Here is a 112,220-nt window from a genome sequence, read left to right as displayed (position 1 = left end):
TCCGGCGCAGTGGTGCTCGAGCCAAGGCATGAATCGTGGGTCAGCGCCGAGCCGATATTAATGACTCACCGGATCACCCAAGCAGCAGTTGATCCTGCGCGCATCAGCCGTGATATTTCGCCAGCCGGCTGGACGGGAACCCAGTATTGGCGCCTGCACGGCTCACCGCGCATTTACCACAGCGCCTACGATTCACCTTATCTGCAACACCTCGCACACGCCTTGCTGTCAGCGACCGCTGCAGGTGCCACGACCTGGTGCATTTTCGACAATACCGCCAGCGGCGCAGCGCTGGGCAATGCCTTGGCGCTGGCGACGCTGACCTCCGCTTGAATCAGGCCGACAGGTGCTCATACAGAATCGTCGCACCGACAATCATCAGCACCACGCCCCCGACGATTTCCGCACGCTTGCCAACCACAGCACCGAGCACTCGGCCGAGCATCACGCCAATAGTCACCATGGTCATGGTCGCCAGACCGATCGCCGCTGCCGCGACCCAGATGTTCACGTCGACAAACGCCAGGCCGACGCCGACCGCGAGGGCATCGATGCTGGTGGCAAACGCGGTAACGGCGAGAATCAGGAAGGAGTGCGAACCGGGTTTTTCTTCCTCTTCTTCTTCGTGTTTCAGACCGTTGTAGATCATGTGCAGGCCGAGAACCAGCAGCAGGGTGAAGGCGATCCAGTGGTCCCATTCAGCCACCCAGCGAGTCGCTGCCTGACCGATCAACCAGCCGATGATGGGCGTGATGGCTTCGATCACGCCGAAGATCAAACCGGTGCGCAGGGCTTCGGTGAGGCGTGGTTTGTGCAGGCTGGAGCCTTTGCCGATGGCGGCGGCGAACGCATCCGTGGACATGGCCAGAGCGAGGAAAATGAGGGAAACAGGATTCACGGGGGCACACTTCCAGTCGGGCTATGAGTCAACGACACAACCACACGCCCGACTTTAGGCATGGATGTGTCGTCGGTCTCACCAACCAAAAGGTGTTCGCACCACGGCATGTTGCCGAGAATGTTGATACGAACGCTTCCGAAAGGCTCGGAAACAGGCTACTCCCCAACGAGGCTGCGGATCTTAACAGGTCGATATGAAAATTTCGTCCAAACCATTGCGTCTGACGTCAGGTGCAGCACGTCACGCGGGTTTCTCGTTGATGCGCAATTCAGCACACAAGCCCCCCTGCGGCAGGTTGTATAGCTGCAGGGTGCTGCCGACCTTGCTGACGATCATCTGCACAATCGCCAGGCCCAATCCGGCGCCATTGGCGTGGCCGTGGCTGTAGAAACGCTCAAACAGACGCGCGTAGTCGGCTTCGTCGATGCCGGGACCAGCGTCCTCGACACTGATGTAAACCGCGCCGGATGCCTGCGGCTGGACCTGCACGCGCACTTCGCTGCCGGGCGGGGCGAAGTTCAAGGCGTTGGTGACCAGATTCTGCAGGGCGATGGCCAGCGCCACAGGATCGGTTTCGACCGGGCAGTGATGATCGCTGTCGAGAATCAGTTCGACGTCCTTTTCCCAGGCCAGTGGCGCCAGTTCAGCGAGTTCTTCGCGCACCAGCGCGGTAAGTTCCACCGGACTATTTTGCGGGTTGGCCAGGCGCGGCTCGATGCGCGCCATGGTCAGCAACTGGCTGGCAATACGGGTCGCGCGGTCTACGGCGCTGACCAGAAACTCCAGCGCTTCTTCGCGTTGTTGCGCGGTACTGGCAAGCTGCGCGTTTTGCGCATGGATGCGCAGGATCGCTAGCGGCGTGCGCAATTCATGGGCGGCATCGGCGATAAAGCGGCGTTCGCGGGCGAGCAGATTGTCGATCTGCTGCAGCAGGCGATTGAGCGCGGTTTGCATCGGTTCAAGGTCGTGGGGCAGGGGCCTGAGGTTCAGCGGCTTGAGGCTGTCGGTGTTGCGCCCGCGAATGGTCTGCGCCATGGCGCGCAACGGTTGCAGCCCCCAGCCAATCGTCAGCCAGATCAGAACCGTCAGCACTGGTACGCCGATCACGCTCGGCCACAACGTGTGGCCAACAATACGCTCGATCAGATCCTGCCGAATGTCATCGCGTTCACCCACCCAGATCAACAACCCTTGCTGCGCGTCCTTGAGCAGAAAGGCGCACCAGTCGCGGCCGTTTTCCATCAGATCATGAGAACCGAGGGTGGTCGGCGGCGCAGTAAGTTCCGGTGCTTCGGCCGAGCGCATCAGCAATTGCCCGTCGCTGCGCCAGACCTGAAAGGTCAGACGGGTTTCGTAGGGATGTGCTGCCTCGCCATCGCCGACCCGGCTCATCGCTTCATCGAAGGCCTGATGCAGCCGCTGCCAGTCGTTATCGCCTGGGGCGCGTTGCGCCAGCACACCCTGAAGCAGGCGTGCGCTCTGCGCCAGTTGTGCGTCGTAGACCTCTTCGATTTCATGATGGCTGTCGCGCAATACCAGCCAACTGATCAGCACATCGCCCATCAACACCAGGATCAGCACCGGTACCAGAATCCGCGCACGTATCGAGATCATGCTTTGCCCGCCACCACGTAACCGACGCCGCGTACGGTGCGGATCAACTCGGTCGAGAGTTTTTTGCGCAGGTTGTGGATCAGCACTTCGAGGGTGTTGCTCTCGACCCGTTCCTGCCAGCCATACAGCGCCCCCGAAAGACGCTCGCGGGTGACGACTTTGCCAGGCCGGGCCAGCAGTTGATGCAGCAGTTGATATTCCATCGGCGTCACCACCACCTCGTTGCCGTGCCAGGTGACTTGTTGACTGACCGGATCAAGGCACACGCCGGCATGTTCCAGCACAGGTTGCGCGCGGCCCTGACTGCGCCGCAGCAACGCGCGGATGCGCGCCTTCAACTCATCGACATCGAACGGTTTGATCAGGTAGTCGTCGGCGCCGGCATCGAGGCCGGCGATGCGCTCGGCGGTGCCATCGCGGGCGGTGAGGATCAGCACCGGCAGGTCCCGTTGTTCGCTGCGCAGTTGTTGCAGCAAGGCCAGACCGTCGAGCCGTGGCAGGCCGAGGTCAAGCAGCAGCAGATCGAAGCTTTCACTGCGCAGGGCATGCAAGGCACTGACCCCGTCCTGCAACCAGTCGAGGGTATAGCCCTCGTTGCTCAGGGCAACGCGAATGCCTTGTCCGAGGGCACGATCATCTTCGACCAGAAGCAGGCGCATGGTGATTCTCTGTTGGCGGAACGGGTTGGGATGGACGGCATCATGCCGCCGCGCCGAGCGTCTTGGCAGGCCATCCGACGGGAAAGATGTAACGGTTCGTTGCCAACTAAGCTTTCACTAAGGTTGCTTTTGCACAGTGAGGTCTTTCTCATCCAGCGAGAGTGATTCCATGCGCAAACTGCTGCTGTTGTCTTTGATCGTCGCCAGCCCTCTGGCCATTGCCGGCCCGCAATGCACCACTGCCGAGCGCTCGCAATGGCAAGACCAGAAGGCCTTTCAGGAACAGCTGAAAGCCCAGGGTTACGAGATCAGCAAGTTCAAGGTCACCGACGGCAACTGCTACGAGATCTACGGCTTCGACAAGGACAAGCGCAAGGTCGAGATCTACCACGACCCGGTCAGCGGTAAAGCGGTCAAGACCGAGATCAAGGGCTGATGCCGAGCGCGTCCCTACGCCTGTGGGATCCCGTGGTGCGGCTGTTTCATCTGTCGATTGCGGGCGTCTTCGTCGCCAATTATTTCTTCAATGAAGCGGGTGACGACTGGCATGTCTGGCTCGGCTATTACGCCATGGGTTGGTTGCTGGTACGCACGGTGTGGGGATTTATCGGGCCGCGCAGTGCCCGTTGGGCGGACTTCTGGCCGACCCCGACGCGCCTGCTGGCCCATGCGCGCTCACTGCTCGCCGGGCGGCCCGAGCATCGCCTCGGCCACTCGCCGATCGGTGCGCTGGTGATGATCCTGATGTTGCTGGCGTTGTTCACCGTGGGTCTCAGTGGCTGGGCGATGGAAGAAATCGACGCCTTGTGGGGTGCCGATTGGCCGTTGTCGGTCCACGAAACGGCGGCCGACAGTCTGCTTGTGCTGGTGTGCATTCACATCGCTGCTGCCGTGTTTGAAAGTTTTCAGGTTCGCGACAACTTGCCGTTGTCGATGCTCACCGGGCGCCGTCGCCGATTGCCAAATGATTCGACGCGCTGACAAGGACGTCTGCCCATTGTTAACCCTCCTGTCCTTGCCGCGAGCCCCTTATGCGTGCGTTGTCCTTTCGCTTGACGTTCATTCTCGGCAGCCTCGCGGTGTGCCTGATCTTTCTGGCCGCGTGGCGCAGTCATCCACCCCATGTGCTGGCGCCATTTGCGTTGTCGACAGCGCCGGTCGATGGCGCAATGCAAGCGTCGGAACCGATGTACAGCAGTCGTTTCGTTTCCTCGCAACTGGATGATTTTGTGCATTCCTCTTCGGTCACCGCGCTGCCTGGCGGGGACTTGATGGCCGTGTGGTTTGCCGGCTCGCGCGAAGGCGCTGCCGACGTGCAGATCCGCACGGCGCGCTTTGATGCAAAAAGTGCGGAGTGGGGCGCCGAACAGGTGCTGGCCACCCGCGAGCAAACCCGCGACGGCACCCAGCGCTATATCCGCAAGCTCGGTAACCCGGTGATCGCGCTCGCGCCGGACGGGCGCTTGTGGATGTTCTACGTCTCGGTGTCCGTAGGCGGTTGGGCCACCAGTGCGATCAACGTGATGGTCTCTGCCGACATGGGCCGTGAATGGTCGACGCCGCGTCAGTTGATCACCTCGCCGTTTTTCAACATCAGCACACTGGTACGCGCGGCGCCGGTGTTCCATGCCGATGGCTCGATCGGCTTGCCGGTGTATCACGAGTTCATGGGCAAGTTCGCCGAGTACCTGTACCTGAGCGCCGACGGTGCAGTCATCGACAAATTCCGCATCAGCCGTGGCAAGCACTCGTTGCAGCCGACCATCGTGCCGCTGGATGGCCGCCGCGCCGTGGCGATGCTGCGTTATGCCGGTGACACCCATCATCGCGTGTTGGCCAGCCGCACCGACGATGCCGGCCAGACCTGGAGCGAACCGTATCCGCTGGAGCCGGCCAACCCCAACTCGTCGCTGGCAGCGGTAGGCACGGCTGACGACGGTTTGCTGGTCGCGCTCAACGACCTGCGCGACGGGCGTTTCAAATTGAGCCTGTACGGCACCGATGCCAATCTCAACGACTGGCGCAGTGTGATTGAACTCGATCAGTCACCGGATCCGCTCGGTCAGCCGTTCTCGCCCGAGGCGTACAAAGCCATTATCGGCGAGGGTTTCCGATCCTCCAGCGGTGCCCGCCGCCTGCCGTTGGAACAGCGCTTTCTGAGCAATCTCGACTACCGCGTGTGCAAACCGCGCGGCTGTGATTTCGAGTACGAATATCCGTATTTCAGCCGGGGTTCGGACGGTCTCTATCACTTGGTGTATTCGTGGAATAACACCTTCATCAAACATGTCAGCTTCAACGATGCCTGGCTGGCGGAGCGTCTGTGATGTTTCTTTGGCAAGCCCATTTGAGTTTTGTCCTGCTCGGTTTTGTTCTGCTGAGTGCCTTTCACTTCACCCGGCCATGGCGCCCGTGGCTGTTGCCGCTGTTGGCGCTGGCCGGTTTTATCCCGGTCAACGATCTGCCGCTGGCAGCCTATGTGCGCAGCTTTACCGATGATCTGGCGATCACCACGCTGGTGTTGCTGGGCTGGGTCTGTCTGCTGCGCCTGGGCGTGGTTCAGCCGTCGCCAACGGTCAAGCGCGTTCAGGTGCTGGTGTTGTTTACCGTATTGGCACTGATTCTGTATCCGGCAACGATGGGCCTGACTTACGTCGATCCGTACCGCTGGGGCTTTAATCCACGGCCGATGATTGTGCTGATCGGGCTGAGCACATTGGCCCTGTTGTGGCTGCGCAACGGCTTGGGCGTAGCGATGTTGGCGCTCGGCACGCTGGCCTTCGCGCTACGCCTCAAAGCCTCGGAAAACTATTGGGATTACCTGATCGATCCGCTGCTGGTGGGTTACTGCCTGGTGGCCGGTGCCGCGCTGTGCGTGCGCGAAGTCTGGCGCCTGTTGCGGCCGGTCCCGGCCGTGCCGACGTCTTCAATCTGATCACCACACAGAGGTTTACGATGGGTTGGTTGCAATCGCGGCGCCTGCGCTACGGCGTCGGCGCGGCAGGTTTGGCGTTTTTACTGTTGGCCCTGCTGCGGCTGGTGTTCGTGCTGGGTTTTTCCGGTCTCGACATCAGCGCATTTGCCAACGACCCGCAACTGCGCGAAACCCTCGGCATTGGTCTGCGTTTCGACCTGCGTCTGGCAGTGTTGCTGATGTTGCCACTGGCCGTTCTGGCATGGTTGCCACGCTGGAACCTGACGCGCCTGCCGTTGCTGCGCCAAGTCGCGCGGGGTTACTGGTTGCTGGTGCTGGGCGTGGTCGGCCTGGTCTACATCATCGACTTCGGCCATTACGCCTACCTCGGCGTGCGCATCAACGCCACGGTGCTGCGTTATCTGGAGGATGCGCAGATCTCGCAGCAAATGGTCCGGGAAAGCTATCCAGTGCTATGGATTGCCCTCGGCTGGCTGGCGGTGCTGGGCGTGTGGTTCTACGGAATCGTGCGTCTGGAGCGCGCAACACTGACGCGGGAACCTCGCGCCATCCGCCGTACCTCGCTGGTCGTGGGCAGCGCTTTCGGCCTGGTCGCCGTGCTGCTGGCGTTGCTCGGTCGTGTCGAAAATCTCAACCTGGAAAACCCGGTGCCGCTGCGCTGGAGCGATGCGTTTTTCTCCGGCAATGCGCAAATCGCCGCTGTAGGCCTCAACCCGGTGCTGTTCCTCTACGACACGCTCAAGGCCGGGCAGGCACAGTTCGATGAAGCCCAGGTGCGCCAGCATTACCCGCTGATTGCGCGTTATCTGGGCGTGAAACAAGCGGACGCGCAAACCCTGACATTCGAGCGCCAGCAAGCGGTGCAACCGTACCGGGTCGCCGGCGCGCCGAACGTGATGTTCGTCATGCTCGAATCGTTGGGCACCAGTGCGGTGGGCGCTTATGGCAACCCGCTGAACCCGACGCCGAACCTCGATCAACTGGCCACCGAGAGCTGGTTCTTCCGACACTTCTACGTGCCGGTCACCGGGACCGCCAAAACCGTCTGGGCGAGCATCACCGGGGTCCCGGACGTGACCCGTCAGGAGACCGCCACCCGCCATCCGCTGATCACCCGCCAGCACACGCTGATCAACGCGTTCACCGACTATCAAAAACTCTACATGATCGGCGGCAATGCCGGCTGGGCGAATATCAATGCGCTGATCCAGCAAAGCATCGAGGGCGTAAAGCTGTATCAGGAGAGTGACTGGCGTTCGCCGCTGGTGGATGTCTGGGGCATTTCTGACCTGGATCTGTTCAAGGAAAGCGACCGCATCCTGCGCGATCTGCCCAAGGACCGACCGTTCTTCGCCTACGTGCAAACCTCGGGCAACCACCGGCCGTTCACCATTCCCAAGGACAACGACGGTTTCCAGGTCAGTCATCTGTCGCTGGAACAAGTGCAAGCCGCCGGCTCGCGCAGCGTCGAGCAATACAACGCGGTGCGCCTGCTGGATTTCAACATCGGCAAGCTGATGGAACTGGCCAAGGCCGGCGGCTACTACGACAACACGATTTTCGTGTTCTTCGGCGACCACAACACCCGCATCAGCCAGATCCCGCACATGCCGCCGGCCTTCGAACAATTGGGGCTGGAAAGCAACCATGTGCCAATGCTGATCCATGCGCCGGGCATGCTCAAAGCCAAGGTGATCGATGAGGCGGTGGGGTTGGTGGATTTGCTGCCGACGGTGGCAGGCATGGCCGGTATCCCGTTCAGCAACGGCGCGATGGGCCGCGACATTCAGCAGCCCGCGCCGGAAGGCGAACGCGTGGTGCCGCTGGTATTGCGAGAAGGCACGTTCCCGTTGATTGGCGGCGTGACCCAGCATCATCTGCTGCAAATGCAACACGACGGCAGCGCGCCGACTCTGCATGACCTGCGCTCGGCGACACCGCGAGACAACGTCGCCGAGCAACACCCGCAGGAGTTTCAGCGGCTGGTGGAGCTGACGCGGGGGCTGCATGAAAGTGCGCGGCTGATGCTGTATCGCAATGTGCGCTGAGGAGCCCTCACCCTAACCCTCTCTCGGGGGGAGAGGGGACTGACCGCGTTGCTCGCGCAAGTTACGCCGACTTGAAATACCGAGTTGAACGCAAGATTTGAAAAGCGCACAAATCGGCGCCCTTTCCCCTCTCCCAGAGGGAGAGGGGACTGACCGCGTTGCTCGCGCAAGTTGCACCGACTTGAAATACCGAGTTGAACGCAAGATTTGAAAAGCGCACAAATCGGCGCCCTTTCCCCTCTCTCGGGGGAGAGGTGACTGACCGAAGTGGTGCGCCGACTTGAAAGACCGAGTTGAACGCAAGATTTGAAAAGCGCACAAATCGGCTCCCTTTCCCCTCTCTCGGGGGAGAGGGGACTGACCGCGTTGCTCGCGCAAGTTACGTCGACTTGAAATACCGAGTTGAATGCAAGATTTGAAAGGCGCACAAATCGGCTCCCTTTCCCCCTCGCCCCCTTGGGGGAGAGGGCTGGGGTGAGGGGGTAGAGCCAGCAGACGGTTGCGATCGCCTGAAAAAACACTAATTACCATCGGCCACTTTGCGCTCTATCTCATCGATCTTGCGCTGCAGCGTCTCGGCGTCCTGTTCCTTCACTCGGGTGGACGAAGGCGTGATGATCTCATCCACGGCTTCGCTGTCATCGTCCCGGTCTTCAAGATCGCGCTCGACCACATTCACCGGTTTGCCGGACGTGTCGGTTGGCGGGGCGTTCGGGGTTTTATCGTTGCTGTTCATGTGGGTGACCTCCAGTGGTGTAAACATTGGAGGCAGGCAGTGCGGCAGGCGTTCGATATTTTTGCCGGGTTGTGCCGAATGGCGCCCTCCCGCGATGGAGAGGGCGCGCTGACGGTGTTCAGTCCTTGAGAATGTCGCGATCCTTGGTTTCCGGCAGGAAGAACGTGCCCAGTATCGCCGTCATCACCGCGATCACGATCGGGTACCACAGCCCGTAGTAGATATCCCCGGTCGCGGCGACCATGGCAAACGCCACCGTCGGCAGGAAGCCGCCGAACCAGCCGTTGCCGATGTGATAGGGCAGTGACATCGAGGTGTAGCGGATGCGGGTCGGGAACAGCTCGACCAGCCACGCCGCGATCGGGCCATAAACCATGGTCACGTAGATCACCAGCACGGTGAGCAGGAGCAACACCATCGGGTAGTTGGTTTTCGCCGGGTCGGCTTTCTCCGGATAACCAGCCTCCTTAAGTGCGGTGCCGAGGGTCGCGGTGAACGCATCGTTGCGAGTCTTGAAGTCGGCGGCTGGCAGCACACTGCCTTCGAAACTCTCGACGACTTTGTCGCCAATGCGCACTTGCGCGACGGTGCCCGGTTCGGCGATCACGTTCTCATACGGGATCGCCCGTTTTGCCAGCAGGGTCTTCGCCAGGTCGCAGGAACTGGTGAATTTGGCCTTGCCCACCGGGTCGAACTGGAACGAACAGTGGTCCGGGTTGGCGATCACTTTGACCGGGTTTTTCTCCTGAGCGATGAACACGTCGGGATTACCGTACTGGGTCAGCGCGTGGAAGATCGGGAAGTAGGTCAGCGCCGCCAGAATACAGCCGACCATGATGATCGGCTTGCGCCCGATGCGGTCGGAGAGGCTGCCGAAAATGACGAAGAACGGCGTGCCGATCAGCAGTGAACCGGCAATCAGCAGGTTGGCGGTCTGCGGGTCGATCTTCAATGTCTGCAGCAGGAAGAACAACGCGTAGAACTGCCCGGTGTACCAGACCACCGCTTGCCCGGCCGTGCCGCCAAGCAGCGACATGATCACCACTTTGAGGTTGTCCCAGCGTGCAAAGGATTCGGTCAGCGGCGCTTTCGATGCCTTGCCTTCGGCCTTCATCTTCTGGAATACCGGTGATTCGCTCAGTTGCAGGCGGATGTATACCGAGACGATCAGCAGCAGGATCGACAGCAGAAACGGAATCCGCCAGCCCCACGCTTCGAACGCTTCAGTGCCCAGCGCAGTGCGGCAGGCGAGGATCACCAGCAATGAAAGGAACAGACCAAGCGTCGCAGTGGTTTGAATCCACGAGGTGAAGAAACCACGCCTGTTGCGTGGCGCATGCTCAGCCACATACGTCGCTGCACCGCCATACTCGCCGCCCAGCGCCAGACCTTGCAGCAGGCGCAGGGTAATAAGGATGACCGGCGCGGCGACGCCAATGGTCGCGTAACCGGGCAACAGTCCGACAATCGCCGTCGATACACCCATGATCACGATGGTGATCAGGAACGTGTGCTTGCGCCCAATCATGTCGCCGAGCCGGCCAAATACAATCGCCCCGAACGGCCGCACGGCAAACCCGGCGGCGAAGGCGAGCAGGGCGAAGATAAACGCGGTGGTTTCGTTGACACCGGCAAAGAAGTGCTTGGCGATGATCGCCGCCAGTGAACCGTAGAGGTAAAAGTCGTACCACTCGAAAACCGTGCCCAGGGACGAAGCGAAGATGACCTTGCGCTCCTCCTTGGTGATGCCGCCGCTGCGCGGTGGACTGCCGGTGGACGTTGTATAGGTTGTGGCCATGGGTGTTCTCCGTCGTGCTTATTGTTGTAGGCCGGAGTCCCCCGTTATTGCTCGTCTCACTCTGGCCTTGTGGCATATGCCGGAAGCGCTGTCGCGTGAAGCTTGCACAGTGTCGCCATCGCGCATTTGTGCAAGCTTTCCTGAAGCATAATCAGCTTCTGCCAGATATCCAGCCGCCGGCCTGCCTACTACGCCTTTACCCAGCGCTGCCGACTCCAGGCACTCAACCAGTCGACCACAAACACCAGCACCAGCATTGCCAGAATCACTGTGCTGGCCTGGGCTTCCTGAAACAGGCTCAGGCTCACATAGAGCATCTGACCCAGCCCGCCGGCACCGACAAAACCCAGCACGCTGGCCATGCGGATGTTGTTTTCCCAGCGGTACAGAATGTAGGCGAGCAGTTGCGGCGCAAGGTTCGGCAGCGTGCCGTAACAGAAGGCAAGGAGAGGATTGCCGCCCTGCAAACGAATGGCTTCGGCCGGTTGCGGCGGCGTATTTTCCAGAGCTTCGGCGAACAAGCGGCCAAGCACGCCGGTGGTGTGCAGGGCAAGGGCGAGGGTGCCGGCGTTCGGCCCGAGGCCGGCGGCAAGCACCATCAGCGCCGCCCAGACCAGTTCCGGAATCGCCCGCAAGGCGTTGAGCAGCAAGCGTGAGGCACTTTGCAGCGGCCAGCCGAAACGCCCGGCGGCGGGCAGTGCCAGGACGATGCCGAACACCGCCGCGAGTAGCGTGCCGAGGGCCGACATGGCCAAGGTTTCCAGCGAGCCGTGGAAGATTGCCCTGAGGTAATCGGCGCTCAGGTCCGGGCTGAGAAAGCGCTGCACGTAAGCGCCCATCTGCCTGAGGCTGGTAGCGCTGCCGAGTTCGCCAAGATCCAGCCCCAGATAAACGAAGGAAGCGATCACCGCCAGCGCAATGCCGGCGATCAGCAGCAGGTTGATCAAGCGATTCATGTCAGCCTCCAGCGCAGCAAGCGGCTGAGTTGATCGGCGGCCAACACCAGAACCAGGAAGCACAGCAGAATACTGGCGACTTCACCGCCGGCGAACATGCGGATCGACAGGTCGATCTGTTGTCCCAAGCCGCCAGCACCGACAAAACCCATCACGACCGAGGCGCGAATTGCGCATTCCCAGCGATAGACCGTATACGACAGCAGTTCCGACGCGACATTGGGCAACGTGCCGTAAGCAAACGCTGCCAGTCGGCCGCTCCCGGCCTGCAACAGTGCGTGCGCGGGACGCTGATCAGTGGACTCGAAAATCTCCGCGTAGACCTTGCCGAGCATGCCGCTGTAGGTGATGGCGATCGCCAGTACACCCGCCGCCGGACCAAGTCCAACAGCGCGGACAAACAACAGCGCCCAGACGATTTCCGGCACGCTGCGCAAAAAAATCAGCAGCCCGCGTACCGGCCAGCGCAGTAGACGTCCCAGTCGGCTGGGCACGCCACCGTGCGAGGCGGCGGACAGCGACAGCGCGCGACTGGCAAGCAGGCCGGCCGGTATCGCCAACAACAGCGCCAAGGCCATGCCGGCGGTGGCAATGGCCAGGGTTTGCAGGGTGGCTTTGAGCAGTAGCTGGAGAAACGCTTCGTCGTGCGCCGGAGGCCAGAATTGCGCGACGAAACGGCCCATTTCATTCTGGCTGTCGGGCAGCAACACGCCCAGATCCAGCTCACTGAGCTGAACGCCCGGCCACAGCAAGGCTATCGCCAGCAACGTCAGCAACAATCGCGGCCACGCCGCCGGATCGCGTGAATCGGCTTTCAGCATCGGGGAATCTGCACAGTCAGAGGCGCCACTGCAGCGGTCGGCGATTGCAGTTTTTCGTTGGCGTACAGCGCGTCGAGCATCTCGTGGCTGACTTGCCCGGAGGCGCAGTCGAACAGAACCTGCCCGTCGCGCAGGCCGATGATCCGTGGGAAGTGCGACAGCGCCAGATCCACCGCATGCAGGCTCGCCACCAGTGTGACGTTGTGTTCACGGGCATGCCGCGAGAGGATCGACAAGGTGTGCCCGGCCATGACCGGGTCCATCGCCGACACGGGTTCGTCGGCCAGCAGAATTTCCGGCGCCTGATACAACACGCGGGCAATGCCGACGCGCTGCAACTGGCCGCCGGACAATTGTTGGCAATGGGCGAAGAGTTTGTCGCCCAGATCCAGCCGCGCCAACGCTGCTCGCGCACCGGCCACATCCAGTGGATGCAGCAGATTCAAAAGGCTTTTACCCAGACTCCATTGGCCCAGCTTGCCGGCCAGTACGGCGGTGACAACGCGCTGACGCGGTGGCAATGGCGGCGCCTGATGCACCAGACCAATGCGCGCGCGCAGGCGCTGACGCTGGCGGGCGGACAAGTGCCAAGCACGTTCGCCGAGCACTTCGATGTCACCGCTGCTGGGCCGCAACGCGGTGGCCAGCAGGTTGAGCAAACTTGATTTCCCGGCCCCGGACGGGCCAATGATGGCGACCTGTTCACCAACGCCAATCTGCAAGTCGACACCGCGCAGGGCATCGACTCCATTGGCGTGGCGCAGGCTGCCCTGTGTGAGGCGTAGGGTCATTTCAGCAGTTCGGCGGCGCGGGCGGCTTCCTCGATGCCCTTGTAGTTCTCGGGCTTGGTGTCGATGAAGCGGCTGGCGGCCTGCAGATCAAGAATCTTTTTCTGCTCCGGGTTGGCCGGGTCCAGATCCAGGAAGGCTTTTTTGATCTTCGCCGCGAGTGCCGGGTCGAGGGTGCCGCGCACGGTCCAGTTGTAATCGAAGTAGGTCGGGGTGGTGGCGAAGACTTTGACCTTGTTGGTGTCGACCTTGCCGGCATCCACCAGTTTCTGCCAAACACTGGCGTTCAGCACGCCGGCGTCGACCTTGCCGGCCTGCACCCAGGCCACGGTGGCGTCGTGGGCGCCGGAGTAGGCGACACGGCTGAAATACGCCTCAGGCTTGATGTTGTCGTTTTTCAGCATGAAGTAACGCGGCATCAGGCTGCCGGAGGTGGACGACACCGAACCGAAGGCGAAGGTTTTGCCTTTCAAGTCGGCGAGGCTATGTACATTCGGGTCGGCGGTGATGAATTTGCTGGTGAATTGCGCATCCTGTTCGCGCTGCACCAGCGGGATCACCGGGGTGGTCGCGTCGGTCTTCAAGCGCGCCTGCACAAAGGTAAAACCGCCGAGCCAGGCCATGTCGAGGCGATCGGTCGCCAAGGCTTCAACCACTGCCGGGTAATCGGCCACCGGCACGAACTGCACTTTCATGCCCAGTTGCTGTTCCAGATAGGCACCCAACGGTTCGAACTTGCGCAGCAATTCGGTCGGCGCTTCATCGGGAATCGCGCTGACGCGTAAAACGTCAGCGGCTTGCACCATCAAGGTAGAAAATGACAGGGCCAGGCCGGCGGTCAGTGCCAGTGTTCGTTTGAGCATGGAATTCTCCGTTTCGTGAGCGTCAAAAAGTGTGAAGTGCTGAACCAGGGCGCTACGTGAGGGTAGACGAGTCGGCGAGGTTATACGTATTCCCACGCGCAAAGGCCAGCGCCATCAGGGCTGCAGTGGTCAAAAACGTTCGTCGAGTATCGCCGGAAGCGTGAGCTCCTTGATGTAGCTGGCCGAGGACAAACTGAGGATCATGCGCACCACGTCGACGACATCGTGTACGGGAATCAATTGACCCTCGCCGCGCTGCGACGCCACGTCCCGTGGCGTGCTCAGCAGGTCTTCGGTGTTCAGATAGCCAAGATTAAGGCTGGTGACTGCCAGACGCTGATGCCGGTAGCCTTCGCGCAATGTATCGGCGATCCCGCGCAGGGCGAATTTCGAGGCGCCGAAAGCGACTTCCGGGCGCCCGCTTTGTGGTAGGCCCGAGGTTGATCCGGTGAGGATGATTCTGGGATGGGGGCTTTTCAGCAGAAGGGGAAGCAGGCGTTTGATCAACAGGATCGTTGCGCTGATGTTGCAACTTACGATGGCTTGCAATTCGTCGTCCGGACTGTCGAGAAAGTCATAGGCTGGATCGAACGCCGACTCTTCCCAGATGCCAAGGTTGTAGATCAGCGTATCCAGCCCATCGTCGACGACCGCCTGCTCGACGGCGTGGGCGGCTTTGGCCGGGTTCATCAGATCGGCTTCCACCCAGCGTACTGGACGCTCGGCCTCGGACATCAAACCTTCGGGGCGCGTGCGGGACACACCAATCAACGTGTCTCCCGCGTTGCCCAATCCTTCGATAAACGCTCGACCCAAGCCTTTACTGGCACCCACCACCAAAATGTTCATCGATCCTCTCCCTGATCTGAATGCTGATGTGGGGCAGCATGCAAACAGACGACCTTTGAAATGGCAAACGAATGGGTGTGTCCGGATATTTACGGCAACCTGGCAATCACCTTGATCTCGAAATCAAACCCATACAGCCACGTCACGCCAACCGCCGTCACCGTCGGATGCGGCGCCTCGCCCCAGAACTCGGTCAGCACCACATCCCAGATCGTCTCGAATTTCGACGGGGGGTCAACGATGAATACGGTGACATCGACCACGTCATCGAAGCTGGCACCGGCCTCTGCAAGGATTGCATTGAGGTTAGTGAAAGCCTGACGCACCTGGTTTTTCAGATCCGGCTCTGGCGTGCCGTCGTCGGTGCTGCCGACCTGTCCCGAGACAAACAGAAAACCGTTGGAGCGAATGGCCGGCGAGTACCGATGGCGCTCATAGAGGGTGCGGCGTGCGGGTGGGAAAACAACATCGCGCTGAGTCATGGGGTGTCTCCTTCATTTGAGTTGATGGAGCCACTTTAGGTATTTGCAGGCGGGCGATAAACGCGCAAGCTTGGCGTTCACTGTTTGTGAAATCCAAACAATCGAGGGCGCACTTTGGACCGTTTTGACGCAATGCAGGCCTTTGCCCGGGTGGTCGAGGCGGGGAGTTTCACTAAAGCGGCGGAAACCTTGCACATGAGCAAGACTACCGTGACCCAACTGGTTCAGCAGTTGGAAGCACGGCTGCGGGTCAAATTGCTCAATCGCACCACGCGCAAGGTCAACGTCACCGCCGATGGAGCGGTTTATTACGAGCGAGTGATCAAGTTGCTGGCGGATATGGACGACGCCGAAACCAGCCTGCCCGGCGCGGCGGCATTGCCCAAGGGAAGACTGCGCGTAGACGTACCGAGTCCGCTGGCACGGCTGATTCTGGTGCCGGCCCTTCCTGAGTTCCACGCGCGTTACCCGGATATCCAGATCGACATGGGCGTCAGCGACCGTATCGTCGACATCATTGACGAGAACGTCGATTGCGTGGTGCGTGGCGGTGAACTGATGGACCTGTCGCTGATGGCGCGCAAGGTCGCCGACCTTGAGTTGGGTGTGTTCGCCGCGCCGCAATACCTCGCGCGCGCGGGTACGCCGGTGCATCCACGGGAGCTGGAAAACAGCCACCATCGCGTGGTCGGTTTCCTCTGGGCGCGCACCGGAAAACCGGTGCCGTATGCCTTGCACAACGCCAGTGAAAACCTGCAAATCAAAGGGCGCCACGTGCTCGCGGTCGACGATGGTAACGCCTACCTCGCGGCAGGTCTGGCGGGCTTGGGCGTGCTGTGGCTACCCAAGTACATGTCGAAAAACCATGAGGCGCGCGGCGAACTGGTGCCGCTGTTCGAGGACTGGCAACTCGAACCGATGCCGCTCTATGTGGCTTATCCGCCGAACCGGCATGTCAGCCTCAAACTGCGGGTGTTCATCGACTGGATTGTCGAGGTGATGGCGCAGCATGCACCGGTCATTGATCGGCCAGGTTATTGATCAGCCATTCACTGAAACTGCGCGCCAGCGGATCATGCTCACTGTCGCGGTGGGTCAACAGCGCCCAGTTCGGCCCGCGAATGGTGTTCTCGACCAAAGGTTGCAACAAGCCGTCAGCCCGCGCCTGACGGCTGAGCAGTTGACTGACCAGCGCAATGCCAAGCCCTGAACAGGCGGCGTCGAGCAGCAGCCCGGGATCGGAAAAATTCAATCCCTGATCCCGCTGACCGACGTCGATCCCGGCCTCGACCGCCCAATGACTCCAGTCCATTTCGCGCTCGCCATGCAAGGTGGTGCGCTCTGCTTGAGCGACTTGGAGCAGGCGCGGATGGCACGCCGGAAAGAGTCGGTCGGCGTGCAGCACGTTGAAGCTGCATTCGGCCTGTGAACTGATGTCGTCGCGCACCGCCAGATCGATGGTCTGAGTGGCCATGTCTGGCACTTCATCGGTGCTGTAAATCCACAGATCGACCTCCGGATGCTGTGTGCGAAAATCCGCCAAGCGTGGCAGCAACCAATGCCGGGCAAACGCCGGGGTGGTGTTGAGCACCAGTTGATTGGGTTTCTGATACTGGCCCAGACGCCGAATCCCCACCGCCAGTTGCTGCAGCATCGCTTGCGTGGTGCTGAGCAAATCGTGGCCGGCATCGGTCAACGCCACGCTGCGACCGCTGCGGAAGAACAGCGGCTGTTCCAGATAGGCCTCAAGGCTGCGGATCTGCTGACTGATCGCCGACTGCGTGAGGCTCAACTCCTCGGCAGCCTTGTGAAAACTGCCGAGCCGGGCGGCGGCTTCGAAGCCACGCAGAGAGCTGAGCGGCGGCCAGTGTTTAAGCATATCGATAAGCTCCTCTAATCAGTTATCCGCAAAATCCATCGTTTGTTTGCCGTTTTTATGGGTCGTAGCATAAGCCTATTGAACACAACGGCTTAACTAACGAGGCTTATCATGCAGCACAACGACAATAAAAACAGCGCCTGGATGATGCCGGCAGAGTGGGTAACTCACGCCGCGACGTGGATGGTCTGGCCGCACAACCAGACGTTGTGGGAGTCCGGTTGGCGCGTGACGCTGGCGCAGGTGCAGGAAGATTTCGCTCGCGTCGCCAACGCCATCGCCCGTTTCGAACCGGTGAAACTGGTGGTCGACCCATCGGCCATCGCCAGCGCCAAGGCATTGTGCGGGCCGAACATTGAATTGATCCCGCTGGCAGTGAATGACAGTTGGTGCCGTGACTCCGGCCCGACCTTTGTCTGCCATCCACAGCAAGGGCTGGCCGGTGTGAGCTGGCGCTTCAACGCCTGGGGCGGCAAATCGGCGCATGATCTGGACGAAAGTCTGGCGCGCCGCGCGCTCAATCACCTCGGCCTGGAATGCTTCGGCACGCCGCTGAGCAACGAGGGCGGGGCGATTCATGTCGACGGTGAAGGCACGCTGATCACCACTGAATCGGTGTTGCTCAACCCCAATCGCAACCCCGGCATGAGCAAAGGCGAGATGGAAGAGATCTTCAGCCGCTTGCTCGGCGTGAAGAAAACCGTCTGGTTGCCGGGCGATCCGGATTACGTCACTGGCGATATGACCGATGGCCACGTCGATGGTGTCTGCGCCTTCGCCCGTCCGGGTGTGCTGCTGGTTGACGCCACCCACGACAAGTCGTCGGTCTACGCCGAAGTAGCCCGAGAAAACCGCCGAGCACTGGAACTGGCCACCGATGCGCAGGGACGCAAATTCGAACTGATCGAACTGTTCGAAGCCTCCGATGCGGTCGACACCGAAGCCGAAGTGTTCTGCGCCTCGTACACCAATTTCTACATCGCCAACGGCGCGATCATCATGCCGGCGTATGGCATCGAGGCTGACAACGTCGCCGCCAAAGTGCTGGAGCAAGCCTTCCCCGGCCGCGAAGTGGTGCCGGTGCGGATCAATCATTTGGCCCATGGCGGCGGCGGGGTGCATTGCATCACGCAGCAGCAGCCAGCCTGGCCGCTGAGAGGTTGAACGCATGAGCATTCTGACCATCGCGACCACCCAGATGCCGTGCACCTGGGATTTACCCGGCAACCTTGATCGCGCCGAGCAACTCGTCCGTGACGCAGCGCAGCAGGGCGCGCAAGTGATCCTGTTGCAGGAGCTCTTCGCCACTCCGTACTTCTGCATCGAACAAAGCCATAAACACATGGCGTTGGCCGAGGAATATCGCGACAGCCGTGTGCTCGCGCGCTTCGCCGCGCTGGCCCGCGAGTTGGGTGTGGTATTGCCGCTGAGCTGGTTCGAAAAGGCCGGCAACGCCTACTTCAATTCGCTGAGTGTGGCCGATGCTGACGGGCGCCTGTTGGGTGTGTATCGCAAGACCCATATTCCCAACGCCATCGGCTATCAGGAGAAGGAATATTTCAGCCCCGGCGACACCGGTTTCAAAGTCTGGGACACCGCGTTCGGCCGTCTCGGCGTGGGTATCTGCTGGGATCAGTGGTTCCCGGAAACCGCCCGTTGCCTGGCGCTGATGGGCGCTGAAGTACTGCTGTACCCGACGGCGATCGGCTCGGAACCAGGCTGCGCGGCGCTGGATTCCCGCGATCACTGGCAGATGACCATGCGCGGCCATGCCGCTGCCAATCTGCTGCCGGTGGTGGCATCGAATCGGGTCGGTCGAGAAACCGCGACCACCGATTCGAACCTGCAAATGAGCTTCTACGGTTCGTCGTTCATCAGCGATCACAAGGGCCAACTGCTCGCCAACGCTGACCGCGACAGCAGCGGTGTGCTGGTGCAGCGTCTCGATCTGGCGGCGATGCGCGAAGAGCGTTTGAGCTGGGGCATCTATCGCGATCGTCGGCCTGACATGTACGGGCCGTTGCTCAGTCAGGACGGTCGCCACCTTCATGCACGCTGGAACACCCAAGGGGTTTGACATGGCTACCCATCACAAACGCTTGCGCGGCGCGATCGGCCTGGCGCTGATCTGCTTGATGCCGTCGCTGCACGCCGAAGACAAAACCCTGCGGCTGTACAACTGGGCGGATTATTTTGCCGAAGACACCTTGAGTCGCTTCACCGCCGAAACCGGGATCAAGGTGATCTACGACGTCATGGACGGCAGCGAAACACTGGAGGCGAAGATGCTCTCCGGCGGCAGCGGTTATGACCTGATCTTTCCCGGCGACACCGTCGCCGAGCGCTTGATGCGCGCCGGCAGCCTGATGCCGCTGGATCAAACGAAGCTGACCGAGCTGGCCGACATCGAACCCGGTTTGCAGCAGCTGCGCGGCCATTACGAGCACTCCAGCAAAGCCACGGTGCCTTACACCTGGGGCACCATCGGCCTGACCTACAACGAAGAACAGATCAAACAGCGCATGGCCGATGCGCCGGTGAACAGCCTCGACATGTTGTTCAAACCGGAGCTGGCGGCGAAGTTTGCCGATTGCGGCATCTCGATGATCGACTCGCCAGACGAAGCCTTGGCGGTGGTGCTCAATTACCTCGGTCGCGATCCGCGCAGCGGCAAAGCCGAGGATCTGGCCGCCGCCAGTGAACTGCTGATGAAGCTGCGTCCGTACATCCGCAAGTTCCAGTCGCAACCGGTGACCGATCTGGTCAACGGCAACCTGTGCCTGTCACTCGGCTACAGCGGCGACATGACCCAGGCCCAGCGCACTTCGGACAGTGCCGGTAAGCAAACGAAGTTTCAGTACCGCGTACCGCGCGAAGGCACCACGGTGTGGATGGACACCATGGCCATTCCGGTTGACGCCAAACACCCGGAATACGCCTACGCGTTCATCAACTTCGTCATGCGCCCGCAGAACATGGCAGCGATCAGCAATTTCACCGGTTACCCGACTTCCAACGCCAAGGCGCGGGCGAGTGTTGATGAAAGCATGCGCGACAACCCGGATATCTACCTCGACGAGGCGACCTATGCTCGATTGATTCCGGGCAAGGATATTCCTCAGGCCGACATGCGCGCGCGCATGCGCACCTGGACCAAATTCAAGACTGCCACTGGCCAATGATCAATGGCCGGCGCGTTCGCCGGCCCTTATTTACAGGAATAGCAAGATGTCGACTCGTCGTGAGTTCATCAAACAAGTCACGGTCGCCGCCGCTGTCAGCGCTGCGGTGACAGGCCTGGGCCTTTCGCCGGGCAAAGTCCTCGCCGCCGCGCAGGGCCGCTGGTTCATGCCCGACGAAGGCGATAAACATGAGCGCGCCTACATCGCCTTCGGCGCGCAGGATGCGATCTGGGAAGACTTCACCGAAGACGTCCAGGAAGCCCTCGGCCGCATTGCCCGCGCCATCGCCCGGTTTGAACCGGTCACCGTGTTCTGCCGCAAGAACGAACGCAGCATCGCCGAAGAATTCTGCGGTACGCGCAATATCACTTACGTCACCGCCGGGCTGGATGACATCTGGATGCGCGACATCGGCGCCAACTTCGTCATCGACGACAAGGGCGGCCTCGGCGCGGTGGACTTCAACTTCAACGGTTGGGGTGGCAAACAGCAGCACAGTAAAGACTCGAAGATCGCCGCACTGGTCGCCGACGACGCGCAAGCCACGTATATCCGCACCGATCTGGTGGGCGAGGGCGGTGGCATCGAGGTCGACGGTCACGGCACCGGGATCATGACCGAGAGCAGCTGGATCAACAGCAACCGCAATCCGGACTGGAGCAAGGCCGATGTCGAAGCCGAACTGAAGGAACGCCTGGGCCTGCGCAAAATCATCTGGCTGCCGGGGATCAAAGGCAAGGACATCACCGATGCTCACGTCGATTTCTACGCACGCTTTATCAAGCCCGGCGTGGTCATCGCCAACCTCGACACCGACCCTCAATCCTACGATCACAAGGTCACCCTGGCGCACCTGGAAATCCTCAAGAACGCCACCGACGCTGATGGCCGCAAATTGCAGATCCACACGATGTCGCCGCCGCTGAAACCGCGCAAAAGCAAGTTCAACAAGGACAACCCGGACTTTGCCGCCGGTTACATCAATTACTTCGTCATCAACGGCGCGATCATCGCCCCGGAATTTGGCGATAAAGCGGCGGACAAGAAGGCTTTCGATCTGTTGTCGCAACTGTATCCGGATCGCGAAATCGTCCAGCTCAACATCGATGCCATTGCCGCTGGCGGGGGCGGAATTCACTGCGTGACCAGCCATCAACCACAGGCGTGATTGACTCTTTGGCGGATCAAGCCAACTATCGGCGCACAACAACATGACCGATGGACCCGAACTTGATCGAACGACGCCAATTCAGCGGAGGCATGAAGGGGAAAAACCTCCGCTATCTGAATGAGCAAAGCGCGGAAGACCCGCGCTTGACCCGCACCGGTTTTCTGCTGCTCGAACATTTTTCGCTACCGGCGTTTACCCAAGCGCTGGACACCGTTGTCACTACTAATCTGCTGCGTCCGGGGCTGTTTTCCTCGCGCACGTTTGGTTTGGGCGACGGCGAAGTCATCAGTGATCTGGGCCTGGTGATCCGCCCCGATGCACGTCTGGATTCGGCCGCGCTTCAGCAGCTGGATCTGCTGGTGGTGTGTGGCGGTTATCGCACCGAACTGCGCGCAAGTGATGAGTTTATCGGCTTGCTCAGATCGGCAGCAGAGCGCGGCATCTCACTCGCCGGGTTGTGGAATGGCTCGTGGTTTCTTGGCCGCGCCGGGCTGCTCGACGGCTATCGCTGCGCGATCCACCCGGAACATCGCCCGGCACTCACCGAAATCGCTAAAACCACCCATGTCAGCAGCGAGCCTTACGTGATCGACCGCGACCGGCTCACGGCATCGAGTCCGTCCGGCGCTTTCCACATGGCATTGGACTGGATCAAGAGCCTGCACGGTAAAGCCCTGGTCGAAGGGATCGAAGACATCCTCGCCTTCGAGGAATCGCGCTACCGGCGGATCAAACCAGACGAGAACATCTGCGTCAGTGCGCCGTTGCGTGAAGTGGTGAAACTGATGGATGCCAATCTGGAGGAACCGCTGGAACTGGAGCAACTGGCGGTGTACGCCGGGCGATCACGTCGGCAGTTGGAGCGCTTGTTCAAGGAACAACTGGGCACCACGCCGCAGCGCTATTACCTGGAACTGCGCATCACTGAAGCGCGACGGTTGTTGCAGCACACTGAGCTTTCGCAGGTGGAAGTGCTGGTCGCGTGCGGCTTCGTCTCGCCGAGTCATTTCAGCAAATGCTACAGCTCATATTTCGGCTACAGACCTTCCAAAGAAAAACGCCTGGTCAAATAACCCAAGCCGTCACCCACCTGAATTCACATCGGTATCCCACGTCGGCGTACCTCCCCCAAACACCCCGGTCAGTTCCCTCTACTTCGAGGAGAGGGCCAAGGTAAGGGAACTTGTAGGCGGCACCAACCGCTTCGTCACCAGAGTTCGACGCGATATCCCACGTCGGCGTACCTCCCCCAAACACCCCGGTCAGTTCCCTCTACTTCGAGGAGAGGGCCAAGGTAAGGGAACTTGTAGGCGGCACCAACCGCTTCCTCACCAGAGTTCGACGCGATATCCCACGTCGGCGTACCTCTCCCAAACACCACGGTCAGTCCCCTCTCCCTCGGGGAGAGGGCTAGGGTGAGGGGCTTTTAAACGCCATCACCCACACACGTTTAACTTACACGCACTGTTACGCCATAACGGCTACAACACCTTGCGCCGTTGCCTACGCGTACGCCAGAATCCGCCGGCTTACGCGCCTTGAGGCGGGCTGTATCGTTTCCCTGTCACTGCAAAACAGTGATCGGGTTTGGTAGCCCGTTTTCTAAGCGTTATGCGCCGCTATATGCAGTCTCTTTTCGGGGCTCGGTTTTATATGGTGGCCATGCGTGGGGCTCCTTCGGGAGCGCCGGGGTTTACTCGCTTAGACCGGTCTACCAACCTGCGCAATGGTCACCACCTCGTTTGGTAGCGTGAGTGATGGCTCCTTATTTTTTGCTAAGCGAGTGTCATCTATGTTCAAAATTACGCCAAACCCGCCAGAAACCGATCCAATCCCCTACGACGCCGCGCTCGAACCTCAAAACATCAAAGAGGCCACCGACCGCGCGATCAACTTCTACCTCAATCCTTCCGCGCTGAAGACTTCAATCCCCACCCGCAAGACCGGCAAGATCTACCTCATCGACCCCACAGTGGATAACGAAACCCTGCTCGTCGAAGCCACTGAAACCTTGTCCTCCGCCACTGACATGGCCCGCGATCTAGCCGATTCAATTGACCCTTCACAGCGCAAAAAGATGCTGATCCTGCAACAGGTGATCATGCTCAGTGAGTTGGTAGTCGGCCGAGTCCTGGATAACCAGCGCTTGCCGCACTAATCGCGATGCAGATGGGTGAGGGGGCGTGCCCCCTCATTTGCACAGAAGCGTCCGTGCTCGCGGCGCTTCACGCCTTCTATCAAAGAGCCGTCAACGGTTCTTGTCTGGAGTTTCAGCTGATGTCTCAGCCACCCGAACCACCGGTCACAGACCTGGTATCGCCGTACGCCTCGCCCAATTCAAGAAAGCTGCACGAAGCGGCAGAGCGTGCGCTCGACCATTACCTGTTGCCTGCCGCGATCATGGCCACGCCCTATACGCCCAACGCTCTGTTCATGGCCAACCCGCAAGCCGACACCGAGGCGTTGCTGACCAATGCTTGCGGATCCCTGGCGTCCGCCTCGGTGATGCTCGGTAATTTTGCCGGGGTGCTGGAGGGCGCAAACCGTCATACGCTTCTGGGTATTGCGCAAGTGGTCATGTTGGGGGAGTTGGCGGTCAACAAGGCGTTGGATCTGGTTGTGCCAACCGAGTGATCGTGCACGTTAGTTGGGATTGAGGGTGTCTGGTCGGGCGTGATCGCGAGCAGGCTCACTCCTACAAGGGGAACGCATTTCAAATGTAGGAGTGAGCCTGCTCGCGATGGCGTCCTTTCAGGCAAAGCATCTGCAAAAAGTGACCATCCCTCCACCCTCAAATAATCAAGCAGTCAGCCATTGCGGCTGACTGCTTTTTTTTTCTACAGGTGATCGGCGTCGATCACGGCTTTGGCAAACGCCTGCGGATCTTCCTGCGGCAGGTTGTGCCCGATCCCGCCATTGATCAAGCGGAACTGATATTTGCCGGTAAAGCGCTTGGCGTAATCTTCCGGCGCCGGGTGCGGCGCACCGTTGGCATCGCCTTCAAGGGTAATGGTCGGCACGCTGATCGGCGGCGCGGTGGCGAGTTTCTGTTCCAGCGCTGCGTATTTCGCCTCGCCCTGAACCAGGCCCAACCGCCAGCGGTAATTGAACACGGTGATGTCGACATGATCCGGGTTCTGCAGCGCCTTGGCGCTGCGGTCGAACGTGGCGTCATCAAACTTCCATTGCGGCGAAGCGGTTTGCCAGATCAGCTTGGCGAAATCATGAGTATTCTTCTCGTAACCGGCGCGGCCACGGTCCGTCGCGAAGTAGAACTGGTACCACCACTGCAACTCAGCCTTGGGCGGCAGCGGGTTTTGCCCGGCGGCCTGATTGCCGATCAGATAACCGCTGACCGACACCAGCGCTTTCACACGTTCCGGCCACAACGCCGAAACGATGTCCGCCGACCGTGCGCCCCAGTCATAACCGCCGAGTACCGCTTGCTTGATCTTCAACGCGTCCATGAAGTCGATGACATCACTCGCCAGCGCCGCCGGTTGGCCGTTGCGCAGGGTGTCTTTGGAGAGGAACTGCGTATCGCCATAACCCCGCGCATACGGCATCAACACCCGATAACCCTTGGCCGCGAGCAACGGCGCGACGTCGTCGTAGCTGTGAATGTCGTAGGGCCAGCCGTGCAGCAGGATCACCACCGGGCCATTCGCCGGGCCGGTTTCGGCGTAGGCGACGTCGAGCACGCCAGCCTTCACATGTTTCAGCGGGCCGAAGGGCGAGGGCGCGGAATAACTGGCGGCCGCAGGCTCATTGGTTTGCGCTTGAGTAGTGCCAAAAGCGCCGAACAACGACAAAGCCAGAATCGACAAGCCGAATGCGGTGTTGCGGGTGTGCAGTGCCTTTTTCATGATGACGTCTCCTTTGCGAACTGTTGGCCGAGGGGGCTTGGTGAACCCTTGAAACCTTGAGTGCATTTGAGCGTCGGGACGTATCTGGCCTGTGTCGTAAAACGGCTTTGTTGAAAGTCGATGTGTCGCGGTGGGGTTCGTACACAGTGTGATACACAGCGGATAAACCGACCCACCCTGGACCCGATTCAGGCCAAAATAATAAGTCGCTGTTTTAAAACAAAAAATATTTCACTTCGCGCTTCCCAAAGTAAAAAAACCTTGGTAAATTGCGCCCCGTTCTCACAGCGAACCTAACGAAGTAGCTGGAAAGAGCAGTAGGGGCGTCGCCAAGCGGTAAGGCAGCAGGTTTTGATCCTGCCATGCGTTGGTTCGAATCCAGCCGCCCCTGCCATATTCGAAAAAAACGCCAACTTCGCAAGAAGTTGGCGTTTTTTTATGCCTGCGATTTGGTGTATTCGCAGAAGGGCGGGCGAGTACGGCGCCGAAGCACCGTACTCGCCAACCACTCAATGCGGTGCGCGCGGGATGGTTTTCATCAGGTCTTCGGGGCTGATGTGGCCGACCACGCTGCCCGGTTGCGGCAGGTTGAGGATGTGGCCTTTCATCTTGCCGATGATGTGCATCTCGCACGGCTTGCAATCGAACTTCAGCGTCAGCACTTCATCGCCGTGGATCAACTGCATCGGCGCGACTTTGGTGCGCACGCCGGTCACGCCTTTCGCCTGTTTCGGGCACAGGTTGAAGGAGAAACGCAGGCAGTGCTTGGTGATCATCACCGGCACTTCGCCCGGCTCTTCGTGAGCTTCATACGCGGCGTCGATCAGCTTGACGCCGTGACGGTGGTAGAAGTCGCGCGCCTTCTGGTTGTAGACGTTGGCGAGGAAGGTCAGGTGCGAATCCGGGTACACCGGCGGCGGGCTGGTTTCAGCTTTACGGCCGCCTCGTGGATGAGCGGCGACACGGGCGGCGGTCAGGTTCTCGATCACTTCACGGCGCAGGGCTTTGAGCTGCGAGTTGGGGATGAAGAACGCCTGTGGCGCATCCAGTTTGATGTCGGTGGCGTGGTACTGCGTGGTGCCGAGCTGGCCGAGCAGATCGCGCAACTGTTCCAGCGCTTGCTCAGGTTTGTTGGCGACACCGAATGGACCGGGCAGGGTGACGCTGGCGCTGATGCCTTCTTCGCTGGTAGCGGTGACTTCCAGTTGTTCTTCACGCAGACGTGCGACCCAGCTCAAAGCCACGCGACGTTCGGAAGAAGTCTTCTGCAGCGCCTGTTGCCAGTTGTGATCGAGGTTGCGATTCAACGGATGGTTCGGGCGCAGCTTGTACAGACCTTCGGGCATTTCGTTCGGCTCGACGCGATAGCGGTAGCGCTTCTCGCCGTCCTCTTCGAACTCGCCTTTGGCTTCGGCGATGTTGGCGCGGAAACCGACCACTTCGCGCTTGACCAACACGTTCAAGCCATCGCCGTTGGACAGCGGCTCCTGGGTGACGACCTGGATGTCGCGTTTGCCGACTTTCTCGACGGTGCCCACTGGCAGACCGGTGAAGGTCGGCGAGTCGAAAGCGCCGATGTCGATCTTGCGATCGGTGACGAAGTAGTCGGTGCTGCCACGGTGGAAGGTTTTTTCCGGATCAGGCAGGAAGAAGTGCGCGGTGCGGCCGCTGGAAGCGCGGGCCAGGTCCGGACGGTCTTCGAGTACGTCGTCGAGGCGCTGGCGGTAATAGGCGGTGATGTTCTTCACATAACCCATGTCCTTGTAGCGACCTTCGATCTTGAACGAACGCACACCGGCTTCAACCAATGCGCGGATGTTGGCGCTCTGGTTGTTGTCTTTCATCGACAGCAGGTGTTTTTCGTAGGCGATCACGCCACCCTTTTCATCTTTGAGGGTGTACGGCAAGCGGCAGGCCTGCGAGCAGTCGCCACGGTTGGCGCTGCGCCCGGTCTGCGCGTGAGAAATGTTGCACTGACCGGAGAAGGCCACGCACAACGCACCATGGATGAAGAATTCGATGGCAGCGTCGGTTTCGTCGGCGATCGCGCGGATTTCCTGCAGGTTCAGCTCACGGGCCAATACCAGTTGCGAGAAACCGGCCTGATCGAGGAACTTCGCTCGCTCAAGGGTGCGGATGTCGGTCTGGGTCGAGGCGTGCAGCTCGATCGGCGGAATGTCCAGCTCCATCACGCCCAGATCCTGAACGATCAGCGCGTCGACACCAGCGTCGTACAACTGATGGATCAGCTTGCGCGCCGGCTCCAGTTCGTTGTCGTGCAGGATGGTGTTGATGGTGGTGAAAATGCGCGCGTGATACTTGCGGGCAAATTCCACCAGTTCAGCGATTTCGCCAACTTCGTTGCAGGCGTTGTGGCGCGCGCCGAAGCTCGGGCCGCCGATGTACACGGCGTCGGCGCCGTGCAGGATCGCCTCACGGGCGATGGCGACATCGCGGGCAGGGCTGAGCAATTCCAGATGATGCTTGGGCAAGGACATAGTTTTTTTAGTCAGGCTGTCACGGTTAGGCGCGCATTCTACCCGTGAAACGCGCGCCCGGCACGCCCGTGCTGCCCGATGGCAGCTGACACCGCGCAACCCCCGGTGGGAGCGAGCCTGCTCGCGAAGGGGCCAGCACATTCAGCATCAATGTCGGCTGAACGGAAGCCTTCGCGAGCAGGCTCGCTCCCACAGGGCTTGGCGGTGTGAAGTCAGGCCTTGGCGGCCATCGCCGTAACTTCCACGCGCATGCCTTCAACCGCCAGCGACGCCACACCCACCGCCGCACGCACCGGCCATGGCTTGGCGAAGTAGCGCTTGTACACCTCGTTGAATGCCGCGCGATCCGCCATGTCGGTCAGGTAGATGGTCAGGTGCATGACCCGGTCCATCGAGCTGCCGGCGCGTTCCAGCGCAACTTTCAACGCTTGCAGGGTGCATTCGCTTTGCAGGGTGATATCGCCCAGTTCCAGGCTGCCGTCGGCACGGGTCGGGATTTGCGTGGACATCATGATCCCGTTGAACGTGGTGACGTCCGAGGAAATCGAGTCTGCGTCCGGATCGGGGGTAAAGGTGATGTCTTGGTTAGCCATGCGGATCCCTTGTCTGAGCGAGTAAATCGCGCCAGTTTACAGATTCACGGCTAACGGACAAATGATCAGCCGCCACCGCAGTGAAAGCGTAGAGGGCGATCAAACCGGTTGCGTCGCCGCTTCTGCCGCGATCGCCGCAAGGACGCTGGGGCGGGCGGCGACCCGCCGGGAGTGGGCGGCCAGCGACGGCCAGTCCTGCAGGTCGATATTGAAGTTGGGCAGCCACGTCAGCACGGTAAACAGGTAGACATCGGCGACACCGAACGTGCCCAGCAAATAGTCCTGATCGACCAGTTTGCGGTTCAGGTAGTCGAGGCGCTTGAACAGTTTGTGGGTGAAAATCGCTTTGGTCGCCTGTGGAATCTGCGCATCGAACAGCGGTGCGCAGCCGCCGTGAATCTCCGTGCTGATGAAATTCAGATCCTCCTGCAACCGTGTCCGCTCCCAACTGCCAAGTGCCGGCGCCAGTGCGCTTTCGGGGACCTGATCGGCGAGGTACTGCAAGATCGCCGGGCCTTCTGTCAGCACTTCGCCGTTATCCAGAACCAGCGCGGCTACGTAGCCCTTTGGATTGATCTTGCGAAAGTCGCGGCCGTCGGCGGTGCGTTTGCTCTGGTTATTGACGCGAACCAGTTCAAACGGCAAACCCAGTTCCCGCAGGACAATGTGCGGGGAGAGCGAGCAGGTCATGGGGGCGAAATACAGCTTCATGGCACTTCCTTGGAGAGAGAAGGCGCCAGATTCCATTGCCGTGGTGGCTTTCGCAAAGGTCATTTCGGGTGTTAGCGTATGACAAAATCTCATGAGCAATCATCATCCCATGTCCGTCCGACTTCCTTCACTTAATGGATTGCGTGCTTTTGAAGCGGTCGCTCGGCACATGAGCTTTACCAAGGCAGCTGAAGAACTCAACGTCACCCAGACTGCCGTCAGTCACCAGATTCGCCGACTCGAAGCGGAGTTAGGCGTGCCTCTGTTTTTGCGGCTCAATGATGGTCTGGCACTGAGTGAGGACGGGCAGGCTTACTTGCCCGGTATTCGGGCGGCGTTTCATGAATTGCGTTACTCGACTGAACAGTTGCTCGAATCGCGCGATAAAAGCGTACTGACCATCAGCACCTTGGTGTCCTTTGCGTCGAAGTGGCTGTTGCCGCGTTTGCCGTCCTTTCAGCAGGCGTTTCCTGCTATCGATGTGCGCATCAGCGCGTCCACTGAGCGGGTCGACTTTCGCAAAGACGCGATTGATGCGGCGATTCGTTACGGACGTGGTGACTGGAAAGGGCTGCGTGCCGATTTTTTGATGTCCGATGAGGTCTTTCCGGTGTGCAGTCCTGCACTGGCGAAGACGTTGTGCGCACCGGCGGATCTGGCCAATCACACGTTACTGCAAGTCAGCGGCGTGACGGCCGGTGACTGGAGCGCCTGGCTACGCGCAGCGGGCCAACCGCTACAACTCGCAGAAGGTCCGCGCATGACCTTCGACCTGGCGATGATGGCGGTACAGGCCGCTGTTGACGGACAGGGCGTGTGCATTGGCCGTTCGACCTATGTCGAGGACGATTTGCGGGCCGGGCGCTTGGTCGCACCCTTTGGTCTGCGTTTGAAAGATGAACTGGGCTTCTATCTGGTGACGCCCCGTGAAACGGCGGAATCGAAAAAAATCGTGGCGTTCAGGGCATGGCTGTTGGCACTGTCACCCGGTAAAGACACCTTTGTATAAGCGTGTATCAAGCTGTCGCGCAGACACACGCGCACAATAAACCCGGGTTTTATGACACATCAGCCATACACGCGACTTTCAAAGTAGCGGTCACACCACCACTGCGTTTGAGAGGGCAACATCATGCATCGTCCATTGTTACTGGCCAGCGCTGCGCTACTCGCTTCAATGATCGGCATCGTCCACGCGGCTGACGCACCGGCCAAGAGCTGGCAACAAGGCTTGAGCCGCACGGACCTGGTTCGCCAGGATCTCGGGGCCGCCGAGCGCGAGGTGATTCAGGCGCGCGTCGATTTCGAACCGGGCGTGACTTCGCCAAGACACGCGCATCCCGGTGTTGAGGTCGCGTATGTGATCAGCGGTACTTTCGAATATCAACTGGAGGGCAGGGCGCCGGTGACGTTGAAGGCGGGGGATTCGTTGTTTATCCCGGAAGGGGTGGCGCATGTTGCGAAGAATGTTGGCGCAGACAAAGGCTCGGAGTTGGCGACTTACATCGTCAAAAAGGGCGAGCCGGTGCTGATTCTCAAACCGTAGGCTCGCGATTCAATGGAGCGTCGCCGCTCGGCGACTCTCGCCAATCCTGATGCGGTCGAGCGCCCGGTTCAACGCATCGAGGGCATCGAGCAGCGCTTTGGCCTCGGCTTCCCGGCCTTCGCCCCACAAGCGCTCGGCCATTTTGTTCAGGGCCTGGATCGAGCGCTCGATGTCTGCGGCGGTTGCGCGCTCTTTAGGGGCCGGTGGTTTCTTCGGCATTCAGGGTTCCTCTGCTGACGGCAAACCACCATACCGCTGCGGCGCCCAACAGCATAGTCAGCACGGCCAGAATCAGGATCACTCCTTGCGTACCCAGGCTTGAGGCCAGCAGCGCCACCAGCAACCCCGCCAAAGGTTGCGAGAGATTATTGAGCAACGTGATCACGCCCACGGTCTTGCCGAAGTCCTTGGCCGGAATCACCCGCTGACGGATGCTGCGCATGTAGATGTTGAACATCTTGTCGAAGCCGACGATCAGCAGGAAACCCACCACATAGCCAGTCAGGTTCGGGCTCAGTGCACTGATGAGGGCGCCAGCGGCGATCATCGAGTAAGCGAGCCCACCCAGTAACCGCTGCGGGATTTCAACCCGGGCGAGGAAGAACAGAATCACGATGGTGGTGACCGCGCCGGCAGCCTGCAGTCCGGCATACGCATCTTTGCCGGCGCTGTACTCGCCGATCACCATCGCCGCTGACGTCGCCAGAGTGACGCCGACGATCAGGTTGACCCCGACCGCCAGCAGGATGATTTTCTTCAGTTCCGCCAGTTCACGTATATGGCCGAACGCGATACGCAGCGGTTGCAGCCAGATGTCTTGATGCTGCTCGAACACTTCCAAAGTGATACGGCTGAGGCGTTGCCATACCAGCATGCTCAGGTCCGCCAGCAGGAACAGCCCGGCGACCCACAGGACCACCCAATGCCACGCCCAGATTTCCAGCAGCAGCGCAGCCACCAGTGGCCCGAGCACCAGCCCGGTCTGATCGGCGATCTGCGAATAGGACAAGGTCTTGGTGTAGCTGTAGTGTTGGAAAATGTGTGGCATCAGCACCTCGCGGGCCATGATGCCCTGGGTGGTCAGCACGCCACATAGCGCTGACAGCACGACGACCCAGGCGATACCGCCGAAGAGGGCAAACATTGCCACCGCGATCAGGCAGAGCAGTGCTCGGTAAACCTGGCTGATGTGCAGAATCCTGATCGGCGAAAACTTGTCACACAAGGCTCCGCACAGCGGAAACGCGAGAAAGCGCGGCAGCGATTCGACGAAAAACGCCAGACCTGCCCAAGAGGCGCTGTTGGTGGTCTGGAACACCACCAAGGGCACGATGAACAGCAGGATTTGATCCGCCAGCCGCGACAGAAACAGCGAGGTGAAAAAAGCCAGGTAGTCCTTGCGCAAAGTAAGCTCCTTGTTGTTGACGGTCTGGCCGCATGGCCAGCCGTGCTTCAGTACGCCGATCCTTGGCTGTCGTTGAGATTATGCCGCTCGTCCCCGCGCAGGGGCGGGTTGAATACGCTGACGAGGATCAGGTCTTGCTCCTTGCCCCCGCGCAGGTAATGACGGTCGTGCTGGTCGAGTACATAAATATCACCCGGACGAATCGGAAAGACATTCCCTTGCATGTCTTCGACTTCGCCTTCCCCGGCAATGCAATAGCATGCCTCCAGATGATTGCGATAGTGCAACAGCGATTCAGTCCCGGCACGCACCACGGTGTGACACAACGTAAAACCCATGGCATCGCGCTCGGTGAGCAGGCGATGGCTGGTGCCCGCGAATAAGAAATTATTGTAATTGTCGTGGTTGAGAAATAATGCTGATCTTGAGTAGCCGCTGATTTTGACCGGGAAAGGACGAGTTGCCAGTACTCATGTTGAGCGCAGATCGGCCGATATTTGCAGTCTCGAAAGTATATTCGGATCGTTTTTCTTGAAGTGAAAACAGGGCAGATATGGAGCAGGACAGCCGCATTCTGAGCGCTCTCAAACGTTTTCGTTATTTGATCCTGGCGGTCATGGTGATCGCGTCCCTGGTAAACGCGTTCTGGCGCTTTACAGGCGGGTGGAGTCAGTTTTGGACATGCGTAGTGGCGCAAGCGTGGTTTACCCAAGCCGTGTTTGCTTACCTTCGCGGTGGCTGGGTAGCAATCGGCCCCGGTGGACTGCCGAAGGATGCCAACCCGATCGGCAGGGCACTATTGGCTGCAGTGGCGCTGGGGCTTTACTTATTGATGTTCAGCTACGAAGAGCAGAAGCCCGACTCTATTCATGAAAGGCGCGCCTCGGACTGGACCATGCCTACGCGGGAGGAGATGCGGCGTTCGGCGGAGTGACAGGACACTTTCAAGAATTAAACCAAGGAAGAACAGAATGCTCAAAGCAAAAACGCTCTGTTTTGCTGTGTTTTTTCTTCGTCTCAGGCGGGAAAAGCCCAGACGCATCCGGGCCCTTAATGGAAGAATTCAGCGCGATTTCATGTCTTTTGCGATCTTGGCGGACGATCTTTCCCTGCGCCTCCGAAGCCAGCTAAAGACCGCATGCACCGGGTGCAAAAAGGCCGTAAGCACGCCTATCAGCATGATGATAAAGATGATGATCAGCGGGACGCTTTCGTGCGAGAACATGGTGGGTTACTCCTGTAGTCACTATGTCGGAACCCGCAGCCTAGACGCATCGAGCCATGTTTTCGATGAACGTATGTTCATGCTCTTGCTGTTGAATTGTGATACCGCGCCGGAGAGAGGATTTTCGAAGCGTGCAGGGCTCATCGAGGTAAAACCGGTGATATCGTGCATTCTTTCTCACAGGAGCGACCTTCATGAAACTGGTCGTAGGAGCGTTGGCTACGGTATGTGCACCACCTGATTTTTCCTCGAGGTTGTAAATGGAACTGTCTCGCCTCAATCAGCTTTTTTTCGAGAATAACTGCGTAGCTTCGATGCAGCTCGAAATGGTGGATTTCAAATACAAACTCACGCTGAGTATGTCTTCCTCCGATGATCCAGAAACCGAGCGTGTGACGGCTGTTTTTCGTGACGTGAGCGCACTGAACCTAAGCGGCTTCGGTGGCGGGCTAACCCAATTCATGGACCTCGTCGTAACTCGAATCGACGATGGACTTGATAGAGTCCGGTACGAGCTGAGGGATCTTGAGGACGAGAAAATTTCGTTCTATTTCTTCACCTTCAGCGTGCGAGACCACAAGGAGTAAATATGCGGATTTTGATAGTAGCGCTGGCGGTAGTGATGTTGGCGGGGTGTGCGAGAGGCCCTGCAAGCGGTGTGGCGAGAGGATGACGGCACTGGCGCAATCAGCGAGGTGCTGAAGGCATATCACAACACGGCCAGCATCGTGGCAATGAGAACGTGATAGCGGAGGAGAAGCTTGCGTCAGCGACGCGCTTCACGTCCCTTGACGGGTGGCCAGGTGTTCATGAACACCGCAATTATTAGCCAGGCCTTCATCAAGGAGCTGGTTCTGGGCATGACGCTGCGATCGGCAGCAGTAAACGCTCAAGGCTTGCTGGCAGAAAGGAAATTTTTCAGGACGCCAGAAACGACAAAGCCCTGAATAATCAGGGCTTTGTCGGTACCAAATATGGCGGAGGCGATGTCCGCTATTTTTACGTATTTTGAGTTCTATTGCTGTCTGGTTGTGTGCTAAAAAATCTTTATTAAACATGTAGATATCCTGTTTTTTGTCTTTTGTGTTCCAACGGACGTTACCGAAAGCCATCATCCAAGGTGTGGGCTGGCGTGTGGGCTGGAGCTGATTTAGATTAGGTCATCGTCCTTAAAAAAGATGAGGTGACGCATGGCTTCACTTACGACAAAGGCGGTGGAGAAAATAGTCAGGATCGGCTTGCCTGGCATGACCAATGACGGTGATGGGTTGTATCTGAGAGTTGGCCCTACCGGCGGCGCCAGTTGGCTTTTCCGCTACAAACTCTCAGGAAAGAGCCGATACATGGGCTTGGGGAGGCATCCGGAGACAAGTCTGGCGGTAGCTCGGGAAAAAGCAGCTGATGCCAGAAGACTTAGCAGATCTGGAGTCGACCCAATTGCGAGTCGAGATGAGGAGTTGGAGCGGAAAAAACTGGAAAAAGAAGCCACTTTTTTATCAGAGGACGAGGCCCCGACCAAACCGATAACTTTCAAGGAGGTTGCTCTCGATTACATTGCTGCCCATAAGGCAGGCTGGAAAAATGCCAAGCACGCCCAACAGTGGAAGAACACGCTGACTACTTATGCGTTCAAGGTCATAGGCGATCTTCCCCCCCAGGAGATAGGCATTGAGCATATGCTGAAAATCCTCAAGCCGATTTGGACAGAAAAGCCCGAAACCGCCAGTCGATTGCGAAACCGAATTGAATTGGTCCTCGATGCAGCAAAGGCTCGGGATCTCCGTGCTGGTGAAAATCCCGCTCGATGGCGAGGGCACTTGGACAAGCTTTTGCCTCCCCGCCAAAAAGTGCGTGCTGTGAAACATCACGCAGCCATCCCATGGGGCGAACTTCCCGGGTTTGTGGCGACTCTTGAAAAAGCACAAGATCTGAGCGCTAAAGCTCTACGCTTCACTATCCTTACTGCGTGCCGAACCAGCGAAGTGCTCTCGTCCACATGGGCGGAGGTTGATCTCGTAGCAGGGGTATGGACCATTCCGGCGTCGCGAATGAAAGCCAGGAAAGAGCACCGCGTTCCGCTGTCGAAAGCAGCATTGAATCTACTGATCGATCTTCCTCGTGTAGAAGGGAACAATCACCTATTTCCTGGTGCTCGAAAAGGGAAGCCGCTAAGCAATATGGCGATGTTGATGGTGTTGCGTCGAATGAAGCGCAACGATCTCACGACTCATGGATTCCGCTCGACTTTTCGGGATTGGGCGGGTGAGGTCACCCACTATCCTCGAGAGGTCTGCGAGCATGCACTTTCACATACAGTAGAGAATGCGGTCGAAGCTGCATATCGGCGTGGAGATCTCTTCGAGAAGCGACGGTGTCTCATGGACGATTGGGCGAAATATGCCACGGTAGCCCAGGAGAGGTAGCCAGAACGCTTATGCTTACCGGGTTAATTGCGAACTCCGAAAAACATTTTGACTGGGCTCTAGGGCGATGGTTGCAGGGCTGGAAATTTTGACGTTGCCCCCAATCTTGCCCCCGCTCGTACCCGCTACACGAGCGATCGAGAACAGGGATTCTAACGGAATTCCAGTACGGCACTTGGTGGCTTTCAGTGTAAACGCCACAACTGGATTCGGTGGAGAAGCTTAGGACTTATCCTAAAAAAGTGATCCTCCGACTTACACCGAAAGTCGTCCGCCACGACCGGTTGAATCCACAACCCATTGCTGCCGGTCAACATCGGCAGAGATCGGCCAGAGGAATTCATTCGGCTGAAGGCTAGTCATGCAGCCTCCTCAGGGCGAAGTAAAAATCCTCAAATCCACATCTAATTCGTCCGCAGTGCTCAGCCAATCCTCGATAAGCTGAAAGGCTTGAATACTCTCGGGCGAAGACTTGAGTGGATTTCCCATGCTTTTGATGAAATGGTCACTGGAGAATGAATTTCCGCCTACGATCCAGATCTCTTTTTTACATCTCATTGATTTTCTTCGTTCGCAAATAAGATCCCAAACTCGCTCAGAAAGAGAGCCGTCAGGTGCTACTGGATGATTAATCTGACCATCGAATAATCTATAGCGCGTCCCGAGCGGATAAGTTGCATCGTTGGAGGGCCAGCACCCATTCCACGTTTTGAAATTTCCCGGTTTTATATTCTTGTTATTAGAAACAAGCATATGAATATTTTTGATCGCTTGACTGCCGACCTCGGCGAGAGCACCTGCTGATGATTTTGGATTGAGGGTGTCGCCACACTTAACATGAACGAAACATAGCCTCTCAGGGGATGACAAAATGAAATCGCCCGGCTCAACGCCCATATCGCAGCAAAGCACGAGATCACAACCAGGTATGAACTTGGCGAACGGCCCCAGATCACCGTGTGGAGTGCCTGAATTCCCATATCCCTTTAACCTGTCGATGAGATGGAAAATCGAGTCCGTATCAAAGCTGTCTTTGGTGGTTCGAAAATATTTGTGATCCCGGACGTGACCTTTCTCCTTAAGATTTTGGCTCCGCATCTCTGGAAGTGGAAACAGCGAGGCACCCGCGAAACTTTGTTCAGCCTCGATTCCCCGCTCATAAGGAAGTGCCAACCGGTAAAAATTTCCTCCTAGATACGTTACCCCATCCTCATACAGAACTTTCAATCGATGACCAAAATTTAGATATTCCACTACCCATTCATGATCAGCCCTTCCTTCAGAAACACCAGTGAGCTGGACTTCGAAAGATGAAACATCGTCCGAGTACGTCAAAGCTAGTTCCACCAACTCACCCTGCGCATGGAAGCTGATTCCGTCATTGAAGTCTACGTAAAGAAACTCAGCATGGATCTCGCCCCGGCCTATCTGCGCTGGTCCGTCGAGTTCATTGAAATCCAGCAATACGGAAAGAATTTTTGTGTCCGGCCTTTCGGCTATCGGTTGCGCGTAGGACTTAATAAGCCGTCCAGCATTGCCTCCTGCCTCGATGCATTCGCTAACCACGTCGATCCATTGAGAAAGATCATATAGCGTGAAATTGGATTCCTTCTGATCGACCACTCGGCCTGATCTGGCGCCAATGTAGTAGCTGCTATCTTTCTTTCCGTCCAGGCCAATATTGTCGACTTTCACCATCGTTAAGGCGTATCTGGAATTGCTCTGATTACTACGACTTCCATCTAGGTTCTGTCCCTTCAAAGCCACAGACTCTGGACGTCGTACAGCTTGGCCAATAGCTCGGGCGTGAGTCTCCTTGACCTGATGAATCGCGGTCCTGGCCGCCAACGCAGTAAGCTTGTCGATATGGATGGCATTACGAAGCCGATACTGCTCTTGGTTGTAGTATCGCCCGCCGCCGCTATCGAATATTGCTACACCTGAATCCATCTCCTTTACGACAATTACATGAAGTTTTGGCTCAAAAAACAGCTTGTTAGAAAAGAATTTTGAGCTGTTAAACGACACGTAGACCATAACTTTTAGGTCGAGGATATCCTCATAGCTCTTGACCAAAGCCCCGGATCCATGAAGCTCCCAATAGAGGCGATCCATAAGTAGGGGCAGGGAGAATTCTTCCTCCTTCTGCACGAAGCACACCGAAGCATGAGGGATTTTGATGTCGTCCTCAGGAACTAGCTCATTGAGATCCACTCGCTCCTTGAATTTGCCATCGAAATAGCTGTACTTGGGGAAGCTATCGAGGAAGGACTCGATTAGGTAACTCGTACTGAGAGACTTTACGAACTCTGACGCTCCTCCACTGGCGAGATAATCGTCAAATTTTTGGTAGCCATCCCACATCCCCTCATTCGCCCCCCGGCTAAGATCCAATACCAAGGGCCGCGCTTCCCCGTAACGCCGGACGATCCGACCGACGGCCTGTACGAGCTCTCGCCCACTACCCAACTCGTAGGTCAAGACCAATAATTTTGCTTCGGGAATGTCTATGCCTTCGTCAAGCTTATGCTGGTGGATGATTACCCTGAGGCCCTCAACTTTAAGCGCTCGTCCAACCCGCTTAAACTTATTCTTCTCGTCCTCATTTTCCAATCGCTCATGGACGCTTGCGGTGCAAAAAAGTGGCGCTATTAGGTCGTGATATCTCTCGATTTCCTCAAGACTCTTGCACTTAACGATGCATTTTAGACTGTCGTCGACTTCCAAATAATCCGTAATCTTCGCGAGCATTTTCGCTTCATCGGCAATCTGCTCATAAAAAGGTTCCGAAATTACTCCATCGACTACAGCGTCTTTGAACGTAAACACATAGAAGTGGTCTGTACTCACGTTTAATTCAAACAGGTCATTCCTATAAGGCGTCGCGGTAATCACCACCTTCATAGCGGAAGATTGTCGGATTATTTCTCGCCAAACGGGTGACGGTTCAGAATGGCCTTCATCAACGATAATTAGATCGAAGTCCTGCTGAATTTTTCCAAGCTCCTCATCTCCGATAAATGTTAATTTCTGAAAGCTGGTGATATAAATACCATCACCTTGACCGAAATCAGAATCCCTGAAGGTTTTCTTCAGTTTGAAGTCCGCATCATTGATTGTGATGCGAAAGAATTTTTTAGAAATCTCTCGGAAAAGTTGATCTTTCACTGCTTTGCGGTGACATATAATAAGGACTTTAGCTGCGCTCGAGAGATGGGATATAAGCGAAATGACACCCGTTTTTCCCGCACCGGTAGGCAGATTTATTAAGAAGGCCTTATCGGCTTCGTTTTCCTCAGCATACGTCACGAAACTTCGCACCGCGCCGAGTTGACAGTTTCTTAGTTTTTCTTTCGCTGAATCCAAATACTCGAGAATGTTCACAACGTTCGTCCATGTCGAAGTAGGGCGTGTTCGTAATACCTCTGCCTGCTAAAGCAGTGCCTTAGCAGGCAGAAGTGTCAAGATGCCATGACTAACAGTATCTTGATACTAAGTGACGGTAAAGTGAGCGATTACAACCGCACGGGAGCAAGAGGTCGATGCTCATTCTTGCTTCTCATCATGTACGGCTTCCACTTCGGTACCAAGCTGTTCAGCCGTCCGTGTTGCACTGCTTTGCACGAAAGGGGGCAGCGTGGGTTGCTCCAGGCGGAGCCCCTGAGTAGTAGAGCCTCGATAAGTCATCAAGGCAGCAGGGTACCAACGTGTTGCCCCATTGATCCGCGATCGCAGTGATTCATATGAATTTTCCTGAGTTTTCATAGACATCGAATGACTGCTTGTGGCTGGACAGCGACGGTCTAGCATCGACCGGTTGAATCCACAACCCAAAGTAGGCATTCGCTTGTTGTAGAGGATGTGACCCAGCCATCGATCTCAATGGTCATCAGGCCGCAGTAGATCTCTACCAGCTCCGAGCGCTCAATCGGTTATTGCCCGGGGAACCGAACGTAGCTTCGCGCAGCAGTTCGTAGACCTCTCGAAGGGGCAGTATTCTCGTGTTCAAACTCTTGAAACCAAGAGGATAGGGGAGGGAAGGCGTCACCGACCGAATAGCTATCAGCAAGACGGTCAGTGTCACGTACAGGGTCTGAGCTAGAACGGTGCAGCCTCCTCGCCCAGCAGAAGCCCTATGTCGCCGACTTTGTTTTCAAGGGCTAGCTTGATGCTGGCTCGAAGTTTTTCGTCGACCTCCTTGTGCAGACGAATCTTTCCTATCGCCAGTGAAGTGATGAATTCCATAGCAGCGTCACCGCGTTCGAACCCGTAGCCCTGGACGACACGCAAGATGATATCTGCCATGGACGCGCTATAGGTTTCGTGGGCGCTATAGTCGAGCTCTGTAGGTAAGGCAGCTCGGAGGAATGCACCTTGTATGATGCCGTCGTCGTAACGAGAGAAGACTTCAGGCGTCAGCAGGACCTGCTGGAGCTCGCCTGATTCAAGTCGTTTCGCATCCTTGATCTTGGCGTTTTCCCGGGCGTTCTGAAGGATCCACAAGATGGTCAGGAAAATGTCCACACAGGCAGCAACCGTGACATCTTTACTACCGCTTACGAAGGCAAACCCCTTTGTCAGCCGCATTTCTCCTTCTTGATAACTACTCTGCCAGAAGGCGTGATCGGTGAGGCCGTCGGCACCAGCATTGTCAAAAGCGTCGACGCGAGTCTGCACCAAGGACGATACGCCGTTGCCATCGAAGGTAATCAGTCTGCTCAACAACAGATGTTCCTGATGCCAATGGCTGTTGCAAGCAAGGCTGGCAGCAGGGATTTCGAGGTACGTCTTGAGCACGTATCTACGACTTCCTTTAGGTGGCTGAGTAAGGTTTGCAGTCAATTCTTTCATCAGTTCGTAGGAACGGCCGAACAGCGCACCCACCATATATACGCGCGTGCCTGAGTTCTGAGCTGAGCGAAGCCGGCGACTGATGCTTAGGAGAAGAGATCCTCGCTCAGCTGCAGCTGCAACGATGATCACCGAGCCGTCGAACTTCTCCTGTGGATCGAATTTAGACGCGCTGACTACATCGCACCTCAGTCCTCTGACCTTGAGGAAGTCCAGGGCATCGTTAGCCATTTTCTGGCTAGCGGCATCATCGTCGTGGATGATGAGTGACGTTGATGCAGAGGATTCTTCAAGCAGGGCTTTGTTGAACCAAATCTTGAAATCGTCGGTGGCGACAAGCTTTTCCTTATCGACATGGACGGTACGCTGCCTCTCCCGCTGGGGAACCTGGCTGAAGCACTTGAAGAGCCCCTTACCCATGAACGAATAAAACTTGGTCTGTAGGTCACCCGGCAAGTGATCCATGCTGATGTTCAGCAACCTTGTCTCGGTGTGCTGCGCGGCAAAGCGTTCCCCATGGATGCGAATCATCTGCCTGGTTTCGCTGGATTCTGCTTCGGCTAGAGATTCGAAATCTTCTGGTTTTTCAATGGTGTGAAGAACGGCGCACCATTCAGATTCAGACAAGAACGAAAGGAAGGTCGCCACGCGATTAGGCGGCGCTCCATTGACCTTCACCCACTCCTTGGCGAGTCCGCAATTGGTCGAGGCGGAGATCAAGCAGAGCGAGGACGCTCCATTCGGGAGTGGCCCATCTTTCAAACCATCGTGGGAGTGGAACGACTTGATACTCAGGATCGTTTGCTTCTTGAACTTGGTTTGGAACAGCTGGATCGAAAGCGCAATGGGCAGGAAAGCCATTGTATCGAGATAGATGGTATCGGGCTCACGCATGCCATCCTTGGACGCCTCTTTAAGCACCTGCAGGCAGGAAAATGCCAGAAAGTGAGAGTGAAGGGTTTCGGACAGCAGATTCTCGGCTCGAATAAAGTAATTGGATGACCTGGACGATGGCTTCGAGAACAGGAAGCCGGCAGGAGCCTTGGTGAGGACAGAGGTGCACTTCACCAGCTTTTTCATCCCAGCCTGGATGATTTTGTCTGATCCACCGGTGATGAGCCGACCAACCCCTTTTGTAGCGCCTGCGACAACCACATGCTTGGTAATGTCGCCATGCTCGTTGAAGAAGGAGAAGCCATAGGATGGAGCGGAGCCAGCGCCGCGACGCTGGAGCGCGATTGCGATAGGTGTTTTTTTGTCAGTGCACTGATCCTTGATCCAGTCTTGATAGCACTCAGGTACCAGGAACGTGACATGGTCAGGAAGAATGTACTCGCTCAGCCGTTTCTGCAGCGCCTCAGTGATATGAGCGTCATCGATCCTTTCAGGGCCGGTGAAGAACACGACAACCTGAGCCGGTTCTGCGTCAGGGGAGGGAGTGAGAGAAACCTCGAAATCGAACAAATCAGGCATGTCAGTTCACCGGGATGCAGATGGTGAATACAGTGCCTTCAGCTGCCGCCAGCTCACGGTCACCGCTCCAGTTTTTGGGATTGTACTCAACGACTTGTTCATGGCCTTGGAACGTCTGATAGAGGCAGAGTCTTCCTGTGCGTAGACGAACAAATGCCTTGAGCTTGTTGAGCGCCTGGACGGCGTTGTGCAACCCCATGCCTGATGTGACAGAGTCTTTGGTCGTTACATGCTTTTTGAAGCAGTCCAGGGTGGCCTGTAGCTCCTCATCCATGGGGAGATCTCCCAAGTCTTCAATCGGCACACCTTCCCTCGCGGAAAGCCACCGCCGTGCGAGCCCAGGCCCGCTATCGATTACAGAGATTTCGAGAAAGTCGAGGTAGTCTTCGCCCTTCACCATGTTCTTAACGATGAATCTGGCGAATTCTGGTTCCCTGTCCGAGTGAAGGTGAATGTCCTGCTTTTTGATCCGGCTAGCCTTCACTGAGGTGCCTCGCAAGCCCTTTTTGTACTTGACGCCGTGCACATCCGTAACGGAATGCTGATCAGCGTTTGAGATGAGTTCGGCCAACACGCTTCCTAATGCCGGAAGCCCACCTCGATTCAGTGCGCTTTTTTCGTGCTTCGTATGCATCAGCGCGGATGACGTCTCGATAAGGCTCGAGAATGAGGCGTGGGGATGGATCTGCGGGTTCCGCTCACCGTAGTAGAACGGCTTGATGTACTCCATCTTGGCGAAATTGATGCTGAAGAGATTGATCGTTTTGGGGCGAGCACCTCGCTCATTCGAAGTGTTCTTCAGATCACCGTCGTACATCGCTTCTATGAGCGGTTTGATGACGGTGAGTGCTGCTCGCTTATCGATTGGCTCATGTGATTCTGTTTCGATGCTGGAGCACATGATCAGCGCAGCGAGCCCTGCGGCCGTCCTGCCCAATTGCGAAATTTGCTCGGATGCGTTGTCAGCGTCTGCAAAAAGATGCAACACGCTTTGCTCCTGCGCGCGAGCCCAGCTGATCACCAGCTGGGCGAGCGAAGCATCAACTCCCAGTAGCCCCCCATGACTCATGCTGACGGGAAGGCGGAGGAAAGCATCCGTGTGGCAAAGGCCATACAGGTCTTCGATATCGTAGGTGTTCAGGTTTCTGGTGATCTTCATCAGCACCTCTGACAGTCCATCGTTCCGAGTGCTGAACCAGGCTCCTGGTCTGGACACACCCACCCCTTATCATATCGTTTGGCTTGATGCGGGCGATAGGGAGACTAAAGGCAAAATGATATTGTGCGCAGGCCGACGTGGGCTTTCTACCAAGTCAGGAGCAGTCTTTGCTGGAGCGGTGCTCCTGCACATTTCGATGATCACTGCTGGCCTAGCTTTTGGAAGTTGGGCTGAATGAGAGGCAATCTAAGCTGGGTATGGTTTGCGCCCCGCTTTGGGTTGGGGAGGCAGAGCTCGCAAGTGACTTGGGCGAAAGCGCGTATTCCGGGGGTGCATTTCAGAGTGGGAGTGCCGTAGGAGGTGAGCGAGGACTGTTTTCAGTAAATTTATGGTTGCCCAAGTATGGGTAGTTGTAATTTGGGAGTGGTAAGGGACTCAAGTCGATCCTTGGCCGCTCCCTTTGCTGATGATCGCTGATCAGCTTGGTAGCCATTGATTGATGGCCGCCTACCCAATCACCAGTCATGCGCTCGCGCACCCAGCGCCGAGAGATGGTAATTAGATCGAGATCCCTACGCGGGGCTTCGTTTCAATCGGGGAGCCCATAGTTTACAAGGGTGGCCAGTGCAAACTCTGTCAAAGAACGATCTCGGTCGCCTCGGCCCACGCCCGATCAAATAGCTGGGCAAGAGTCTTCTGATAAACATCAGCCGAGTGTAGTCCGATCCCTGCATCGATCCTCCTCTTTTTGCCGAAGTCGGAGCTCATGATCCACACCGTTTCGGGTGCGATCAGCAATGCCTTGGCTCCGATGTCGGGATGAAGGGCAATTCTTACCTGGGGTAATTTTCGTTTTACGTACTCGGCTGCTTTTCGGGCGTCCACGTGGGCCACGATCTGAACGTCCGAGGTCCGCTTGCTCAGCACGTCGATCACATAATCGGGGTCCGGAAGGTTTGTGGTCAAAATGCATAGCCGTCCGGTCATCCTCCCAAGCTGGGTCAACCGAGTCGCCCAGGTGCTCGCATTGATGGACATCTTTGCGTCATTGCAGGAAAAGGCAAAACCGCCGCCGTCGGTGCTGAAAGCCATTTGCAACCCTCCATCGTTAACTGTGAAAACTCTGCATGAGTCAGTGGCACACTGCTCAAATAACGCAACATAAGGCATTTTGCTAACATATTGCCATCACGCTACAATCGGACAGATATTGGTATAGATTGCTGTATATATAATCAGTATGTTGGGTATTTAAGCTTCTCAAGGTACTGCCGCGCGCAGTAACGAGGTTGATTTTTCACAGTTTGGTAGTGGATTTGCCAGGAAGGCTTCAACCCAACGCTCCTAGCGCTACGTCCTTACCGCAACGATGAAGCAATGAGCGGAGAAATGTTGTGGAGAAGCTCGCCAACGATGCGACAAAGCTACTCGAAGCATTAAGCTACCAATTAATCGTGACACTGGAGTATTGCCATTCATTGGTTGAAGGCCAGACGCTTTGGCTGGAGGTCTATGGTGATGTAACTGTTGGTGGGAAAGTCCAAGTCGAAGTAAAAAACTTTGCTGATGATCTCACGGATGGACACATCAATTTTTGGAATACTCTCAAAAACTGGGTCACATCGAAATTCAAGCAGGAAAAGTACTCCGAGCTAATACTACTAACGACTCAGAAGTATGGCACTACAGCGCAGCTGAGTCACTGGAACCAGCAGTCTGTGGAAGAGAGGTTAAGCCAGCTCGAAAATGTTCTCGCTGACAGTGAGGTGCGGCTTGCTGTATCGGGTAAAAAGCCTTCTAAATCTGTTCAAGCCCAGCAGTTTGTGTTGGCCGAGGAGAGGCGTGAAGCGCTGCTGGATGTCATCGAAAAACTGAAGATCGTATCTGCTGAGCCAGATCTCGAAACTCGCGCAAGCGAAGCAAAAAGTCGGTACGGGAAGGGTTTGGATCCCTCAAAGCGAGGAGATTACTTTGAAGCGCTACTAGGTTACCTGATTGAGCCAGGCATGGTGAAAAAGGGCTGGACTATCAGCTACGAAGATTTCGATATGAAAATCGCGACCTTATTCGCAAGGTATGGTCGAAACTCTCGTAAATTCCCCTCGATTGATTCAGCTAGCTTCCAAGACCAGGTGGATGTGTCTGCGTATGTTGACCGCTTGTTTGTGAAGAAGCTCCATGAGATTGAGTATGGGCAGAAAGTGCCCGCGGCGATTCTTGAACATATCGTGGCCGTGCATACGATCAATCAGGAGTTCAGGAGATTTACTGTCGACAGGATAGATGTCGATGGGTACAAGGCTGATCAGCTTAAACGTCACGTTAGCCTAAGGGCGGGGGCAATAAGACTCTGCCGACGGATGCCGCAAGAATACTGGTGTGAAGAATCACAGGGGTTCTTTGATGCGCGATGCGGGGAGCCTGTTGACTGTTTCCCTGCATTTGACAATACCTCTGTGGATTTTCGAAACGGTATCTGGCATATGCTTGCTGATGATGAGGACGAAGAGGGTAAAGATAAGCTTCACTGGAGATTATGGTAATGAAGCTTACAACGACTGACCACCTTCATACTCTGCACCGCAGTCCTTTGATAATGGCTCCGATTCTTCTGGCGTTTTATCAGCAGCTCCAAGAGACACAAAACAACATTCTGTTAAGTTATTTAGTACTTCCTTTCGTTCTTCACGAGTCGACAGCCACATATCTGTATCGAGTGAACGATCGTTACTCATTGCGTACAATGTGCTCCGATAAAACGCGTGTGGCAGGTGTTCATAAGCGTATCCATTCCCTGCGGCAGGTTACGAACACCACGCTGATGAACCTCGTGAATACAGGGTACTTGATTGTTGGTGACGACTTGATTGTACGTGCTACCAAGAAAACGTTTCCGCCCCTGAATGGCATGGTGCAGCAGGTTGCCTCGGCGCGCAATCTTGCAAAGCTCTTTGAAAATAGCGACGCCCCGCATGTGTATAAGTTGTTAGGGATTGCTCAACTATGAAATGTATTGTAAAGGCCATAGGCGTTATCGATCATGATAATGAAATTCATAAAGTTACCTTTAAAGCTGGACTGAATATTGTCACCGGAAAATCTTCTACAGGCAAAAGCGCGATTATCGAGATCTTTGATTTTTGCCTTGGAAATAGTGACAATACAATACCGAAAGGCGTTATCACTGCTCGTACAAAGCTTTATTTTACCATTCTCGAATTTGACAGCGGCCTCCTTGTCCTGTCGCGGGATGGAAGTAGTGAAAAATTATTCATTAGGGATATGTGCGGTGCGACTCTTGAAGACGTGCTGCTGGGAATGAAAAATCTAAAAGATTTCTTCAAGGCTAACTGCTATTTTCCTCTGCGAGACTTCAAAAAAGAGCTTGGTCGCTATTTTGCTGTCACGATGACTGATATTGATGAGGACGCGGGAGGGAGGGATTATGGAGCTGCCAAAACCTCGACGCCTTCGATTCGTAGTTTTGCATCTTATATGCTGCAGCATCAGAATTTGGTGGCAAATAAACATGCTCTTTTCTATCGGTTTGATGAGAGGCGAAAGCGCGACCAGGTCATTGATCACCTGAAAATATTTATGAACTTTGTGGATCAGCAATATTTTTGGGTTTCGCAGGACTATAATGAGCTCAAGGCAGAGCTAAAGAAGATTGATAATCAAATTCCTAAAAGCAAGCAGGAAAAGGCCGATTTCACATCCAAGATTGAGGGTTTGCTTGCAGAGTACCAAGTGATTAGTGGCACCGCACTAACCCCACTGACTGCTGCTCAGATTGCGAACTCTCCCAAAGGCTCGTTAAAGAAAGTCAGAGACGCTAACGTTCGAATAGACAGTGTTGCGGACTCGTACACTATCCAGAAAAAGCGCTAGAAGAAGAGCGTGCAGCACAAACTGTAAAGGTGCGAGAGCTTCAAGATAAGCTTTTTGCTGTGCGTTCATCAATAAGCCTTACGGAGGATTTTGCTAGCACCGTAAATAATCTGCCTGTGCCGGAATATGCTGAGATAAGCGAAACGCAGTGCCCATTCTGTGATGCTCCTAATCATCAGGTCGAGAGCGAGGCTAACAAGCTCACGAAAGCCATCGACTGGATGAACTCAGAGTTGAAAATTTCTTCCTATGCGCGTGAAAGTTTCCGCGAGGAGGAGGGTAAGATAACCAAGAAGCTCACAGAGCAAAAAGAAATTCTGTCTGGCATCCAGTCGAGAATTACTCGCTTGGAGAAGCAGGTTGAGGATCTTAAGAAGAGTAAAACGGTCGATGAGATTGCGCTGCGAGTGAAACATCGTTTGGAATTGGAGATTGAAAACTACTCCAATAAACCGAAGTCAGAGCTTGAAGGCACGCGAAAAATAATTGAAGCTAAGATGGCTGAGCTTAAGCCCATCCTGGATGGATATGACGTGCCCGGGAAAATGCGCGATTTGAGCGACTTGATCAATAGTGAGATGGAGCGAATTGGTGCTGGCTTTGATTTCGAGCCTGCTTATATGCCGATCAACCTGAAATTTGATCTCGAAAATTTCGACTTGTGGCATGAAAGCGACGAGATGGGGAACGTGTACCTTCGCTCAATGGGCAGTGGTGCGAATTGGCTGTATTCGCACCTGACGCTATTCCTGGCTTTGCATTCGGTATTTGCACAGAAGCACAAGGATGGGTGCAAGATCCCTCCAATCCTATTTCTGGATCAGCCAACGCAGGTCTATTTCCCGGCTAAGATCGACCATGGGCAGCAGGGCTTTGATGCACGGGCCTTGGCGAAGCTCACCGATCGGGTTGAACAGGTTGACGAGGACATCGGGTCTGTCACCAATATGTTCGACAAGCTCGTAGAATTCTGCCAGGAAACGAAAGAAGCGACCGGGATCATGCCCCAGATCATCGTCACTGATCACGCTGATGAACTCGAGCTGAGTGGTGAAGCTGATTTCCAGGCCTTCGTGAGGGTCACTTGGCGCAAGCGTGGGTTCATCGCTGACCGTCCCGCTGAAGTGACTGCATGATCACCCTGGGCTCACTCCAGTCTGGAGTGAGCCCAGATGGCGTTAAAGCTTTGGCAGCAAACCGGCGCATATGCCTTTTGCAGGTCTCTCAATCCTCTGAGAAAGCCAGAGCCAGCCGACCGTGGCAAGCCGAGGCGCGCGCTCACCGAGGCTTGGGTCTCGTCGGCAGCCTTCGCCTAGCGTTTGGCTTCGAGCTTCTGCGGGTCGATCTGTCGATTTGGCCTTACGCAGATAACCTTGCCGTCCTGGTAATGCCCGCCAATACAATCGGTTGCACCGAGAGCGTCGATCTTCCGGAGTTCGCTACTCAGCAACTCAAGCGCCTGCTCATCGTTCAAACCTTTCTCCAGCGCTGACACTTCGTCGAGCAGTCTCCGCTTGAAACACTTGATGAGGTGACAAAGGCTTTGAGCAGGGAAGCGAGTAGGAAGCAGCGAGCCTTGTGTCGCGAGTACAACAAAAGACTGAAGGATGTGATGAGCGTCGTTAGCCATCATCAATCGCAAGAAACGGGTTATCTGGCGGTATCGATTCTAAAAATGACGTCGGTTCCGAAATCAGATACCCCTTCAAGGTCGTTTTCTTTCTGGGACCTTGCACTTTGCACGCCCAGATGTTCAAACCGTTGTCTCGCTTCTTATGGATCTTCAGTTTCTCGAATTCCTTCTGCACCCAGCGCCACTCTTCGATTTCTTGATTGGCACCTTGTGAGATACCAGGAAACTCCTGGGCGTAGCGTTGGAAGAGACCGGGTGTTACTAGAAACACCAAACCGCTCACCGTGTGCACCTTGGCCTTGCTGTCATTGATGATCAACTTGTGGCTCTGGATGCCTTCCTTAACCCAATTCACAAAAAACTGACCAGGGTTACTGGAAAGGGGTGTTGAGATTTCGAGAATGCTTTCTGACAGCGCATCACTGGCCTCGGGTTCAGCCAATTCGAACATATCCAGCAGCGTGCCGAGGTAGTCGGCATCCTCCGTCGCCATGGTATCTGGCTGCGATGGGCTTTGACCCGATCCTGTACTGACTGTCTTGGGAGCTGGTGGTGATACCGGAGCGTCAGCCGGGTGGTCATCGATTGCAATGCTCACCGTTCCGCTGAACGCCTCCGGGCGGTTTTCGCTCCCCCAAATCAAAGCCGGTTGTAGTCGCAGAAAGGTAAAGGTTTGCTGCCAGTCTCCCTTTGCCACGAGCGCAGTCCAGATGGCTTTGCCTTCTGGTGTGGACTCGACCAGCCCATGCGATTGCAGTTCGTCGAACACCGCGATGTTGGATGAGGGAATGCCCTCAATCGCTTGCGACAGCAGATAGGCTCGCAGCTTGTCCGTGACCGTCTTGCTGACCAGCCACAGTGCGTCTTGGGTCAACCAACCCACGGCACCCGGCTGGTTGAGTTTTAGCTCGTGCTGAACCAGATGGCGTAGCCCAGTGATCAAGTGATGTTGCAGCGAATGAATCGGCGCTTGCAGCGCCTTGCTTGGGTTACCGCCGATGTTCTGCGCGGTGGAGACGCGGTCGGCCTGAATCACCAATTCGCCCAGCACGCCAGCACGTTCGTACTGGCCCGCCAGGACATACAGCAGGCTGGCCCAGAGTGGAGGGAATCCACTGAGCCAGTCCAAGATTGTTTGGTCGAGAATTTGGGTGTAAAGCAAGCCTGCGGCAGCGCCATGCAGGTGATAGTCGCGACCCTTGAGGTAACGAAAACGGTAGGGCTGGTCCAGCGGTCCCTGCCAAGGATGCCAAACACGGCCATCCTGGCGTTCGACCAGCAGGTCCACAGCGATCTTGCCGATGTCATGCAGCAGGGCACCATAGGCGATGCCAGCGGACCAGGCATCAGTCTGGGCGGCCTGGTCTTCGGGGGCGGCGCCGGTGGGAAGCAGATAGGATTGGCGCAGTTTCAAACTGCAGGCGACCAGTTCCAGGCCATGGTCGAGCATGCCACCAAGATAGGCATGGTGGTGCGTTTCGCTGGCCGGGAGTTGTTGGACCTGTTCGGCGTAGCGATGGATCGGATTTAAGTAGAGTTGGATGAACTGCGTATGGGAGAGGGCGGTGTACTGCCAGATGTGATCGAGCAACTGGCGGCGATGCTCCGCTGCTAACAAACTGTGGGCCGACTCGATGGGCAGGTAACCTTCGGCGACGCTCATGGTCAGTGGCAGAGGAGGGTTTTGCCTTTTTCGACGAAACAGATTGAGCATCGTGACCTCCGGGAAGTGGCTGGGTCAGTGGTCTTTTAGCCTTTTCGGATAGAGCTCTTACCCTTGACTCCCCATTCCCTTCCAACCCTTCCCCGTCCTTTTGTCTCGTGTCCCTTTGTGCGGCAATCGGGATATCGATTTCTCCTGGTGCCGTTTTGTTGGAGGTGCGTGCTAGTACGGAAAAGGGAAGAGTCGGTACACTGCTGTGCACATTTTTTGGGGACGGTCATGAACCTCACTGACGCCACGCTCGTGCTGCTGCTCGCGGCACGTATCCATGGGACCGACGAAGCCGTCAGGGCCTCGGCGAAGAGCGTGGTCAAGAAGTTGCCGCGCAGTAAACGCGATCTGATCTACAAGGTGATCGACAGCCGGAGTCCGCTTGAACTGGTGGATTTTCTGGCGCAGAACCTGGATGCGGAATGACAGGCTGCGGGTGTGTGCCCATCTCTGATTCTTTGCATCAGAGCCCCGCGGCATGGGGTTTTTTCTGGGCGCAGAAAAAAGGGCCCAACTCGCGTTGGGCCCTGTGATGCGATTGCAGCTGTGAGGTAACGATCAAACTCCATCGTTCATGCATCGTGAGTCATCCATTACCATCTGCTTCAGTTGCTGCTCCAGATTGAGTACATACTCCGAAGCGCTTCGGGCGTGACCACTGGCGCGAAAGATCGCGCGTTTGTCAGCCTTGAGCAGGCCGAGCCAGGAGTCGATGTATCCCTCGTGCCGCAGCTCCCCCTGTATACCGGCGTAGGCACATAAAAAAGCAGCGCCCATCTCGGCGATCAACTCCTCAAACGCGTAGCCTGGCGAGCCGAACGGACAGGCTGACGTCACGCCTTCGCGCTGCAACCGAGAGTGATGCCCGGTCCAGTGCGTCAGCTCATGAAGTGCCGTGGCGTAGTACCCGCCTTCATCGTGAAATTGTGCTTTTGTCGGCAGTTGGATGAGATCCCTGATCGGGTGGTAAAAGGCTTCGTCGGCAGGCCGATGAACGATGCGTGCACCTGAACTTAACAGCAGATTTTCCGCAGCGCTGTTGGCCTGGAAGGGATCACTCTGTTCCGTCTCGAGCGCGGTTTCATTAAGCATTTCGAGCCCCTCTGTTTGCTCGATGTTGAACAAAAAATGCGTCCTGAGAATGCCAAAGTGAGCGACCTTGGGCTGACCGTTTTCATCGAGTACGGGTTGGCCTGACTCAGTCTGTTCCTCGCACTCCATCGGCTTGTAGAGCACTGCCAGGGTGCTGTGCTCACCCTTACGGATGTGCCCACCGGCCTTTTTGGCTTGGTTGAAGGTCAGCCAACGATCTTGAGTGAATCCCTGCAACCTGGCCTCGGCCCAGAGCAACGGTAAATTGATGCCCGAGTAGGGGCGACGCGTGATTGCGTTGATGGGGTAGGGTTGGTGATGATTGACGTAAACTGAGCCACTTGGAGACCAGGGTTTGATCCAGGGGGCAACGCCTTGGTCTAAAGCAGTAACGATCTTGTCAGTCACGTCTTGGTAGATATCGCGCATGGCATTTTCCTCAACAGAAAACGGAGGAACGCCTTACCCGTCGGGGAGGGCTCCCCGGTGGGTGATGGGTTGGATTGATGCAGGACTTGCATGCCGTCTGAGTGTGGATCTGGATGCCGAGTACGGTCGTATGCGTTTAACGTTGGTGTTCTCCTGCGAGAGCTATCAGCAAGGCGCCAGGTTGGTTTGGCTCGAGGAGCAGGCTAAGGCTCAGTTGCAGCAACGGGTCATCGTGTGGATGACCCATTGGCGCGATGTGGGCTACCTCGAACACCACATAGGGCTCGTGTGGAGAGGACAGGTGAGCCTCGAAGGCTGCGCGCAATACCTGGCTCAGCCGACCGACCTTCAGCTTCTCAGCGTGATCGGAACGCTCGAGCAGGACTGCGCGTTGCCACGCGCCAGGAGTGAACACGATGGGCAACCGAAGGGTGTTCAGTGTTTCCGGTGTAAGTGAGTCGGACATGGTGTGCCTCCGTTGAAAGCGCGAAGAAACCTGTCCCGTGCGGGAAAGAATTTCCCCACGGTGGGTTGAAGAAAAACAAGAAGGTTTGCCTGGCGAGCAGAGCTCGAAAGGCACTCAGGAGAGCAGTAGGCGTTCATCACCGTAGAAACGGTCACCGTGCGAGCTACCGAACGCTAATCGCACTTGGGGAGAACCATCACCGAGGTGACGTAGTCTTGAAGGTCCTGACTATCTGGGAAGGGTGCTGTCGGTAACAGCGATCCGTACCTAGTATTTAGCCGGACGAATTACATGGGTCAATCACTGTAGAGAAGCTGTTTTATGGGGCTTGTCTTCTGTCTTCCAGTGAAGATTTTTCGACTGGGCAAACTGATAAGCGGTCAGGCACGGACCGTTTTCAGTAGTAGGCTGTTACTCCTGTCTCAACCATGAAAACGCTCAGAAGAGGGCGAGACCATGCCGACGCAGAACCCTGTTCAGATTTCCCGCGCCCACCGCTGGGCATATACCTGTGGCATGTCGATAAAACGCGGGTATCGCATACTGAAAGCATTCGAGACCCGTTTAGCTGAGCGCGCGATGGTGGCAGGTGTGCCTGCGGGTAATTTACTCGTTCGCGGAAGCTTTCTGATCGTCAAGTTCACTATGGTGGGAGCGTTGCTTTTTGTAAGTTTTTGGCTGTTCCTGTCGTTGATGACTCTAATGGGTTTGTATTGGGTAATCGTCCATCGCCGACCCAACGCCTCAAAGGACTTTTACGGGGCTCAGGCATTCGGCGATCCTTATGGCGAGTACGAACTCAATCGAGCACCGGGACAGCCTGACCTGGACGAGCATTAGTGGGTTGTCGTTAGCTTTTTCTGATTGAAGTACCTGCAGAGATCAGAGCATCAGTACCTTTCGAACCCGCATTTTGTGCACTGAGTGTCCCTTTTCCTAACATGCCTTCTGCTATGGAACCTACGCTATATCCGGCCCAACTCATTGCGGCTAGAAAGACCATCGGCAGCACGATAAACATCGCCCCCATCACATACTCAATTACCTGCGCCGTGACCGTCCCATCCATAAACCCGGATGTGGGCAGCGATAACAGCACTTGATTGGAGGCCGAAACTTGGTTGTACAAGGTGTCGAGCATGCTGGAGTCGACCCAGCGTGCTAACTCCCACCAGAAACTCAGCATGTGCAGCGTGAACAGCGCGAACGTCACGGTCATGACGGTCTTCAACTGATAGGTACTGACCAGCAAGATCAGCGGCAAGCTGATGATGATGCCCATGATCAGGAAAGCCTGCACCATCGGTAGGGCGGCGCGTAGCGCATTCATCGCCGGGAAGTTGCTGAAAGAGCCGAGGGCCAAGCCGGTATTGGTGGCCAGGTTATTAAGCCCCTGATTGATCGAGCCGCCACGAGCGCTGGAACCATAGTCCTGGTACACCTGTCCGGGCGACATGGACATCGATTGCTGGCGCGGACTGACCAGTTCGCGCAGGGTGGCATCCTCGATCTCGTTGCTCGAGCGGCCAGTTAGCCAACCTTTCAGCTGAGTCAGCAGAGAGGGATCAACCTGCTGGATCAACCGCTTGCGCAAGCCAACACCGCTGTCGCTCCACCACTGCTTGCAAGTGGGGTAGCCCGCGCCATTCTCCAGCCGCGGCAAGGAAACATCGCGGCTTTCGTCATACGGCCAACTGATTCGCGGTGTGCGTGAACGATCCGTGTCGTAGTAGCCGGGCGTGTCGAGAAGATAGCTTGAGCCGATCCAGGACGCGTCGTGACTTTGTGCCTTGTCCAGTTGCGGGCGATTGGTAAACAACCGAGAACGGGAATAGCCATAACAGTCGCGGGTGAAGTCGGCGACTTCCTGCAGCAGTACCTGGCTGTTGATACGCGAGTTGTCGATCTCCATGCGCATCTGCCGAATATCCGGAGCGCAGGGAATGGAGGCGGTGGCTGCGGCGGTTACCCCTTTGCTCAAGGCATGCACCAGAAACCACCAGATCGGTACGTTGGCGGAGCGTTCGTCGATAGTATTGAAGGTCGTCCCCCAGGCGGTTTCCGCCGGCTTGGCCACACTCACGCCGCAGCGCTGACTCGCCGCATCATCGAACGCCATTGAGGCGAGGCTCAACGGAAAGACCGGCGCGCAGCCGAACAATACGACGATGTAGGCCAGCCACAACCGGTTCTCGATCCGCGGCACCGAGAGCAATCCCTTGTTACCTTCATCCGTGCCTTGCTGACGGGCCGATAACCATTCTTGCAAAATGATTGCACCAAAGGGCGCGGCGAATAGCCCAGTGTCGGACAGGACACTCCAGAGGCCGTTGTTGATGATCCAGGCCAGCAGAGAGAGGTAAAACTCCAGGTAGCTATTGGTGCTCATGAGCATGGTGGTGACCTCACAGTCGGGTGAGTTCGACGCAGGTAAAGAGCACGAGCCCTAATGTTCCGATACGTTTCACCCGCAGTCGATCCTGTGGTCGATGGCGGTAACGCCGAAGCAGGTCCCACCAGAGCGCAAAGAGGGCTGCGTAGAGCAGGGCACGCCACCACCGCAGATAGGGCCCTACGGATTCGAATGCCTGCTGCCAGACCTCGAAACTACCCAGCGCAGTTCGGCCGATCCAGGCGACCAGTGCGGCGCTCAGGATCATCACCGCGGCAATCCCCAGACTCGAAAGCAAAGTGAATAGGGGGGAACGTTTCATGGCTCACTTGCGCCAGGCGTCCGCATCATTGAGTCGACCGGGCTCGGGGTCGCCTTGCTCGACGGTACGCGAAGCATCGGCACCACCGGCATGCCGATCGAGCACTAGGCTGGCGGTATTGGTGGTCAGCATCTGCCGGACCTGCAGCTCGGTTTGCAGCAGGCGTATTTCGCGCTCCAGGGTGTCGATGTTTTTCGTCAAGGCGGTCTGGGCCGGCTCGGCGGAGGCAATGTTCGGTTCGTGACTGCCCGCCAGCAGCGTGCGCAGCAGTAGCAATGCCTTGTCGAGTACGCTGGACAAGGCCGTCTCGCTGGCCAGACGGCGTGCCAACAGATCCTGGTCGGGGTCGTCGCGCAGGGCTTCGATCACACCACGGGTCACCGGCAGCATCGGGCTCGAGGCTTTAGCCAGGTTGTCAGGAGTAGTCGGCAGTGAGCCTGACAGCAACCCTTGCAGGGCCTTGAGGCGTTCGCTGTAGGCCTCCTGGATCAGTGGCGTCAGCCCGCTGCCAGCGGTCGCACGCAGAGTTTCGCAGGTGTCGCAGGTCGCGACTTCGGTCTCGCCCAATACGCGAACGGCCCATTCGGATTCCTCCTGGGGCGAAGCCCAGGTCTGGCAAATAGCCCCACCCAGGCAGTCACTGCTACTGATCGAGGCACTGTCATCCACCGTCCGGTTATGCAGCAAGTTGTAGCCTGCTCGCACTACGTCGGAGGTCACCCGGATGGGCGTCTGTCCGCTACCTCCAGCCTTCTGGCTACCGACCCAGGACACCCCATTGTTGCCGTTATGGCTCTCGGTATTTTTCACAGCAGCCACCGCATCACCGCCAGTTTGTTCCAGATTGCCCTGCATTTCCTGGTTCTTGGCCAGCGCACCCCAGCCGGCTTGACCGACCTTGTCCGCCATCTTCTCGGCCATGGCCTGGCAGGTCAGCTTGGAGCGGTCGAAGTCGATACGCCCCTGCATCACCCCGTTACTGAGCAACTCATAAAGGCCTGGGTTGGCGCGCTGGATGATCAACGCGGGCAGCGACATCACCGCTTGGGTCGCGTTCTGCACGATGCTGCCCATGATCTGCTGGAAACCTTCGGTGGCACCGTTCAGCTGGTTTTGCAGGGTATTGGTGAGGCTCATGTTTCCGCACATCATGTTCGCTCGCCATGACCCGCCGACGCCGAGACCACTGGGTCGATAGAGCGAGCTCGGTGAGCCGACTGCCGAGCCGCCACCGATGGTGTACATCACCCGGTCGTCGAGCACTTCGCCTTGAGTGCCCAGGCGGTAATCGTCCTCGGCGGCGTGGGCGTGCGTGGCCATGGCGAGCAGTACGTGGAGCAACAGACTCATCACGCCCGACCATGATCGCGCGCAAAGCCGACTCATGATGCGCCGCCTTCGAAGTCGATGCTGAACAGGAAGGTCTGCCCCTCGCGCTTGCAGCAGCTATAGGGGCGCCATAACGACCAGGCGTAGCCGCCATCCGCGCTCTGTACCGGATCGCTGGGGAAGACCGCGCAAGTCGATTGAACCTGGGGGTAGAGCAATTGCCATTTGTGGGTCGAAGCATCGTTTTCAACGATGGGACCAGGCGGCCAGTAGCCGTCACGTTTGGCGGGTGTGAGTGGTACATACACATGCGGCTGCCAGTTACGGGTAATCACATCACCGGCCCGTTGGGTCATCACCGCAGCGGCTTTGAAGTCGTCGGGTTGTACCAGAAATCCCTGCCGGGGATAGACGTTGCCCCACATGTTTCCTGAGGCCTGACGACCGATTTCACGGATCCCCGGCATGAGCGACTCGGGATAAAGACTTTCCGGGATGCCATGGCGCCAGGCCAGTGAGTCCAGGGTACTCAGGTAGTAAGGCATGAATGCAGTTGCACCGCTGGCGCAGGCATAGCCGGATTGCGAAGCCAGTTGCGTTGCGATCCAGCCACCGGGGTGGCCGATGCCATCGACGTTTTTGAAGCGAGGCAGGTTGTCGCGGTGGGTGTTCGGCGTGATCAGGTTGCCGCCACCCTCCGCGCCACTGATAGGAGACGAGAGGGCGGCCATCTCGGTCCAGGGATTGTTGCCGGTGGTGGCGTAGCTCGAGACCACGAGTTCAGGAATGAAATGACGAACCTTGGTCGAGGTTTTAACTGTGCAGCCGAAGGGCGTGCAGAGGAGCCAGAAACAAATGCCGACGACCCTGTATGCGAGGCAATTTGGCGACAACACTGAGGACGTGATGCTGCCGGTATCTAGCGCCACGCTTGGCCCGCACGCCAGCAGGATGCTCAACGCCAAAGGTCGTAGCTTCTGGGGCGCAATTGACGGGTATACGACAGGCATGATCCAGGCTCTTTGGACTAATGGCCTGGACAGGTTCAATGACGTAAGTGGGAGTTGTCAGTGATAAAGCCGAACGTGGGGTTGTCGGTTTACAAGGATTTACAGGACGATGATATGGCTACTCGATGTCCAGCACACGGCGAAGGGCGTCAGAATCGATGAGTAGCTGATCTGCGGTGATCTCGAAAATATTGGCGAGTTTGCACAGGACCAATAGCGACGGGTTGCCTACCCCTCGTTCGATTTGACTGACATAGGTACGATCCACCTCGGCCATGAGCGCCAACTGCTCTTGGGTAAGGTTCTTCACGCGCCGTATCAAGCGGATGTTCTCCGCCAGTTGCAGGCGAAGCTGTTCGTAGTCTTGAGTCATGCGCGCAAATTGCGCTTTGAGGGACTCTCAATCCACGGGATATAGTCTACATTGGTATTGATCTAGGCCAATTGATGCTCATGCCTGTTATCGAGCATTCATTTGGTGTCGTTAAGATTATCGAGGCTGGACTCAGCGTCTAACAATAAATCAGAAATCTAGGGTGGGTATGGACGAAAACTACATTTCAATTCCTGCGGCGGATGGTTGCCCAAGTCTTCTGACACCTTGGGGCAACGAATTTGCCCCGATGATCGAACGTGGCGTGCAATGTGCTCAGGATTGGCTTGATACGCCCGGCGAAATTCCCCTGTGGTGGGAGCTGGCGCAAACCCGCAAGACCTTTCCTGACGGTGACTGCCAGGATGCCTTCGAAGCCGGATTCCTGTTGAGGATTCAGCAGCGGCTCCGGGGCGTACCGCAATAACCGGTCACTCGCTTTAGAGCGCGAGGAATAGATTCCCCTATGCGGGTTCTATTCCTCGCGCTATATCGATCCGTTCAGCTACCCTATACGCCGCTTCCAGTTCTGAGCAGCCGTTCTCTTGCATCAGTGTCCAGCGCTCGGATTTTTCCTCGGGCTCCGTCATGGCCAGGGCGAGATAAAGACTCGGCGGCACGGCCCGAAACAGCGTTTCGAGCTTCTTCGATAGCACGACCCCCTCAGTGTATTTACCCGGCTCCTTACTGGCGGAGAGAAGCAAGGCTTTCTGTGCCGGCGTGAGTTTCTTGAACCGTGCGATCTCTTCGATTTCCGCGGGCGGCATGTTCAAACAAATCCACCATTCGATCATGTTGAGCATGGTCTGCGCGGCAGTGGGAAAGTCGGCAAGGTTTTGCGTCGCCAGCCAGAACCAAGCGCCGAGCTTGCGCCACATCTTCGTGCCCTTGACCACGAATGGCGCCAGCAGCGGGTTTTTGGTGATGATATGGCCTTCGTCGGTGACCATTATGATTGGCCTCCCCAGGTACTGGTCGCGTTCGGCTAGGTTGTTCACGGTGTTCATCAGGCTGATGTAGCTGATGGACATCTGCGCCTCGTAGCCTTCGCGAGCGTAAGTGGCGAGATCGACAATGGTCACATCGCTCTCGGGCCAAGGCGTGCCCTCGCGATCGAACAGCTCACCCTCGAAACCTTGGCAAAACAGGTCGATGGACTCACCCATTTCCTGGGCACGCTCGCGACGCTTCTCCGGCAGGTGCGGGTCAGCGGCGACGCGCAGCAAGGCGTCGCGCACGTTGCGGGTCAGTACCTGGCGACACGCCGCAACACACGTTTGCGCCGCATCGAGAATGCACTCGCGGATCAAGCTGCGATCGGCTCGACTCAGGCGCGCCTCTTCCTTGGCCTCGCCGCCGGTGATCATCAGGCGGGCAGTGATTTCCAGTTCGCCGAGAACATCGCGCTGGTCTTCGCGACTGGCTACCGCCTCATCGTCCAGCTCATCGATCGACAGACTCGCGACCTGATCCGGCTGCTCGACCAGGCGCCAAGCGTCGGCAAAGGGCGCGAGGCTGACCGAGGCACCAGGTTTCAATTGGACCTTATTGACCGACAGCCCCTGTGTCGCGAAGTAGTCCCCCTGCAAGCCGAACGAATTGCCGGCCTCGACGATAAAAAGGCGAGGGCGGTACACGGCCATGACCTGCATCAACAGGGTGACCAGGGTGGCCGACTTACCGGCGCCGGTGGGGCCGAACAACAGCAGATGACCATTCATGGCTCGGTCCAGGCGTGATAACGGATCAAAGCTCAACGGCGAACCACCGCGATTGAACAGGGTGATACCCGGGTGGCCGGTGCCCGTGCTGCGACCCCACACCGGAACCAGGTTCGCCAGGTGCTGGGCGAACATCAGGCGCGTGTACCAGTTGTGCGTGTCGCGGGCCGGGTTGTAAGCCATCGGCAACCAACGCAGGTAGCTGTTGCAGGCGGCGACTTCATCGCCTTCGCGTACCGGCTGCAGCCCCGCACCCAGCAGCGCATTAGCCAGGCCGACCGAGCGCTGGTGCAGTTGCTGTTCATCGTGACCGCGCACGTAAAATGCCAGGGTGCCGCGGTACAGCTTGTGCTGGCGACCGATGATCGCACGAGCCTCTTCAACATCTTGGCGGGTCTGGGTCGAGGCTAGGTTTTCACCGATGGCTTTGCGCGCCAATCGGTTTAACTGGTCTTCGAGCACATCCTGCGGTTTGACCACCAAGGTCAGACTCATCACCGTGCCTTCAGGTAACTGGTCGAACAGGGCATTCACCGCGTCGCCCTTGCGGGTTTCTCCGGTGAGTTGACCAATCAAGGGCGCCCGGCGAAGCTTGTCCACCACCATGACCCGGTGGGGCTGATCGTCAAAAAACCAGAGTCCGTGCTGCACATCTGAATGCGGCTCATTGAAAAATAGGCGCTCGGCGAAATCGTGATCGAAGGGCAGCTCCAGCGATTCACCGTCACCCGATTCCGGATAGGCCACCCGGCGGTAGAACTCCTCGGGTGCTTCATCAATGAGCCTGGGTGCCGGATTGAACCAGGGCACTAACCAGGCATAAAGACCTCGGCCATCGACTCGTGTCGATTGCACCCCGCATGCTTGCAGCGAGGCACCGATTCGTTCGCAAGCCTGTTGCAGGGAGTGCACCGGGGTGAGTCCTGTCTCCTCAGCGTCAGACTCAAGCCAGCGATAGACCACCAGGCGCACCCGTCGGTTATTGCCACGCCAGGGCAGGCGTGTCACCACTTTATCCTCAAACAGACCGCCAGGCTTGGCGATGGCCTTCAGATGATGGCGGCTGAGCTCCAAATATGCCTCGGTGAAGGCCGTGCCTCGTGCTCTATCTTGGATATAGTCGGTGAACCGGGTCAGGTAGGGGGTGAAGTCGTTGTCGTCCTGGCAGAAAAACTGCGCAACCCAAGGCGCTTGATCCAACTCATCAAAGCTATCCTGCAGGGCATCCTCGAGGGCATCGCGGGCGGCCATCAACCAATCGGGTTCGCGCCCTTCGGTGCCGATGGGCAGTAGCTCGAACACCGCACCCACCGAGCGATTGTCATCCAGCAAAAAACACTGCTCGGTGTCGAGGTATTCGACCCACGGCAGGTGATCGGTGAAGCTGGGATTGTGCGCATAGAGTGCGGCGTTATCGGCCAAGGTGGCGCGAGGGCGCAATGGGTTGCGCCAGGCTTTCCACGCAGGAGCACGGTTCCGCGAATCGCCGGTACGCACTACAAGTCTTCCTGACGTTCACCCGGCAATGCGTACTGCACCCGTTGGTAGAACGGAAAGACGGTCGAGTAACCGGGGACCGGTGCCTGCTCGGTACCACTCAAGTGCGGATACACGTACAGCACCAGATCGGGATTGGGCAGGCGAGGGAACAGGTTGCGGATCTCGTTCGCCGCTGTGCGCGTGTACGGTTCCTGGATAGCCGCGGAGGCATCTGCCTGAGCCAGCGGGCGGCGTAACTGCTGCCGAGCATCCAGCAGTTGCTGCTGAGTGCCTTGCGAACCAGCACCGTTCCAGATGTCCAGCATGGTTTGCTCGCCGTGAGGCAGAAGCGTTTCCTTGTCGGTGGAACACCCCGTCAGGACCACGCAGAGCAAGCTAATCCAGGTCAGGCAGGGAGGCATGGTCTTTTTCATGGCGAACGCTCCGGCCCTTGGGCTCGTAGTCGATGGTGATCTCATGGTCGAGGTGCAGTGCGACCTGTGCGGCGGGTGGCACATACACGGCAGCAAAGGCTTCGCCATACAGTTTGTTGACCCACTCGCGGATGTCGCTGACCCCACCACTGAGAATTGAATTCAGCGCGCTGTTGCCACTGCTGCTGGTAACCCCGAGGGTACTGCCGCCCGAACTGATTACACTGCTGTTGTTCTGCTCATCCCCGAGCAAGGCGGCGACACCCGCACCAGCCGCAGTGATCAGGCTCTGGCTGCCGAGGTACTGCTGGGCGTTCGAGCGGCGCTCGCCAGCGATGCACGGAATGCCATGCGGATCGGACAGGTAACCGAGGCCGCCACGGATCTTGTCAATGTTCGAGCTCTGGGTGGTGGAGGCAGTGCGGCTGGCTACAGCTTTTGGCTGAGGTACCGTGCGGATGGTGCCATCGGTAAACACAAAGGTGATTGACTCGACCTGCCCGCGGACGCAAGACAGGGTCCAGTCACCGGACGCCGTGCCGCTCATCACAGCACCCGCGACGTCCGGCAGGTCGATGCCGTTGGCCGTCAGATTCTCGGGGCCGACCAGCACTTTGAAGGGGTAGGGATCATTCACTGTGCCGTCCACTGGGACTCGGCCGATCAGCGCGGTCATGGCGACCGAGCCCATCAGCGTGGCGTTTTCGGGAATGGTGTAGACCGGCTTCGCGCCTTCGGTTCGGTCAACGGATCGCGTCAGGTCACGCTCACCTTTGGTGACCGCACGTAGCTGTTTCTGGCTGCGATCAATAGGATTGTTTTTCAAGCCTTCCAGTGAGTTGAAGGCGGTAGGCAGACTCTGCGCGGGGGAGGTCTTGGTTTTGCCTCGGGCGTCGGTGGACAGAGCATCCGAGGGTTCAATCCATTGCAGCGCATCATTGGCAGAGTGCCGCCCTTCAAACTGAGCACCGTCGCCGGGCTCAAGCCCCAATCCGATTGGCATATCCTTGCCGCTGCCGGTCAGCCCCGACAACTGATCCTGCAATTGCGTCAGCAGACCGCGAGCCTGACGACTGTCTTGTTCGGCTTTAAGTCGGGCCTCGTTGGCTTGTCGACGGCCTTCGTCGACCTGCTGGGTCACGCTGCCAAGCGCCGTCTGGATACGCGAATCCACACCGTTTTCCCGCTCGCGCAAGCGGTTGTTTTCCGTCTGCAGCGACTCGTTGTGTTTCTTCAATCCGAGCATGTCGCTGCGCATGGCTTTCACCTGGCCGACCAGGGTGGCGACCGTGTCGCGTGGGGTATCGCCAGCAATGCCGAGCGACTTGGCTTGCTCGGCGGATAACTGAATATTACCCTGATCAACTGGGTGCTCTGGAGAGGGAGTACTACTACCCGCGACCCAACTTTTCAGGATGATCAACACCACGGCCAGTAGCGCAGCCGGTACCAGCCATTTGAGCAATGCGTTAGCCTTCATCGTCAGCACCTCGCGCAACGGGCGGGAGCAGCACGGCTTGTTCGAGGCCAGCACCGAGGGTGACGAGGTAGGCAATCGTGGTGTCTTCAGCGCTGCCGACAGGCCCGAGGAAAGAATGCTGGAAGGCCGCGGCGAACAGCTTGGCCTGAAGCCGACGCGGGTCGAGTTGCAGAGTCTCTGAACCACGATTGCGCAACTTCACCGCCGTCACCCAGTAATCACCGAGTCGCCAGGCGGCGATAGGTGTGCTGGACATGTTTTCGGTCGGCAGCAGGGTTGGCAGTTCGGTGCGTAGCTTGAGCGGGACGCGGCGTACACCGGGCAGGGACTCCACGGTGCGCAGCGGCGCGTACAGGCTTTGCGCGGCGTAGCGCGTCAAAGCGACCGGGATCGGTGTACGTTCTGGAGCAGGGACGGTGCTAGATTCAGCCTCGGTAGCTTGCACCTGAGCATTCTTGAGAATACGCACGGGCTCCAGCGGTTGATCGCCGGGAGTGGCCGCGATATCTAGAAGGATGATCTCGCCCGTCGTGACTGATTGCAGTTGCAGTCGGGTCGGCGCAATGGCTTCCGACGCGCGCAGGTACAGAGTGCCGCCAGTTGATTGCACGCGCAGCTTGCCCGTCAGGGTTGAGGGTACGCCGACTCGAACATCCTCATCGATAAAGACCACTCGTTCCTGATTGATCACCAGAGGGACCGCGAGGGGTAGGCGTTCCCAGTGCATCAGTTCGACGGCCTGCGCTGCAGCTCCCGATAGCATCAGTGTGACGGTTAGTCCCAGGGTACGAATCCGCTTCATGGCTCACCTCCAGGCAGGGAGATTTTTTGCGGAGTGCCCTGATAGCAATCCAGTGCCAGCCCCCACTTATTGCGCTCGGGATCCAGGTCGAAACGCACTACGCGTAATGGATAACGCACCACCACCCGTTTCACCGGTTCTGCGGCGTAATACTCATCGGCATTGAGGTCGAGCTTGACTAGCCAGCTATCGCGATCGAGTTGCTTGACCCTGAGTTCCGGATCTTCGCTGTAACCTCGGCCCAGAATTTCGTAGACCCCACGCACTCGCTGGCGCAGCTCGCCGGCGGCCTTGCGGTACTCGTAGTCGCCGTCGAGGAAGGCCTTACAGGCGGGTGTCAGATAGGACTGCAAGCCATAGATGGCACGGCGATAATCCTGCTCGCCATCCGTGGGCCAGCGGTTGAGTTGGCCAAAGATGTAGAGGGCAAAGGCATAAACATTCTCTGAGGGGATATCCCACCACTTACGGGTGCTGCCCGAGCGCAGATCCGGCGGTACATGCACGGTCAGATCGGTCGGTGCCGAGCGCCAGCCATACCAGAGTCCGGCACAGACCAGGGCGAGGATCACTACCGCCAGACGCAGGCTGAAGATATGAGCCTGCTGGGCATCCACCTTGTTTCGAAATCGGCTCATGGCTGCCACCGTGACAGGGCAGGGCGCAGTCGACGTGAACGGCGAACCGTCCAGGCACCGGAGTGAAGGATCAAACTGCCGCGACCCAGGCGCCAACGGCTGGCCAGTACCCATTCGAGCTTGCGGTACAACCAGGTCTCGGGGCGGGCCCGTTTGGCCCGACGCAGTAGCGTGCCACCGGCAAATAGCACCACCGTCATGCCTGCGATCATGCCGGTCGGCGCTACGGCAATGGAAGCGGTGGCGATCGTCAGAGGAACGCCCAGCATCAGGCCAATGATTGCGCCGGTACCGAGCGCTACCCACATCTCATCATTGGTCAAACCACGCAACACGGCAGGATCACGGTTAAGCCGCTCCGGCAGAAAGACCAAGGTGTTGTCGGCAAGGCGTTCGATAGTGTCGTTCATGTCGACCTCACAGAATCGCGGCAGCCTTGGTCAGGAACCAGATGATGATCACCACCAGCAGGGCACCGATGCCGACCACTGCCCCAAGGTCCTTCCAGGTCTTGCGCTGGTTCTGCACGTCGGCATAGACAGTTAGTGAGTGCCAAGCCACGCCGAGAAACGCGAGCAGGGCGATTAGCAGTCCGAGCAGGATGCCGCCGTCGTAGGCGTAGTTTTTGATCGTCTCGATCAACCCTGATCCTTCACCACGTGAAGGAGCCTCCATGGTCGGGAGTTCGGCAAAAGCCAGGCTTGGACCGAGCACCAGCAGCAGACCGATCAAGCGCTGGCTGGCACGATCACGCAGGTTGTTTTTCAGGGGGACAAGGCACTTGAGCATGGAGGCGATCTCCTGGGTTAGGACAGGGTGAAGAACATCAAAACCAGCAAGGTGAGCAGTACGCGAGCGGCGCTGCCACCGAAGGCTCCAAAGCGCACACTGCCGGCGGCCCACCCCCGGTAAGCCGTCCACATCACCCAGGCACACCAAAGCAAAGCCAGGACTAGAACCAGGGACAGCCACAGCGTCGAACTGCTCTGTGCGGAGAAACCGGAGGCGTTTTGGAACGCAGAGGTCTGGGCATCAGTCATGCTCATGGCGACGGCTCCGCGGACGGAGCGTCGAGGCGGTAATCGCCGACCAATTCAGTGGGATCGCGAGGTTGAGCGCGAGAGGGGGACAGATAGTCCTGCACACCGTGACGGATGCGCTGGATATCTTGGATCAATTGGGGATAGTCGAAGCGATAGCGTTCGTTTGGTTCAGCAATACTGGACGCTTCGGCTTTATGGGCTGAGGTCTCTATAGTGTCGAGTTGCCGTTGGATAAAGCCGAGTTGGACCTGTTCATGGGCGGATGCGGCACAGCAACTGCCATGGAGGATGGCCAGCGGGAGAAGTAACAGGTAGTGAATGACAGAAGCAGGCATGATTATGGCCCTGAGTTAACTAGGGGCAGAATCGGGGAAGGGTGGCAATATAGCTGCAGAAAAATTGAGACGAAGGCTATCGTATTGATGAGGGAGAGCAACGTTGAACCTTACTACAGGCATAACTCCAGAGGGCAAGCTCAAGCGGGGGAATAGCCGTTTGTGTAAAAAGCCCTTAAAGAGATAAGTGAAAAATTCTGGGTCGTAAAAAATTGGAGGAGTCTTGTGAGCTATTTGTTGTCGTTGCTTGCCTTTGTAATTGCCTTGGCTGGAGTGAAGGGAGGCACTTGGAATTCAAAGCGGTAGGGGTTCGAAAAGTTAATTTCACGGGTTGGGTTGTTATTGTTTCTTCGCTCGCCATACTTGTTTTTTCTTTGGTTCAGGAATATCGGAAAAGTCTTCTTGAAGAGCAAGTGGTTAGGTACCCATATAAGAGATTTATGGAAGCGTTAGAGATTTCACTTAGGCCGATTAATATGGTTTATAGTGAGGGTGGTGGAACTATTGAGTATCGCGAGAGCCCGTTCGTGATTCTTGATAGGAAGGATGCGGCTGGCGTAATAAGTAAGTTTGACTTCGAAAGAACCCAGGTGGGGGCAAATATTTGGAGTTCGGATTTTAGTGGGAACTATGCGTCGTATACTTGTCGAGAGCTTAATGATGCAGTTCATCTGATGGAGTCTACGTTGGTAAGCAATCTCTCTGTGCTTGATCGGGAAGTGGTCGTGTTGGTGCAGGAGTTTAAGCAAGTAGGTTATGTGAGGGAGTTTCTTCTTAATGGATGTGATTATTATGTCGGGGTGAGTCATGGTGGGACTATGATCAGAGCTTATCCTCCAAAACTGACGGAGGAAAAGGTTAGAGTTACTTTCAATGCCATAATTTCTATTAGACGGCACCTGAGTAAAGTTTTGGGGGATGCGGCTTAGTGTTCGGTCTATGAGTTATTCATGGTTTTGGGGTAAGGCAGAAGGTATTTTGGCTTGGGGCGTTGTTATATTGAGTCAAAGGTATTTCTTAAAAGTCGACGACGTAATTACAGTGGTCAGACCAAGCGTTACGGCGCAAGGTAGAAAAACGACCATAGGATTGAGCGAAAAGGGTAGGGACAGGTAAATGACCCAGGGCACGATCAGCAGCGGTATCACTGCTCGTTTAGCGCGGTGATAGACAAAACTGCTTTCTCGTCCTGCGCCGAACTTGCGCAGGTCGCGGCGCATCAAACCATCGACAAAACCGGTGAGCGTGGCCAACAAAAATAGTGGTGTGGCCAGGATTAGAATGGTTAGGCGCACCACGAAGGTGAAAGTGACATACACCGCCGACAGTACAAAGTCCTCGATATGCACATATAGCTGGTTGATCCCACTCCAGAGACCGTTGCCCTGACTCGCCACTCGCGCCTGCTGGGCAAAATCCGCCAAACCGGTCTTGACCACCAGCCACTGATTGAGGAAATCCAGCCACTGGACAATCGTCTGTCCGGGTTGTTGGAGGATGAGTGAATATTTGAAGTGCTCGCTGAGCCAACCCAACTCACTGGTTAGCATGGCCTCACTATGCCGCCAGCCCTGATCACCCCAGAACAGCAGCAAGCCGGCGAACTCGATCAGAATCGAGAACAGCAACGAGGCGATCAGCAAACCGATGATGCGCAGGACCAGGTTGATGGCTGAGACGATCATTCCCGGACGCTGGATCGGTTGTGGCGGCGAGTTCTGGGCGGAAGTTGCCATCGTTCACTCCATTGCGCGCTGCAGTGTTGATGTGGTCACGACGCCTTCTGGATAGTTTTCTGCTGAATAGAAACCGGTGGCGGAGGCGGGCTACCCCACCCGATCCAAATCAAAGTTTGTTGTTGGGCCGTCACCGCTAGCGCTCCACCATTGCCCTGCTTGCTCGTTGTAGGTGGCCCGCATCCGTTGAGTGAGTTCCTGCAGGTCCTTGGGCATAGCATCGTCGTTGGAGGCTTTTGGCAGCGGCATGCGCACTTTCCAGAGTTGTCCACCGGCCTGGAAGGAGAACATTTGCCCCTTGGGCAAACTGACGATGTGAGCCGGTTCGATCAACGGCACACTGGTGCTGCTGACGCGGTCCTGTGAGGATGAGGTGAAGTCCGTCTTGGCCTCGGGATCGGAGGTGTCAGTCGCCCCCGACACCAGGGTCTTGGTCAGCACGTTGACCTTGGGCAACTGCTGGGTGAGCAGTTCTGCGGTGGCGGTTTCGCGCACCCGCAGCATCTGCAGGGTGTTGAAGTTGCCAATAACCTGGCCAGCTTTGGCGCGGTTGCCGATACGTGCTTCGATATCGCTGAGGGTCTGGGTGTAGGCGGTTACCTGGATACCGGCACCGCCACCCTTATTGATCAGCGGGATGAATTCATCACCCATCAACTCGTTGAACTCATCGGCGTGGAGGTTGATCGGCAACTTGTCACTGTTGTTACCTGATTGGGGCAGGCCATGGTCTATGCCGTGTTTGTAGATGTGTCCGGCGACCGAGACCAAGTCGGCGAACATGGAGTTGCCCACAGCGGCGGCCACCTCGGCGTCGGTCAGCGCATCCAGGCCGACATACACGATGCCGCGTTTCCGGATGATCTGTATCCAGTCAAAGATCGGTCGTGGGTCATTCAGATCGGTGTAGTTGGGGGCCAGCAACTGGGCTGTCTTACCGGTGGTGAGTTTCTCCAGCAGCGGCAGCAGTGAAGCAACGATTTTGTCGAAATAGGTGCGGTCGTACCGCACCGCTGAACGCAATCCATCCAGTACGGGATCAAATACCCGTTTCGCCGCCAGATACTGCTCGATGGCCACCACACGCTTTTCGCGCCCCACCATATGCCGGGGAATGTTCTTCTCGTTGAGTTTGCCTTCAAGCTGGACGATCACTTCCCACGCCTTCGGGTCGGTCTTGGCGAAAAACTGCTGGGCATATTCGATGAACAGTGCGTCGATGTTGACCACATGTCGCTGGATCTGCAAGTAGTCCGGACGTCGGCCCAGCTCGATCAGTGCCCGGGCGATGATGTTGACGAAACGCCAGGCGAACTCACGGAAGGCCGCAGAGTTGCCTTCACCACTGAGCTGCCCCGCGATGCGCGACGCCACTTCCGAAATGCGTCCGAAACGTCCCACGGCGTTGTAGCGGGCGGAGATCTCCGGCCAGCCTAGATGGAAAACATAAAACTCCTTTTCCCGACCAGCGCGTTTGGCTTCGACGTACATCCGTTTGAGCAGGTCGGCATCGCCCTTCGGATCGAAGACGATGACCACCTCATGTTCGACGCGGTGAATGTCCTGGGTGATGTACACTTCGGCGAGCCGGGTCTTCCCAACACGGGTAGTACCCAGCACCAGTGTGTGCCCGACCCGTTCGCCCAGCGGCAGACTGACTTCCGTTTCGTCGGGTTCGACCCCATGCAATAGCGGCGAACCACCGACCGGGGGCAAAGGGCGCAACGGATTGAACGCGCTATCCCAGGCGGTGACACGGGCCAATGTCGAGAGTGGAAACGCTGCATGTTCCAGGCGCCGTTCGAGTCCACGGGCCAGGCGGTAACAGGTCGGTTGGTCGACATAGTGAGCGACCGCCGGGTCTTGAGCTTCGATCAAGCGCTGGGTGTGCAGGCGGGTCCAGCGAAAGCCGCGCCCCATGAACAGACGCTTTCGGCTGACCGGAATCTGGCGACTGGTCAGTTCGTAGCGCGGCAGCCGACGGATATTGCGCCGATAGCGCAGCACCTCCCAGGCTTGTCGCAGCCGGATCAGGCCGAACAGGGCATAGGCCAGCGCTGCAACCAAACCGATCTCGGGTGACATGGCCACAGCCCAGGGCGAGTACACGCACAACACCGCGGCGGCGATGCAGATCGCTACGGTGTACAGCTCCACCGCTGGCCGGAGCTTGGACTCCATCGCATGCTCGGCCATGACCTGGGCTCACTGTTCCAGTGAGGTGGCAGTGATCAAGACGGGATAGTGCTCTATCTGCAGGCGAGTGGCGACGTCGTTGCCGTTGACCGGCAGAATGGTGATGCCCGGAGCGGCTGCTCGAATCCGGCCCAGGGCTTCAGTATCGGCCACTTCGACGGCGAGGCCAGCCGCGCCCATTTCCTGCAGTTCAGCCGCGCGTTGACGCAACCAAGCCAGTGAGTGGGGATCCTCACCCACCAGGAAAAAGGGCCGCAAGCCCGGCATGTTCAGGGCACGAGACGTGATCTGGCCGGGGCTCAAGTGAGAGCTGCGGACGGGCAGTATCCAGGCTTCATCGGAGAACGTGGACAGGTCCGCATGCATGGCCCGATCAGGCTGGATCTTGTTGTTTATTGACGGCCTGGCAACTTGAAAAGGGGGTCGGGTGAAGTCGCTAGGCTGATCCCCGGCTACGGTCAATTGCGCCTGGGTAAAAGGTGCCAAGAATAGGATGCAATAACAGGCAAGAGGTATTCGCTTCATGGTGGTGTGCCTTGTTCGAAGGAAACCAGAAACCGTTCGAGTTGCCGGGAAAATCCGGCGCGGTAACGCGCGGCCGGCATTCCTCCCGCCGGGCGGTGATAGCGTCCGGCAGCTGATACCCAATCACCGGTGGCGGCGTGATGCTCGTGCAACAGCGAGGCTGTCACGGCTAGGTTTCGGTAGGGATCGAGGGCTTCGCAGGGGCTGGAAAAACGTTGTCCGTGGTAACCCAGGTTGGTTTGTCCGAGTCCGGCATCGACCCGCTTGGCGTCATGACCCGCGAGCGCCTGAAGCAAGGCGTGACAGGCGGCCTGGCGAGTGGCGAAACGGTAGGGTGTTCCGGCGATGTTCAGGGTCCACGGCCAGGGCAGCAGTCGACCACGGACGCGGATACCACTCTCCTGCAGGGCAATCGTGAACAGCACCGTAGAAGGGATGTCGGCGTCATGCGCCGCCAGTTGGTAGGCTGGTGGTGGAAGCTCCTCGGCCTGAGCCGCCAGCATCGCCAACATCAGAGCAATACCACTCAGTTGAGGCGTTGCCATTGTCCATTCACCTGTTGAAATGTGGCGGGCAATGGTCCCGGGGCACCTAGGCTGAACCAGCGACCACGGTCATGGTTCAAGGTGATTTGCCGGTGTTGCACCTTGGCCGGATCGATGTTTGTTTGCCGAGCCCAGCTACGGACGCGGTCATCCTCGCCTTGGCTGCCCACCAGGTAGATATCGAACGCAGCGTCACTGCTTTGCAGACGCTGCGCTTCAGCGGTGCACGCCGGGCAATGGTCCTCCACAAACAGGGCCTGGCGTGGCGCGACCGATGAGCTGACAGGGGACGGGGATGCCATGCCATGGATTGGCAGCAGCCCGGGAAACAGCTTGGCCCAGGCCGCGGTGTAAGCGTTTTGGTAGGCCAATTCGCGCTCGGCGCGTTTGGCTTCCAGCGCTACCTGTAATTCGGCAAAGCGCTGGCGCTCTTGGTCGGTCTGGGCCTCGACTCCGAGTGCGGTCAGCGGATCGAGGTTCGGGCTCCAGAAACCACGCGGGCCGGCTTGGATCTGTTCGAAGCGCGTCCACTCCTGCTCCGTCAGACCCCAGCTCGCAGCCTGTTCAGAGTCAGAGCGCCCCAGGGGAGCGGACTGCGTGTCCCGGAACCGTGACTGTGTCGTGACGGGGTTACTCATCGCAGCGCCTATGGCCAGTAGCGAAGCGAGACAGACAATGGTGGGTAGTAGCGCTCTGTTCATGACCGCGTCTCAAGGGAAGTGCACGGTCTGGTCTGGCTGCGCGGCCAGCGCGAAGATGGCGGAGTTCGGTTCCAGCACTTTCAGGTGCCAGGCGCCGAGCTGCTCGCCGCTATGCAGCAGTCGAACATCTCTGAGCGAGCGACTGTCTTGAGGCACGACTGCCAGAAAGCGCTCACCACCACGAGATTCGACCCCCAACACAGAGAACGGGGGCGAGAGGGGGACGGGCTTGGGGCGAGCCTTCTGTTTCGGCTTGGTCGTGGAAGACGTCGGTGGTGGGGGTGATGGCTGGGTCTTGAGCTCCGGGAGCTGTTGCTCGACGTGCTCAAGGCGTGCGCGCAGCGCTGTCAGGTCTGCCTGGGTGGCGCGGGCTGCGAGACCATCGCGCAGTCCCTGTATCTCTTGCGCCCACTGATCCAACATCGGATCGAGGGTATTGGCCTGTTGCTCACCAGTATCGACCATCTGCTTCAGGTCTTTCAGCGCGTACTGCAGTTTCTCCTGGGCGTCCTTGAGGGCGCTTGAATCATGTTGCAGGGAGTCCAGGGTTTGTCGGTATTGCGTGTTCGTGCTCTGCAGTTCGGCCACGCGTTGATACTGGTTATACAAACCACCGCTCAGGCCGGCGACCGCCAAGCAAAGCAGCCCAATGATGAGGGTTTGAAACGTCGAGGCTCTCATGGGCGTGCCTCCAACAGATGGGGCGAGAGGGGTGTGATCAGCGCGACGCCGGCCTCCGTTTTCTGCTCTTCGAAGCAGACCGAACGGCGGACTTCGTCGGTCGTGAGTTGCCAGGCGGGGCCAGCGAGCACTTGTAGCGCGCGGCGCAAAGAGATCGGGCCGAGCCGGTAATGGGCCGCGGGCAGGGGCCGAGTAAACAGCACCCTCACGGACGCGGTAACGGGGCAGAGCGAATAGCCCGAGCGCTGCAATACGTACTGCAATGCATCCTGCACCGAAGGGTTCAGGCTGGACGGGATGCTCACGTCAATGATTTGGGCAAGAAGATCGCGTTGTTCCGTGGTGGGCTCGGTGCTGATCAGCGTATAGCGACCATAGCGGAGTTCTGCCGGATGGCTTCCTTCGATTGGCCCCCTCGAGAGCTGGGCCCGATTGGGGCTGCTGTCTATCTCTGGATTGGTCGGCAAAGGGTTGGGGATTTGCGCGGTGCAGGCGCTCAGTAAACCCAGTAGGCAGACAGGCGTGAAAAAACGCTCCATGGAAAAAACCTCATGTCAGATTCAGTGCAGAACCTGACATGAGATGAAGGAGCGATTCAGTGAGAAAGTTGATTCAAGGCGGGTCGTGTTAACGCTGAACACGTTGCTATTCATCAAAAATGGCGAGCCCATCCAAAACGGGAGCGTCGGGGTCGAAGATCAACAATCGCACATCCGCCAATGCCGCGAGGTACAGCACCTCGATCAACGCTACTGGCGTACCGGCATCGAGTTGCTCTTGCCTCAGCGATGAGTAAAGACGGCCCTCAATCTTCACCAGGTTATCGTCGGTCCATGGCGTGCCGATCAGTTTGCAACCGATACCGCAGCAATCTGGCAGCGTAAAAAGCTCGAACAAGAGGCCGGTTTGTCGCGGAGCGGAGTGACTGATCCACCCTTCCAGATAGAGCATCGCTTCTTCAGGAAGGTGTGCGGTACTGATCTCCCAAGCTCGACTGTAGTGTCCCGTTTCGAAGCTCAAGCGATGGACCATGGCTTGGGCTTCTTCCAGGGAGTACAGGTCGCCAACGTGATAGCGCTCGTTGAGCATTTCGCCAATCACGGCGTAGATCACTTGGCGAACCAGCCCGGTGGACTGGCAGCGTTCATCCAAATCATCCGGAATGGATTGGCCTTCGCTGATCAAGGCGAAATCGTCATTGAACAGGCAGGGGAACAGTTGCAGCTCATCGTCGGGCAGATGGGCTTGTGAGTCGTGCACGGGTCGAAAGCAGGGAGGGCAGTCGTTTTCGTAGGTGATCAGTAGCAGCCGTTCGATATGAAGGTTGTCGTAACCGCGAGCAAATGGGTTTGAGGCTGCCAGCAGGGCTACGGCTTGGGGTGTGAGATTCATGAGGGTTCTCCGGAATGAAAATGAACTAGGCGCCCGAAGACGCCTGTAAGGGTTAGAGCCAGCCATGTTCGGCAAGGGAGAGCGGACGACCTTCACCCACGATGAAGTGATCCAGTACGCGTACTTCGATCAAGGCCAAGGCCTCCTTCAACCGTGCGGTCAAGACGCGATCCGCCTGGCTGGGTTCCGTACAACCTGAGGGGTGGTTGTGAACAAAAATGGCGGCCGCAGCGTTATGCGCTAGGGAGCGCTTAACGACTTGGCGGGGGTAAACGCTGGCGCCATCTATGCTGCCGTGAAAGAGGACTTCGAACGTCAACACGCGGTGCTTGGCATCGAGAAATATCACACCGAAGACTTCATGCTCTTGTTGCGCAAGATGCAGTTTTAGGTATGAGGTCACGGCGTCAGGCGACGTCAGGTTAGGGCCGCGGGTGAACAGCCGACGATCCAGAATATGCAGCGCTTCGTCGATCACCTGGTTTTCTTGGACGATACGATCAGCCTCGAAATCCGAGGTTTCAATCAGTGTGAGTTGGGTGCTCATGGTAGTACCTCCGAAGGGAACAATCAGGGGTACACGCCCGAGGGGAGTGGTATCCCCGAGGTGGAAATAGAGTCGCGGGCATTAGCCGATGGCGCGCTGTTTACAGCCGAGTGAATCGGTGGCGTTGACCGTGTAGGTGTGAACCACAACCGTCGCAGGGCAACGGGGAAAAGGCTCTTATTCCCCAGCCGGCTTCGGGATCAAAGTCGGCACTGATGGGCATTAAGCGAACCAGTCCACGATGGATGTCAGCGATGCGTTTCTCGATTTCATTCGTCGTGTAGTAGAGCGACAACGTGCTGTAGTCCTCGTAAGCCGCAGCGAACAGGCACTCGTCGCAAAGCCAGAAGGATTCCATGTTGGTTCTCCTGTGCTGATCGAAGAAAAGGCGCTCGAGGGAGCGCCTTGATGAGGAACATCGTGGACTGTTCAGGCGGACTGAGCAGTAGGGGTGGCATCACGGCGGGCCGTGCGGGGAGTGGGTGGAGATTCAGGTTTGATCCGGGCCTCTGCCGAGTTTTCGGTCTCCTCAGCTTCGGCATCAGCCGATGGTGGGGATAGCTCACTATTTGACGCTTGCTCAGCAGGTGCTGTTGCTTCCTGCCTGGCGGGCGCTTTGTACTCGAACGTGCCGTTGACCTTGATCCAGTCAATGAACAGCAAACGACCTTTCAGGCTGGCGCCCGGTTGGCCTTGTTTATCGCCTTTCTCGTAGAGAAACGGATCGATCCACAGGTCGCCGATACGGAACGATAGCAAGACCTTTTTCTCGGCGTTGACCGCGTCCATATAAAGACGAATCAAGCGTTCAGCTTCACCCCCAGCGACTTTGCAGTCGAAGCGGGTGTACTCGACCGCATCGGTGGCACCGTGCAGGGCGGCGATATCGCAGGCCATGAACGGCTGGCCGCGGCGAACTTGTACTTCACGAACACGGTTGAGATAGCCGATACCGACGGTGTGCAGGTTGAAGTATGGGGTCGCTTCTTGGGAATGGTTGGTGTGGGCCATGGTGGTTCTCCTGTTTCAAGGGAAAACGGTGACGCACAGCCCCTGACGGGGAAGTGAGCCCCCGTCAGGGTGGGTAAGGTGAAGGCGAGCAATGAACGACTCGTCATCGGCAAGCCAATGACGATCAGAACGATGCGTCTGGCGGAATAACGGTGCAACTGAGGAACGTCTGCGGTGGTGATCCGCAGGCATGGGGTAGTGGGCATTCATCACCGCTGAAGCGGTAATCGTGCGAGCCTCCGAACGCTGATCGCACTTGGGTAAACCACCACGAATGTGGCGTAGCCTTGAAGGTTCAAGCTACCTGGGCTGGGCTGTCAACGACAGCGAACCACGCCCTTTGTATAAGCCTGTCAGAGGGGAGCGTCAAGACGCCGCAACCCGATTTTTTATGGCCGGAATACAGTGGCAGTCACTGGACTGAAGAAAGTGAAGAGTGGGCCTGGCGGGTGCCAGGCGAGGAACAGAAAAGCCACCTTTGGCGGTCTTACGCAGTCGACAAGCTCCTCGCAAAACTTGGTTTGACTGCGGCATGATTCGCCAACCGACCCTTGTCGTGGCCTGGGTCGGAACATGCTGGCACGCATCCGCGCACAAAGGGTGCCCAGTGTTTCCCCGGCGGGCTCCGGGACTGAATACGATCGCCGAAGCGGATGACCGCTGTTGCCTGGTAGAGGCAACAGTGGTCATCCGCCACCACGATCAGGTCGAGCACAAAGCGGGAATAAAATTCTGCAGAAGAGAAGGCTCCGAACTCAAGGAGTCCGACCGAGCTACCCGGAGCGCATCGGTCTTGGGTCGCCGTTGGCGATGATCCTGAGGCACTACAGCAGAGAGGGCGGGATGACGTCAAGGCAGAGGGCAATCCTCAGTGCCCCTATAATGAATGCGAGCGAATGAGCTCACTTGTTGGCGAGATGAGCAGCCAACTGTTCGACGGTCGCCAGGATAAAGGCACGGTCGCTTTCCTTCAGTCCGCTCAGCAGACCCGCGATCATCTGGCCTTGGTCATTGGGACGATTGCTCGACTCCGTCAGCAGTTCATCTATCCGGCAGTCGAAAATGTCCGCCAGTTGCATCAGCTTGACCACAGAAAGCTCCACTACACCCCGCTCCAGGCGCGATATGGCTTCACTGCCGATTCCCATGCGTTCAGCCACCTCTTCCTGGGTCAGATTACGCTCGGTCCGGTGCTTCGCGATCATGCGCCCGATTTGGGTTTGGGTTGGATGTTTATGTGCCAAGTGATGAGTTCTCCAGTTCAACCCGAATGGTTGAGCAAAGACCCATTGACATGAACATCCTTATCGGTTGAGTATCGACTTGTCGGGTTGTTATATTGGCTCAAATCGCTGTGTAATGCGACGTGGCTTCTATTCCTCCAGGAATCAGAGTCCAGGATGGTCAGTGAGAGTGAACGGTCTGATAGGGCCAAGCTGAGGAATGGTTGAGCATGGAAGAGGAGAGCGAGAACGTCATGGATCAGATCTGGGATCGAACACTGGAGCTGTTCATCAAGATCCATGATTGCCCGGATAACCCCGAACACTTCGATAGCCTTGTTCATTGGCTCAACGAAAATCCTGCTCACCTGAAAGCGTTCAACGAACTGGGGCAGATATGGATTTCGACAGGCATCGCCTTGGCCCGTGAGATCGGGCAACCCCTAAGCGATTTAGAGAGGGATGAGTCGCCGTTGATGATGCACTGACCGGTAGATCGCCCCAATATTCATGTTGATCTTCAATGGTGCGTCATGGGCGACGCGTATTTTTACTGACCGACACAGTGCCCTTACAGTCGGGGTAGTGGGAGCATGACCAGAACGGCCCTGATTTCCCCTTTCTCCTGAGCATTGAGGCGTTGCAAATGGGGCAGGTCGGGCCGGCTTCGACAGGTACCGCGAAGGTGAGTGGGTCACAGTGTTCGACCAATTGTGCAATCCAGTTCGCCTGCTTGGCGACGAACGTATCAAGAGTCAGACGTCCCGCTTCGATTTCGTCCAAAGCCTGTTCCCAGATTGCGGTCATACCTGGATCTGCGATCGCAGCGGGTACCGCCTCGATCAGGGTATGGGCCGCTGCGGAGGCCATCAAGGCGCGTTTTTTCTTCAGCAAATAACCGCGATCAATCAACCCTTTGATGATGCCGGCTCGCGTGGCTTCGGTACCGATACCGGTGGTGTCCCGAAGTTTCTGTTTCAGGCGTGGGTCGTTGACCAGCTTGGCCACATTTTTCATGGCCTTGATCAGATCGCCCTCAGTGAGAGGTTTGGGAGCGGCAGTGCGCATGGACTTGAGTTCGACGTCGTCCACTGCGCACTGAGTACCTTGTAGCAAGACGGGCAATACTTGGGACTTGTGACTGGGCTCATCGTCTTCGGTGTTTTCGTAGAGCAAGCCTTTCCAGCCCTGGACCAGGATCTGTTTGCCCACAGCGGTCAATCGTTCTTCGCCACACTGCAGTTCGACCTGGGTCCGATCAAACTCATGATGCGGCAGAAATTGTGCGAGGTAGTGGCTACGGATCAGTTCGTAGACTTGGCGTTCTTGTTCGGACATCCGCGCAAGGTTCGCCGGCTCGGTGGTGGGGATGATGGCGTGGTGCGCGGTGACCTTGGCATCGTTCCACACGCGGGAGTGCAGTGATTGATCGAGTTTTCCCAATGCGGGCTGCAGCGCGGGATCCGTTTTGAGCAGGGCATCGAATACTGCGGGTACCTCGTTGAACATACTCTCTGGTAAATAGCGGCAATCGCTGCGCGGGTAGGTGGTGGCTTTGTGGGTTTCGTACAGAGCCTGGGCGATGTTCAGGGTTTCCTGGGCGCCTAGTCCCAGCTTGCGTGAACAGACTTCTTGCAGTGTGCTCAGATCGAACGGCAGGGGTGGCGCTTCGCGGGAATGCTCAGTCTGCAGCGAGAGGACTGTGGCGGTCTTACTGCAAGATATCGCTTGGGCCGTCTGACGGGCAAGCGTCTGCTGCAGGCAACGACCGGCCTCATCTCGTCCTGAGCTGGGTGGTTGCCACGATGCAGTGAATGGTTGCCCCATGGAGGACAGGCGCACCTCCACTTCCCAGTAGGGCACCGAGACGAAGCTGGCAATCGCGCGATCCCGATCGACCACCAGACGTAAAGTGGGTGTCTGGACGCGTCCAACCGACAGTACGCCGTCGTAGCCCACCCGCCGACCAAGGAGGGTAAACAAACGACTCAGGTTCATGCCGATCAGCCAGTCGGCGCGGCTGCGGGCCAGGGCCGAGTGGTAGAGCGGGAAGGTCTCCTGTCCAGACTTCAGCGAGGACAGTGCTTTGCGAATCGAGGCCTCGTTGAGTGCGGACAACCAGAGCCGCTCAACGGGACCTCGATACCGGCAGAGTTCGAGTAACTCGCGGGCAATCATTTCACCTTCGCGGTCGGCGTCGGTCGCGATCACGACAGCGGAGGCTTCACTGAGCAGGCGCTTGATGACTTTGAACTGTGCCGCAGTTTTGGGTTTGACCTCAACCTGCCACTGCGTGGGAATGATCGGTAGATGAGCCAACGACCAGGATTTGTACTGATCGCCATAGGCTTCAGGTGGGGCTGTCTCGAGCAGATGGCCGATACACCAGGTGACGGTTGAAACGGTGCCGATAAGGCAACCATCACCGCGCCGAGTGGCTCCGAGAACCTTGGCGATGTCACGACCTTGGGAAGGTTTCTCGCAGAGGAAGAGACGCATGGAACTGCTCCGGATTGAGTTCGGAGCAGCGTTGTTGGAAACAGCGGTGGCGAGATATGAGAAACCTGAATGGCAGGTTCCTCATATTAGTCGGTGAGGACGGGCATAAATGGTCCGAGGCCGCTAGCCGATTGTAGCGTGGACGATAGTGTGGATCTACACGAACAGCGAGTAATAACAACCAGCAACTTCGCGCAAAGGCGCAATTTTTATGCCCGAAGTCAGTTCGTAGATGCCTGTCCTCTGCGCTTTCTGGGTTTGGACGTAGCTGAACTGGCTTGCTCAGTGTTTTGCCCGACGTGCGTCGCAGATGCCGCCGGTTCACTGGAGCGTTCCCGCATGACCACACTGTGCACCCGGTGAGGTAGGATGCCGATTCGACGGGCCTCGATCTTGAAGGTCACCCGCGCATTGTCTTCGCTGTCCTCCCACTCATCGCGCACGGTGCGGCCTTCGACCAACACGCGCATGCCTTTCTGGTACAGCGTGCTCCAGTGTTCAGCATCGCGGTGCCAGAGCTCAACCGGCGCCCAATAGCCGCCTCGATCTTCATAGCTGCCTTCGCGTGGCACGGGGTTGTCGAAGTAAACATTCAGCCGCAGCAAGCGTCGTGGCTCGTCATTGCCTGATGGAAACTCTTGAAACTCTGGCGCACTGCCTATATTGCCTTCGCCGACAAAAAAAGTACTCATCGTGATAGCTCCACTGCGGTGGTGAGTTGGCACAGTAACCGTTCGGCACTGGCCATTTTGATCGCGCAGGTTGAGGCCTGGCGGTAGAGCGAATGCACCACGCTCATCTGCAAGTTCAGTGCAATGCGCTCGCATTCGAAACGTTGCAATCCCTCGCGTACGGCCTGCGGCAGGGCTTTGTTGGAGACCTGGCGTTCCCAGACCGCAACCCCCATACGGGCAAAATCACGGGTGCGCCAACGCAAAAAGGTGCTGCCAGCGCTGGTGTTCTGCAGCACCAATCGAATATCCAGCAGTGAGTAAGGAGGTTGTCCGGCCTGCTGCACCACAGCCTCCATCAGGTGACTTAACTGCGCCTCGATTTCCCTCGCCACCTGCGCCAGGTGTTCCAACTCCCCCTTACCCTTAAAGGGCTTTAAAAGGCCTTTTAGAGAGGCTGCGTGTTCGAGCTGTCGATAGGCATCCGGTGTCAACGCTTCGAAGGGCACTGGTTGAGCCGAGGTCAGGTGATTCATGCTTCGTCCTCCGGCTTATCCACTGTTGCAGATGGGGCTCCCGTTTCCTCTGCCAACGCGTCAGCGTCATCCACTGCCACCGCACCACGACGAATGATTGGCGGCGCGAACTGGGAGCGGCGATGTCCCTCAAGAATGTCCATCGGGGGAAAACCCATTTTCTCGATGGCCGCTATGGCACGGGCATTGTTCGCCGCCATGTCATCACGGGTAACGCCGGCATGCCGATAGCGCTGGGCCTGGCCGAACAGGCTGCGCAGCAGATGGGCGCCGTCGTCGATCCAAGCTTCCATGTCGACGCGGCCAATCAGGGCGGTGTGATGGGCCAATAGCGTACGACGCACCAGGGTGTCGTAGTCGGTCAACAGGTAGACCGCAAGAAAACCCAGCTGGCTGCCGATGTACAACGGCAAAGTGACGGGGTGGATATTGAGGTTGTCGCTCATGTCGATCTGTGTCGGCAGGTCCTGTCTGATTCGATCCAGCTGTTGGGTCAGTTCCAGCATCCCAGCTTTGGCTTGCATCAGTTTTTCTTCGAGTTGCACGATGGCCCAGTCAGCATAGGGATCGTCCTGGGCTGCGGTTTGTTTGATCAGGTTGGTGACACTGATGTAGCCGGCCATACCCATGATCGAGTGGACGCCTTCGCGTGCGGCTCGACCTTGCCAGATCCGGGCGGCGTGGTGAGTGTGTAGGGTCAGGGTGATGCTGCTGCGCAATGAACCCAGGTTGAGTTGATAGTGATCGGCCACGGTGTTGTCCTCGCATTAGCTTGGACGGAAACGTTGCGACAGATGAGGGGCAAGGGCAGCCAAAAAGCTGAATGCCGTCTGTTCGGTTTGGTGTGAGAGGATTGATTGCGCAGACGTTCGCGAGTGATGCCAGTGGCATCATTGCCTTGGATGGAGATGGCCGTATCGTCCGGATTGCGCTGATTCGGCCCGTTGCGGTCGCACAGTAGACCTCAGTAGATTTGATGCCAGTGGCATCAAATCTACTGAGGTCCAGGCCGTTTGCCACGCAATTGGCGCAGCTCATTCAAGCACGCTTGGGCGAGTGCGGAAGCGGGTTCGCCCTGTTGTCGGGGCAGGCGCGACGGTGCTGGTGGGGGCGGTTCTGCAGTGGGTGACGGTTCGGCCTGACCTGCCCAAGGACGAAAGTCGCCTTTCAGCGCACGCTGGATCAGGCCCATCAGATAGGCCGCTGGCTTGCGGACGCTTCCTGCCGTACAGCGTGCCCCCGCTTCGTTGAGCACCGCCTGCCGATCCGCTGGTTTGAGCTTGTTCAGCGCCACGGCGACAGCCTGACGCTCGCTTGGGCTCAGGAGCAGCGGATCGGGCCAGTGCAGGTTATCCACCGCTGGGGTCGCGCGCGGTACAGTACAAATACTTTCTTTTAATACAGTACAGGCGGCGTTCGGATTCCGAACGGTGCTGGAAATGCTGGCGTTCAGGCCCGGTTCGGATTCCGAACGAGGACCTGCACGATTCCGAACGTGGTGATCTTCTCCCAGTTCGGAATCGTGTAACGCCTCATCGATTGCTTGATCCAATCCTTGCTGCGTCCAATGTTCGCCCCAACTGTCGAGCCGCGTCGGTAACCGATCCTGATCGATATTCGTGTCCTGGCGGACTTCTTCCACAACGTGATGGGCGACAATACGCACCGCCTTGGTGGCATGAGCGAGGGCATGTCCGACCAGCTCCAGGTAATCCTGATCCAGTTCCATGGCTTCGGCGGGGGTTAACGGCTCATCGTGCAGAACATACAGTGAACCTTGATGACGTCCGCTGAGCTGATCGCGGCCGCGACTCACCAAGCTGAGCCAGCGAGTAAGTCTGAGCATCATCAAGACGCGAGCGATGCTTTCACGGGAAGCTGATGCACCGTAGGGCACACTCGACAGGTAAGGCTGCAAATCCTCATAGTGCGGCGTGACCACGGCCTGGCCTTGCAGCATGAGTCGAAACACCTGCCAGGCATTACGTTCCAATGGCGTCAGGCGATTATCCAACAGCAGCCGACGCGGCACGACTTCGTGTGACTGGCCACTGAATATAAAGCCAGCCTGCAGCGCCTGGTTGGAGGGTTGCTCAGTGGTAGGACGCGAGGGCCAGCGTTCACTCAACTGCTGGGTGCATTGCTGCAGGACACGCTGCCAGCGACTGGAAGGGGCGGTGTTCATGTTCCGTTGCTGTACTGGTCGATCTGCTGCCAAACGATGGTCAAGCTGATTTTTTGCTCCTCCGCTAGCATCATCATGGCGTCGAGCTGATCCTCGGCACCATCCTGATCTCGTAACTGGCACCATCGCTGCCAGAGCGCATGTTCCTGCGCTTCGCTTAAATGCTGAGGGCGGCCCTTACGGGTTTCTATCTTGAGCAGACGTCGGCGCAAGGCGGTTTCCGAATGTGCCAAACCGAAGCACTGATACATGATGGTGCTGCTGGCGCCGAGCTTGAGCGCTCGGTTGATCAAGCGCTCGTTCTGCTCGTCGCGTTCGGCTTGTTCGATCAACCGATGCAGCACCGGCGAGTCAATCTTGACCTCAACCCAGGGGACGGTGGCATGGGCAAGGCGTGACAGTGTGGTGGGTGGTAAGGATTGCAACAGGTAGATGTCGTCCTCGCCCAGTCCGAGTGCCTTACAGCGTTGCAGATTACCCAGGCGCAGCTCATGCAGCACCTGGGTCAGCATGGCTTGGTTGAGTACATTGAAGGACAGGCTCATGGCAGTTCCCTCGTTGTGTTGTCTGCAGGGGTAAGCGTTAAGTCGATCAGGCGGCGGGCCAGGCGGATCAGGCGAAAGAGTTTGATTAACAGATTGTCGGGTAGTCGCTCCAATCCCACATCCACGGCGGGACGATCTGCCAGAGGGAGTTGATAGATCCCCAGCAACAACTGACCGAACAGGGCTGAAGGGAGTTGCTTGCGATCCTCCCAGTTCACGTCGTCTTGAGCGCGCAACAGGGCCAGGAGCAGTAGATGAACGCCGGTCGCACGAGGCGCTGTAAGATCAAGTTGCTCGATGTTCAAGGTGAAGCCCAAGCCATACTTCTGATCGATGATGCTTTCGGGGTGTCCGGTATAGACCGCCATTTCCCGTACCAGTCCGGCAATGGCTAAACGCAGTTGTTCGGGGGTATCCAGTGTTGGTGCGATGATCCAGATGTCGTCGATCGAGCAGGTGTCAACGGTTGCTGTTACTTCAGTAGCAGTGTCGCGATCAATCTGTTCGCGAATCTGTTGGACACGTGACGGAGGGCTGACTGCTGATACGACATTTGTTTCGGGTGGTGTGAGCAGCTCCTCTCGTGCTGTTTTGGTCTGGAGCCCGGTCCCGGTTGATGTTGGATGGGACTTGGAGGTGGTAGGTCCCGCCGCAGCTCCATCAACACTCGACAGATGCTTGTTCTCTGAGGGCGTGACGACGACATCGCCAGGCATCGAGATGACCCGTTGGGTATCGCTCAGCTCCAGGGCCAACATACGGTAGGACTGTCCGAGGAAGCGGCTCATGCGTTCGAGCATTTCATCCTGGATTTTCTCAAGATCGAAGGACTCCGGTTCGGTATCGAAGTAGCTCAGGGTCTCGAGCCAAAACTCGGCGAACATGAGGGGCGCGGTTGGATAACGGTTCCAGGTTCGCTCTGCCTGACTACGCAGAGCGATCAGGCGTTCGATCTGGGGCTTCCCCAAGCCGGCATACAGGGTTTGTGGAATGGCGGGCAGTAAGTGTTCGAGGGTGTCCAGCATCCGGCTGATGTGTGACTGCGAAATTGGATAGCCTCCCGCGGCAAGACGTCGTGCCAGCTCACGTTGCGAGAGCACAATTCCCTCTGGTTCGAGCATGGTTTTGAGTTTGGCTACCGCTAGCGCACGCTCGATGAAGGTGAGTTGGCCGTGCAGATCGCTTTCGGCCAGATGGCCGAGCAGGACGCTGAGTTCATTGGTCCACGGTCGGAACAAGCAATGAATGCGGAAGAAGCGCTCGTCACGAGTTTCCTGCCACAGCTCGCCGAGAATCGCCAATCGCGTATTACCGCCGTTGCGGATAATGAAACAGGTTTCACCCGGGCGGCGGGTAATCGGCGGTGGTTGATCCAGCCCGCGCTCACGGATCGAGGCTTTGATATCATCGTAAAGCGGATTTCGGATGAAGCGCGGGTTGTGTTCGTAGGGCCGCAACTGCTCCAGAGTGACCGGCATGGGCGTATCGGTAAGTGGATCGGACAGCCGCTCCAGTTCTGGACCACTAGGGAAGTGCTCCTTCAGCAACTGGTCGGTGATCTCCTCCTGACTGAGCTTCTTCATCGGAACTACCTCAGTCAACGCCGGTTACACAAATGGTCACCGACTTCGAACTTGACGATCTTGGCGGTCCCCGAGCTTTCGAAATGTTGGGACAGTTCTGCGAGGAACCACCCCATGGCCGAGCGCCCACCCTGCAGACGGAAGACCACGGTGCAGTACTCCTCGCAAGGTGGGTGGAGTGGTCGAATGGATGGCTGAACGATGATGGGAAACTGATCCAACATCAAAAGACTCCTTGCCAAACACTGTTGGCTTCAAGGTCGAGTAAACAAAATGACTTGGCGAGAAATGTGGGCTTATCGATTCGTCTCATCGAACCTCCGCGTATCTGCTCACCGTCGAGATCGCTTCGCGCCATTCCGGAAACAGTTCGATGGACAGCGCTTGCATGGTTTCCAGCGCTGATGGCGAGCGTCGTTCGCGTGACCGATGGGCCTCGATTCGGTGGACCGGCAGACCAAGGGAGGCGGCATTGAGATACGCCACTCGGTTTGGAATTACGGTGTCTAGAACTGAGATGTTGGTAGCCCCAGCGAAGGTCTCGCGCAGGCCACGGATGATCATTCGGGTGTCTATTCGAATGGCGTTCACCTGGTTTAGCAGCAGTCGCAACGGTGGTGGTGTAATGCCTAGGTGACGGAATGGTTCGAGCTCACTGAACAGCTTCAAAGTGCCGCGGCGCAGTTCGCGGGCGGCGAGCATTTCCGGCGTGATGGGAGAAAGGGCGAGATCGGAGGCAAGGATGGCCATCTCAAGCATCACACTACGTGCGCCTTGGGTGTCGATCAAAAGCAGGTCATAACGGGGGCGGAAACTGTCGAGCAAATTGCGCAGCCGTAATCGCCCGTCAGGGGCGTGAAGCAGCAATGAACTCAGCTGGCCTTGATCGTCGTTGGAGATGATCAGGTCGAGCCCCGCAATCACTGTCCTGGAAACAATCTGCGCAGGCGCTGTTAAGTTGAGTGCAATGAGCTGGTATGCACCAGCAACAGCTTTCTGACTCAAGGCGTAATAGCTGGAGAGGGTGGGTTGGCTATCTAGATCGAGCAGCAGGACGCGTAGACCAACATCCGCCAGCAGTCCACCGAGATTGGCCGCAACTGTGGTTTTGCCTACCCCACCTTTAGTGGAAACCACCGATACCACGCGCATCACATCAGACCTGCTGGCCTAAGCGCTCAGCGACCCACTGCTCAATTTCCAGTGAGTCCCAACCGACCGCGCGCAGACCGATGCGCTTGGCCTGAGGGAATTTACCTTCCTTCATCAGGTTGTAGATGTGCGCGCGTTTGAAGCCAGTTTTTCGCTCCACCTCGTCGCGCCGCATGATGTGACGTTCGATTTGAGGTTGTGGCACTTCAACTATGAGTGAGGATTGGCTGGACATGCTGGTCACTCCTGGCGCCGATTGGCGCGTGGTGGGAAGTGACCTGAAGTGAATAGCAGAAATGGGAGAGAGTCATTGCACCGCAAGCCGGTGGGTTGCAGTGCAATGATTTGGTTTAGGTGGTTTTTTTTAGAGCGCGATTGGCTGCCGCGAATTTTTTATCTAGCGTTCGTTTGCTGAGACCGGAAATGTCATTGTGGCGCGCGGTCAAAGCATCGACGATTGCGGCTTGACTCTTGAACACGGAAAGAGGTTTACCTGCGGGCGACACGTCCAAGACGGTGTTGATCAAGGCACCGATGATCTGCAGGTAGGTGTGTTCACTACGATCGCTGAGCTGTCCCTGCGTTTTTACCAGCGTTTTAAGGCTTTCCTGTTCAAGTCCTAGTGCCTGAAGGTCAGCTTCGACATCTTGGAGCTGACGTTTTAGAGCATCGCGCTCTCGAAGGAGGGCATCACGCTCGGCCTGGAGTGCAAAGTAAACACCCAGGCTGATGTTGTCCTGAGTGTCATCGACTGACGAGAACAAAAAAACGGGCCGCTGATCGGGATAGTGGATCTGCATCCAATAACGCAAATCAGAATGTCGTACCGTCAACAAAGTAGGCTCCACGGGAGTGCCCAAGGGTACCGAGATACCGAGATAACCATACGGTAATTCGCCATGGCGGACGGCATCATAGATTTTTTCGGTATTGGCGTGCAGGCAAGGCCACTGGGGAAACAGGATCCTGAGCTTCTCCGGGCTGGACCCAGCAGCCTGCAGGACCTGCGCTTCGTAACGAATGAGGTTGCACCAACGCAATGCTGCGTCGATGGGTCGATAGAAGATTTTAGCCTGCGGGTTAAAGTTGTTTGAAGACATGTGCGAACGGATCTCCATTCCTTATGGATCGGCCTCCCGCGAAACATCTCTACATCGCCTACCTGCTGAAAACTGCTGGTAGTGCCTGTGTTATTCGGATTTTTTACTCGATGAGGTCATTCCATTTAACTTTACGTAAAATATCTACCTTTGATTTTTAACGCCTTCATGCCAGGCGGATAGGTCAGGACCTCGTCGCGCACGGCGTTGACTTAATAAGCCTGAATACCTCGGACAGCTAGATGGTCACCGACGGCAAGAGGGGCGCGATAATTTCCGCGCGGCATACCTCCAGAATCTCATCCGCCAGGGCGGAGTCATCCAGACAGGCACGCCAATACGACCGCACCGATCGCATGGGCCTGCATGTCATTCATCTTTGCTCGTAAGTTGTGCTGATCCGCCACGGCCAGGGTTGCGCCCTCACGCTCAAGGGCAGCCAGCATGCTTTCGAGCCCGCCAGCAAACTTCGCCTTGATCTCCTCAGGTTGACGCGCAGCGTCCCCGCAAAGGGCTGCCATTGTACAACCGACACTCCGGGCATCACGGTGATCTCGTGACACATAAAAATCTAAGAACTCGTTGATGTCGAGGACTTCGCTATTGGCCTGGGTCTGCGCAAGCCCGATCGCTGTTGCTTCAGCTATCAGGTCGGCCTTGGAGCGGAAGTGCTTGTAGAACCCTCCATGTGTGAAGCCGGCCGCCGCCATCAGATTCACCACCCCCTCGCCGTCATAGCCACGCTCACGAAACAGGAGAGAGGCCGTTGCGACAATTTGCGCCCGATTCACTTGTACCTGGGCTTTGCTGACCTTCATATCCACCTGCCTTTTGTTTACGACAACAAACAGGCGGTCAATATACATTGATGTCGATCATCATCAAAGCCTGAAGATTATGATTGACATCATAATCACCGGCACGTTTTTGGAAGAGCTTAAGCCATGACAGGTTTCCAGCGGGTGGCGCCGACCTACTTCTTCGACGTCTATCGCCGCTGAGGCAAACCCTCCGGCGTATTTCCCCCAGAGTCCTAGACGGCGATGAAAGTTGCAGAGTCGACCTGAAGCAGGTTTGACCCCGGCTTTGTCATTGAGCACCTGCGTGACCATTCGAACACTGGTGATGTTGCAGTTGATATCGTCAGCGACTGCACTTTGTTCTTCGGCAGCCGTTGCAATTTAGTGGGTCAGCTATCCGTCCCATATGCTGATCGAGGGAAGGATGTTTGGCTGTGAACGAGCCCCATGAAAGACAGGACACCGTTTCCCCCTTACGATAAGGGATAGGCAAACGGTTATGTTTATGACTAATAGCAACGATAAGAGTGGGGAGCTTTTGGGCCAGGAGCGGCGATGCCGCTGGAGCCCAGAGCAAAAACTGGCCATGGTTCGCGAGAGTCTTGAGCCAGGGCAAAGCGTTTCGGTGGTGGCTCGGCGCAACGGCATCAATGCCAACCAGTTATTCCTGTGGCGCAAGCTGTATCAGGACGGCAGCCTGTCGGCGGTCAGTGCAGGCGAAGCCGTGGTGCCTGCCTCCGAGTTGAGCGATGCGCTCAAGCAGATCCGTGAACTGCAACGGATGCTGGGCAAGAAAACGATGGAAGCAGAAATCCTCAAAGAGGCCGTGGAGATCGCCCGATCGCGAAAATGGATTGCGCACTCACCCTTGTTGCCGGGGGACGACCAGTGAAGCTGGTCAGCGAATGTCTCGGTGTGACGCGCTCGCAATTAACGGTTCGAATCAAGCAATCGGTATCGCCCAAAGTACGGCGAAGCAGACCTGTGAACGATGCTGATTTGGTGATCGAAATCCAACAGCAGGTCAGTGAACTGCCCAGCTATGGCTACCGTCGAGTCTGGGGATTGCTGCGTCGCGCCCGTGAAACCCAGTTGCTACCCGCGATCAACTTGAAGCGGGTTTACCGGGTGATGCGTGATCACAACCTGCTGCTTGAACGCCGGATCAAACAACCCGGCGTGCCGAGCCGGCACGAAGGCCGTATTGCGGTGAAAACCAGCGATACGCGTTGGTGTTCAGACGGCTTTGAGTTCCGTTGCGAGGACGGCGCCAAACTGAGCGTGACCTTCGCCCTGGACTGTTGTGATCGCGAGGCCATCGGCTGGGTCGCCAGCCCGACCGGGTACAGTGGCGATGATATCCGGTGATCAACTGCCGACCACGCCGGTGCAATGGCTCAGCGATAACGGTTCGGCCTACACCGCCGAACAGACGCGTCTGTTTGCTCGACAGATCGGCTTGCAGCCGGTGACCACACCGGTGCGTAGCCCACAGAGTAATGGCATGGCAGAGAGCGTCGTGAAGACGATCAAGCGTGACTACGTGGCGCACATGCCCAAGCCGGATCGAGAAACGGCGCTGCGTAACGTGGCTATTGCCTTCGAACATTACAACGAGCACCATCCGCATAGCGCCTTGAACTATCGCTCACCGAGGGAGTTCAGGCGCTTGGCAGTGGCATCAATTTAACGGGGAGTTGGTGTCCGGTTTTGAAGAGGCAAGTCCAAGCCCCTCGTGTCTGTGTGCTTAGATACGGAAAGAACTCGCTCGGCCTCTGAGTCAGCACTGTATGGCTAACGGAATTCGCATCTGCTGTTAGCATCGATCTTGCACAGCATGGCTGTGCTCCTCGCTGCCTGCATCCTGAATCGTTCCCTTCACGCGACGTAGCACGTCACGTTTGTCACTCATCTATGGATGAGGGCTCGGATTGAACGTGCATTGAGAAGCACTTTATTACCAAGTTATGTAGTGCTAGGGAATTGGCACACGCATTCCCTGGATAATGACGTCATGGGATCTACCCAATGGTTTTTGGGATTGAAAGTAAAAGTTAGTTTGCAATTTTTCTTGAAGAGCGGGTGCTGCCTTGCCTGACGTGCGTGAAGGGGCGCGGTGTTTCCACTACCATCGCGTGTTTCAGGCGCAACAACGCGAGCACGAGTTACGTCAGCATGAGGCTCATCTGCAACCCTGGGTTCAAGGTGGGTTCTCTTGTGTGGAGCCCACTTGAAGCCGATGGCAGAAGTCGGGGATTTTTTATCAGGGAGTTTGATCGCTTCTCCTCAGACCCGTAGGTTCCACGAATCGAGTTGGCCAATCCGATGCAATTGGTAGGTCAAGTTGAATGCCCAAGGGTATGTTCGTTCCGTCAGAAAAAATGACGCTGAGCGATCATCCACTTGTGAAATACGTCACTGATCAGCGCTGTTTTTTCTGCCACCCCCGATCCATGTTGCTCATCGCCGCAAGCTAGTGGACTGGATGAGAACAAGTCTAGTCGTCCCGCTAAAGGGAGGATCGACGATAAACTACTTCCTGAAAACAGGCAGTGAGCGACGACTCTCGATAAAAATATCGGCGGCATTTCTTCGCCAGTTGTCGCGCGGCAGGCCGCCATAGTCGGTGAGCCGAAAATGGTAGGCCTGCTGTCCAGGTGGTGAAACGGGACCGGCCGGGGGCGGAAAAAATCTGCGCCGCAAGATCCGGGAGTTGACATGAGTCTACCGGTGGCCGGTCGCGACGGGCCTGCAATGGCCCCTGCGCAACCGGTCTCTTCGGCCAATCAGGCCGGTGTCAGGATCAGGTCCACCAGACGCCGCGCTGGCGGTGACAGGGTGCGTCCCGCCAGTTGCACGATGGCGCACTCGATATTCATGTCCGATGGCGAAAGTCCGGGACGTAGCAGGGAGCCGAGGTTCACCAGGCCGCCGTTACGGTCGTCGCCATCGAGCCAGGAGCTCCAGGTGAACAGGATGTTGTCGCTGCACAACGTCAGGTCGCGCAGCAACGACAGGTTGTCACAGGACAGTTCCACCGGCAGCGCCTGATTCGGTTTCATGCCGAACATCGCACGCAGGCGCGGGGCGAGCGACTTGTCGAGCATCACGGCGGACCAGGGATACCCCGGCACCTGCGTCGGTGACGGGGGTGTACCCTGCTGAAGCAGTGGATGCTCAGGTCGGCAGTAGAGGGAGGCGGGCTCGGCCGGCAGCCAGGTCAGGTCGAAACGACCGTCCAGTTCTAACTCGCCTGGGTAGGCGACGAAAAACTCGATGTGTTCCTGTTCCAAGTGCAGTTGCAGGTTGGGCGTCTGGCTGGCTTCAATGTGCAGCCTGAGGCGAGGACAATGCCGTTTCAGTTCGATCAGGGCATGACGCAGCGGTCCGCCCATGGCCAGCAGGCTGGCCCCGAAGTTCAATTCTCCGCGTTCCGCGTGGGACAGGTAGTAGACCTCGTCCGCCAGATCGCGCGCGCGTCCAAGAAGCATCTTTGCCTTGACGATCAGGTAGCGGCCGGCGGGGGTCGGTCGCACTGAACGCGTGTCACGGTCGAACAGGCGTAGGCCGAACTCGGCTTCCAGCGACTGAATGCTGCGGCTGAAGGCTGTTTGCGAGAGGTGTGCGCGGTCAGCCGCCCGGGAGAAGTTCAATTCCTCGGCCAGCAACTCCAGATGATGTAGACGCTTCAGGTCAATTGATGCCTTCAACGCATTAGATTCCTGAGAAAAATGCATTAGACGCGAATATAGGCCGCTAATAGTGTATCGGCAAGAGCGCCAGCGTCCGTCCGGGAGTTGGCCTGCCTACCGGTCAGGCGGACCTTCCGCTACTGGATACGACGACTACAACAACATCGCGCCGGCATGGCGCATTAACGTCGAGGAACAGCCCCATGAGTCAGCACGCCACCTTCACCCGCATGGACCAGAGTACCCAGGCTGACTGGGACATCATCGGTGCGGAGTTCCAGCACTTCACCAAGGAGCTGCCCAATCGGGTCTTGGCGCATCTGAAGCTACTGGATGGCGACTACTCCGGTTTCCCCATCGATCGTCTCAGCCATAGCCTGCAGACGGCAACCCTGGCCCATCTCGACGGCCGTGACGAGGAATATGTGGTCTGCGCCCTGCTGCACGACCTCGGCGACACACTGGGTTCCTTCAACCATCCCGAAGTGGCGGCCTCTATCCTCAAACCCTTCGTTAGCGAAGCCAACCACTGGATGGTCCAGAATCACGGTGTGTTCCAGGGCAACAACTTCTTCCACTATATCGGCATGGATCGGAACATGCGGGAGATGTTCGCCGAGCATCCGTACTACGAACGTACTCGCGAGTTCGTCGACCTGTACGACAATCCCGCCTTCGATCCCGAAGGCGAAATCCTCCCGCTCGACTTCTTCGCGCCCATGCTGCGCCAAGTGTTTGTCAAGCCCAAGCAGAGCCTTTACATGGCTGCGATGGATCTGGCCGAACAACAGGGTTGAACGATCAGTGGCGAAGGAAAGAACCATGCAAATCGAATCCGTGAAAGACAAGGTCAGTGAGGCCGAGTGGCGCCTGCGAGTGGACTTGGCGGCCTGCTACCGGCTGGTTGCCCTGTACGGCTGGACTGACCTGGTGTTCACACACATCAGCGTGCCCTTGCCCGTCGCGCCTGGCGAAAAGCAGCAGTTCCTGCTGAACCCTTACGGGTTGTTGTTCGAAGAGATCACGGCTTCCAGCCTGATCCGGGTAGATGCCGAGTGCAACAAGCTCAGCGACTCGCCATTCCCAGTGACGCCGGCCGGGTTCACCATCCATAGCGCCATCCATGCCGTGCGCGAAGATGCGCACTGCGTGCTGCACACTCATACGCGCAGTGGCGTGGGTGTCAGTGCGCAAGAGTGCGGTGTGCTGCCGATCAGTCAGCAGTCCATCTTCGTGCTCAACTCGCTGGCCTACCACGACTACGAGGGGGTTGCCCTGCGTGATGACGAGAAGCCGCGGCTGCAGGCCGATCTGGGCAATGCGAACTACCTGATGCTGCGCAACCATGGCTTGCTGGTGGTGGGGCGTAGCGTGCCGGATGCCTTCCTGAAGATGTATACCTTCGAGAACGCCTGCCGGATCCAGATCGACGCTCAGACCGGTGGCAAGCTGATCGAGATCGATCCCTTTATTCGTCAGGGGCTCGACGAGGTATTCCAAGTCGCCACCAGCGGCATGGGGCCCGATATCGCCTGGCCCGCGCTGCTGCGCAAGCTGGATCGGCTCGACCCGAGCTACAAGAGCTGAAAACGACTCGAAGCATAGAGACGCAACCTGCTTGCATGCCCCGGAACCGAACCTGGCTCCGGGGCTCAGCCCATTACAAGAGAGGGTGGGCGGGCCGGGGCGTAGTCAGCTCCAGTCGGCAGCGCTCCGGAGAATAAGAAATGAGCGAGATCGATACCGCGGCGTCGGGTAGCGACGTCCCTAATGCCCGTGCCCTGCCTGCTGAGATCGATGCCGTTGTACGCAAGGCAGCATGGCGGCTGATACCCATCCTGTTCCTGGCCTACGTGATCAACTTCATTGACCGGGTCAACATCTCCTTTGCCAAACTGCAGATGAGTCATGCCCTCGGCCTCGATGATGTGGCTTTCGGTGTGGGTGCCGGCATGTTCTTCATCGGCTACTTCTTCTTCGAAGTGCCCAGCAACATGATTCTCGAGCGTATCGGTGCCCGACGTTGGGTACCGCTTATCATGCTCACTTGGGGTCTGGCCACGGCCGCCGTGGCCTTCGTCACTACACCGCTGGAGTTCTACCTGATCCGTTTCTTTATCGGCTTCGCCGAGGCCGGATTCTTTCCCGGTGTGGTCCTGTTCATGACCTACTGGTTTCCCCCTTCCCATCGCGGGCGGATGATGGCGCTGTTCATGACCGGGCTTGCCATTTCCGGGGTGATTGGCGGACCCGTCTGCGGGGCGATCATGGAATTCCTCGAAGGCTATGCGGGGCTGGCGGGTTGGCAGTGGCTGATGATCGCGACGGGGCTGCCTTGCCTGCTGGTCGGTGTGGGCATTTACCTGCTACTGACCGATCGTCCCGACCAGGCCCTCTGGCTCAGCGCGCGGGAGCGCCAGGTGCTCAAGATCAGCCTGGGTAGCCAGGAACGGCCGAAGACTTCCGTGAAGGCTGGCTTGCTCAATTTCTGGAGTTGGAACAGTGCCTGGATCTACTTCCTACTGGTGTGCGGCGGCTATGGCGTGTCGTTCTGGATGCCCACTCTGTTCAGTCAGGCAGGGGTCAAGTCCAGCGCCGAAATTGGCTTGCTAGTGGCCGTGCCGAATCTGGTCGGCGCGATTGCCATGTTGCTGATATGTCGTCACTCGGACAGGACTCGGGAGCGCCGCTGGCACCTGGCGGCCTGTTTTACTTTGGCTGCCATTGGCTATGCCGTGATTGCCAGCCAACTGGGTAACGTGGCAGGCCTGTTGATCGGGCTGAGCATCGCCCATGTCGGTATCCTTGCCGGTGTGCCCGCTTAGCTGGACCATTCCGACACGCATGCTGGTGCCGTCGGCCGCGGCGGTTGGCATCGCCATCGTTGCATCGGTGGGTAACCTCGGAGGCTTCGCCGCACCGGTGCTGATCGGCAAACTGACCGAGGCGACCGGGGACCTGGTAACTGGCTTTCTGGCCATAGGCGTATTGCTGCTGCTTGGGGCGCTATGGACTGCGCTGACCGTGCGCATACCCCGCTAGCGTGCGGCCTGCCCGCTGGGCTGCATCGGTGCAACCCGCATCACACTACAAAAATGAAAAGCCAGCTGTTACTGAATACAGTGGTTTCCCGGTAATAACCTGAGGAGTAATCCAATGACGCTTCCACAAGCCTTGGCATTTGACGTCTTCGGTACCGTTGTTGACTGGCACTCGAGTATTGCGCGTGAAACGAGCACGTTCCTGTCTGAGTACCTGCCGTCAGTCAGCCCTGCGGATTTTGCCTTGCAATGGCGCGAGTTGTATCTGCCGGCAATGCGCGAGTGCGTCAGCGGCCAGAGAGGTTTCGTTGTCCTGGACACGTTGCACTACGAGACGCTGCAGAAGTTGTTGGGGGCTCACGGCCTGGACGTCAGCCAGATCGCCTCTGATGTATTGTGGAAGCTTGCCCATGCCTGGCGCCGCCTGGACCCTTGGCCCGATGTGGCTGAAGGTCTGGCCCAACTGCGCCGGCGCTTTCCAATTGTGACCTTGTCGAATGCCAATGTGGAATTGATGATCGCAATGAACCGGTACAACGGTTTGCAGTGGGATGCCCTTTTGGGGGCGGAGTTTGCACAAACCTATAAACCGGACCCTGTTGCCTATCTCACCACTGCACAAGCGCTAGGCCTGGAGCCACAGCAACTGTGCCTGGTTGCGTGCCACCACAGCGACCTTGCGGCGGCCAGAGCCTGTGGTTTGATGACGGCTTATATCGATCGCCCCATGGAATATGGTGGAGCCCCTGCGCCCGACGCAGGCGATGTCCAGAGCTGGGACTGGCAGGCCAACAGTTTCACTGACCTTGGGCATAAGCTGCAGGATTAGGAAGCTGACTAAGCAACAAGAAAATCCATACGAGACGGAAACTGTACAATGGCCCTCACCGATACCGCGGTCCGAAACGCCAAACCCTGTGCGAAGGACTACACCTTTCTGACTACGACGGCCTCGCTCTTTTCGTCAATCCGAAAGGTGTCAAATACTGGCATTTCCGCTTTCTTGGGTGGAGAAGCGATCGCGTATTTCTCTCGGTACCTACCCTGAAATCGGCTTGAAGGATGCACGCGCTTTGCGTGATGTTTCCAAGGTTCCGATTGCCAGGAGCATTGTGCATCTATTCATCGCTTGCTCCCTTGTGCGGATGTCCTAATCGCTACCAGCGTGGTTCAGGCGACTATCCGAGCAGCATCATCAACTGCCCAGAGAACGGGCTTTCTTGCCGGCGCAGAGGGCACGAGGCTGCTGACGGTATCAAGCCGACTGATGTGCTCAGCCGAAAGCTCAAGCGACAGAGCGCCGAGGTTGTCGGTGAGCTGGATTAGGGAACGCGGTCCGAGGATCGGAACTGCTCCGTGCGTGCCGGCCCATGCAATGGCGACCTGGCCTGCGCTGACGCCAAGTTCGCCTGCGACGGCGAGTACGGTGTCGAGTATCTGTGTGCGCTGTGCCGAGTTCTCGGGTTGAAACACTCGGCCACCGAAGCCTTCGGCACGCCCCTTTTCGCCCTCGCGATACTTGCCGGTCAGCATCCCTCCGCCCAGCGGCGACCAAGTGACGACACCCAACCCGAGTGCGTTGGACGCTGGAAACAGGTCAGCCTCGGGTTCGCGACGTACAAGGCTGTGCTCAAACTGCGCTGCCGCAATGGGGACCGCACGACTGAGTTCTGCCAGAGTGACCGCGCGGGCGAGCCGCCAAGCGGAGAAGTTCGATAGGCCCGCATAGAGAATCTTGCCGGCGCGTGCCAGGTCCTCGAAACCGCGGACTATTTCCTCGGCTGGTGTGACGCCATCGGGATGATGCGCCCAGTAGATGTCGATCCGATCCGTCTTGAGCCGCTTGAGGCTCGCCTCTACTGAAGCAACCATGGCCTTGCGGCTATTTCCGGTGACCAGTCTGTCGGCGTTGGGGGCTGCACCGTTGGTGAATTTGGTCGCGAGCACGAAGTTTTCGCGCCGCCCTTCGAGCAGGGTACCGAGGAACTCTTCGGATTGTCCGAACTGATAGATATCTGCTGTATCGATGAAGTTGCCGCCGGCCTCGGCATAGGCGTTGAAGACCGCCTTGCTGGCATCGGGATCGGCACCATAACCCCAGCCAGTGCCAAAGTTTCCCGTGCCGAGGGCGACCTGTGAAACCCTCAGGCCAGTCCTGCCAAACGATGTGTATTTCATACTTTGCTCCATTGATTAAGCCAGGATGATGTTGTCAAAGTCTGTCGTCTCTGTGCCGATCAGCTCTCCTGCTTCACGTAGCGCGGAACCACGAGGTTGCTAACGGAAATCTGGACGATTGCCCCGTCTTGGTTCAGCGTCGTCGCGCGTAGCTTGACCAGCCCTTGCTCCGGCCTCGATTTCGACGGCCGCACCTCCAACACTTCGCTTTCCACGCGCAATTCATCACCGTGACGTACTGGAAGCGGCCAGCGCAATTCATCGATACCAGCGCCGACGATACCGCCAGCAGGCTTGAAATCGCTGTCCACGAGCAACCGCATCGTGACTGCGGCGGTATGCCAACCGCTCGCGGCCAGGCTTCGGAAGATCGAGGCGCTCGCAGCGCCCTCGTCCAGGTGAAATGACTGGGGATCGAACTCGGAGGCAAACGACTTGATCCGTTCATTCTCAATGCGTACCCGTGCATTCCCGCCAAATCGCTGTCCAGGCACGAGGTCATCAAGGTAGTAGAGGTCCATGGTCGTCCTTTTTGTCAGAGTGTCTCAAGAGCGCTTATCGATAGCGCCTATGTCATAGATAATTGCATATACAAATATTGTAGATACAATAAATCACATGAAGAACGCCATCAAGCCGCAGGGATGTACCAATCTGAAGCTTCGCCAGCTCAATCGCATGGTGACGCGTCACTACGACCGTTACGTCGGCGAGACGGGGCTGAAGAACACGCAGTATTCGCTGCTATCACATGTCGTGAAGCTGGGGCCTATCCGTCCGGGCGATCTCGCCAGGCGCATGCAAATGGAAGCTTCGACGCTGACGCGCAACATGCAGTCGCTTGTGGCACACGGCTGGCTGAAGATTGGCGCGGGAGACGATGCCCGCAGCCGTCTTGTCGAGGTAACCGAGGCAGGGTGCGCGAAGCGCGCCGAAGGTCAGCATGCGTGGAAACTGGCGCAACAGGCACTCAATGAGCGCCTCGGTCCGGAGAGCGTTATCGCATTACACGAGATGCTCGATATGTGGATCGAATGCCTTGGCGATAATCTTGACCCGCCATCGGAGGGGTAAGCCCCTTGAGCGCTCCTGACAAGGGGGCTCGGTCGAGGCAGGAGGTCTCATCTTGAGAGGGGCTTGCAGGTTTTAATCGAGTCTGGTGATCGCCTGCGTGCTTGACTCGGTGGCGACGCGCCATTCGTCAGTAAGATGCTCTACCCCTTCTTGACAGCCAGCCTGCAAGGGGGGAAATACTTGCCCCATATTCATATAGATGACTAGATGACAAGGTGAATAAAGTCGATGAGTTCTCTTTCCAGTGATGTTCGGCTACCGCTTTACCAACGCCTGCGTGACCACTTGGCTGAGCAGATCGCCAATAATCGCTGGCGTCCGGGGGAGGCTATTCCTACCGAAGCCGCGTTTTCGGCGGAATACCAATTGTCCACCGGTACCGTGCGCAAAGCGGTCGACGCGTTGGTCAGCGAGGGTATTCTTGAACGTCAACAAGGACGCGGCACTTTCATTCGTCGGCCACAGTTTCAGTCGTCACTGTTCCGGTTCTTCCGTTTTCAAACCGCTGCCGGCGAACGTCTGGTGCCGGAGAGTCGCATCCTGTCCATCGAGCCGGTGACCGCACCGTCGGCGGTAGCCGAGGCGTTGAGGCTGCCGCTCGATGCCCCGGTAATTCGCATTGTCCGCCTGCGTCTGCTCGACGTTAAACCGGTGCTGGCCGAAGAAATCTGGCTGCCGCGCAGTCGTTTCCAGGCGTTGCTGGATATCGACCTGAGCAGCAAGGGGCCATTGCTGTATCCGATTTACGAAGAAGTGTGCGGCCAGGTGATCGCCTATGCCGAAGAAACCCTGACCGCCGAATCGGTGAATGACGTACATGCGCGGTTGCTGCAGGTACCGGTCCATAGCCCGGTGGTGGTGATCGAGCGTCTGGCGCGCGACTACGCCGGTCAGCCATTGGAATGGCGTCGCTCACGAGGGCACGCTGAGCACTTCCGTTACAGCGTGGATATTCGCTAACGCCCCACAACTGCAAAAGGGGCGAGCCGCTCGCCTCTGATTTCAAATCGATGTGTTTTCAAAACTGGCCCTGTAGCGGTGCGGTTCGCTCTCGGCTGCCTCATGTTCCACTTATAAGGATAAGAATCATGTTCAGCTGGTATCGCCAAGTCACTCCTCGGGAGCGCAAAACGTTTTGGGCCTGTTTCGGCGGATGGTCGCTCGATGCATTGGAAGTACAAATGTTCGGCCTGGCAATTCCGGCGTTGATCGCTGCGTTCGCCTTGACCAAGGGCGATGCGGGGTTGGTCAGTGGCGTCACGCTGGTTACCTCGGCAATCGGCAATCGGCAATCGGCGGTTGGGTAGGGGGGACGTTGTCCGACCGCTACGGCCGGGTGCGCACACTTCAGTGGATGATTTTGTGGTTCTCGTTCTTCACCTTTCTCTCCGCGTTCGTCACTGGCTTCCACCAACTGCTGATCGTCAAGGCGCTGCAAGGTTTTGGCATTGGCGGTGAGTGGGCCGCAGGGGCGGTGCTGATGGCCGAAACCATCAACCCGAAATACCGTGGCAAGGTCATGGGCACAGTGCAAAGCGCCTGGGCCGTGGGTTGGGGCCTGGCGGTCGGGGTGTTCGCGCTGATTTATTCCCTCGTGCCGCAGGACATGGCCTGGCGGGTGATGTTTATCGTCGGCTTGCTGCCGTCGTTCCTGATCATCTGGGTGCGACGCAATGTTGAGGAACCCGACAGCTTCCAGCGTCTGCAAAAAGAAAAAGCCATCCCGCAAAGCTTCTTCAAATCCCTTGCCGGCATCTTCCGCCCGGAGCTGCTGCGTGTAACGCTGTTTGGCGGGCTGTTAGGCCTGGGCGCCCACGGCGGTTACCACGCGGTGATGACCTGGTTGCCAACGTTCCTCAAAACCGAACGCAATCTGTCCGTGCTGAATTCCGGCGGCTAACTGGCGGTAATCATCTTTGCTTTCTGGTGTGGGTGTGTGGTCAGCGGCTCCTTGATCGACCGTATTGGCCGTCGCAAAAACATCGTGCTGTTCGCGCTGTGCTGTGTCGTCACCGTGCAGTGCTATGTGTTTCTGCCGCTGACCAACACGCAGATGCTGTTTCTCGGTTTCCCGCTCGGCTTCTTCGCGGCGGGCATTCCGGCGAGCCTTGGTGCGCTGTTCAACGAGTTGTATCCGGCGGACGTTCGTGGCGCCGGTGTGGGGTTTTGCTACAACTTTGGCCGAGTGCTCTCGGCGGTATTCCCGTTCCTGGTTGGCCATATGAGCGACTCCATGTCCTTGGGTTCGGCGATAGGCATCGATGCCGGGATCGCTTATGGCGTGGCGGTGATCGCGGCCCTTTGTCTGCCGGAAACCCGTGGTCGCAGCCTTGAAGCCACGAACACGGCAGCGCCCGTCACGGTCAATGGCAACGAGAGTGCCCGGGCCTGATGATCATTACTTTCGATAGATGAAATCCATGTCTGAAACCTGTTCTGCGCCGATTTCCGGCATCGATTCCCACGCTCATGTGTTCAGCCGCGCACTGAACCTGGCCTCTGTGCGGCGCTATACCCCTGCGTTTGACGCCACGCTTGGGGAGTATTTAAAGCACTTGCAAGCCCATGGCTTGAGTCATGGCGTGTTGGTGCAACCAAGCTTTCTCGGCACCGACAACGGTTATCTGCTGGCGGCGCTACAACAGGCGCCAGCGCAGTTGCGAGGAGTGGTGGTGCTGGAGCGAGAGGTCAGTCGAGACCTGTTGAACTACATGGCTCGAGTGGGTGTGGTTGGCGTTCGTTTGAACCTGATGGGTAAAGCGTTACCTGACTTTCACGACTCAGACTGGCGAGATTTATTTGGCCATCTCGCTGAACTGGGCTGGCATGTCGAGTTGCATCGTCATGTGGAGGATTTACCGCAGCTGATTCGTCAACTGATCCCGTTCGGCATCAAGCTCGTGATCGATCATTTCGGTCGTCCGGACGCTCGTTCCGGCATCGACCAGCCAGGATTTGACGAGCTGCTGGAGTTGGGGCAGAGCGGGCAGATCTGGATGAAGGTGTCCGGCATCTATCGTTTGGCCGGTACACCCCAACGGAATCTTGGATTCGCCAGGGCGGCATTACGGCTGCTGGAGCAGAGCTTCGGCCGACGCCGATTGGTGTGGGGCAGCGATTGGCCTCATACACAACATGAAGACAGCGTCGGTTTCGGTACGGTGATCGAACAACTGCAAGCACTGGAATGTTCAGCGCCGCTAATGCATTCGTTGTTAGTGGAAGCGCCTCAAGCGTTATTCGGGTTTGAAGAAGGAGAGGCCTGAAGCAACAACAAATCAAGGGCGCTGTCGGTTTGAGGCGCCCCAGATCAGACAGGGTCCACTGCATCAAAGTCTTAGCGCGTTGAAGGGTGAAGTTGTGATGTTTTTTTGATGGGCTGCAAGTAATCAGTAAATCCCTGGAACCACATCACCTCAGCAAAATCACCGCTGATAACCAAGTCCTCTTTATGCAACCCTGTCAGAAATGCATCTTTACTATCTTTAGCAGACAAAATAGCAAAACCCTTCCCTGCATCTCTAAACGACAGGGTGAATTTTGGCTTTTCAGTTAAGCCGGCAGAGGATTTTATCTTGCCGTTTTTAATGGTGTAGTAGCGACCCACTCCACCCTGCGTTCGGATTTGAAAGACCAACTCCTTATCTTTAACGAATTTTGCGCAGTCAGGACTTTTTCTGATCGCTCTCTGTAATAGCTTGGTTAAAGCCCATAACAAAAATTTAAACTTCAGCATGGTGAGCTTGCTCCGTAAGTTATTACTCGTTGAGGAACTGAATGGCGTGTTTCAGGAAACGCTCAGGGCATTGGAATTGAGCACCGTGGCCAGCATCTGGATACAGGAATAGCTGGGCGTTCGGGATGTTCTGAGCCATGTACCAGGAATTGACCGTTGGAATCATAACGTCATCCACGCCGTTCAGGATGAACGTCGGCTGTTTGATTTCGCGCAGATGATTGAAAGGAGCGTTCGGGTCCAGCTTTGGCAAATAGTGCATATGTGCTTCGATCTGGGCCTGTATCACTTCAGGAGAACTTGGTGGATCCTGGTCGACGCGCTGATGACGGCGCCCCCAGAAGTCGCTTCCGGCCTGTCGCGCCGCCTGGGATCGACCGAAGAACAGAAACAGAAAGTCTTCCAGGGTCGGAACGGGGCGCGGTGCAGTTTCGAGCACTCCAGGGTCTGAGTCCGGATTACCGCCACGAGGACCCGTGCCGAGCAGCATGAGCTTGCGGACGAGATTGGGATGGCGTCGCGTCAGGTCCTGAGCTACAAAACCACCGAGCGAGAAACCTAAAACATCGACCTTGGATAGACCCAGCGTTCGGATCACCGCAGCAGCGTCGTCGGCCATATGCTCGATCCGGGTACGCGGTTTGCCGGAAGAAGAGGCAATCCCGCGACCGTTGTAGAGGATGACCTCGCGCCCTGCAGCGAGGCCATCGGTCATGAGTGGGTCCCAATGATCCATACCGCCGCGGAAATGTTGAAGGAAGAACAGAGGGGGCAGGCCTGTCGTATTGTTGCCCCAGCGGCGATAGGCAAATTTATCCCCATCGACTTCCACGAAGCGGGTGGGGGCGGTGAAATGGGTGTCGGTCATGTTGAAGTCTTCCAGGTGGTTATTGTCATGTCTTGATATGCATCGCCATCAAAACCTTGGTCCAGATAGAGACGCAGTGGCGAACGATGCGATTGGATCTTTGGCGAGCTGCGGGCTCATACCCGCGTGCGCATGCGCCGTGTACGGAACGTGCCCCAGCCGCTTTTCATCACCGATTTTGAAAGCGCCCAAAGCCCGCTTTCATTAGGGCGTGGATCACCGCCATTGGCGATTCGTTTGAGTTGCAGCGTGTACCAGAAGATTTCCATGACCCCCATCTGATCAATTTGTTTGATACCTGTGGTGATCGGTTTTACACGCTGTTGACTGTCCTGGCCTTGCAGCAGGGCTGCCGGTGCTTCGGGATCAATGGCCAATAGCCGCGCGAGGCCAATGACATCGAGCGCTCCGGAACGCAGCGCAGTGTTCATGGCAGTGGCACTGCGAAAACCGCCAGTGACCATCAAAGGCACCTCGATCGAGGCGCGCACCTTTTCAGCAAACTCAAGAAAGTACGCCTCACGCGCTACGGTGGATGCTTTTTTAGTCTCTTGGAGGCCGCCGCTCATGGCTGGAGCCTCGTAGGTGCCCCCCGAAATCTCAATCAGGTCGATGCCTGCTTCGGCGAGTGCATGAATCGTCGCCATTGATTCTTCTTCGGTGAAGCCTCCGCGCTGGAAATCCGCTGAGTTGAGTTTTATACCAACGGGAAAATCGGCACCGACCTGGCGACGGATCTCGGTATAAACGGCCAGCACGAAACGCCGACGCTTTTCCGGGCTGCCACCCCATTCATCCGTACGCCGATTGTGGTGTGGCGACAGGAACTGGTTGATCAGATAACCGTGCGCGCCATGGATCTGCACGCCGCTGAAACCGGCCTTCTTGCAAATGGCCGCGCTGCGCCCAAAGCGCTGGATGATGTCTTCGATCTCGGCTGTAGTGGCTTCGCGCGGGGTCTCGAAGAGTGCGGCCATGTCCTCGCGGAACGGGACGGCTGATGGCGCGAGGTTGCTGTCATTCAAGCCTTTGGTCGACTGCTTGCCAGGGTGATTAAGCTGCACCCAGATCGCCGCGCCCTGCTCGGTTGCAGCACGGGCCCACTGGCGTAGCACAGGCAAGTCAGCTTCATCCTCGATCACCACGTTGCCTGGTTCACCGAGTGCACGCCGGTCGATCATCACATTTCCGGTTATGAGCAAACCAATGCCCGACGCGGACCAGCGCCGGTATAACTCGACCAGTTTTAATGTCGGGTGATTGTTGTAGGTGCCCAGCGTTTCGCTCATGGACGCCTTGCCAAGACGGTTGCGAAAAACACTGCCGTTCGGGAGTTGCAAGGGCTGGTTCAGCAGATTTTCTTCAGGCGCGGAGGAGGTCATGGTGAGTTCTCTATAAGGGCTATTTCAAGATTGAAGGGTGTGCAGCGGGATGGGGGCCGACACCCGCTGGGTTTGCGTGTTTTTCACTGGGATGTACGACATGGCGTGCTCGGTCAGCGCGGTGATCGTCAGGCTTGGATTAACCCCGAGATTGGCGCTGAGCATCGAACCGTCGCAGACCAGCAAGTTCTGATAGCCGAAGACACGGTTCTGTACGTCCATCACGCCGCGCTCCGGTGAGTCCGCCATCGCACAGCCCCCCATGCAGTGCGCCGTGGTGGGGATGTTGAATAAAATCTCGGACAGAAAGGTCGTCGGTATGCCGCCAAGCGCTTTTGCGCCTTTTTCGGCAAAGGCATTCGCCTCTGGAATGAAGGTGGGGATGGGGCCGCCCTCGCTGTCGAGCTGTTTTGCGAATGGCCAGAACCAGCGGCGCTTGAGCCGCATGTCGAGCGACGCGTCCACTGTCTGCATCACCAGCAATAACATGGTCTGACGCGCAAAACCGATGGGGTTATGCACGTGCATTGCTTGCAGTGGGTGGGTGAGCAGCGTCCATAGCCAGGTAAAAATCCGTGTCCACCCGGCACGTCCGCCGCACAGCAAGGTCATCATCAAACCCACCGCATCTGAGCCTTCCGGGTAACGCACGACGCCAATGTGGGTGCGCTCATCGAGATAGATGCCACCCCCCCCCGCCAGTCCTGGCGACATGCTTTTGTCCGCGGCAGGAAAACGCACGCCGATTAGGGACTCGGCATTGGTGCGCACACGCTTTCCGAGGTCGTCGCTGATGCGTGGCAATGACCCGCTTTGCTTGAGCCGGAACAACAACTCCATCGTGCCCAACGACGATGCGGCGAAGACCACACCGCGGCAACGGAAGCTGCGACGCTGCTTGTTGAACCAGGCGGTCGAGCATTCTGTGAAGACTTCATAGCCGTCACTGCCGTCTTCTTTGCCATTGAGGGGCCGGACGTCCACCACCTTAGTCTCGGCAAAAACCTGGGCGCCACGCTTTTGCGCCAGATAGAGGTAGTTCTTATCGAGGGTGTTCTTGGCGTTGTGCTTGCAACCCATCATGCAGCCACCGCAACCGGTGCAGGTCCCGCGCTCCGGGCCCTCGCCATTGAAGTAAGGATCCGGGTAGGTCTTGCCGCCTGCTTCACCGTCGGGAGCAAAGAAGGTTCCTACGTGGGGGGCGTGATACGTGTGTCCGATACCTTGCAAATCCGCCATTTTCTTGAGGCGCAGATCGGCCTCACCCATGATCTTGCTCTCTGTTACGCCCAGCATCTTCTCCGCCGTGGCGTAGTACGGCGGCATGATCCGTTTCCAGTCCGCCAAGCCAGCCCAAGAACCCTCACTCCATACGCTATCGCGCGGTGTCAGCAAGACATTGGCGTAGGTGATGGATCCTCCACCGAATGCGTTGCCGCTCACGATCATCACGTGGCGGAACAGACGCATGTTGTAGAAGCCGAACATTTTCAGCCCGGGTCGCCACATCCAGCGACGCGTGTCCCAGTTAGATTTGGGAAAATCCTCAGCCGTCCAGCGTCGGCCCATCTCCATTACGGCGACGGAATAGCCTTTTTCGGTTAACCGGAAGGTGGACACGCTGCCACCAAATCCAGAACCGATAACGATGTAGTCGAAATCGAAGGATGGATTCATTGCGTGCGGCTCAGGCAAGCGCTACGTACATACGTGAAAAAACTAGTCATGTTGCGTCTCCTTATTTTTGTAATGGCGCTTCGGACACTAGTCACAGGACAGGCATTGCTGAATGGGATGTTTGTTGTATGAGCGCGCGACGGGCGCAGGTTCACCTCCGGGCAACATCGGATTCAGGTAGGTAAAGGCAAAATAGGGACGGCTGACGGATCAGCAAATGTTTGACAGCTGGTAGGGTGAAAGGCGAGGCGAGTGGGAGGCTGGCGTCGAGCCAAGGCCCCCCGATTCTCATGAAGCGAGGGGAAGTGGTAGAGGGCCTGCGGTCTTAGGGCTTGTACTCGAGTACTTTGAACACACGTGTAAACGCTGGCCGATCCCCTTGCAGCAGCTTTGCGTGCCCTTCGCGAAGCGCACGCGTTGGAGTGATCTGGCGCAGGACTAGCGCGATGAAGGTTTCCATGTCGCACTGTATCTTGACGTCGGTGGGCTCTGTGCTTGGCCCAGACCGTGCCAACAGGGTCCCGTCGTTTACTTGAACATGGAAGACCTCCGCCCCCACCTGAAACTCGTACAGCTCCTGCAAACCGGCGCTCGTCGCCGAATCGTTCGCGCTTGTCAGGCAAAGGGCTATGAGCTCCGCACGAGCACTGGCCGGATCGATGCGCTCGTCGATCGGCAGACCCAGTCCCCAGAATCCCAACGCGAGCACTGGTTTGCGTAATTGCTCGCCCAAAGCCGTCAGCTCGTAAGCTGGCGTAGTAGGAGGCGTGCGTAGCGTGACTTGTTGAATGACGCCGTTCTGGACCAGCATGGCCAGGCGTTCGGACAGCCGGTTTGTACCCATTGCAGGCAGAATCGCGAGCATGTCCTTGAATCGCTTCGGACCTAACAGGAGTTCGCGAATCAAGAGCAGCGTCCAGCGATCTCCAAGTACGTCGAGCGATCGGGCTATTGGGCAGATTTGACCGTAGGTTTTGTTTGTCATGTCTCATTGTACATATTCCGCTCAGCCGATACGCAGCGGAATGCGGTAGCCGATAGTCAGGCTGGAAGTTCTCCAGCAGTTCAAGGCTAGAAATTTTTCCCTCCGGCAGCGCCGCTAACCGCGCCCCCCCCCAATGGAAAGAGGGCAGCGTTTCCGTGCCTATTGCCGCTGATCTCACAGCCGTTTTCATGTGTTGCTCACTGCCTGAATTTGTTGGGTAAGTCCAATTATTTAACTATACGTATTATATAGTTTAAGCGCTATACGAAAAATATAGTTTGACGATTGCTGGGGGCATTGTTCCGAAAGGCATCTTCACTTATTGCTCATAGGGCGGCTTTCACCTGCCGAACAAGCCTTCAGCGATGACGGGCATCTGTGCCCTTTGATGGGAAGTGTTTTTGCATGCTAACGCTGACATGGGTTTGCTTATCAGGAGCAAACCCATGCCAGATAGAGCGTTGCGTTGGACTCAAAAACGATACGTCAGTTGCGCCACCAAGCCGTTGGCGCTGTTCTCGTACTTGGCGCTATAGGCTGGTTGGAGTCCGGAGGTATTGGCTTGACTAACCGAGCTGCGGTTTTCCCACAGGTAGGCGTAGGCAAGGTCGACGGTGAGGTCTGCGTTGGGTGAGTAGCCAGCACCCAAGGTCAGGGCGCGGCGGTTGCCCACAGGAATACGCACTTCCCGGTCGGAATTGGTGGTCGGTGAAGGATCATAGGCGAAGCCCGCACGCAGCACCCACTGCTTATCAAGCTGATAGGAGGCACCCACTGCCACCGACAAGGTGTCGTGCCAATTCAGCTCTTCGCCAATGGTGTTGAAGCCGAGTTGCTGCCCGAGCGGTGGGACACCTTTATTCTTTGCCTCGAGCTTCGATAGGCGGCTCCAGCGCGTCCAGGTGGAACCCAGGTAACCGGTCCAACGCTCGTTGAAACGATGAGTTAAAGAGGTATTCACCGACTCCGGGAGGGTCGCATCCAGCGAGGCTTTGTACTTGCCGTTCAGGCCGAAAATGCTTGGAGAATCGCTCACTTCAGTGTGGCCTGTGAGGTGATAGTCGACCTTGGAGTGGTAAGTAATGCCCCAAGTGGTAGCGTCACTCAGATCGACCATCAGGCCAAGGTTGTAGCCGAGCGCGGTATCGTCGCCCTTGATCTTGATCTGGGTGTCCCTGCCGGCATTCAGTGCGCCGGTGGCCAGATCGTTCTGCAGATTGCCTTCTATGTGGTTAATGGTTGGGCCGCCGCCGATGGTGACGCGATCGTTGATGCGATAAGCGAGAGTTGGCTGCAAGGTGATCACTTGTACCTTGCTATAGCTGCCGTGATAGCGTCCCTGGAAGTTGCGTTCATAATCGTTGACCAGGCCGTTGGGGACATAAACGCCCATGCCGAAGGTGAAGTCCTGATTGATCGGTGTAGAAAAGTAGCCGAAAGGCACCGCAGTCAGTGGTACCGAATCACCTTTGTTGCTGCCCGAGGCACTGCTCTGGGCGTCACTGATATCGACTTTGGCGCTGATTAACGCAAAGCCACCACTGACCTCGGTGCGCTTGAGCTTGCTCAGACCGGCGGGGTTACCATAGACAGTGCTGGCATCCAGCGCCGTAGAGGCGCGGCCGGCATAGGCAATGCCGGCACCGCTCGCGCTTTGCTCGTTGACGGCCAGGCCATTGGCAACAGCGGTGGCGCAAAACGCGCAGGCGGTCAGTGCGAAAGTGCTTTGGAGAATAATCTTGTTCACTGTTTTACTCCGAACAGGGTGACAGCGTGGTTCATCACCACTTTGAAGCGATCACGTTTTTCGCCATGCACTAGGTGCAAAGAAGCGGATCTGGTGTAACCGTAATAATTGCTCATCTTCATGCAGCCCAAGGCTTACAAGGGATTCTAGATCAGCGATGGCCGCAATGGCGCTCTTGGTAGACTTCGGACAACGGTTCCACCAAAAGGACTTTGCTTGTCACGCTCTGGGGTGCGCGTGGATGAACTGGCGCGTCGGCCTTGCTCGGCGAAGCCAGTGCCCACTAAGGATGAACAAATAGGCTGCGTGATGAGACGTCGATAGGACGGGGAGGGAGGGATAGCGACGAGCGTTGATGCATACATAAGCGATCTCCGGTAGCGCCTGGATTATTGTTATGGCAATGGCGCTTACGGAGTTGATGGTAGGGTGCGTTATTGGGAGGAAACGTCTTCCAGATGACATTGTGTAAGCTATTTTTCATTCGGTCATATATCACCGGCAGTGATCGCCGTGGCTGAGATCAGGATTAGGCACGGTTCGTAAATGACACCTCGCCTATGCTGGGCGAATAGCAAGGATCTGGTCGATCAGCCAGGCCAGGGCTGGATCATGTTGGCGTTGCGCCAGATAGACCAGTTCGAGGTGGAACTCCCCAAGGGCGAAGGGCAGATCGAACAGTTGTAGTGGCAGCAGTGTTGCGAACTGACGCGCCAGTTGACAGGGCAAGACAACACACAGATCCGAGCAGGCGACTAGGTGCGCGGCTTGCAGGTAATTGGGTGTGGTGTAGACAATTTGCCGCACTAGACCGTGTTCGGCCAGCCACTGGTCGACCATGCCACGTGTCTGGCCACCATGTACCCAGAGATGGCGCAACTGCAGGAAGGTGTCCAGCACAAGCGAGTTGCTCACCTGCGGGTGGTCTTTACGCACTGCTACCAAGAGGGTTTCGCTGTGCCAGTGCTGGCGGGTAAAGCGCGCCGGCATCTCGTCGAAGCGACCGAGCACAAGATCCAGTTCACCCTTGTCCAGTGCTTCGGCAGGCAGGCTTGAGGCAAGGTGCATGATGTCGATGCGCAGGTTCGGCGCCAGTTCTTGAAGGCGCGTCAGCAGTGGCGGCATGCATAATTGTTCGACAAAGTCAGTCAGGGCGATGCGAATCTGTTGATGGCTCAGGCGCGGGTTGAAGGTCTCTCCGGCATTGAGGGTCTGCTCAATCTGTTGCAGTGCCGAGCGAATCGGACCCTCCAAGGCCAGTGCTCGGGGTGTCGGCTGCATGTGGCGGCCGACGCGTACCAGCAGTGGGTCCCCGAACAGCAAGCGTAAACGTGAAAGCGAGTTGCTCACAGCTGGTTGGCTCAGTGCCAATCGCTCCGCTGCCCGTGAGACATTTTGTTCACGCAACAACATGTCGAGCACGCGCAGCAGATTGAGGTCGAAGCTCGCTAAATTCATACAGTAAATACCTGGCATATGAAAATGAAATTTCAAAAATAGTAGGCGCCTGCTTAGGGTGGCGGCAATCCTTTCTCATCCAAAGCAGGAGCGCCAAGCGTGAGCACCCCGTTCAACGTGCAGCAGGCCGCCGTCATTGGCGCCGGGACCATGGGTCGCGGAATAGTTATCAGCCTCGCCAGTGCAGGTATTCCTGTCTTGTGGCTGGACAGCAATCCTCAGATGGTTGAAGTCGGTCTGAAAACGGCCGAAGAGACGTGGGCATACCAGGTCACCAAGGACCGAATCAGTAGCGCAGAGGCCAGTCAGAATCTGGCACGGATTCGCAGCGTGGATAGCTACGCTGCACTCGCGGATGCTGACCTTGTGATTGAGGCGGTGTATGAGAACCTCGAACTCAAGCAGGCGATCTTCAAAGCCGTGGACAAGACGCTCAAGCCGGGAGCAATCCTGGCCAGTAACACTTCTGCCTTGGATATCGACGCCATTGCTGCCGTCACAAGTCGCCCTGAGCAGGTGCTGGGCCTCCACTTCTTCAGCCCTGCTCACGTTATGAAGTTGCTTGAGATCGTGCGCGGCGAAAAAACGGCTGCGCCGGTGTTGGAGGCTGCGCTGGCGTTTGGGCGGAGCATCGGTAAGGTGGCGGTAGTGTCCGGCAACTGCCGCGGCTTCATCGGCAATCGTATGCTCGCCAACTATGTGGCCGAGGCGCGCAAAATGCTCCTTGAAGGAGCGATACCCAAGCAGGTGGACGATGCACTGCAGAAATTCGGCTTTGCTATGGGGCCATTTCGCATGTACGACGTGGTCGGTCTTGACCTGGAGTGGCGTGCTCGCGAGTTGGCTGGGCGGGGCATGAATGACCCGCTGGTGCAGATCGACAATGAACTGTGCGAGCTCGGTCGTTTCGGCCAGAAATCGCGTATGGGCTATTACCGTTATGCAGAAGGCAGCCGGCAGGCTGAGCATGATCCCGAGGTAGACGCGCTGGTGCTTAATGTGTCTCGGGGCCTGGGTTTCTATCGCCGCGAGATCAGTGATGAAGAGATCGTCGAGCGTTGCCTATTGGCGCTGGTCAATGAAGGGGCAAAGATTCTTGAGGAAAACATTGCCGGCAGTAGCCATGACATTGATCGCGTGTACCTCAACGGATACGGTTTTCCTGAAGTGACGGGCGGGCCGATGCGTTGGGCCGATAAACAGGGCGTGCGGCAAATGCGTATACGCCTGGAGCGTCTGCAAGGGATATTCGGTGACCACTGGCGTCCGGCCAGTCTGATCCAGCGCCTGGTCAACGCCGACAAGCGCTTCGCCGACGTGAAGGAGGGCCGCGTATGACCTATCAGGCCCCCTTGCGCGACATGCGCTTCGTACTGCACGAAATGTTCGATGTTTCAGGCCACTGCAAGCGCTTGGGCAACGGCCTGGATCACGAAACCATCGACGGCATACTGGAAGAGGCTGCCCGCTTTGCTGGCGAGGTGGTTGCGCCGCTGAACCGCAACAGCGACGAGCAGGGCTGCCAGTTCAACCAGGGGCAAGTGACCACTCCGGACGGTTTCCGCGAGGCGTATCGGCAGTACGTCGACAATGGCTGGGCGAGTATGACTGGGCCGTCGGAGTACGACGGACAGGGTATTCCGCAGCTAATTTCGGCCAGCTTCCACGAGATGCTGATGGGCGCCTCATTGTCCTTTCGCATCTATTCCGGCCTGACTGAAGGCGCGGTGCTGGCCTTGCATCGGCACGGCAGTGAAGAGCTCAAGCAGGCCTATTTGGCCAAAATGGTCAGTGGTGAATGGACGGGCACAATGTGCCTTACCGAGCCCCAGGCTGGCACCGACATGACACTACTGCGTACTCGAGCGGAGCCTCAGGCCGACGGTAGCTATCGGATCAGTGGCAACAAAATTTTCATCAGTGGTGGCGAGCAGGATCTGAGCGAAAACATCGTTCACTTGGTGCTGGCCCGGTTACCCGACGCACCGCACGGAGTGAAGGGCATTAGCCTGTTTCTCGTGCCCAAGTTCATCGCCACAGTCGACGGCACTCTGCAAGCACGCAACGAGCTGAGCTGCGGTGCGCTGGAACACAAGATGGGTATTAAGGGCACCTCCACCTGCGTGATGAATTTCGACGAGGCCAGTGGCTGGCTGGTCGGAGAGGCCAATCAGGGATTGGCATGCATGTTTACCATGATGAACGACGCGCGGTTCCAGGTCGGCTTACAGGGGCTGGGAATCGCTGAGGCGGCATTCCAGGGCGGTCTTGCTTATGCCCGTGAGCGTCTGCAGTCACGGGCCCTAACCGGCCCGGCGGTGCCGGACAAGAGTGCCGACCCGATCATTGTGCATCCGGATGTACGGCGCATGCTGCTGACGCAGAAGACCCTGAGTGAAGGTTGTCGTATGCTCGCGGCTTATACAGCGCTTCAACTCGACCTTGAACACGGCGATCCGGATGTTCTGGCACGCAAGGCTGCGGGCCGTCGGGCTGCGCTGCTGATCCCGATCGTCAAGGCATTCCTTACCGATGTCGGCCAGGAAGTCGCCAGTCTTGGCGTGCAGCTGTATGGCGGCCACGGCTACATCCGCGAGTGGGGGATGGAGCAGTTGATGCGCGATAGTCGCATCACGCAGCTCTACGAGGGCACCAACGGTATCCAGGCACTCGACCTGATCCGGCGCAAAGTTCTCGGTGACGGCGCGACGGAACTGGGAGCGTTGATCGATGAGCTTA

Annotated in this window: 114 protein-coding genes, 1 tRNA gene, 3 pseudogenes and 1 riboswitch (2 of these 119 only partly in view); of the genes and pseudogenes, 42 read left to right on the top strand and 76 right to left on the bottom strand. The window is 57.4% G+C overall.

The features are described from left to right. Positions 1-333, top strand: the 3' end of a protein-coding gene (locus VY732_RS16560) for a DUF72 domain-containing protein (protein ID WP_331695880.1). The gene continues 384 nt to the left of window position 1, outside the view; 333 of the gene's 717 nt are visible here — the last part of the coding sequence; its start codon lies off the left edge, out of view; it ends in the stop codon at positions 331-333. A gap of 1 nt (position 334) precedes the next feature. Here VY732_RS16560 and mntP read toward each other — a convergent pair whose 3' ends face one another. The 3 genes from mntP to VY732_RS16545 form a co-directional block, all read right to left on the bottom strand. Continuing rightward, positions 335-898: a manganese efflux pump MntP gene (gene mntP / locus VY732_RS16555; protein WP_093433172.1), complete on the bottom strand. Its 564-nt coding sequence runs from the start codon at positions 896-898 to the stop codon at positions 335-337. A gap of 8 nt (positions 899-906) precedes the next feature. Next, positions 907-1,078: riboswitch (yybP-ykoY riboswitch) on the bottom strand. 63 nt (positions 1,079-1,141) lie between these two features. Continuing rightward, positions 1,142-2,515, bottom strand: a complete 1,374-nt coding sequence (locus tag VY732_RS16550) for an ATP-binding protein (RefSeq protein WP_093433170.1) — start codon at positions 2,513-2,515, stop codon at positions 1,142-1,144. Continuing rightward, positions 2,512-3,174 carry a response regulator gene (locus VY732_RS16545; RefSeq protein WP_331691192.1) on the bottom strand — a complete coding sequence of 221 codons (663 nt, stop codon included), beginning with the start codon at positions 3,172-3,174 and terminating at the stop codon, positions 2,512-2,514. Before VY732_RS16545 ends, VY732_RS16550 begins: the two co-directional genes overlap by 4 nt. A 169-nt stretch (positions 3,175-3,343) precedes the next feature. On the opposite strand from VY732_RS16545, the gene VY732_RS16540 reads away from it, so the two are divergent. The 5 genes from VY732_RS16540 to VY732_RS16520 are packed head-to-tail and all read left to right on the top strand — an operon-like array spanning position 3,344 to position 8,157. Continuing rightward, positions 3,344-3,610 carry a PepSY domain-containing protein gene (locus VY732_RS16540; protein ID WP_003225806.1) on the top strand — a complete coding sequence of 89 codons (267 nt, stop codon included), beginning with the start codon at positions 3,344-3,346 and terminating at the stop codon, positions 3,608-3,610. Further along, positions 3,610-4,155 (top strand): cytochrome b/b6 domain-containing protein, encoded by a 546-nt coding sequence (locus VY732_RS16535; protein WP_077572631.1) that lies wholly within the window; start codon positions 3,610-3,612, stop codon positions 4,153-4,155. Before VY732_RS16540 ends, VY732_RS16535 begins: the two co-directional genes overlap by 1 nt. A 50-nt stretch (positions 4,156-4,205) precedes the next feature. Beyond that, positions 4,206-5,501 carry a sialidase family protein gene (locus tag VY732_RS16530; RefSeq protein ID WP_331691191.1) on the top strand — a complete coding sequence of 432 codons (1,296 nt, stop codon included), beginning with the start codon at positions 4,206-4,208 and terminating at the stop codon, positions 5,499-5,501. Next, positions 5,498-6,109 (top strand): hypothetical protein, encoded by a 612-nt coding sequence (locus tag VY732_RS16525; RefSeq protein WP_212621832.1) that lies wholly within the window; start codon positions 5,498-5,500, stop codon positions 6,107-6,109. Before VY732_RS16530 ends, VY732_RS16525 begins: the two co-directional genes overlap by 4 nt. A gap of 20 nt (positions 6,110-6,129) precedes the next feature. Beyond that, positions 6,130-8,157, top strand: a complete 2,028-nt coding sequence (locus tag VY732_RS16520; protein WP_331691190.1) for an LTA synthase family protein — start codon at positions 6,130-6,132, stop codon at positions 8,155-8,157. Between the two features lie 520 nt (positions 8,158-8,677). On the opposite strand, the gene VY732_RS16515 is transcribed toward VY732_RS16520, so the two are convergent. From VY732_RS16515 to VY732_RS16480, 8 genes are all read right to left on the bottom strand, one after another. Further along, entirely contained in the window at positions 8,678-8,893 is a 216-nt protein-coding gene (locus VY732_RS16515) for a hypothetical protein (RefSeq protein WP_077572635.1), read from the bottom strand. 118 nt (positions 8,894-9,011) lie between these two features. Beyond that, positions 9,012-10,691 carry an MFS transporter gene (locus VY732_RS16510; RefSeq protein WP_331691189.1) on the bottom strand — a complete coding sequence of 560 codons (1,680 nt, stop codon included), beginning with the start codon at positions 10,689-10,691 and terminating at the stop codon, positions 9,012-9,014. Positions 10,692-10,879: 188 nt separating this feature from the next. Beyond that, positions 10,880-11,647: a phosphonate ABC transporter, permease protein PhnE gene (gene phnE, locus VY732_RS16505; RefSeq protein WP_077572637.1), complete on the bottom strand. Its 768-nt coding sequence runs from the start codon at positions 11,645-11,647 to the stop codon at positions 10,880-10,882. Then, the gene (locus VY732_RS16500; protein WP_137216863.1) at positions 11,644-12,468 is read right to left on the bottom strand and encodes a PhnE/PtxC family ABC transporter permease; all 825 of its coding nucleotides are present in this window, start codon (positions 12,466-12,468) and stop codon (positions 11,644-11,646) included. The genes phnE and VY732_RS16500 overlap by 4 nt, the downstream gene beginning before the upstream one ends. Continuing rightward, on the bottom strand, positions 12,462-13,259 hold the full coding sequence (locus VY732_RS16495; protein ID WP_331691188.1) for a phosphonate ABC transporter ATP-binding protein: 798 nt from the start codon (positions 13,257-13,259) through the stop codon (positions 12,462-12,464). The genes VY732_RS16500 and VY732_RS16495 overlap by 7 nt, the downstream gene beginning before the upstream one ends. Further along, positions 13,256-14,119 carry a putative selenate ABC transporter substrate-binding protein gene (locus VY732_RS16490; protein WP_137216861.1) on the bottom strand — a complete coding sequence of 288 codons (864 nt, stop codon included), beginning with the start codon at positions 14,117-14,119 and terminating at the stop codon, positions 13,256-13,258. The genes VY732_RS16495 and VY732_RS16490 overlap by 4 nt, the downstream gene beginning before the upstream one ends. Before the next feature lie 129 nt (positions 14,120-14,248). Next, the gene (locus tag VY732_RS16485; RefSeq protein WP_331691187.1) at positions 14,249-14,968 is read right to left on the bottom strand and encodes an SDR family NAD(P)-dependent oxidoreductase; all 720 of its coding nucleotides are present in this window, start codon (positions 14,966-14,968) and stop codon (positions 14,249-14,251) included. An 89-nt stretch (positions 14,969-15,057) separates the two neighbouring features. Continuing rightward, the gene (locus tag VY732_RS16480; RefSeq protein WP_331691186.1) at positions 15,058-15,450 is read right to left on the bottom strand and encodes a RidA family protein; all 393 of its coding nucleotides are present in this window, start codon (positions 15,448-15,450) and stop codon (positions 15,058-15,060) included. 114 nt (positions 15,451-15,564) lie between these two features. Between VY732_RS16480 and VY732_RS16475 the strand changes: the two genes are divergently transcribed. Continuing rightward, complete coding sequence (locus VY732_RS16475) at positions 15,565-16,491, top strand: LysR family transcriptional regulator (protein WP_331691185.1); 927 nt, start codon at positions 15,565-15,567, stop codon at positions 16,489-16,491. Here the strand turns inward: VY732_RS16475 and VY732_RS16470 are convergent. Continuing rightward, positions 16,469-17,329, bottom strand: coding sequence for a LysR substrate-binding domain-containing protein (locus VY732_RS16470; RefSeq protein ID WP_331691184.1), 861 nt, complete (start codon positions 17,327-17,329; stop codon positions 16,469-16,471). The genes VY732_RS16475 and VY732_RS16470 overlap by 23 nt on opposite strands. Before the next feature lie 111 nt (positions 17,330-17,440). Here VY732_RS16470 and VY732_RS16465 point away from each other — a divergent pair, with 111 nt between their 5' ends. From VY732_RS16465 to VY732_RS16435, 7 genes are all read left to right on the top strand, one after another. Next, the gene (locus VY732_RS16465) at positions 17,441-18,493 is read left to right on the top strand and encodes an agmatine deiminase family protein (RefSeq protein ID WP_331691183.1); all 1,053 of its coding nucleotides are present in this window, start codon (positions 17,441-17,443) and stop codon (positions 18,491-18,493) included. A gap of 4 nt (positions 18,494-18,497) precedes the next feature. Then, complete coding sequence (aguB, locus tag VY732_RS16460; RefSeq protein WP_322843655.1) at positions 18,498-19,406, top strand: N-carbamoylputrescine amidase; 909 nt, start codon at positions 18,498-18,500, stop codon at positions 19,404-19,406. Between the two features lies 1 nt (position 19,407). Beyond that, complete coding sequence (locus tag VY732_RS16455; protein ID WP_331691182.1) at positions 19,408-20,511, top strand: extracellular solute-binding protein; 1,104 nt, start codon at positions 19,408-19,410, stop codon at positions 20,509-20,511. 46 nt (positions 20,512-20,557) lie between these two features. Then, the gene (locus VY732_RS16450; RefSeq protein WP_331691181.1) at positions 20,558-21,679 is read left to right on the top strand and encodes an agmatine deiminase family protein; all 1,122 of its coding nucleotides are present in this window, start codon (positions 20,558-20,560) and stop codon (positions 21,677-21,679) included. Positions 21,680-21,729: 50 nt separating this feature from the next. Beyond that, positions 21,730-22,755, top strand: coding sequence for a GlxA family transcriptional regulator (locus tag VY732_RS16445; RefSeq protein WP_331691180.1), 1,026 nt, complete (start codon positions 21,730-21,732; stop codon positions 22,753-22,755). A gap of 719 nt (positions 22,756-23,474) precedes the next feature. Continuing rightward, positions 23,475-23,840, top strand: coding sequence for a DUF6124 family protein (locus VY732_RS16440; protein ID WP_095050669.1), 366 nt, complete (start codon positions 23,475-23,477; stop codon positions 23,838-23,840). Positions 23,841-23,959: 119 nt separating this feature from the next. Then, entirely contained in the window at positions 23,960-24,316 is a 357-nt protein-coding gene (locus tag VY732_RS16435; RefSeq protein ID WP_116032495.1) for a DUF6124 family protein, read from the top strand. A 203-nt stretch (positions 24,317-24,519) separates the two neighbouring features. On the opposite strand, the gene VY732_RS16430 is transcribed toward VY732_RS16435, so the two are convergent. Then, positions 24,520-25,548, bottom strand: a complete 1,029-nt coding sequence (locus tag VY732_RS16430; RefSeq protein WP_331691179.1) for an alpha/beta fold hydrolase — start codon at positions 25,546-25,548, stop codon at positions 24,520-24,522. Positions 25,549-25,867: 319 nt separating this feature from the next. Here VY732_RS16430 and VY732_RS16425 point away from each other — a divergent pair. Further along, positions 25,868-25,942, top strand: a tRNA-Gln gene (locus VY732_RS16425). 115 nt (positions 25,943-26,057) lie between these two features. Here the strand turns inward: VY732_RS16425 and VY732_RS16420 are convergent. From VY732_RS16420 to gstA, 3 genes are all read right to left on the bottom strand, one after another. Next, entirely contained in the window at positions 26,058-28,046 is a 1,989-nt protein-coding gene (locus VY732_RS16420) for a peptidase U32 family protein (RefSeq protein ID WP_331691178.1), read from the bottom strand. 212 nt (positions 28,047-28,258) lie between these two features. Beyond that, positions 28,259-28,639, bottom strand: a complete 381-nt coding sequence (locus tag VY732_RS16415) for a RidA family protein (protein WP_007919637.1) — start codon at positions 28,637-28,639, stop codon at positions 28,259-28,261. 99 nt (positions 28,640-28,738) lie between these two features. After that, the gene (gstA, locus tag VY732_RS16410) at positions 28,739-29,350 is read right to left on the bottom strand and encodes a glutathione transferase GstA (protein ID WP_331691177.1); all 612 of its coding nucleotides are present in this window, start codon (positions 29,348-29,350) and stop codon (positions 28,739-28,741) included. A gap of 109 nt (positions 29,351-29,459) precedes the next feature. On the opposite strand from gstA, the gene VY732_RS16405 reads away from it, so the two are divergent. Together VY732_RS16405 and VY732_RS16400 are read left to right on the top strand one after the other, a co-directional pair. After that, positions 29,460-30,359, top strand: a complete 900-nt coding sequence (locus VY732_RS16405) for a transcriptional regulator GcvA (protein ID WP_331691176.1) — start codon at positions 29,460-29,462, stop codon at positions 30,357-30,359. 123 nt (positions 30,360-30,482) lie between these two features. Beyond that, on the top strand, positions 30,483-30,896 hold the full coding sequence (locus VY732_RS16400; protein WP_331691175.1) for a cupin domain-containing protein: 414 nt from the start codon (positions 30,483-30,485) through the stop codon (positions 30,894-30,896). A gap of 9 nt (positions 30,897-30,905) precedes the next feature. Here the strand turns inward: VY732_RS16400 and VY732_RS16395 are convergent, their stop codons facing one another. The 3 genes from VY732_RS16395 to VY732_RS16385 are packed head-to-tail and all read right to left on the bottom strand — an operon-like array spanning position 30,906 to position 32,660. Next, positions 30,906-31,115 carry a hypothetical protein gene (locus VY732_RS16395; RefSeq protein ID WP_122597898.1) on the bottom strand — a complete coding sequence of 70 codons (210 nt, stop codon included), beginning with the start codon at positions 31,113-31,115 and terminating at the stop codon, positions 30,906-30,908. Next, positions 31,090-32,301 carry an MFS transporter gene (locus VY732_RS16390; RefSeq protein WP_122597897.1) on the bottom strand — a complete coding sequence of 404 codons (1,212 nt, stop codon included), beginning with the start codon at positions 32,299-32,301 and terminating at the stop codon, positions 31,090-31,092. The genes VY732_RS16395 and VY732_RS16390 overlap by 26 nt, the downstream gene beginning before the upstream one ends. A gap of 47 nt (positions 32,302-32,348) precedes the next feature. Next, a complete protein-coding gene (locus VY732_RS16385) occupies positions 32,349-32,660 on the bottom strand; it encodes an ectoine synthase (protein WP_442968574.1) in 312 nt (103 codons plus the stop codon). A gap of 194 nt (positions 32,661-32,854) precedes the next feature. Here VY732_RS16385 and VY732_RS16380 point away from each other — a divergent pair, with 194 nt between their 5' ends. Genes VY732_RS16380 through VY732_RS16370 form a run of 3 tightly spaced genes read left to right on the top strand, consistent with a single transcriptional unit; the run spans position 32,855 to position 34,113 of the window. Beyond that, positions 32,855-33,235, top strand: coding sequence for a hypothetical protein (locus tag VY732_RS16380; RefSeq protein WP_331691174.1), 381 nt, complete (start codon positions 32,855-32,857; stop codon positions 33,233-33,235). Positions 33,236-33,272: 37 nt separating this feature from the next. Further along, the gene (locus VY732_RS16375; RefSeq protein WP_331695905.1) at positions 33,273-33,767 is read left to right on the top strand and encodes a hypothetical protein; all 495 of its coding nucleotides are present in this window, start codon (positions 33,273-33,275) and stop codon (positions 33,765-33,767) included. A gap of 19 nt (positions 33,768-33,786) precedes the next feature. After that, positions 33,787-34,113, top strand: a complete 327-nt coding sequence (locus tag VY732_RS16370) for a hypothetical protein (protein WP_077572661.1) — start codon at positions 33,787-33,789, stop codon at positions 34,111-34,113. A gap of 192 nt (positions 34,114-34,305) precedes the next feature. On the opposite strand, the gene VY732_RS16365 is transcribed toward VY732_RS16370, so the two are convergent. After that, positions 34,306-34,584: a hypothetical protein gene (locus VY732_RS16365; RefSeq protein WP_331691173.1), complete on the bottom strand. Its 279-nt coding sequence runs from the start codon at positions 34,582-34,584 to the stop codon at positions 34,306-34,308. A 132-nt stretch (positions 34,585-34,716) separates the two neighbouring features. On the opposite strand from VY732_RS16365, the gene VY732_RS16360 reads away from it, so the two are divergent. Next, positions 34,717-35,949, top strand: a complete 1,233-nt coding sequence (locus tag VY732_RS16360) for a tyrosine-type recombinase/integrase (protein WP_154905336.1) — start codon at positions 34,717-34,719, stop codon at positions 35,947-35,949. Positions 35,950-36,321: 372 nt separating this feature from the next. Here VY732_RS16360 and VY732_RS16355 read toward each other — a convergent pair whose 3' ends face one another. From VY732_RS16355 to VY732_RS16340, 4 genes are all read right to left on the bottom strand, one after another. Beyond that, a complete protein-coding gene (locus VY732_RS16355; protein ID WP_154905335.1) occupies positions 36,322-39,333 on the bottom strand; it encodes a DEAD/DEAH box helicase in 3,012 nt (1,003 codons plus the stop codon). 714 nt (positions 39,334-40,047) lie between these two features. Continuing rightward, on the bottom strand, positions 40,048-42,273 hold the full coding sequence (locus VY732_RS16350; protein WP_154905334.1) for a hypothetical protein: 2,226 nt from the start codon (positions 42,271-42,273) through the stop codon (positions 40,048-40,050). A gap of 1 nt (position 42,274) precedes the next feature. Then, positions 42,275-43,432: an ATP-binding protein gene (locus tag VY732_RS16345; protein ID WP_154905333.1), complete on the bottom strand. Its 1,158-nt coding sequence runs from the start codon at positions 43,430-43,432 to the stop codon at positions 42,275-42,277. 636 nt (positions 43,433-44,068) lie between these two features. Next, positions 44,069-44,524, bottom strand: a complete 456-nt coding sequence (locus tag VY732_RS16340; protein WP_154905332.1) for a hypothetical protein — start codon at positions 44,522-44,524, stop codon at positions 44,069-44,071. Positions 44,525-44,826: 302 nt separating this feature from the next. On the opposite strand from VY732_RS16340, the gene VY732_RS16335 reads away from it, so the two are divergent. The 4 genes from VY732_RS16335 to VY732_RS16320 are packed head-to-tail and all read left to right on the top strand — an operon-like array spanning position 44,827 to position 48,459. Beyond that, positions 44,827-45,975, top strand: a complete 1,149-nt coding sequence (locus VY732_RS16335; RefSeq protein ID WP_154905331.1) for a hypothetical protein — start codon at positions 44,827-44,829, stop codon at positions 45,973-45,975. Then, positions 45,975-46,439 (top strand): three component ABC system middle component, encoded by a 465-nt coding sequence (locus tag VY732_RS16330; RefSeq protein ID WP_154905330.1) that lies wholly within the window; start codon positions 45,975-45,977, stop codon positions 46,437-46,439. The genes VY732_RS16335 and VY732_RS16330 overlap by 1 nt, the downstream gene beginning before the upstream one ends. Further along, the gene (locus tag VY732_RS16325) at positions 46,436-47,323 is read left to right on the top strand and encodes a hypothetical protein (protein ID WP_331691172.1); all 888 of its coding nucleotides are present in this window, start codon (positions 46,436-46,438) and stop codon (positions 47,321-47,323) included. The genes VY732_RS16330 and VY732_RS16325 overlap by 4 nt, the downstream gene beginning before the upstream one ends. Before the next feature lie 29 nt (positions 47,324-47,352). Beyond that, complete coding sequence (locus VY732_RS16320; RefSeq protein ID WP_331691171.1) at positions 47,353-48,459, top strand: DUF3732 domain-containing protein; 1,107 nt, start codon at positions 47,353-47,355, stop codon at positions 48,457-48,459. A gap of 176 nt (positions 48,460-48,635) precedes the next feature. Here the strand turns inward: VY732_RS16320 and VY732_RS16315 are convergent, their stop codons facing one another. Further along, on the bottom strand, positions 48,636-48,953 hold the full coding sequence (locus tag VY732_RS16315) for a hypothetical protein (RefSeq protein ID WP_154905328.1): 318 nt from the start codon (positions 48,951-48,953) through the stop codon (positions 48,636-48,638). Then, positions 48,946-50,670: a MobH family relaxase gene (gene mobH, locus VY732_RS16310; protein WP_154905327.1), complete on the bottom strand. Its 1,725-nt coding sequence runs from the start codon at positions 50,668-50,670 to the stop codon at positions 48,946-48,948. Before mobH ends, VY732_RS16315 begins: the two co-directional genes overlap by 8 nt. A 228-nt stretch (positions 50,671-50,898) precedes the next feature. Here mobH and VY732_RS16305 point away from each other — a divergent pair, with 228 nt between their 5' ends. Beyond that, the gene (locus tag VY732_RS16305) at positions 50,899-51,096 is read left to right on the top strand and encodes a DUF7740 domain-containing protein (RefSeq protein ID WP_007901093.1); all 198 of its coding nucleotides are present in this window, start codon (positions 50,899-50,901) and stop codon (positions 51,094-51,096) included. A gap of 132 nt (positions 51,097-51,228) precedes the next feature. Here the strand turns inward: VY732_RS16305 and VY732_RS16300 are convergent, their stop codons facing one another. Then, the gene (locus VY732_RS16300; RefSeq protein WP_154905326.1) at positions 51,229-52,191 is read right to left on the bottom strand and encodes an ArdC family protein; all 963 of its coding nucleotides are present in this window, start codon (positions 52,189-52,191) and stop codon (positions 51,229-51,231) included. 136 nt (positions 52,192-52,327) lie between these two features. Further along, on the bottom strand, positions 52,328-52,657 hold the full coding sequence (locus VY732_RS16295; RefSeq protein WP_154905325.1) for a hypothetical protein: 330 nt from the start codon (positions 52,655-52,657) through the stop codon (positions 52,328-52,330). Between the two features lie 456 nt (positions 52,658-53,113). Here VY732_RS16295 and VY732_RS16290 point away from each other — a divergent pair, with 456 nt between their 5' ends. Further along, a complete protein-coding gene (locus VY732_RS16290; protein ID WP_154905324.1) occupies positions 53,114-53,497 on the top strand; it encodes a DUF3742 family protein in 384 nt (127 codons plus the stop codon). 10 nt (positions 53,498-53,507) lie between these two features. Here the strand turns inward: VY732_RS16290 and VY732_RS16285 are convergent, their stop codons facing one another. From VY732_RS16285 to VY732_RS16265, 5 genes are all read right to left on the bottom strand, one after another. Further along, entirely contained in the window at positions 53,508-55,052 is a 1,545-nt protein-coding gene (locus VY732_RS16285) for a conjugal transfer protein TraG N-terminal domain-containing protein (RefSeq protein ID WP_154905323.1), read from the bottom strand. Positions 55,053-55,062: 10 nt separating this feature from the next. Then, positions 55,063-55,371, bottom strand: a complete 309-nt coding sequence (locus VY732_RS16280; RefSeq protein WP_154905322.1) for a hypothetical protein — start codon at positions 55,369-55,371, stop codon at positions 55,063-55,065. A gap of 3 nt (positions 55,372-55,374) precedes the next feature. Next, positions 55,375-56,757 (bottom strand): integrating conjugative element protein, encoded by a 1,383-nt coding sequence (locus VY732_RS16275; RefSeq protein WP_154905321.1) that lies wholly within the window; start codon positions 56,755-56,757, stop codon positions 55,375-55,377. Beyond that, a complete protein-coding gene (locus tag VY732_RS16270) occupies positions 56,754-57,710 on the bottom strand; it encodes a TIGR03756 family integrating conjugative element protein (protein ID WP_154905320.1) in 957 nt (318 codons plus the stop codon). The genes VY732_RS16275 and VY732_RS16270 overlap by 4 nt, the downstream gene beginning before the upstream one ends. A gap of 118 nt (positions 57,711-57,828) precedes the next feature. Next, positions 57,829-58,083: a helix-turn-helix domain-containing protein gene (locus tag VY732_RS16265; RefSeq protein WP_154905319.1), complete on the bottom strand. Its 255-nt coding sequence runs from the start codon at positions 58,081-58,083 to the stop codon at positions 57,829-57,831. Positions 58,084-58,252: 169 nt separating this feature from the next. Here VY732_RS16265 and VY732_RS16260 point away from each other — a divergent pair, with 169 nt between their 5' ends. Further along, a complete protein-coding gene (locus VY732_RS16260; protein WP_154905318.1) occupies positions 58,253-58,510 on the top strand; it encodes a LasR-specific antiactivator QslA in 258 nt (85 codons plus the stop codon). Between the two features lie 37 nt (positions 58,511-58,547). Here VY732_RS16260 and VY732_RS16255 read toward each other — a convergent pair whose 3' ends face one another. Genes VY732_RS16255 through VY732_RS16215 form a run of 9 tightly spaced genes read right to left on the bottom strand, consistent with a single transcriptional unit; the run spans position 58,548 to position 66,015 of the window. After that, entirely contained in the window at positions 58,548-61,301 is a 2,754-nt protein-coding gene (locus VY732_RS16255) for a conjugative transfer ATPase (RefSeq protein ID WP_154905317.1), read from the bottom strand. After that, positions 61,301-61,717: a TIGR03751 family conjugal transfer lipoprotein gene (locus VY732_RS16250; protein ID WP_154905316.1), complete on the bottom strand. Its 417-nt coding sequence runs from the start codon at positions 61,715-61,717 to the stop codon at positions 61,301-61,303. The genes VY732_RS16255 and VY732_RS16250 overlap by 1 nt, the downstream gene beginning before the upstream one ends. Next, complete coding sequence (locus VY732_RS16245; protein ID WP_154905315.1) at positions 61,680-63,197, bottom strand: TIGR03752 family integrating conjugative element protein; 1,518 nt, start codon at positions 63,195-63,197, stop codon at positions 61,680-61,682. The genes VY732_RS16250 and VY732_RS16245 overlap by 38 nt, the downstream gene beginning before the upstream one ends. Beyond that, the gene (locus VY732_RS16240; RefSeq protein ID WP_154905314.1) at positions 63,187-63,999 is read right to left on the bottom strand and encodes a TIGR03749 family integrating conjugative element protein; all 813 of its coding nucleotides are present in this window, start codon (positions 63,997-63,999) and stop codon (positions 63,187-63,189) included. The genes VY732_RS16245 and VY732_RS16240 overlap by 11 nt, the downstream gene beginning before the upstream one ends. Beyond that, positions 63,996-64,637: a PFL_4703 family integrating conjugative element protein gene (locus VY732_RS16235; protein WP_154905313.1), complete on the bottom strand. Its 642-nt coding sequence runs from the start codon at positions 64,635-64,637 to the stop codon at positions 63,996-63,998. Before VY732_RS16235 ends, VY732_RS16240 begins: the two co-directional genes overlap by 4 nt. Next, positions 64,634-65,047, bottom strand: a complete 414-nt coding sequence (locus VY732_RS16230) for a TIGR03750 family conjugal transfer protein (RefSeq protein WP_154905312.1) — start codon at positions 65,045-65,047, stop codon at positions 64,634-64,636. The genes VY732_RS16235 and VY732_RS16230 overlap by 4 nt, the downstream gene beginning before the upstream one ends. A 7-nt stretch (positions 65,048-65,054) precedes the next feature. Then, a complete protein-coding gene (locus VY732_RS16225) occupies positions 65,055-65,426 on the bottom strand; it encodes a TIGR03745 family integrating conjugative element membrane protein (RefSeq protein WP_003174125.1) in 372 nt (123 codons plus the stop codon). 17 nt (positions 65,427-65,443) lie between these two features. Beyond that, positions 65,444-65,683, bottom strand: coding sequence for a TIGR03758 family integrating conjugative element protein (locus VY732_RS16220; RefSeq protein WP_154905311.1), 240 nt, complete (start codon positions 65,681-65,683; stop codon positions 65,444-65,446). Next, a complete protein-coding gene (locus tag VY732_RS16215) occupies positions 65,680-66,015 on the bottom strand; it encodes an integrative conjugative element protein, RAQPRD family (RefSeq protein WP_154905310.1) in 336 nt (111 codons plus the stop codon). The genes VY732_RS16220 and VY732_RS16215 overlap by 4 nt, the downstream gene beginning before the upstream one ends. A gap of 287 nt (positions 66,016-66,302) precedes the next feature. Here VY732_RS16215 and VY732_RS16210 point away from each other — a divergent pair, with 287 nt between their 5' ends. Further along, the gene (locus VY732_RS16210) at positions 66,303-66,944 is read left to right on the top strand and encodes a hypothetical protein (protein WP_154905309.1); all 642 of its coding nucleotides are present in this window, start codon (positions 66,303-66,305) and stop codon (positions 66,942-66,944) included. Between the two features lie 75 nt (positions 66,945-67,019). On the opposite strand, the gene VY732_RS16205 is transcribed toward VY732_RS16210, so the two are convergent. From VY732_RS16205 to VY732_RS16150, 12 genes are all read right to left on the bottom strand, one after another. Further along, positions 67,020-67,751 carry a TIGR03747 family integrating conjugative element membrane protein gene (locus tag VY732_RS16205; RefSeq protein WP_154905308.1) on the bottom strand — a complete coding sequence of 244 codons (732 nt, stop codon included), beginning with the start codon at positions 67,749-67,751 and terminating at the stop codon, positions 67,020-67,022. Between the two features lie 90 nt (positions 67,752-67,841). Beyond that, positions 67,842-69,947: a type IV conjugative transfer system coupling protein TraD gene (traD, locus tag VY732_RS16200; RefSeq protein WP_154905307.1), complete on the bottom strand. Its 2,106-nt coding sequence runs from the start codon at positions 69,945-69,947 to the stop codon at positions 67,842-67,844. 9 nt (positions 69,948-69,956) lie between these two features. Next, on the bottom strand, positions 69,957-70,472 hold the full coding sequence (locus tag VY732_RS16195; protein WP_154905306.1) for an integrating conjugative element protein: 516 nt from the start codon (positions 70,470-70,472) through the stop codon (positions 69,957-69,959). Beyond that, entirely contained in the window at positions 70,469-71,017 is a 549-nt protein-coding gene (locus VY732_RS16190; protein WP_154905305.1) for a lytic transglycosylase domain-containing protein, read from the bottom strand. Before VY732_RS16190 ends, VY732_RS16195 begins: the two co-directional genes overlap by 4 nt. After that, positions 70,999-71,718 (bottom strand): TIGR03759 family integrating conjugative element protein, encoded by a 720-nt coding sequence (locus VY732_RS16185; protein WP_154905304.1) that lies wholly within the window; start codon positions 71,716-71,718, stop codon positions 70,999-71,001. The genes VY732_RS16190 and VY732_RS16185 overlap by 19 nt, the downstream gene beginning before the upstream one ends. Before the next feature lie 9 nt (positions 71,719-71,727). Continuing rightward, the gene (locus tag VY732_RS16180) at positions 71,728-72,399 is read right to left on the bottom strand and encodes a chemotaxis protein (protein ID WP_154905303.1); all 672 of its coding nucleotides are present in this window, start codon (positions 72,397-72,399) and stop codon (positions 71,728-71,730) included. Continuing rightward, a complete protein-coding gene (pilL2, locus tag VY732_RS16175; protein WP_154905302.1) occupies positions 72,396-72,938 on the bottom strand; it encodes a PFGI-1 class ICE element type IV pilus protein PilL2 in 543 nt (180 codons plus the stop codon). The genes VY732_RS16180 and pilL2 overlap by 4 nt, the downstream gene beginning before the upstream one ends. 106 nt (positions 72,939-73,044) lie before the next feature. Beyond that, positions 73,045-73,791, bottom strand: a complete 747-nt coding sequence (locus tag VY732_RS16170) for a DUF5983 family protein (RefSeq protein ID WP_154905301.1) — start codon at positions 73,789-73,791, stop codon at positions 73,045-73,047. 52 nt (positions 73,792-73,843) lie between these two features. Further along, positions 73,844-74,338 (bottom strand): RadC family protein, encoded by a 495-nt coding sequence (gene radC, locus VY732_RS16165; RefSeq protein ID WP_154905300.1) that lies wholly within the window; start codon positions 74,336-74,338, stop codon positions 73,844-73,846. Between the two features lie 100 nt (positions 74,339-74,438). Continuing rightward, positions 74,439-74,696 (bottom strand): hypothetical protein, encoded by a 258-nt coding sequence (locus VY732_RS16160; RefSeq protein WP_154905299.1) that lies wholly within the window; start codon positions 74,694-74,696, stop codon positions 74,439-74,441. A 71-nt stretch (positions 74,697-74,767) separates the two neighbouring features. Further along, positions 74,768-75,349: an STY4534 family ICE replication protein gene (locus VY732_RS16155; protein ID WP_154905298.1), complete on the bottom strand. Its 582-nt coding sequence runs from the start codon at positions 75,347-75,349 to the stop codon at positions 74,768-74,770. Between the two features lie 902 nt (positions 75,350-76,251). Beyond that, entirely contained in the window at positions 76,252-76,593 is a 342-nt protein-coding gene (locus tag VY732_RS16150; protein WP_154905297.1) for a helix-turn-helix domain-containing protein, read from the bottom strand. 209 nt (positions 76,594-76,802) lie between these two features. On the opposite strand from VY732_RS16150, the gene VY732_RS16145 reads away from it, so the two are divergent. Beyond that, positions 76,803-77,060: a hypothetical protein gene (locus tag VY732_RS16145; protein WP_154905296.1), complete on the top strand. Its 258-nt coding sequence runs from the start codon at positions 76,803-76,805 to the stop codon at positions 77,058-77,060. A gap of 43 nt (positions 77,061-77,103) precedes the next feature. Here VY732_RS16145 and VY732_RS16140 read toward each other — a convergent pair whose 3' ends face one another. The 12 genes and pseudogenes from VY732_RS16140 to VY732_RS16085 all read right to left on the bottom strand — a co-directional run bounded on the left by VY732_RS16140 (position 77,104) and on the right by VY732_RS16085 (position 87,661). After that, on the bottom strand, positions 77,104-79,071 hold the full coding sequence (locus tag VY732_RS16140) for a DNA topoisomerase III (protein ID WP_154905295.1): 1,968 nt from the start codon (positions 79,069-79,071) through the stop codon (positions 77,104-77,106). Positions 79,072-79,292: 221 nt separating this feature from the next. Beyond that, on the bottom strand, positions 79,293-79,763 hold the full coding sequence (locus VY732_RS16135; RefSeq protein WP_154905294.1) for a single-stranded DNA-binding protein: 471 nt from the start codon (positions 79,761-79,763) through the stop codon (positions 79,293-79,295). Next, positions 79,760-80,278 carry a DUF3158 family protein gene (locus tag VY732_RS16130; RefSeq protein WP_154905293.1) on the bottom strand — a complete coding sequence of 173 codons (519 nt, stop codon included), beginning with the start codon at positions 80,276-80,278 and terminating at the stop codon, positions 79,760-79,762. The genes VY732_RS16135 and VY732_RS16130 overlap by 4 nt, the downstream gene beginning before the upstream one ends. Beyond that, on the bottom strand, positions 80,275-81,030 hold the full coding sequence (locus VY732_RS16125) for a PFL_4669 family integrating conjugative element protein (RefSeq protein ID WP_154905292.1): 756 nt from the start codon (positions 81,028-81,030) through the stop codon (positions 80,275-80,277). Before VY732_RS16125 ends, VY732_RS16130 begins: the two co-directional genes overlap by 4 nt. A gap of 242 nt (positions 81,031-81,272) precedes the next feature. Then, complete coding sequence (locus tag VY732_RS16120) at positions 81,273-82,463, bottom strand: STY4528 family pathogenicity island replication protein (protein ID WP_154905291.1); 1,191 nt, start codon at positions 82,461-82,463, stop codon at positions 81,273-81,275. Beyond that, positions 82,460-83,008, bottom strand: a complete 549-nt coding sequence (locus VY732_RS16115) for a DUF2857 domain-containing protein (protein ID WP_154905290.1) — start codon at positions 83,006-83,008, stop codon at positions 82,460-82,462. The genes VY732_RS16120 and VY732_RS16115 overlap by 4 nt, the downstream gene beginning before the upstream one ends. Next, positions 83,005-84,591, bottom strand: a complete 1,587-nt coding sequence (locus tag VY732_RS16110) for a ParB family protein (RefSeq protein WP_331691170.1) — start codon at positions 84,589-84,591, stop codon at positions 83,005-83,007. The genes VY732_RS16115 and VY732_RS16110 overlap by 4 nt, the downstream gene beginning before the upstream one ends. Before the next feature lie 14 nt (positions 84,592-84,605). Beyond that, entirely contained in the window at positions 84,606-84,815 is a 210-nt protein-coding gene (locus tag VY732_RS16105; protein ID WP_190329700.1) for a hypothetical protein, read from the bottom strand. Positions 84,816-84,900: 85 nt separating this feature from the next. Continuing rightward, positions 84,901-85,743, bottom strand: a complete 843-nt coding sequence (locus tag VY732_RS16100) for a ParA family protein (protein ID WP_154905288.1) — start codon at positions 85,741-85,743, stop codon at positions 84,901-84,903. A 4-nt stretch (positions 85,744-85,747) separates the two neighbouring features. Beyond that, positions 85,748-85,978 (bottom strand): AlpA family transcriptional regulator, encoded by a 231-nt coding sequence (locus tag VY732_RS16095; protein WP_154905287.1) that lies wholly within the window; start codon positions 85,976-85,978, stop codon positions 85,748-85,750. Positions 85,979-86,093: 115 nt separating this feature from the next. Next, complete coding sequence (locus tag VY732_RS16090; RefSeq protein WP_154905286.1) at positions 86,094-86,843, bottom strand: hypothetical protein; 750 nt, start codon at positions 86,841-86,843, stop codon at positions 86,094-86,096. 238 nt (positions 86,844-87,081) lie between these two features. Further along, positions 87,082-87,661: pseudogene (locus VY732_RS16085) on the bottom strand (TetR/AcrR family transcriptional regulator). Positions 87,662-88,148: 487 nt separating this feature from the next. Between VY732_RS16085 and VY732_RS16080 the strand changes: the two are divergent. Continuing rightward, a pseudogene (locus VY732_RS16080) lies at positions 88,149-89,333 on the top strand (IS3 family transposase). 1,096 nt (positions 89,334-90,429) lie between these two features. Here VY732_RS16080 and VY732_RS16075 read toward each other — a convergent pair. Next, a complete protein-coding gene (locus tag VY732_RS16075; RefSeq protein ID WP_163909909.1) occupies positions 90,430-91,353 on the bottom strand; it encodes a LysR family transcriptional regulator in 924 nt (307 codons plus the stop codon). Between the two features lie 185 nt (positions 91,354-91,538). Between VY732_RS16075 and VY732_RS16070 the strand changes: the two genes are divergently transcribed. The 5 genes from VY732_RS16070 (at position 91,539) to VY732_RS16050 (ending at position 95,205) form a co-directional block, all read left to right on the top strand. After that, complete coding sequence (locus VY732_RS16070) at positions 91,539-92,132, top strand: HD domain-containing protein (RefSeq protein ID WP_154905284.1); 594 nt, start codon at positions 91,539-91,541, stop codon at positions 92,130-92,132. Between the two features lie 25 nt (positions 92,133-92,157). Next, positions 92,158-92,922 carry a class II aldolase/adducin family protein gene (locus VY732_RS16065; protein ID WP_154905283.1) on the top strand — a complete coding sequence of 255 codons (765 nt, stop codon included), beginning with the start codon at positions 92,158-92,160 and terminating at the stop codon, positions 92,920-92,922. Between the two features lie 140 nt (positions 92,923-93,062). Further along, entirely contained in the window at positions 93,063-94,160 is a 1,098-nt protein-coding gene (locus VY732_RS16060) for an MFS transporter (RefSeq protein ID WP_154905282.1), read from the top strand. Continuing rightward, positions 94,129-94,377, top strand: coding sequence for an MFS transporter (locus VY732_RS16055; protein WP_154905281.1), 249 nt, complete (start codon positions 94,129-94,131; stop codon positions 94,375-94,377). Before VY732_RS16060 ends, VY732_RS16055 begins: the two co-directional genes overlap by 32 nt. A gap of 114 nt (positions 94,378-94,491) precedes the next feature. Then, positions 94,492-95,205, top strand: a complete 714-nt coding sequence (locus VY732_RS16050; RefSeq protein WP_154905280.1) for a haloacid dehalogenase type II — start codon at positions 94,492-94,494, stop codon at positions 95,203-95,205. Positions 95,206-95,546: 341 nt separating this feature from the next. On the opposite strand, the gene VY732_RS16045 is transcribed toward VY732_RS16050, so the two are convergent. Beyond that, positions 95,547-96,554, bottom strand: coding sequence for an aldo/keto reductase (locus VY732_RS16045; protein ID WP_154905279.1), 1,008 nt, complete (start codon positions 96,552-96,554; stop codon positions 95,547-95,549). A gap of 59 nt (positions 96,555-96,613) precedes the next feature. Further along, positions 96,614-97,075, bottom strand: a complete 462-nt coding sequence (locus VY732_RS16040; RefSeq protein ID WP_190329699.1) for a MaoC family dehydratase — start codon at positions 97,073-97,075, stop codon at positions 96,614-96,616. 97 nt (positions 97,076-97,172) lie between these two features. Between VY732_RS16040 and VY732_RS16035 the strand changes: the two genes are divergently transcribed. The 4 genes and pseudogenes from VY732_RS16035 (at position 97,173) to VY732_RS16020 (ending at position 100,894) form a co-directional block, all read left to right on the top strand. Then, positions 97,173-97,628 (top strand): MarR family winged helix-turn-helix transcriptional regulator, encoded by a 456-nt coding sequence (locus VY732_RS16035; protein WP_154905277.1) that lies wholly within the window; start codon positions 97,173-97,175, stop codon positions 97,626-97,628. 228 nt (positions 97,629-97,856) lie between these two features. Next, a complete protein-coding gene (locus tag VY732_RS16030) occupies positions 97,857-98,588 on the top strand; it encodes a GntR family transcriptional regulator (RefSeq protein WP_154905276.1) in 732 nt (243 codons plus the stop codon). Positions 98,589-98,716: 128 nt separating this feature from the next. Next, a pseudogene (locus tag VY732_RS16025) lies at positions 98,717-100,020 on the top strand (MFS transporter). A 28-nt stretch (positions 100,021-100,048) separates the two neighbouring features. Then, positions 100,049-100,894 carry an amidohydrolase family protein gene (locus VY732_RS16020; RefSeq protein ID WP_154905275.1) on the top strand — a complete coding sequence of 282 codons (846 nt, stop codon included), beginning with the start codon at positions 100,049-100,051 and terminating at the stop codon, positions 100,892-100,894. Between the two features lie 71 nt (positions 100,895-100,965). On the opposite strand, the gene VY732_RS16015 is transcribed toward VY732_RS16020, so the two are convergent. From VY732_RS16015 to VY732_RS15985, 7 genes are all read right to left on the bottom strand, one after another. After that, positions 100,966-101,364 carry a helicase gene (locus tag VY732_RS16015; protein ID WP_154905274.1) on the bottom strand — a complete coding sequence of 133 codons (399 nt, stop codon included), beginning with the start codon at positions 101,362-101,364 and terminating at the stop codon, positions 100,966-100,968. Between the two features lie 22 nt (positions 101,365-101,386). Continuing rightward, positions 101,387-102,232 carry an alpha/beta fold hydrolase gene (locus tag VY732_RS16010; protein WP_154905273.1) on the bottom strand — a complete coding sequence of 282 codons (846 nt, stop codon included), beginning with the start codon at positions 102,230-102,232 and terminating at the stop codon, positions 101,387-101,389. A 116-nt stretch (positions 102,233-102,348) separates the two neighbouring features. Next, complete coding sequence (locus VY732_RS16005; RefSeq protein WP_154905272.1) at positions 102,349-103,614, bottom strand: NADH:flavin oxidoreductase/NADH oxidase family protein; 1,266 nt, start codon at positions 103,612-103,614, stop codon at positions 102,349-102,351. 24 nt (positions 103,615-103,638) lie between these two features. Further along, complete coding sequence (locus VY732_RS16000; RefSeq protein WP_154905271.1) at positions 103,639-105,291, bottom strand: GMC family oxidoreductase; 1,653 nt, start codon at positions 105,289-105,291, stop codon at positions 103,639-103,641. Positions 105,292-105,616: 325 nt separating this feature from the next. Then, entirely contained in the window at positions 105,617-106,276 is a 660-nt protein-coding gene (locus tag VY732_RS15995) for a winged helix-turn-helix transcriptional regulator (RefSeq protein ID WP_204280802.1), read from the bottom strand. Between the two features lie 472 nt (positions 106,277-106,748). Next, positions 106,749-108,023, bottom strand: a complete 1,275-nt coding sequence (locus VY732_RS15990) for an outer membrane protein transport protein (protein ID WP_154905270.1) — start codon at positions 108,021-108,023, stop codon at positions 106,749-106,751. 558 nt (positions 108,024-108,581) lie between these two features. Next, the gene (locus tag VY732_RS15985) at positions 108,582-109,499 is read right to left on the bottom strand and encodes a LysR family transcriptional regulator (protein ID WP_154905355.1); all 918 of its coding nucleotides are present in this window, start codon (positions 109,497-109,499) and stop codon (positions 108,582-108,584) included. A gap of 81 nt (positions 109,500-109,580) precedes the next feature. Between VY732_RS15985 and VY732_RS15980 the strand changes: the two genes are divergently transcribed. Both VY732_RS15980 and VY732_RS15975 read left to right on the top strand, forming a co-directional pair. Beyond that, positions 109,581-110,819, top strand: coding sequence for a 3-hydroxyacyl-CoA dehydrogenase (locus VY732_RS15980; protein WP_154905269.1), 1,239 nt, complete (start codon positions 109,581-109,583; stop codon positions 110,817-110,819). Continuing rightward, a protein-coding gene (locus VY732_RS15975) for an acyl-CoA dehydrogenase C-terminal domain-containing protein (protein WP_154905268.1) crosses the window boundary here: on the top strand, positions 110,816-112,220 show its 5' portion. The gene runs 386 nt beyond the window's last position; 1,405 of the gene's 1,791 nt are visible here — the first part of the coding sequence; it begins with the start codon at positions 110,816-110,818; its stop codon lies beyond the right edge, outside the window. The genes VY732_RS15980 and VY732_RS15975 overlap by 4 nt, the downstream gene beginning before the upstream one ends.

Origin of the sequence: Pseudomonas sp. ZY71 (assembly GCF_036542145.1) — a bacterium.
GTDB classification, from domain to species: domain Bacteria; phylum Pseudomonadota; class Gammaproteobacteria; order Pseudomonadales; family Pseudomonadaceae; genus Aquipseudomonas; species Aquipseudomonas koreensis_A.
The sequence above is the reverse complement of the archived record's forward strand: the minus strand, read 5'-3'. Positions and strand labels throughout refer to the sequence as shown.

Excerpts from the sequence above, each read along its gene's own strand:
- VY732_RS16550 (WP_093433170.1), bottom strand. The coding sequence starts at position 2,515 with ATGATCTCGATACGTGCGCGGATTCTGGTACCGGTGCTGATCCTGGTG.
- VY732_RS16545 (WP_331691192.1), bottom strand. The coding sequence starts at position 3,174 with ATGCGCCTGCTTCTGGTCGAAGATGATCGTGCCCTCGGACAAGGCATT.
- VY732_RS16540 (WP_003225806.1), top strand. The coding sequence starts at position 3,344 with ATGCGCAAACTGCTGCTGTTGTCTTTGATCGTCGCCAGCCCTCTGGCC.
- VY732_RS16535 (WP_077572631.1), top strand. The coding sequence starts at position 3,610 with ATGCCGAGCGCGTCCCTACGCCTGTGGGATCCCGTGGTGCGGCTGTTT.
- VY732_RS16530 (WP_331691191.1), top strand. The coding sequence starts at position 4,206 with ATGCGTGCGTTGTCCTTTCGCTTGACGTTCATTCTCGGCAGCCTCGCG.
- VY732_RS16520 (WP_331691190.1), top strand. The coding sequence starts at position 6,130 with ATGGGTTGGTTGCAATCGCGGCGCCTGCGCTACGGCGTCGGCGCGGCA.
- VY732_RS16515 (WP_077572635.1), bottom strand. The coding sequence starts at position 8,893 with ATGAACAGCAACGATAAAACCCCGAACGCCCCGCCAACCGACACGTCC.
- VY732_RS16510 (WP_331691189.1), bottom strand. The coding sequence starts at position 10,691 with ATGGCCACAACCTATACAACGTCCACCGGCAGTCCACCGCGCAGCGGC.
- phnE (WP_077572637.1), bottom strand. The coding sequence starts at position 11,647 with ATGAATCGCTTGATCAACCTGCTGCTGATCGCCGGCATTGCGCTGGCG.
- VY732_RS16500 (WP_137216863.1), bottom strand. The coding sequence starts at position 12,468 with ATGCTGAAAGCCGATTCACGCGATCCGGCGGCGTGGCCGCGATTGTTG.
- VY732_RS16495 (WP_331691188.1), bottom strand. The coding sequence starts at position 13,259 with ATGACCCTACGCCTCACACAGGGCAGCCTGCGCCACGCCAATGGAGTC.
- VY732_RS16490 (WP_137216861.1), bottom strand. The coding sequence starts at position 14,119 with ATGCTCAAACGAACACTGGCACTGACCGCCGGCCTGGCCCTGTCATTT.
- VY732_RS16485 (WP_331691187.1), bottom strand. The coding sequence starts at position 14,968 with ATGAACATTTTGGTGGTGGGTGCCAGTAAAGGCTTGGGTCGAGCGTTT.
- VY732_RS16480 (WP_331691186.1), bottom strand. The coding sequence starts at position 15,450 with ATGACTCAGCGCGATGTTGTTTTCCCACCCGCACGCCGCACCCTCTAT.
- VY732_RS16470 (WP_331691184.1), bottom strand. The coding sequence starts at position 17,329 with ATGCTTAAACACTGGCCGCCGCTCAGCTCTCTGCGTGGCTTCGAAGCC.
- VY732_RS16465 (WP_331691183.1), top strand. The coding sequence starts at position 17,441 with ATGCAGCACAACGACAATAAAAACAGCGCCTGGATGATGCCGGCAGAG.
- aguB (WP_322843655.1), top strand. The coding sequence starts at position 18,498 with ATGAGCATTCTGACCATCGCGACCACCCAGATGCCGTGCACCTGGGAT.
- VY732_RS16455 (WP_331691182.1), top strand. The coding sequence starts at position 19,408 with ATGGCTACCCATCACAAACGCTTGCGCGGCGCGATCGGCCTGGCGCTG.
- VY732_RS16450 (WP_331691181.1), top strand. The coding sequence starts at position 20,558 with ATGTCGACTCGTCGTGAGTTCATCAAACAAGTCACGGTCGCCGCCGCT.
- VY732_RS16445 (WP_331691180.1), top strand. The coding sequence starts at position 21,730 with ATGGACCCGAACTTGATCGAACGACGCCAATTCAGCGGAGGCATGAAG.
- VY732_RS16440 (WP_095050669.1), top strand. The coding sequence starts at position 23,475 with ATGTTCAAAATTACGCCAAACCCGCCAGAAACCGATCCAATCCCCTAC.
- VY732_RS16435 (WP_116032495.1), top strand. The coding sequence starts at position 23,960 with ATGTCTCAGCCACCCGAACCACCGGTCACAGACCTGGTATCGCCGTAC.
- VY732_RS16430 (WP_331691179.1), bottom strand. The coding sequence starts at position 25,548 with ATGAAAAAGGCACTGCACACCCGCAACACCGCATTCGGCTTGTCGATT.
- VY732_RS16420 (WP_331691178.1), bottom strand. The coding sequence starts at position 28,046 with ATGTCCTTGCCCAAGCATCATCTGGAATTGCTCAGCCCTGCCCGCGAT.
- VY732_RS16415 (WP_007919637.1), bottom strand. The coding sequence starts at position 28,639 with ATGGCTAACCAAGACATCACCTTTACCCCCGATCCGGACGCAGACTCG.
- gstA (WP_331691177.1), bottom strand. The coding sequence starts at position 29,350 with ATGAAGCTGTATTTCGCCCCCATGACCTGCTCGCTCTCCCCGCACATT.
- VY732_RS16405 (WP_331691176.1), top strand. The coding sequence starts at position 29,460 with ATGTCCGTCCGACTTCCTTCACTTAATGGATTGCGTGCTTTTGAAGCG.
- VY732_RS16400 (WP_331691175.1), top strand. The coding sequence starts at position 30,483 with ATGCATCGTCCATTGTTACTGGCCAGCGCTGCGCTACTCGCTTCAATG.
- VY732_RS16395 (WP_122597898.1), bottom strand. The coding sequence starts at position 31,115 with ATGCCGAAGAAACCACCGGCCCCTAAAGAGCGCGCAACCGCCGCAGAC.
- VY732_RS16380 (WP_331691174.1), top strand. The coding sequence starts at position 32,855 with ATGGAGCAGGACAGCCGCATTCTGAGCGCTCTCAAACGTTTTCGTTAT.
- VY732_RS16375 (WP_331695905.1), top strand. The coding sequence starts at position 33,273 with ATGCTCAAAGCAAAAACGCTCTGTTTTGCTGTGTTTTTTCTTCGTCTC.
- VY732_RS16370 (WP_077572661.1), top strand. The coding sequence starts at position 33,787 with ATGGAACTGTCTCGCCTCAATCAGCTTTTTTTCGAGAATAACTGCGTA.
- VY732_RS16365 (WP_331691173.1), bottom strand. The coding sequence starts at position 34,584 with ATGTTTAATAAAGATTTTTTAGCACACAACCAGACAGCAATAGAACTC.
- VY732_RS16360 (WP_154905336.1), top strand. The coding sequence starts at position 34,717 with ATGGCTTCACTTACGACAAAGGCGGTGGAGAAAATAGTCAGGATCGGC.
- VY732_RS16350 (WP_154905334.1), bottom strand. The coding sequence starts at position 42,273 with ATGCCTGATTTGTTCGATTTCGAGGTTTCTCTCACTCCCTCCCCTGAC.
- VY732_RS16345 (WP_154905333.1), bottom strand. The coding sequence starts at position 43,432 with ATGAAGATCACCAGAAACCTGAACACCTACGATATCGAAGACCTGTAT.
- VY732_RS16340 (WP_154905332.1), bottom strand. The coding sequence starts at position 44,524 with ATGGCTTTCAGCACCGACGGCGGCGGTTTTGCCTTTTCCTGCAATGAC.
- VY732_RS16330 (WP_154905330.1), top strand. The coding sequence starts at position 45,975 with ATGAAGCTTACAACGACTGACCACCTTCATACTCTGCACCGCAGTCCT.
- VY732_RS16325 (WP_331691172.1), top strand. The coding sequence starts at position 46,436 with ATGAAATGTATTGTAAAGGCCATAGGCGTTATCGATCATGATAATGAA.
- VY732_RS16315 (WP_154905328.1), bottom strand. The coding sequence starts at position 48,953 with ATGGCTAACGACGCTCATCACATCCTTCAGTCTTTTGTTGTACTCGCG.
- mobH (WP_154905327.1), bottom strand. The coding sequence starts at position 50,670 with ATGCTCAATCTGTTTCGTCGAAAAAGGCAAAACCCTCCTCTGCCACTG.
- VY732_RS16305 (WP_007901093.1), top strand. The coding sequence starts at position 50,899 with ATGAACCTCACTGACGCCACGCTCGTGCTGCTGCTCGCGGCACGTATC.
- VY732_RS16300 (WP_154905326.1), bottom strand. The coding sequence starts at position 52,191 with ATGCGCGATATCTACCAAGACGTGACTGACAAGATCGTTACTGCTTTA.
- VY732_RS16295 (WP_154905325.1), bottom strand. The coding sequence starts at position 52,657 with ATGTCCGACTCACTTACACCGGAAACACTGAACACCCTTCGGTTGCCC.
- VY732_RS16290 (WP_154905324.1), top strand. The coding sequence starts at position 53,114 with ATGCCGACGCAGAACCCTGTTCAGATTTCCCGCGCCCACCGCTGGGCA.
- VY732_RS16285 (WP_154905323.1), bottom strand. The coding sequence starts at position 55,052 with ATGCTCATGAGCACCAATAGCTACCTGGAGTTTTACCTCTCTCTGCTG.
- VY732_RS16280 (WP_154905322.1), bottom strand. The coding sequence starts at position 55,371 with ATGAAACGTTCCCCCCTATTCACTTTGCTTTCGAGTCTGGGGATTGCC.
- VY732_RS16275 (WP_154905321.1), bottom strand. The coding sequence starts at position 56,757 with ATGAGTCGGCTTTGCGCGCGATCATGGTCGGGCGTGATGAGTCTGTTG.
- VY732_RS16270 (WP_154905320.1), bottom strand. The coding sequence starts at position 57,710 with ATGCCTGTCGTATACCCGTCAATTGCGCCCCAGAAGCTACGACCTTTG.
- VY732_RS16265 (WP_154905319.1), bottom strand. The coding sequence starts at position 58,083 with ATGACTCAAGACTACGAACAGCTTCGCCTGCAACTGGCGGAGAACATC.
- VY732_RS16260 (WP_154905318.1), top strand. The coding sequence starts at position 58,253 with ATGGACGAAAACTACATTTCAATTCCTGCGGCGGATGGTTGCCCAAGT.
- VY732_RS16250 (WP_154905316.1), bottom strand. The coding sequence starts at position 61,717 with ATGAAAAAGACCATGCCTCCCTGCCTGACCTGGATTAGCTTGCTCTGC.
- VY732_RS16245 (WP_154905315.1), bottom strand. The coding sequence starts at position 63,197 with ATGAAGGCTAACGCATTGCTCAAATGGCTGGTACCGGCTGCGCTACTG.
- VY732_RS16240 (WP_154905314.1), bottom strand. The coding sequence starts at position 63,999 with ATGAAGCGGATTCGTACCCTGGGACTAACCGTCACACTGATGCTATCG.
- VY732_RS16235 (WP_154905313.1), bottom strand. The coding sequence starts at position 64,637 with ATGAGCCGATTTCGAAACAAGGTGGATGCCCAGCAGGCTCATATCTTC.
- VY732_RS16230 (WP_154905312.1), bottom strand. The coding sequence starts at position 65,047 with ATGAACGACACTATCGAACGCCTTGCCGACAACACCTTGGTCTTTCTG.
- VY732_RS16225 (WP_003174125.1), bottom strand. The coding sequence starts at position 65,426 with ATGCTCAAGTGCCTTGTCCCCCTGAAAAACAACCTGCGTGATCGTGCC.
- VY732_RS16220 (WP_154905311.1), bottom strand. The coding sequence starts at position 65,683 with ATGAGCATGACTGATGCCCAGACCTCTGCGTTCCAAAACGCCTCCGGT.
- VY732_RS16215 (WP_154905310.1), bottom strand. The coding sequence starts at position 66,015 with ATGCCTGCTTCTGTCATTCACTACCTGTTACTTCTCCCGCTGGCCATC.
- VY732_RS16205 (WP_154905308.1), bottom strand. The coding sequence starts at position 67,751 with ATGGCAACTTCCGCCCAGAACTCGCCGCCACAACCGATCCAGCGTCCG.
- traD (WP_154905307.1), bottom strand. The coding sequence starts at position 69,947 with ATGGCCGAGCATGCGATGGAGTCCAAGCTCCGGCCAGCGGTGGAGCTG.
- VY732_RS16195 (WP_154905306.1), bottom strand. The coding sequence starts at position 70,472 with ATGAAGCGAATACCTCTTGCCTGTTATTGCATCCTATTCTTGGCACCT.
- VY732_RS16190 (WP_154905305.1), bottom strand. The coding sequence starts at position 71,017 with ATGGCAACGCCTCAACTGAGTGGTATTGCTCTGATGTTGGCGATGCTG.
- VY732_RS16185 (WP_154905304.1), bottom strand. The coding sequence starts at position 71,718 with ATGAACAGAGCGCTACTACCCACCATTGTCTGTCTCGCTTCGCTACTG.
- VY732_RS16180 (WP_154905303.1), bottom strand. The coding sequence starts at position 72,399 with ATGAGAGCCTCGACGTTTCAAACCCTCATCATTGGGCTGCTTTGCTTG.
- pilL2 (WP_154905302.1), bottom strand. The coding sequence starts at position 72,938 with ATGGAGCGTTTTTTCACGCCTGTCTGCCTACTGGGTTTACTGAGCGCC.
- VY732_RS16170 (WP_154905301.1), bottom strand. The coding sequence starts at position 73,791 with ATGAATCTCACACCCCAAGCCGTAGCCCTGCTGGCAGCCTCAAACCCA.
- radC (WP_154905300.1), bottom strand. The coding sequence starts at position 74,338 with ATGAGCACCCAACTCACACTGATTGAAACCTCGGATTTCGAGGCTGAT.
- VY732_RS16160 (WP_154905299.1), bottom strand. The coding sequence starts at position 74,696 with ATGGAATCCTTCTGGCTTTGCGACGAGTGCCTGTTCGCTGCGGCTTAC.
- VY732_RS16155 (WP_154905298.1), bottom strand. The coding sequence starts at position 75,349 with ATGGCCCACACCAACCATTCCCAAGAAGCGACCCCATACTTCAACCTG.
- VY732_RS16145 (WP_154905296.1), top strand. The coding sequence starts at position 76,803 with ATGGAAGAGGAGAGCGAGAACGTCATGGATCAGATCTGGGATCGAACA.
- VY732_RS16140 (WP_154905295.1), bottom strand. The coding sequence starts at position 79,071 with ATGCGTCTCTTCCTCTGCGAGAAACCTTCCCAAGGTCGTGACATCGCC.
- VY732_RS16135 (WP_154905294.1), bottom strand. The coding sequence starts at position 79,763 with ATGAGTACTTTTTTTGTCGGCGAAGGCAATATAGGCAGTGCGCCAGAG.
- VY732_RS16130 (WP_154905293.1), bottom strand. The coding sequence starts at position 80,278 with ATGAATCACCTGACCTCGGCTCAACCAGTGCCCTTCGAAGCGTTGACA.
- VY732_RS16120 (WP_154905291.1), bottom strand. The coding sequence starts at position 82,463 with ATGAACACCGCCCCTTCCAGTCGCTGGCAGCGTGTCCTGCAGCAATGC.
- VY732_RS16115 (WP_154905290.1), bottom strand. The coding sequence starts at position 83,008 with ATGAGCCTGTCCTTCAATGTACTCAACCAAGCCATGCTGACCCAGGTG.
- VY732_RS16110 (WP_331691170.1), bottom strand. The coding sequence starts at position 84,591 with ATGAAGAAGCTCAGTCAGGAGGAGATCACCGACCAGTTGCTGAAGGAG.
- VY732_RS16105 (WP_190329700.1), bottom strand. The coding sequence starts at position 84,815 with ATGTTGGATCAGTTTCCCATCATCGTTCAGCCATCCATTCGACCACTC.
- VY732_RS16100 (WP_154905288.1), bottom strand. The coding sequence starts at position 85,743 with ATGCGCGTGGTATCGGTGGTTTCCACTAAAGGTGGGGTAGGCAAAACC.
- VY732_RS16095 (WP_154905287.1), bottom strand. The coding sequence starts at position 85,978 with ATGTCCAGCCAATCCTCACTCATAGTTGAAGTGCCACAACCTCAAATC.
- VY732_RS16090 (WP_154905286.1), bottom strand. The coding sequence starts at position 86,843 with ATGTCTTCAAACAACTTTAACCCGCAGGCTAAAATCTTCTATCGACCC.
- VY732_RS16070 (WP_154905284.1), top strand. The coding sequence starts at position 91,539 with ATGAGTCAGCACGCCACCTTCACCCGCATGGACCAGAGTACCCAGGCT.
- VY732_RS16065 (WP_154905283.1), top strand. The coding sequence starts at position 92,158 with ATGCAAATCGAATCCGTGAAAGACAAGGTCAGTGAGGCCGAGTGGCGC.
- VY732_RS16060 (WP_154905282.1), top strand. The coding sequence starts at position 93,063 with ATGAGCGAGATCGATACCGCGGCGTCGGGTAGCGACGTCCCTAATGCC.
- VY732_RS16055 (WP_154905281.1), top strand. The coding sequence starts at position 94,129 with ATGTCGGTATCCTTGCCGGTGTGCCCGCTTAGCTGGACCATTCCGACA.
- VY732_RS16050 (WP_154905280.1), top strand. The coding sequence starts at position 94,492 with ATGACGCTTCCACAAGCCTTGGCATTTGACGTCTTCGGTACCGTTGTT.
- VY732_RS16045 (WP_154905279.1), bottom strand. The coding sequence starts at position 96,554 with ATGAAATACACATCGTTTGGCAGGACTGGCCTGAGGGTTTCACAGGTC.
- VY732_RS16040 (WP_190329699.1), bottom strand. The coding sequence starts at position 97,075 with ATGGACCTCTACTACCTTGATGACCTCGTGCCTGGACAGCGATTTGGC.
- VY732_RS16035 (WP_154905277.1), top strand. The coding sequence starts at position 97,173 with ATGAAGAACGCCATCAAGCCGCAGGGATGTACCAATCTGAAGCTTCGC.
- VY732_RS16030 (WP_154905276.1), top strand. The coding sequence starts at position 97,857 with ATGAGTTCTCTTTCCAGTGATGTTCGGCTACCGCTTTACCAACGCCTG.
- VY732_RS16020 (WP_154905275.1), top strand. The coding sequence starts at position 100,049 with ATGTCTGAAACCTGTTCTGCGCCGATTTCCGGCATCGATTCCCACGCT.
- VY732_RS16015 (WP_154905274.1), bottom strand. The coding sequence starts at position 101,364 with ATGCTGAAGTTTAAATTTTTGTTATGGGCTTTAACCAAGCTATTACAG.
- VY732_RS16010 (WP_154905273.1), bottom strand. The coding sequence starts at position 102,232 with ATGACCGACACCCATTTCACCGCCCCCACCCGCTTCGTGGAAGTCGAT.
- VY732_RS16005 (WP_154905272.1), bottom strand. The coding sequence starts at position 103,614 with ATGACCTCCTCCGCGCCTGAAGAAAATCTGCTGAACCAGCCCTTGCAA.
- VY732_RS16000 (WP_154905271.1), bottom strand. The coding sequence starts at position 105,291 with ATGAATCCATCCTTCGATTTCGACTACATCGTTATCGGTTCTGGATTT.
- VY732_RS15995 (WP_204280802.1), bottom strand. The coding sequence starts at position 106,276 with ATGACAAACAAAACCTACGGTCAAATCTGCCCAATAGCCCGATCGCTC.
- VY732_RS15985 (WP_154905355.1), bottom strand. The coding sequence starts at position 109,499 with ATGCCAGGTATTTACTGTATGAATTTAGCGAGCTTCGACCTCAATCTG.